This is a genomic window from Thauera humireducens, from assembly GCF_001051995.2.
Lineage (GTDB): Bacteria > Pseudomonadota > Gammaproteobacteria > Burkholderiales > Rhodocyclaceae > Thauera > Thauera humireducens.
Window position 1 is genome coordinate 3,958,581 of record NZ_CP014646.1, and the last position, 111,480, is coordinate 4,070,060.

At 65.8% G+C, this 111,480-nt stretch carries 106 protein-coding genes, 3 tRNA genes, 1 other RNA gene and 1 riboswitch (1 of these 111 cut by a window edge); of the genes, 71 read left to right on the plus strand and 39 right to left on the minus strand.

From position 1 onward, the window contains the following. The 3 genes from AC731_RS18360 to AC731_RS18370 form a co-directional block, all read left to right on the plus strand. A protein-coding gene (locus AC731_RS18360) for a COX15/CtaA family protein (RefSeq protein WP_237266566.1) crosses the window boundary here: on the plus strand, window positions 1–39 show its 3' end. Its footprint begins 1,047 nt before the window's first position; only the last 39 of its 1,086 coding nucleotides appear in the window; its start codon lies off the left edge, out of view; the stop codon is at window positions 37–39. After that, window positions 36–932 (plus strand): heme o synthase, encoded by an 897-nt coding sequence (gene cyoE, locus AC731_RS18365; RefSeq protein WP_048708331.1) that lies wholly within the window; start codon window positions 36–38, stop codon window positions 930–932. Before AC731_RS18360 ends, cyoE begins: the two co-directional genes overlap by 4 nt. A 98-nt stretch (window positions 933–1,030) precedes the next feature. After that, a complete protein-coding gene (locus AC731_RS18370; RefSeq protein ID WP_048708332.1) occupies window positions 1,031–1,648 on the plus strand; it encodes an SCO family protein in 618 nt (205 codons plus the stop codon). A 102-nt stretch (window positions 1,649–1,750) separates the two neighbouring features. On the opposite strand, the gene rpoH is transcribed toward AC731_RS18370, so the two are convergent. Further along, window positions 1,751–2,602 (minus strand): RNA polymerase sigma factor RpoH, encoded by an 852-nt coding sequence (rpoH, locus tag AC731_RS18375; protein ID WP_048708334.1) that lies wholly within the window; start codon window positions 2,600–2,602, stop codon window positions 1,751–1,753. Window positions 2,603–2,969: 367 nt separating this feature from the next. Here rpoH and AC731_RS18380 point away from each other — a divergent pair, with 367 nt between their 5' ends. Beyond that, window positions 2,970–4,019: a porin gene (locus AC731_RS18380; protein ID WP_048708335.1), complete on the plus strand. Its 1,050-nt coding sequence runs from the start codon at window positions 2,970–2,972 to the stop codon at window positions 4,017–4,019. A gap of 121 nt (window positions 4,020–4,140) precedes the next feature. Here the strand turns inward: AC731_RS18380 and AC731_RS18385 are convergent, their stop codons facing one another. Continuing rightward, window positions 4,141–5,193, minus strand: a complete 1,053-nt coding sequence (locus AC731_RS18385) for a porin (RefSeq protein WP_169800069.1) — start codon at window positions 5,191–5,193, stop codon at window positions 4,141–4,143. A gap of 202 nt (window positions 5,194–5,395) precedes the next feature. Here AC731_RS18385 and AC731_RS18390 point away from each other — a divergent pair, with 202 nt between their 5' ends. Further along, complete coding sequence (locus AC731_RS18390; protein WP_048708338.1) at window positions 5,396–6,193, plus strand: symmetrical bis(5'-nucleosyl)-tetraphosphatase; 798 nt, start codon at window positions 5,396–5,398, stop codon at window positions 6,191–6,193. A gap of 60 nt (window positions 6,194–6,253) precedes the next feature. Here the strand turns inward: AC731_RS18390 and AC731_RS18395 are convergent, their stop codons facing one another. After that, window positions 6,254–6,997: a lysophospholipid acyltransferase family protein gene (locus AC731_RS18395; RefSeq protein ID WP_205626690.1), complete on the minus strand. Its 744-nt coding sequence runs from the start codon at window positions 6,995–6,997 to the stop codon at window positions 6,254–6,256. A gap of 107 nt (window positions 6,998–7,104) precedes the next feature. Further along, complete coding sequence (locus AC731_RS18400) at window positions 7,105–7,866, minus strand: GNAT family N-acetyltransferase (protein WP_048708341.1); 762 nt, start codon at window positions 7,864–7,866, stop codon at window positions 7,105–7,107. Window positions 7,867–7,977: 111 nt separating this feature from the next. On the opposite strand from AC731_RS18400, the gene AC731_RS18405 reads away from it, so the two are divergent. The 3 genes from AC731_RS18405 (at window position 7,978) to AC731_RS18415 (ending at window position 9,922) form a co-directional block, all read left to right on the plus strand. Continuing rightward, a complete protein-coding gene (locus AC731_RS18405; RefSeq protein WP_048708343.1) occupies window positions 7,978–8,394 on the plus strand; it encodes an HIT family protein in 417 nt (138 codons plus the stop codon). Between the two features lie 125 nt (window positions 8,395–8,519). After that, window positions 8,520–9,455: a carbohydrate kinase family protein gene (locus tag AC731_RS18410; protein ID WP_048708345.1), complete on the plus strand. Its 936-nt coding sequence runs from the start codon at window positions 8,520–8,522 to the stop codon at window positions 9,453–9,455. Continuing rightward, window positions 9,449–9,922, plus strand: coding sequence for an outer membrane lipoprotein (locus tag AC731_RS18415; RefSeq protein WP_048708347.1), 474 nt, complete (start codon window positions 9,449–9,451; stop codon window positions 9,920–9,922). Before AC731_RS18410 ends, AC731_RS18415 begins: the two co-directional genes overlap by 7 nt. Window positions 9,923–9,968: 46 nt before the next feature. Here AC731_RS18415 and AC731_RS18420 read toward each other — a convergent pair whose 3' ends face one another. From AC731_RS18420 to AC731_RS18445, 6 genes are all read right to left on the minus strand, one after another. After that, window positions 9,969–11,108 (minus strand): DUF3426 domain-containing protein, encoded by a 1,140-nt coding sequence (locus tag AC731_RS18420; RefSeq protein WP_082794370.1) that lies wholly within the window; start codon window positions 11,106–11,108, stop codon window positions 9,969–9,971. Then, complete coding sequence (gene prmA, locus AC731_RS18425) at window positions 11,105–12,007, minus strand: 50S ribosomal protein L11 methyltransferase (protein WP_048708350.1); 903 nt, start codon at window positions 12,005–12,007, stop codon at window positions 11,105–11,107. The genes AC731_RS18420 and prmA overlap by 4 nt, the downstream gene beginning before the upstream one ends. 6 nt (window positions 12,008–12,013) lie before the next feature. Continuing rightward, a complete protein-coding gene (gene accC, locus AC731_RS18430) occupies window positions 12,014–13,372 on the minus strand; it encodes an acetyl-CoA carboxylase biotin carboxylase subunit (protein ID WP_048708352.1) in 1,359 nt (452 codons plus the stop codon). Window positions 13,373–13,379: 7 nt separating this feature from the next. Beyond that, the gene (gene accB / locus AC731_RS18435) at window positions 13,380–13,835 is read right to left on the minus strand and encodes an acetyl-CoA carboxylase biotin carboxyl carrier protein (protein WP_004291962.1); all 456 of its coding nucleotides are present in this window, start codon (window positions 13,833–13,835) and stop codon (window positions 13,380–13,382) included. A gap of 348 nt (window positions 13,836–14,183) precedes the next feature. Next, window positions 14,184–14,735, minus strand: coding sequence for a TlpA family protein disulfide reductase (locus tag AC731_RS18440; RefSeq protein WP_048708354.1), 552 nt, complete (start codon window positions 14,733–14,735; stop codon window positions 14,184–14,186). An 11-nt stretch (window positions 14,736–14,746) separates the two neighbouring features. After that, on the minus strand, window positions 14,747–15,295 hold the full coding sequence (locus AC731_RS18445; protein WP_237266645.1) for a hypothetical protein: 549 nt from the start codon (window positions 15,293–15,295) through the stop codon (window positions 14,747–14,749). A gap of 143 nt (window positions 15,296–15,438) precedes the next feature. Here AC731_RS18445 and mpl point away from each other — a divergent pair, with 143 nt between their 5' ends. Next, complete coding sequence (gene mpl, locus AC731_RS18450; RefSeq protein ID WP_048708357.1) at window positions 15,439–16,791, plus strand: UDP-N-acetylmuramate:L-alanyl-gamma-D-glutamyl-meso-diaminopimelate ligase; 1,353 nt, start codon at window positions 15,439–15,441, stop codon at window positions 16,789–16,791. 6 nt (window positions 16,792–16,797) lie between these two features. Here the strand turns inward: mpl and AC731_RS18455 are convergent, their stop codons facing one another. From AC731_RS18455 to AC731_RS18465, 3 genes are read right to left on the minus strand one after another with little or no spacing between them, the layout of a single operon-like run. Beyond that, the gene (locus AC731_RS18455; RefSeq protein WP_048708359.1) at window positions 16,798–17,463 is read right to left on the minus strand and encodes a BON domain-containing protein; all 666 of its coding nucleotides are present in this window, start codon (window positions 17,461–17,463) and stop codon (window positions 16,798–16,800) included. Next, a complete protein-coding gene (locus AC731_RS18460; protein WP_048708362.1) occupies window positions 17,463–18,056 on the minus strand; it encodes an SIS domain-containing protein in 594 nt (197 codons plus the stop codon). Before AC731_RS18460 ends, AC731_RS18455 begins: the two co-directional genes overlap by 1 nt. Window positions 18,057–18,100: 44 nt before the next feature. Then, window positions 18,101–18,532: a YraN family protein gene (locus AC731_RS18465; protein WP_048708363.1), complete on the minus strand. Its 432-nt coding sequence runs from the start codon at window positions 18,530–18,532 to the stop codon at window positions 18,101–18,103. Between the two features lie 43 nt (window positions 18,533–18,575). On the opposite strand from AC731_RS18465, the gene rsmI reads away from it, so the two are divergent. The 21 genes from rsmI (at window position 18,576) to AC731_RS18570 (ending at window position 39,930) form a co-directional block, all read left to right on the plus strand. After that, the gene (gene rsmI, locus AC731_RS18470; protein ID WP_048708365.1) at window positions 18,576–19,451 is read left to right on the plus strand and encodes a 16S rRNA (cytidine(1402)-2'-O)-methyltransferase; all 876 of its coding nucleotides are present in this window, start codon (window positions 18,576–18,578) and stop codon (window positions 19,449–19,451) included. Between the two features lie 49 nt (window positions 19,452–19,500). Beyond that, entirely contained in the window at window positions 19,501–20,535 is a 1,035-nt protein-coding gene (gene pyrC, locus AC731_RS18475) for a dihydroorotase (RefSeq protein WP_048708367.1), read from the plus strand. Between the two features lie 10 nt (window positions 20,536–20,545). Then, window positions 20,546–20,983: a hypothetical protein gene (locus tag AC731_RS18480; protein ID WP_004264757.1), complete on the plus strand. Its 438-nt coding sequence runs from the start codon at window positions 20,546–20,548 to the stop codon at window positions 20,981–20,983. Window positions 20,984–21,008: 25 nt separating this feature from the next. Continuing rightward, window positions 21,009–21,390: RNase P RNA component class A (rnpB, locus tag AC731_RS18485), an RNA gene on the plus strand. A 385-nt stretch (window positions 21,391–21,775) separates the two neighbouring features. After that, entirely contained in the window at window positions 21,776–22,219 is a 444-nt protein-coding gene (gene mraZ / locus AC731_RS18490; RefSeq protein WP_048708369.1) for a division/cell wall cluster transcriptional repressor MraZ, read from the plus strand. Beyond that, window positions 22,216–23,154 (plus strand): 16S rRNA (cytosine(1402)-N(4))-methyltransferase RsmH, encoded by a 939-nt coding sequence (gene rsmH / locus AC731_RS18495; RefSeq protein ID WP_048708371.1) that lies wholly within the window; start codon window positions 22,216–22,218, stop codon window positions 23,152–23,154. Before mraZ ends, rsmH begins: the two co-directional genes overlap by 4 nt. Beyond that, window positions 23,154–23,420 (plus strand): cell division protein FtsL, encoded by a 267-nt coding sequence (gene ftsL, locus AC731_RS18500; protein ID WP_038012231.1) that lies wholly within the window; start codon window positions 23,154–23,156, stop codon window positions 23,418–23,420. Before rsmH ends, ftsL begins: the two co-directional genes overlap by 1 nt. Further along, window positions 23,417–25,189: a peptidoglycan D,D-transpeptidase FtsI family protein gene (locus AC731_RS18505; protein ID WP_004264765.1), complete on the plus strand. Its 1,773-nt coding sequence runs from the start codon at window positions 23,417–23,419 to the stop codon at window positions 25,187–25,189. Before ftsL ends, AC731_RS18505 begins: the two co-directional genes overlap by 4 nt. Next, window positions 25,190–26,689, plus strand: coding sequence for a UDP-N-acetylmuramoyl-L-alanyl-D-glutamate--2,6-diaminopimelate ligase (locus AC731_RS18510; protein WP_048708372.1), 1,500 nt, complete (start codon window positions 25,190–25,192; stop codon window positions 26,687–26,689). It abuts the gene before it with no gap. Beyond that, entirely contained in the window at window positions 26,686–28,098 is a 1,413-nt protein-coding gene (locus AC731_RS18515) for a UDP-N-acetylmuramoyl-tripeptide--D-alanyl-D-alanine ligase (protein WP_048708374.1), read from the plus strand. The genes AC731_RS18510 and AC731_RS18515 overlap by 4 nt, the downstream gene beginning before the upstream one ends. Before the next feature lies 1 nt (window position 28,099). Continuing rightward, window positions 28,100–29,188, plus strand: coding sequence for a phospho-N-acetylmuramoyl-pentapeptide-transferase (gene mraY, locus AC731_RS18520; protein ID WP_004264772.1), 1,089 nt, complete (start codon window positions 28,100–28,102; stop codon window positions 29,186–29,188). Beyond that, window positions 29,185–30,585, plus strand: a complete 1,401-nt coding sequence (gene murD, locus AC731_RS18525; RefSeq protein WP_048708376.1) for a UDP-N-acetylmuramoyl-L-alanine--D-glutamate ligase — start codon at window positions 29,185–29,187, stop codon at window positions 30,583–30,585. The genes mraY and murD overlap by 4 nt, the downstream gene beginning before the upstream one ends. Next, window positions 30,582–31,811, plus strand: a complete 1,230-nt coding sequence (gene ftsW / locus AC731_RS18530) for a putative lipid II flippase FtsW (protein ID WP_048708378.1) — start codon at window positions 30,582–30,584, stop codon at window positions 31,809–31,811. Before murD ends, ftsW begins: the two co-directional genes overlap by 4 nt. Beyond that, complete coding sequence (gene murG / locus AC731_RS18535; RefSeq protein WP_048708379.1) at window positions 31,808–32,878, plus strand: undecaprenyldiphospho-muramoylpentapeptide beta-N-acetylglucosaminyltransferase; 1,071 nt, start codon at window positions 31,808–31,810, stop codon at window positions 32,876–32,878. The genes ftsW and murG overlap by 4 nt, the downstream gene beginning before the upstream one ends. Next, window positions 32,875–34,290: a UDP-N-acetylmuramate--L-alanine ligase gene (murC, locus tag AC731_RS18540; protein ID WP_048708381.1), complete on the plus strand. Its 1,416-nt coding sequence runs from the start codon at window positions 32,875–32,877 to the stop codon at window positions 34,288–34,290. The genes murG and murC overlap by 4 nt, the downstream gene beginning before the upstream one ends. After that, window positions 34,287–35,201 (plus strand): D-alanine--D-alanine ligase, encoded by a 915-nt coding sequence (locus AC731_RS18545; RefSeq protein ID WP_048708382.1) that lies wholly within the window; start codon window positions 34,287–34,289, stop codon window positions 35,199–35,201. The genes murC and AC731_RS18545 overlap by 4 nt, the downstream gene beginning before the upstream one ends. Continuing rightward, window positions 35,194–36,054, plus strand: coding sequence for a cell division protein FtsQ/DivIB (locus AC731_RS18550; RefSeq protein WP_048708384.1), 861 nt, complete (start codon window positions 35,194–35,196; stop codon window positions 36,052–36,054). Before AC731_RS18545 ends, AC731_RS18550 begins: the two co-directional genes overlap by 8 nt. Continuing rightward, window positions 36,051–37,280 (plus strand): cell division protein FtsA, encoded by a 1,230-nt coding sequence (gene ftsA, locus AC731_RS18555; RefSeq protein ID WP_004264786.1) that lies wholly within the window; start codon window positions 36,051–36,053, stop codon window positions 37,278–37,280. The genes AC731_RS18550 and ftsA overlap by 4 nt, the downstream gene beginning before the upstream one ends. 141 nt (window positions 37,281–37,421) lie before the next feature. Continuing rightward, complete coding sequence (ftsZ, locus tag AC731_RS18560) at window positions 37,422–38,570, plus strand: cell division protein FtsZ (RefSeq protein WP_004264787.1); 1,149 nt, start codon at window positions 37,422–37,424, stop codon at window positions 38,568–38,570. Between the two features lie 212 nt (window positions 38,571–38,782). After that, a complete protein-coding gene (gene lpxC, locus AC731_RS18565; protein WP_048708386.1) occupies window positions 38,783–39,709 on the plus strand; it encodes a UDP-3-O-acyl-N-acetylglucosamine deacetylase in 927 nt (308 codons plus the stop codon). A 32-nt stretch (window positions 39,710–39,741) separates the two neighbouring features. Next, window positions 39,742–39,930, plus strand: a complete 189-nt coding sequence (locus AC731_RS18570; RefSeq protein ID WP_004264790.1) for a hypothetical protein — start codon at window positions 39,742–39,744, stop codon at window positions 39,928–39,930. 45 nt (window positions 39,931–39,975) lie between these two features. On the opposite strand, the gene AC731_RS18575 is transcribed toward AC731_RS18570, so the two are convergent. Then, window positions 39,976–40,407: a DciA family protein gene (locus AC731_RS18575; protein ID WP_004264791.1), complete on the minus strand. Its 432-nt coding sequence runs from the start codon at window positions 40,405–40,407 to the stop codon at window positions 39,976–39,978. Window positions 40,408–40,525: 118 nt separating this feature from the next. Between AC731_RS18575 and secA the strand changes: the two genes are divergently transcribed. The 3 genes from secA (at window position 40,526) to AC731_RS18590 (ending at window position 46,257) form a co-directional block, all read left to right on the plus strand. Then, a complete protein-coding gene (gene secA / locus AC731_RS18580) occupies window positions 40,526–43,249 on the plus strand; it encodes a preprotein translocase subunit SecA (RefSeq protein WP_048708388.1) in 2,724 nt (907 codons plus the stop codon). A gap of 305 nt (window positions 43,250–43,554) precedes the next feature. Next, window positions 43,555–44,910, plus strand: coding sequence for a sigma-54 dependent transcriptional regulator (locus AC731_RS18585; protein WP_053085850.1), 1,356 nt, complete (start codon window positions 43,555–43,557; stop codon window positions 44,908–44,910). Between the two features lie 75 nt (window positions 44,911–44,985). Then, on the plus strand, window positions 44,986–46,257 hold the full coding sequence (locus AC731_RS18590) for an acetate kinase (RefSeq protein ID WP_237266567.1): 1,272 nt from the start codon (window positions 44,986–44,988) through the stop codon (window positions 46,255–46,257). Window positions 46,258–46,290: 33 nt separating this feature from the next. Here the strand turns inward: AC731_RS18590 and AC731_RS18595 are convergent, their stop codons facing one another. The 5 genes from AC731_RS18595 to AC731_RS18615 all read right to left on the minus strand — a co-directional run bounded on the left by AC731_RS18595 (window position 46,291) and on the right by AC731_RS18615 (window position 52,276). Continuing rightward, window positions 46,291–47,187, minus strand: coding sequence for a hypothetical protein (locus AC731_RS18595; RefSeq protein ID WP_048708392.1), 897 nt, complete (start codon window positions 47,185–47,187; stop codon window positions 46,291–46,293). Window positions 47,188–47,205: 18 nt separating this feature from the next. Beyond that, a complete protein-coding gene (locus tag AC731_RS18600; RefSeq protein WP_053085851.1) occupies window positions 47,206–47,907 on the minus strand; it encodes a C39 family peptidase in 702 nt (233 codons plus the stop codon). Between the two features lie 8 nt (window positions 47,908–47,915). Further along, window positions 47,916–48,278, minus strand: coding sequence for a hypothetical protein (locus AC731_RS18605; RefSeq protein ID WP_004264797.1), 363 nt, complete (start codon window positions 48,276–48,278; stop codon window positions 47,916–47,918). Window positions 48,279–48,346: 68 nt separating this feature from the next. Beyond that, on the minus strand, window positions 48,347–50,245 hold the full coding sequence (locus AC731_RS19980) for a hypothetical protein (RefSeq protein WP_048708393.1): 1,899 nt from the start codon (window positions 50,243–50,245) through the stop codon (window positions 48,347–48,349). A 63-nt stretch (window positions 50,246–50,308) separates the two neighbouring features. After that, window positions 50,309–52,276, minus strand: a complete 1,968-nt coding sequence (locus AC731_RS18615) for a hypothetical protein (RefSeq protein ID WP_237266568.1) — start codon at window positions 52,274–52,276, stop codon at window positions 50,309–50,311. A 343-nt stretch (window positions 52,277–52,619) separates the two neighbouring features. Between AC731_RS18615 and argJ the strand changes: the two genes are divergently transcribed. Continuing rightward, complete coding sequence (gene argJ, locus AC731_RS18620) at window positions 52,620–53,858, plus strand: bifunctional glutamate N-acetyltransferase/amino-acid acetyltransferase ArgJ (protein WP_048708395.1); 1,239 nt, start codon at window positions 52,620–52,622, stop codon at window positions 53,856–53,858. Between the two features lie 98 nt (window positions 53,859–53,956). On the opposite strand, the gene apaG is transcribed toward argJ, so the two are convergent. After that, on the minus strand, window positions 53,957–54,352 hold the full coding sequence (gene apaG, locus AC731_RS18625; RefSeq protein ID WP_004292081.1) for a Co2+/Mg2+ efflux protein ApaG: 396 nt from the start codon (window positions 54,350–54,352) through the stop codon (window positions 53,957–53,959). A gap of 65 nt (window positions 54,353–54,417) precedes the next feature. On the opposite strand from apaG, the gene purB reads away from it, so the two are divergent. Both purB and AC731_RS18635 read left to right on the plus strand, forming a co-directional pair. Further along, window positions 54,418–55,794 carry an adenylosuccinate lyase gene (gene purB / locus AC731_RS18630; RefSeq protein ID WP_048708396.1) on the plus strand — a complete coding sequence of 459 codons (1,377 nt, stop codon included), beginning with the start codon at window positions 54,418–54,420 and terminating at the stop codon, window positions 55,792–55,794. 87 nt (window positions 55,795–55,881) lie between these two features. Beyond that, entirely contained in the window at window positions 55,882–56,199 is a 318-nt protein-coding gene (locus AC731_RS18635) for a DUF2322 family protein (RefSeq protein ID WP_048708398.1), read from the plus strand. Between the two features lie 99 nt (window positions 56,200–56,298). Here AC731_RS18635 and secF read toward each other — a convergent pair whose 3' ends face one another. The 5 genes from secF to queA form a co-directional block, all read right to left on the minus strand. Beyond that, the gene (secF, locus tag AC731_RS18640) at window positions 56,299–57,231 is read right to left on the minus strand and encodes a protein translocase subunit SecF (RefSeq protein ID WP_004292075.1); all 933 of its coding nucleotides are present in this window, start codon (window positions 57,229–57,231) and stop codon (window positions 56,299–56,301) included. A 24-nt stretch (window positions 57,232–57,255) separates the two neighbouring features. Then, window positions 57,256–59,121, minus strand: a complete 1,866-nt coding sequence (gene secD, locus AC731_RS18645; protein ID WP_048708400.1) for a protein translocase subunit SecD — start codon at window positions 59,119–59,121, stop codon at window positions 57,256–57,258. Window positions 59,122–59,232: 111 nt separating this feature from the next. Then, window positions 59,233–59,556, minus strand: a complete 324-nt coding sequence (yajC, locus tag AC731_RS18650) for a preprotein translocase subunit YajC (RefSeq protein ID WP_004292070.1) — start codon at window positions 59,554–59,556, stop codon at window positions 59,233–59,235. 93 nt (window positions 59,557–59,649) lie between these two features. Next, window positions 59,650–60,762, minus strand: coding sequence for a tRNA guanosine(34) transglycosylase Tgt (gene tgt / locus AC731_RS18655; protein ID WP_048708402.1), 1,113 nt, complete (start codon window positions 60,760–60,762; stop codon window positions 59,650–59,652). Beyond that, window positions 60,752–61,816: a tRNA preQ1(34) S-adenosylmethionine ribosyltransferase-isomerase QueA gene (queA, locus tag AC731_RS18660; RefSeq protein ID WP_048708404.1), complete on the minus strand. Its 1,065-nt coding sequence runs from the start codon at window positions 61,814–61,816 to the stop codon at window positions 60,752–60,754. Before queA ends, tgt begins: the two co-directional genes overlap by 11 nt. 77 nt (window positions 61,817–61,893) lie before the next feature. On the opposite strand from queA, the gene AC731_RS18665 reads away from it, so the two are divergent. Together AC731_RS18665 and AC731_RS18670 are read left to right on the plus strand one after the other, a co-directional pair. Beyond that, window positions 61,894–61,978, plus strand: a tRNA-Leu gene (locus tag AC731_RS18665). Window positions 61,979–62,123: 145 nt separating this feature from the next. Next, window positions 62,124–63,134 (plus strand): tyrosine-type recombinase/integrase, encoded by a 1,011-nt coding sequence (locus AC731_RS18670; protein ID WP_048708406.1) that lies wholly within the window; start codon window positions 62,124–62,126, stop codon window positions 63,132–63,134. A 216-nt stretch (window positions 63,135–63,350) separates the two neighbouring features. Here the strand turns inward: AC731_RS18670 and AC731_RS18675 are convergent, their stop codons facing one another. The 4 genes from AC731_RS18675 to AC731_RS19985 all read right to left on the minus strand — a co-directional run bounded on the left by AC731_RS18675 (window position 63,351) and on the right by AC731_RS19985 (window position 66,438). Further along, a complete protein-coding gene (locus AC731_RS18675; protein WP_053085852.1) occupies window positions 63,351–63,983 on the minus strand; it encodes a hypothetical protein in 633 nt (210 codons plus the stop codon). A gap of 1,509 nt (window positions 63,984–65,492) precedes the next feature. Continuing rightward, on the minus strand, window positions 65,493–65,822 hold the full coding sequence (gene tnpB / locus AC731_RS18680; protein ID WP_048708410.1) for an IS66 family insertion sequence element accessory protein TnpB: 330 nt from the start codon (window positions 65,820–65,822) through the stop codon (window positions 65,493–65,495). Beyond that, window positions 65,819–66,187 carry a transposase gene (locus tag AC731_RS18685; protein ID WP_048708411.1) on the minus strand — a complete coding sequence of 123 codons (369 nt, stop codon included), beginning with the start codon at window positions 66,185–66,187 and terminating at the stop codon, window positions 65,819–65,821. Before AC731_RS18685 ends, tnpB (AC731_RS18680) begins: the two co-directional genes overlap by 4 nt. Before the next feature lie 95 nt (window positions 66,188–66,282). After that, complete coding sequence (locus tag AC731_RS19985; protein WP_156480742.1) at window positions 66,283–66,438, minus strand: hypothetical protein; 156 nt, start codon at window positions 66,436–66,438, stop codon at window positions 66,283–66,285. A gap of 178 nt (window positions 66,439–66,616) precedes the next feature. On the opposite strand from AC731_RS19985, the gene AC731_RS18690 reads away from it, so the two are divergent. Next, entirely contained in the window at window positions 66,617–67,903 is a 1,287-nt protein-coding gene (locus AC731_RS18690) for an IS1182-like element ISThu1 family transposase (protein WP_048709925.1), read from the plus strand. 175 nt (window positions 67,904–68,078) lie between these two features. Here AC731_RS18690 and tnpB (AC731_RS18695) read toward each other — a convergent pair whose 3' ends face one another. The 3 genes from tnpB (AC731_RS18695) to AC731_RS18705 all read right to left on the minus strand — a co-directional run bounded on the left by tnpB (AC731_RS18695) (window position 68,079) and on the right by AC731_RS18705 (window position 69,881). Then, window positions 68,079–68,339: an IS66 family insertion sequence element accessory protein TnpB gene (gene tnpB / locus AC731_RS18695; RefSeq protein ID WP_082794372.1), complete on the minus strand. Its 261-nt coding sequence runs from the start codon at window positions 68,337–68,339 to the stop codon at window positions 68,079–68,081. Continuing rightward, complete coding sequence (tnpA, locus tag AC731_RS18700) at window positions 68,336–68,710, minus strand: IS66 family insertion sequence element accessory protein TnpA (RefSeq protein WP_156480743.1); 375 nt, start codon at window positions 68,708–68,710, stop codon at window positions 68,336–68,338. Before tnpA ends, tnpB (AC731_RS18695) begins: the two co-directional genes overlap by 4 nt. Window positions 68,711–68,975: 265 nt before the next feature. Beyond that, complete coding sequence (locus AC731_RS18705) at window positions 68,976–69,881, minus strand: LysR substrate-binding domain-containing protein (RefSeq protein WP_048708414.1); 906 nt, start codon at window positions 69,879–69,881, stop codon at window positions 68,976–68,978. 183 nt (window positions 69,882–70,064) lie between these two features. On the opposite strand from AC731_RS18705, the gene AC731_RS18710 reads away from it, so the two are divergent. The 4 genes from AC731_RS18710 to AC731_RS18725 all read left to right on the plus strand — a co-directional run bounded on the left by AC731_RS18710 (window position 70,065) and on the right by AC731_RS18725 (window position 74,465). Beyond that, window positions 70,065–70,907 (plus strand): class II aldolase/adducin family protein, encoded by an 843-nt coding sequence (locus tag AC731_RS18710; protein ID WP_048708417.1) that lies wholly within the window; start codon window positions 70,065–70,067, stop codon window positions 70,905–70,907. A gap of 265 nt (window positions 70,908–71,172) precedes the next feature. Then, on the plus strand, window positions 71,173–72,243 hold the full coding sequence (locus AC731_RS18715) for a TRAP transporter substrate-binding protein (RefSeq protein WP_048708418.1): 1,071 nt from the start codon (window positions 71,173–71,175) through the stop codon (window positions 72,241–72,243). A gap of 87 nt (window positions 72,244–72,330) precedes the next feature. Beyond that, window positions 72,331–73,077 (plus strand): TRAP transporter small permease subunit, encoded by a 747-nt coding sequence (locus tag AC731_RS18720; RefSeq protein WP_082794373.1) that lies wholly within the window; start codon window positions 72,331–72,333, stop codon window positions 73,075–73,077. Then, window positions 73,074–74,465: a TRAP transporter large permease gene (locus AC731_RS18725; protein WP_205626611.1), complete on the plus strand. Its 1,392-nt coding sequence runs from the start codon at window positions 73,074–73,076 to the stop codon at window positions 74,463–74,465. Before AC731_RS18720 ends, AC731_RS18725 begins: the two co-directional genes overlap by 4 nt. 99 nt (window positions 74,466–74,564) lie before the next feature. Here AC731_RS18725 and AC731_RS18730 read toward each other — a convergent pair whose 3' ends face one another. After that, the gene (locus AC731_RS18730) at window positions 74,565–75,245 is read right to left on the minus strand and encodes a GntR family transcriptional regulator (RefSeq protein WP_048708420.1); all 681 of its coding nucleotides are present in this window, start codon (window positions 75,243–75,245) and stop codon (window positions 74,565–74,567) included. Window positions 75,246–75,408: 163 nt separating this feature from the next. Between AC731_RS18730 and ilvC the strand changes: the two genes are divergently transcribed. The 3 genes from ilvC to AC731_RS18745 all read left to right on the plus strand — a co-directional run bounded on the left by ilvC (window position 75,409) and on the right by AC731_RS18745 (window position 79,186). Beyond that, entirely contained in the window at window positions 75,409–76,425 is a 1,017-nt protein-coding gene (gene ilvC, locus AC731_RS18735; RefSeq protein WP_048708423.1) for a ketol-acid reductoisomerase, read from the plus strand. A 136-nt stretch (window positions 76,426–76,561) separates the two neighbouring features. Beyond that, window positions 76,562–78,103: a Rieske 2Fe-2S domain-containing protein gene (locus tag AC731_RS18740; protein ID WP_048708424.1), complete on the plus strand. Its 1,542-nt coding sequence runs from the start codon at window positions 76,562–76,564 to the stop codon at window positions 78,101–78,103. Window positions 78,104–78,193: 90 nt separating this feature from the next. After that, window positions 78,194–79,186, plus strand: coding sequence for a PDR/VanB family oxidoreductase (locus AC731_RS18745; protein WP_048708425.1), 993 nt, complete (start codon window positions 78,194–78,196; stop codon window positions 79,184–79,186). Window positions 79,187–79,780: 594 nt separating this feature from the next. On the opposite strand, the gene AC731_RS19725 is transcribed toward AC731_RS18745, so the two are convergent. Further along, window positions 79,781–80,092, minus strand: coding sequence for a helix-turn-helix transcriptional regulator (locus AC731_RS19725; RefSeq protein WP_082794374.1), 312 nt, complete (start codon window positions 80,090–80,092; stop codon window positions 79,781–79,783). A 453-nt stretch (window positions 80,093–80,545) separates the two neighbouring features. Next, a complete protein-coding gene (gene nhaR / locus AC731_RS18755) occupies window positions 80,546–81,454 on the minus strand; it encodes a transcriptional activator NhaR (protein WP_004292065.1) in 909 nt (302 codons plus the stop codon). Window positions 81,455–81,596: 142 nt separating this feature from the next. On the opposite strand from nhaR, the gene AC731_RS18760 reads away from it, so the two are divergent. From AC731_RS18760 to tilS, 4 genes are all read left to right on the plus strand, one after another. Further along, window positions 81,597–81,944: an HPF/RaiA family ribosome-associated protein gene (locus AC731_RS18760; protein WP_004292064.1), complete on the plus strand. Its 348-nt coding sequence runs from the start codon at window positions 81,597–81,599 to the stop codon at window positions 81,942–81,944. Between the two features lie 98 nt (window positions 81,945–82,042). Further along, window positions 82,043–82,705: a Bax inhibitor-1/YccA family protein gene (locus AC731_RS18765; RefSeq protein ID WP_048708427.1), complete on the plus strand. Its 663-nt coding sequence runs from the start codon at window positions 82,043–82,045 to the stop codon at window positions 82,703–82,705. Window positions 82,706–82,871: 166 nt separating this feature from the next. Further along, window positions 82,872–83,837, plus strand: coding sequence for an acetyl-CoA carboxylase carboxyltransferase subunit alpha (locus tag AC731_RS18770; protein ID WP_004292060.1), 966 nt, complete (start codon window positions 82,872–82,874; stop codon window positions 83,835–83,837). A 1-nt stretch (window position 83,838) separates the two neighbouring features. Then, on the plus strand, window positions 83,839–85,152 hold the full coding sequence (tilS, locus tag AC731_RS18775; protein WP_048708429.1) for a tRNA lysidine(34) synthetase TilS: 1,314 nt from the start codon (window positions 83,839–83,841) through the stop codon (window positions 85,150–85,152). A 1-nt stretch (window position 85,153) separates the two neighbouring features. Here the strand turns inward: tilS and AC731_RS18780 are convergent, their stop codons facing one another. Next, the gene (locus AC731_RS18780) at window positions 85,154–85,759 is read right to left on the minus strand and encodes a response regulator transcription factor (protein WP_004292056.1); all 606 of its coding nucleotides are present in this window, start codon (window positions 85,757–85,759) and stop codon (window positions 85,154–85,156) included. Continuing rightward, a complete protein-coding gene (locus tag AC731_RS18785) occupies window positions 85,756–87,693 on the minus strand; it encodes a PAS domain S-box protein (protein WP_205626612.1) in 1,938 nt (645 codons plus the stop codon). Before AC731_RS18785 ends, AC731_RS18780 begins: the two co-directional genes overlap by 4 nt. Window positions 87,694–87,938: 245 nt before the next feature. Between AC731_RS18785 and AC731_RS18790 the strand changes: the two genes are divergently transcribed. The 19 genes from AC731_RS18790 (at window position 87,939) to AC731_RS18880 (ending at window position 106,846) form a co-directional block, all read left to right on the plus strand. After that, entirely contained in the window at window positions 87,939–88,943 is a 1,005-nt protein-coding gene (locus AC731_RS18790; RefSeq protein WP_048708431.1) for a TRAP transporter substrate-binding protein, read from the plus strand. 75 nt (window positions 88,944–89,018) lie between these two features. Further along, the gene (locus AC731_RS18795) at window positions 89,019–89,714 is read left to right on the plus strand and encodes a TRAP transporter small permease (protein WP_004292051.1); all 696 of its coding nucleotides are present in this window, start codon (window positions 89,019–89,021) and stop codon (window positions 89,712–89,714) included. A gap of 13 nt (window positions 89,715–89,727) precedes the next feature. Next, on the plus strand, window positions 89,728–91,014 hold the full coding sequence (locus tag AC731_RS18800; RefSeq protein ID WP_048708433.1) for a TRAP transporter large permease: 1,287 nt from the start codon (window positions 89,728–89,730) through the stop codon (window positions 91,012–91,014). A gap of 221 nt (window positions 91,015–91,235) precedes the next feature. After that, complete coding sequence (ndk, locus tag AC731_RS18805; protein ID WP_004292046.1) at window positions 91,236–91,661, plus strand: nucleoside-diphosphate kinase; 426 nt, start codon at window positions 91,236–91,238, stop codon at window positions 91,659–91,661. A 126-nt stretch (window positions 91,662–91,787) separates the two neighbouring features. Further along, a complete protein-coding gene (gene rlmN, locus AC731_RS18810; RefSeq protein ID WP_048708434.1) occupies window positions 91,788–92,924 on the plus strand; it encodes a dual-specificity RNA methyltransferase RlmN in 1,137 nt (378 codons plus the stop codon). Further along, window positions 92,921–93,727 carry a type IV pilus biogenesis/stability protein PilW gene (gene pilW, locus AC731_RS18815; RefSeq protein ID WP_082794375.1) on the plus strand — a complete coding sequence of 269 codons (807 nt, stop codon included), beginning with the start codon at window positions 92,921–92,923 and terminating at the stop codon, window positions 93,725–93,727. The genes rlmN and pilW overlap by 4 nt, the downstream gene beginning before the upstream one ends. After that, window positions 93,724–94,692, plus strand: coding sequence for a RodZ domain-containing protein (locus AC731_RS18820; RefSeq protein WP_048708435.1), 969 nt, complete (start codon window positions 93,724–93,726; stop codon window positions 94,690–94,692). The genes pilW and AC731_RS18820 overlap by 4 nt, the downstream gene beginning before the upstream one ends. Before the next feature lie 15 nt (window positions 94,693–94,707). After that, on the plus strand, window positions 94,708–95,967 hold the full coding sequence (gene ispG, locus AC731_RS18825; protein ID WP_048708437.1) for a flavodoxin-dependent (E)-4-hydroxy-3-methylbut-2-enyl-diphosphate synthase: 1,260 nt from the start codon (window positions 94,708–94,710) through the stop codon (window positions 95,965–95,967). A 59-nt stretch (window positions 95,968–96,026) separates the two neighbouring features. Beyond that, window positions 96,027–97,322 carry a histidine--tRNA ligase gene (gene hisS, locus AC731_RS18830; RefSeq protein ID WP_048708439.1) on the plus strand — a complete coding sequence of 432 codons (1,296 nt, stop codon included), beginning with the start codon at window positions 96,027–96,029 and terminating at the stop codon, window positions 97,320–97,322. Continuing rightward, a complete protein-coding gene (locus AC731_RS18835) occupies window positions 97,322–97,966 on the plus strand; it encodes a YfgM family protein (RefSeq protein ID WP_205626691.1) in 645 nt (214 codons plus the stop codon). The genes hisS and AC731_RS18835 overlap by 1 nt, the downstream gene beginning before the upstream one ends. 3 nt (window positions 97,967–97,969) lie before the next feature. Continuing rightward, complete coding sequence (bamB, locus tag AC731_RS18840; RefSeq protein WP_048708442.1) at window positions 97,970–99,112, plus strand: outer membrane protein assembly factor BamB; 1,143 nt, start codon at window positions 97,970–97,972, stop codon at window positions 99,110–99,112. A gap of 15 nt (window positions 99,113–99,127) precedes the next feature. Next, the gene (gene der / locus AC731_RS18845; protein ID WP_004292994.1) at window positions 99,128–100,456 is read left to right on the plus strand and encodes a ribosome biogenesis GTPase Der; all 1,329 of its coding nucleotides are present in this window, start codon (window positions 99,128–99,130) and stop codon (window positions 100,454–100,456) included. A gap of 113 nt (window positions 100,457–100,569) precedes the next feature. Then, the gene (gene hfq, locus AC731_RS18850) at window positions 100,570–100,806 is read left to right on the plus strand and encodes an RNA chaperone Hfq (protein WP_004292992.1); all 237 of its coding nucleotides are present in this window, start codon (window positions 100,570–100,572) and stop codon (window positions 100,804–100,806) included. A gap of 51 nt (window positions 100,807–100,857) precedes the next feature. Further along, entirely contained in the window at window positions 100,858–102,003 is a 1,146-nt protein-coding gene (gene hflX / locus AC731_RS18855) for a ribosome rescue GTPase HflX (protein WP_048708444.1), read from the plus strand. A 14-nt stretch (window positions 102,004–102,017) separates the two neighbouring features. After that, the gene (gene hflK, locus AC731_RS18860; protein ID WP_004292989.1) at window positions 102,018–103,298 is read left to right on the plus strand and encodes an FtsH protease activity modulator HflK; all 1,281 of its coding nucleotides are present in this window, start codon (window positions 102,018–102,020) and stop codon (window positions 103,296–103,298) included. Then, the gene (gene hflC / locus AC731_RS18865) at window positions 103,298–104,179 is read left to right on the plus strand and encodes a protease modulator HflC (protein WP_004292986.1); all 882 of its coding nucleotides are present in this window, start codon (window positions 103,298–103,300) and stop codon (window positions 104,177–104,179) included. The genes hflK and hflC overlap by 1 nt, the downstream gene beginning before the upstream one ends. Window positions 104,180–104,186: 7 nt before the next feature. Then, window positions 104,187–104,372: a DUF2065 domain-containing protein gene (locus AC731_RS18870; protein ID WP_004292984.1), complete on the plus strand. Its 186-nt coding sequence runs from the start codon at window positions 104,187–104,189 to the stop codon at window positions 104,370–104,372. Between the two features lie 5 nt (window positions 104,373–104,377). Next, on the plus strand, window positions 104,378–105,532 hold the full coding sequence (locus AC731_RS18875; RefSeq protein ID WP_048708446.1) for an ATP phosphoribosyltransferase regulatory subunit: 1,155 nt from the start codon (window positions 104,378–104,380) through the stop codon (window positions 105,530–105,532). Between the two features lie 3 nt (window positions 105,533–105,535). Next, window positions 105,536–106,846 carry an adenylosuccinate synthase gene (locus AC731_RS18880; RefSeq protein WP_048708448.1) on the plus strand — a complete coding sequence of 437 codons (1,311 nt, stop codon included), beginning with the start codon at window positions 105,536–105,538 and terminating at the stop codon, window positions 106,844–106,846. Window positions 106,847–107,085: 239 nt separating this feature from the next. Here the strand turns inward: AC731_RS18880 and AC731_RS18885 are convergent. Both AC731_RS18885 and AC731_RS18890 read right to left on the minus strand, forming a co-directional pair. Continuing rightward, a tRNA-Leu gene (locus AC731_RS18885) sits at window positions 107,086–107,170 on the minus strand. Window positions 107,171–107,341: 171 nt separating this feature from the next. Continuing rightward, window positions 107,342–107,426 (minus strand) — tRNA-Leu (locus AC731_RS18890). A 306-nt stretch (window positions 107,427–107,732) separates the two neighbouring features. Between AC731_RS18890 and rnr the strand changes: the two genes are divergently transcribed. Both rnr and rlmB read left to right on the plus strand, forming a co-directional pair. Then, window positions 107,733–110,474, plus strand: coding sequence for a ribonuclease R (gene rnr / locus AC731_RS18895; RefSeq protein ID WP_237266646.1), 2,742 nt, complete (start codon window positions 107,733–107,735; stop codon window positions 110,472–110,474). Then, window positions 110,467–111,219: a 23S rRNA (guanosine(2251)-2'-O)-methyltransferase RlmB gene (rlmB, locus tag AC731_RS18900; RefSeq protein WP_038012626.1), complete on the plus strand. Its 753-nt coding sequence runs from the start codon at window positions 110,467–110,469 to the stop codon at window positions 111,217–111,219. The genes rnr and rlmB overlap by 8 nt, the downstream gene beginning before the upstream one ends. 35 nt (window positions 111,220–111,254) lie before the next feature. Next, a riboswitch (cobalamin riboswitch) is annotated at window positions 111,255–111,448 on the plus strand. The last annotated feature ends 32 nt before the right edge of the window (window positions 111,449–111,480 follow it).

The window sequence follows — 111,480 nt, forward strand, 5'->3', positions numbered from 1 at the left end:
CCGCCGCTGACGATGGCGATCGAGGAGGGGAGATCATGAAAATCGCCGCTTTGGATGCCGCCCGCGCCAGCCGTATGCGCGCCTTCTACGTGCTGACCAAGCCGCGGGTGAATACCTTGATCGTGTTCTGCGCGGTGATCGGCATGTTCCTCGCCGTGCCCGAAGGCTTGCCCGACGCTATGACGGTGTTCGCCGCGACGGTCGGCATCGCCTGCGTCGCCGGTGCGGCGGCAGCGATGAATTGCCTGATCGAACAGCAGATCGATGCCCGCATGACGCGCACCCGGGCCCGGCCGCTGCCGCGCGGCGAGCTGTCGCCGCCCGAGGTGCTGCTGTTCGCCGGCGTGCTCGGCGGCTCTGGCCTGACGCTGCTGCACCAGATGGTCAATCCGCTGACGATGTGGCTGACGCTCGCTACCTTCGTCGGCTACGCGGTCGTCTATACCGTGCTGCTGAAGCCGCGCACGCCGCAGAATATCGTGATTGGCGGCGCCTCCGGCGCCATGCCCCCTGTGCTGGGCTGGGCCGCGGTGTCGGGCGAGGTCAGCGCCGACGCGCTGCTGCTGTTCCTCATCATCTTCGCCTGGACGCCGCCGCACTTCTGGGCGCTGGCTCTGTACCGGACCGCCGATTATGCGCGCGCCGGGTTGCCGATGCTGCCGGTCACGCACGGCGCCGAATTCACCCGCCTGTCGGTGCTGCTGTACACGCTGATCCTGTTCGGCGTCACGCTGCTGCCCTTCGCTACGCGCATGAGCGGCGCGCTCTATCTGGGCGTGGCGGTGGCGCTCGGCTTGCAGTTCATCCGCTACGCCTGGCGGCTGTACCGCGACTACAGCGATGCGCTGGCGCGACGCACCTTCCGCTTTTCCATTGCCTATCTGTTCGGGCTGTTCGGGGCGCTGCTGGTCGACCACTACCTGCCGTGGTGACCGGCGGGTGACTGCGGCGCCTTGACGCAGGCGGTGTTTGCGCGCGTCGCAAGCGTCTATCATCGGGCGCTGATTCAACCGGCAGCATGAGGTGCCCGATGTCGTTCCGCTTCTCCCGCATGTCCTGTCTTTCCCGCCTTGCCCGTGCCGCGGCAATGGCACTCGCAGTCGCCACGCTCGCAGCCTGCACCCCGCCCGAGCCAATCTTCCGCAGCACCGACATCACCGGCGCCGAGTACGGCAAGACGCTGCAGCTCATCGACCACCACGGCCAGGCTCGTACGCTCGCGGACTTCAAGGGCAAGGTGGTGACGATCTTCTTCGGTTACACCCAGTGCCCGGACGTCTGCCCCACCGCGCTGGCGGGCATGAGCGAAGTCATGCGGCAACTCGGCCCGGATGGCGACAAGGTCCAGGTGATCTTCATCACCGTCGATCCCGAGCGCGATACGCCCGCGTTGCTGGCCGAGTACGTGCCGGTGTTCGACAAGCGCTTCCTCGGCCTGTACGGTACACCTGACAAGATCGCCGAGGTGGCCAAGGATTTCCGCGTCTTCTACCGCAAGAGCGGCGACCTGACCGGGCACTACACCATCGACCACTCGGCTGGCACCTACGTGTTCGACCCGCAGGGCCGGTTGCGCCTGTACGTGAAACATGCCGAGGAGCCCGCAGTCATCGCGGCGGACATCAAGGCGCTGCTGGCAGGGAAGTGACGCAGGCCGGTTGTGACAAGGGCCGCATGAACACGGCGGCCGCGTAAACGCAAAACGGCAACCTCCCGGTTGCCGTTTCCGCTTGTGTGCGAGGCCGTCGGGTCAGGCGACCGCCGCCAGCATCCCGCGCATCTTCTGCATGGCCTTGGCCTCGATCTGGCGGATGCGTTCGGCCGACACGCCGTATTCGGCGGCCAGTTCGTGCAGCGTGGCGCTGTCGCCTTCGCTCAACCAGCGGCGCTGGACGATGGCGCGGCTGCGGTCGTCCAGGCTGGCCAGCGCGTTGCGCAGGCCGCTGTCCTGCAGATGGGCGAGCTGCGTCTGCTCCAGCACTTCCGAAGGTTCGGCGTGCGGGTCGGGCAGGTAGGCGATGGGCGCGAAGCGCTCGTCATCGTCGTCGTTGCCGCCCTCGAGCGGAATGTCGCGACCGCCGAGGCGGGTTTCCATCTCGACGACTTCTTCCGGCTTCACGCCCAGTTGGGCGGCGATCGACTTCACTTCGAGCGGGTTCAGCGTCGTGCTGTCCTGCTTCATGCCCCGCAGGTTGAAGAACAGCTTGCGCTGCGCCTTGGTGGTCGCGATCTTCACCAGCCGCCAGTTCTTCAGGATGTACTCGTGGATCTCGGCCTTGATCCAGTGGATCGCGAACGAAACCAGACGCACACCACGCGTCGGGTCGAAGCGCTTCACGGCCTTCATCAGGCCGATGTTGCCTTCCTGGATCAGGTCGGCATGCGGCAGGCCGTAACCCAGATAACCACGAGCGATCGCAACCACCACGCGCAGATGCGACATGACCAACTGGCGGGCAGCATCGACATCGCCGTCATCGCGCAGCCGCGTCGCCAGTTCCACCTCCTGCTGCTCGCTCAGCATCGGCATGCGATTCACGCTCTGGATGTACTGATCCAGGCTGCCGGCGGCGGGAACGGGGAACGTCAGGGCTTGAGACATAGGCTTGTGTCCTCCTTGCGCTCAGATATTAGCACTCGGGGCATCAGAGTGCTAAGCCGGGTCTGAGTTCCGTCTTTGATACACGGCGCTCCCTCCCGATCGTACGTGGGTTCGGGCATGCGGGTATCCCATTGTCAGGGGCTCAACCCCGCCCGACGGCACCGGCTGCGATTCCCGCAGGCAGGTGCCATTGGCGTTGTCATCTGTTGCACGACTGCAACAACAATCCTCCGAATGTGGTGTTTTAGCGCTGCCGGGCTTGCAAGGGGCGCGGCGGGTTTGCAGAATCGCTCCAACTTCTCGCCAGAGAGGTGAGTAGGGCCGAGGCACATGCCAAGGTCTCAACTTCATATTTGAGGAGAAACACATGCAGAAGAAACTGATCGCGCTGGCTGTCGCCGGCCTGGTTTCGGCTCCGGCCTTCGCTCAGTCGAACGTGACCATCTACGGTCTGGTGGACATGGGCTTCAGCTACCGTGGCGACCACTTCGTTGACGGCGTCGGCAGCAAGACTGCAATCGACTCCGGCGTTGCCAACGGCAGCCGCCTCGGCTTCCGCGGCACCGAAGACCTGGGCAATGGCCTGAAGGCTGGCTTCGTGCTGGAACAAGGTTTTTTTGCCGATCGTGGTGTCAGCGCCCAAGGTGAGAAGACTTTCGGTCGTCAGTCCTTCGTTTCGCTGGCTGGTGGCTTCGGTGAAGTTCGCGTGGGTCGTCAGTACCACATGCAGAACATGCTTCACGGCGCTTACGATCCGTTCGGTGACGGCACCGTCGGCAAGATCTCGAACGTTTACGAGCAGACCAACTCGGGTCGCTTGGACAACGCTCTTGTCTATATCTCCCCGAACTTCTCGGGCCTGACCGTGATCGCTGCTTACTCGACCCAAGCAAACGATCAAGAAAACATCGACAACGACGGTGATGCACGCGTCTGGGGCATCTCCCCGATGTACAACAACGGCCCGCTGTCGCTGGCTGCCAACTACCACCAGGTCAAGGTTGAAGGCGCGAGCGGCAAGAACAAGGTGTGGGATCTGGCTGCCGCCTATGACTTCGGCGTGGCCAAGGTTTCGGCCATGTATGGTCAGAACAAGTACGACGCCGAGTTCACCGGTCTGGGCGACGACGAGAAGGCCAAGTACTGGATGCTCGGCGTGACCGCTCCGGTTGGCGCTGCTGGCAAGGTCATGGCTTCCTACGTGTCGGGCAAGTACGACTTCGCTGGCGACGACTACAAGGTTGGTCAGTGGGCCCTGGGTTACACCCACGCGCTGTCGAAGCGTACCGACATCTACACGGTCTACGCTGACATCAACAACAAGGATGACGTCCTGCTGGCCAGCTCTGGCGACGCCACCAACGGCGGCGAAGGCTACCAGAAGGGTTTCAACCTGGGCGTGCGTCACCGCTTCTAATCTGTCTTATCGACAGGTTTGAAAGTAAAAACGGGAGCTTCGGCTCCCGTTTTGTCGTTTACTGCGACTGCATACAAGAAACCGCCCCGTAGGGCGGTGGTCGTGGTTTCAGATCTTTCGATCAGAAGCTGTGATTGATGCCGAGCGCAAACTCGGTGCTGTCGCCCAGCTTGTCCTTGGCGGCGTCCAGCACGGAATCGTTGTACTGGCTGGCATACGCATAGAGCTTGGTGCGCTTCGAGAGCTTGTGGCTATACACCACGCTGATGCCCTTCACGTCGTCGTCGAAACGCGTGCCGTAAGCATTGACGTTGAGGTCTTCGCTTGCGGTTTGGTAGGTCGCCATCAACTCGCCCGCCTTGCCGATCGGCATCGATGCGCCGATCAGCCAGGCTTTCTCGGTTTGCGCCGACTTATCGAAGCCGACGTTCTTCAGTTGCCCGAAACCTGCATGCACCTTGAGGGCGCCGAAGTCATAGCTGCCGCCGAGTGCAATGTTCTTCACATCATCGGTACCCGGGCCTTCGGCAAGGTCGGACACATTGCGCTGATCATAGGTAAGCGCCAGTTTGAGCGGGCCGTTGGCGTAGCTCAGGCCCGCCGAGAAGACGCTCTGGTCGTTGTCGTTCTCGAGCGTTTCCTGACCTTCGCGCCGGGTCGAGTAGCCAGCAGCCAGTTGGAAGCCGGACAGATTGGGGGAGTAGTAGAACACGGCGTTGTCGACGCGTTCTGCCACCGCATCGTAGCCAAACACGGTCTTCGGGTTGGCTTGCAGGAAGTTCGTTCCCCACGGCGAAACGGTGCCGCCAAACCAGTCGTAGCCAAGTGCATTCTGGCGGCCAACGCGTAGCTCGCCAAAGCCGCCGGAAAGGCTGACCCATGCGGCGCGGCCGAATGCACGTTCGCCTTGGGCTGCGATGCCGCGGTCAGCCTCGACACCGGTTTCCAGGCGGAAATTGACCTTCATGCCGTTGCCCAAGTCCTCGGAGCCCCGGAAGCCAAGACGTGAGCCGCCAGATATTCCGCTGTCGATGGAGCTCGTGGAGCCCTGGCCATCCGCGTCGCGATAGCTGTAGCCCAGGTCCATCACGCCGTAAACGGTGACATTCGATTGAGCAGCGGCGTGCCCGCAGAACGCGGCAGTGAGAGCGCAGGCGAGGAGTTTCTTCTTCACGTTGTTGATCCCATAGAAGAGGTTGGTTAGGTTGTTGGCTGCACAGCAAATGCAGTCCGTCGGAGCCTTATGGCGTCTCGTATTTTCAGTGCGGGATGTGACGCGGTAATGAATTGGTGCAATGTTCTTGCCTCCTGAAGCCCTTACAATCCCCGGTCCTTGACACCGATCCGCGGTCCTGAGCGCTCGCGCAATCCAAAGCATGTCCATTTACGCTATCGGCGACATCCAGGGCTGTTACGCACCACTCGACCGTATGCTCGAGCGCATCGCCTTCGACCCGACTCAGGACTGCCTCTGGGTGGTCGGCGATCTCGTCAATCGGGGGCCGGAATCGCTGCGCGTACTGCGGCTGCTGCGCGACATGGGGGCGGCGGCGAATGTCGTGCTGGGCAACCACGATCTCTATCTGTTGATGGTCGCGGCCGGCTATGCGCGGCGCGATAGCGACGACACCCTTTACCAGGTGCTGGAGGCGCCGGATCGCGACGAGTTGCTGGACTGGCTCGCGCGCCGGCCGCTGGTGCAGGTCCAGGGCGAGCATGTGCTGGTGCACGCGGGCTTGCTGCCCGGCTGGACAGTGACGAAGGCGAAGGCGCTCTCCGACGAGGTGGCGGCGGCGCTGACCGGGCCGAAGGCCAAGACCTTTCTGCTGCAGCTGGCAGGCAACCGGCCGGAGCGCTGGGACGAGCGACTCAAGGGCTGGGACCGGCTGCGGGTGATCGTCAACGCCTGCACCCGGATGCGTTTCTGCACGCCCGATGGGCGCATGGCGCTGCGCGCGAAAGGGGCGCCCGAGCAGGCGCCGCCGGGTACGCTGCCGTGGTTCCGCGTGCCGGACCGGATGAATCGCACGCACACGATCGTGTGCGGCCATTGGTCGGCGCTGGGTTTCTACCGCGAGCCGGGTCTGATCGCGCTCGATTCGGGCTGCGTGTGGGGCGGCAAGCTCACTGCGGTGCGGATCGAGGACGGCGAGGTGTTCCAGGTGCCGGGCTGAGCGCCTGTAAGGCGCCGTCCGTCAAGGCGCGTGCGTATTCAGGGTGCGTGTGCCTCGCCTTCAGAGGTGTTCGCCGTCATCCGCACAGCCGATGTCCTGCATGATGGCCATTCGCGCCTGTTGGGCAAGGCGGCGGCGGTCGATGCCGTCGCTGGTCTCGATGGGCGCGGAAACCGTGACCCGTGCGACGAGCTCCCGCGTTGCGATGATGTTGGCCAGGCACTGGCCCAGGCTCAGCGCGCCATCGTAGGCGGGCGCTCGGCTGTAGCTTTCGTCCATGTTCCGGTAGCTCAGCGCCAGCGGCTGCACGGCGTGGCCGCAGGCCACCGCGGGCTGCAGCAGTGCGGCATGAAAGTGCAGCACGTGGCGGCCGTCCGTGGTGGTGCCCTCGGGGAAGATCGCCACATTGCGGCCGGCATCGAGCAGCGCCGCGATCTCCGCATTGATGATGCGCGCATGCCCGCGGCTGCCGCGGCGCAGGAAGATGGTGTCATTTCGCGCAGCCAGCCAGCCGATGAGCGGCCAGTTGCGCACCTCGGCCTTGCTGACAAAGGCCGAAGGTGAAGCGGCGTTGATGACGAAGATGTCCACCCACGAGATGTGGTTGGCGACCAGCATTGCGCCCGGTGCGATCTGCATGCCCTGCAGTTGCAGGCGCAGGCCGAGGATGCCGAGCATGCGTTGCGACCAGCGCTGGCGCAGTGTCAGTTGCGTTGTCTTCGCACAGAGGGGATAGACCAGCACCAGCGTTGCTGCGCCCTGCAGCAGGTGCAGCGTGAGCCGCAAGTAGCGCCAGCCACGCAGCAGGCGTGGTGTGGATCGTGCCACCTCCGGCCTGCTTGTCGCTTGGGTGGCCGACAGTGGCTGCGCTGATGTCGCCAGTACTGCGGTCTCCGGTCCATTCATCAAGGCTAGCGTCCCATGAAGTGTCGCGCGTAGCGGTCGTCGACCTTGGTCATCGGCATCAGGATCGGCAGGTCGGCGGTGTTGAAGTCGGGATCCCAGGCGGGATCGCCGCAGATCCAGGCGCCAGCGCGCAGGTAGCCCTTGATCAGCGGCGGCGGCTCGGCGGCAAGGTCACTGCGCAGTGCGCGCATCGGCAGTGGGCAGCGCGGGAACACGTGGTACTCGGTCGGTGCGAGATGCTTTTCGCGCAGCCGATTATACAGGCTGGCTGCGGCGTGGCCGCCGTCGGCCATGCTGACCGAGGCGCAGCCCATCAGGTAGTCGTAGCCGTTCTCCTGCATGTAGCGTGCGAGGCCGCCCCATAGCAGCGCGATCACCGCGCCGCTGCGGTAGTCGGCGTCGATGCACGAGCGGCCGATCTCCACCAGCCGCGGGCGAAGATGCTGCAGGCGGGTGAGGTCGAACTCGTTCTCCGAGTAATAGCCACCGACCCTGCGCGCGGCAGAAGGCGACAGGATGCGGTAGGTGCCGACGATACGCCCGGCGTCCTCGTCGCGCACGATCAGGTGCTCGCAGAAGGGGTCGTAGATGTCGCGGTCGACGCCGGGGGTGCGCGTCGGCAGGCGTGCGCCCATCTCGTCGGCGAACACGCGAAAACGCAGCTTCTGGGCCTCGAGGATCTCGGTCTCGCAGGTGGCGAGGCCGACGTGGAGGTTGCGCCCCTTGCGGGCGGCGGCGTCCTGGCGGGGCTGGCGGTTCTCGAGCATGGCTGTTGTCCATCCTGTTGGGATGGGGCCATTCTCGAAACCCTGCGTTGCGGTGCGGTGACGCGATGGTTACGATGCGATGACCAGAATGCAGACAGATGAGGAGAGGAGATGGACAACTGCGTGTTCTGCCGCATCGTGATAGGCGAACTGCCGGCGTCGAAGGTGTATGAGGACGAGCACACGCTCGCGATCATGGACATCCAGTCGGTGAATCCCGGTCACATGCTAGTGCTGGTGAAGCCGCATCGCGACAACATCTACGCGCTCGACGACGCGCTGGCCGGCGCCGCACTGCGCACTGCGGCGCGCATGGCGCGCACCGTGAAGAAGGTGACGGGGTGCGAGGGCGTGACGCTGTTGCAGGCGAACGAGCCCGCCGGCGCGCAGACGGTGTTCCACTTCCATATCCACGTGCTGCCGCGATGGACGGACGACGGCATGGCGCTGGCGTGGCCGGTGAAGAACCCGCCGCGCGAAGCCTTGCAGGAAATGGCGGAGCGCTTGCGGGCAGGACTGGCGGATTGATCTTCGCCTCGGCGGACACACGGTCTCGACCATCTGCCCAGGGAGCGTGACCGCCTGCCCGGTTGTGTATGAAGGCCGCCTCGTATAATGGCGGCCTTTTTCATCCGTCCTTGCGGGCCCGCTCTATGTCCATCCTCGTCTGCGGATCGGTCGCCTATGACTCGATCATGGTCTTCCACGACCGCTTCAAGAACCACATCCTGCCCGAGCAGATCCACATCCTGAACGTCTCTTTCCTGGTGCCGGATCTGCGCCGCGAGTTCGGAGGCTGCGCCGGCAACATTGCCTACTCGCTGAAGCTGCTGGGTGCCGATCCGCTGATCATGGCGACGGTTGGCGAGGATGCAGGACCCTATCGCTACCGTCTGCAAAAGCTGGGATTGCGCCAGGACCATGTGCGCGAGGTGCCGGGCACCTTTACCGCACAGGCCTTCATCACGACGGACCTCGACGACAACCAGATCACTGCGTTCCACCCGGGTGCGATGTTCCATTCGCATCTCAATGACGTGCGCGAGGCGAGGGGCGTGAAGCTGGGCATCGTGTCGCCGGACGGCCGCGACGGGATGCTGCGTCATGCCCGCGGCTTTGCCGCGGCTGGCGTGCCCTTCGTGTTCGATCCGGGCCAGGCACTGCCCATCCTTGGTAGCGAAGAGTTACTCGAGTGCCTGCAACTGGCCACCTACTGCACGGTCAATGACTACGAGGCTCGCCTGATGAGCGAGAAGACCGGTCGCAGCGAGGCCGAGCTGGCCGCCATGGTGGACGGCTTTGTCGTGACGCTGGGAGCGGAGGGATCGCGCATACGTCATCGTGGCGAGGTGTTGAGCATCGCAGCGGCCAAGCCGGATGCGATCATCGACCCCACCGGGTGTGGCGATGCGTACCGCGCCGGCTTGCTGCATGGCATTGCAAGCGGGTGGGACATGCTGCGTGCGGGCCGGCTGGCCGCGGTGATGGGGGCGATCAAGATCGCCCACCGCGGCGGACAGAACCACCAGCCGACGCGCGACGATATTGCGGCGCGTTATCGGCAGGCTTTCGGAGAGGATCTATGGTGAGTCTGAGAACGACCAGATTGCAGGCTACGGCGGGTGCGCTTGCCGCATTGCTCATCCTTGGTGGGTGCGCGCAGGGACTGGGCGGCGGGGCCTATTCGCGTACCGAGGCGCGCCGTGCGATGACGGTGCAGTTCGGCACTGTCGAGTCGGTACGCGGCGTGCAGCTGGAAGGGACCAAGACGCCGGTGGGTACCGTGGCCGGTGCGGCCGTGGGCGGCATTGCCGGCAGCACGATCGGTGGTGGGCGCGGCCAGGCGGTGGCGACGGTGATCGGCGCGGTGGCTGGCGGCTTGGCCGGCGCGGCGGTCGAGGAAGGGGTGACCCGTACGCAGGGCGTCGAGGTCACCGTGCGGCTGGATAACGGACAGTTCCTGGCCGTGGTGCAGGCTGACGAGGGCGAGGGTTTCCGGCCGGGTGAGCGTGTACGCGTGCTGCGCGATGCCGGCACGACGCGCGTGACGCGCTGAGTGCCGATACGACGGGCGTTAGGGGCGGAAGGCCACGGGTAGAAGGTCAGGGATAGAAGACGTAGACCCGGTAGCCCGTCGGCGCGAGATCGGGCGCTTCGAACCGGATGCGGGCATTGACTGCCCGTCGTCCGGCGAAAGCCTCGCCTTGTTGTGCCGCAGGAATCCATTCATCGGGCGCGAGGGTTCGGCGGGCGATCGGCATGTCGCGAGCGTCGGTCAGCGTCAGCTCGAGATGAGGCCAGGCCTGCGCGTAATCCGCACGGTTGTTCACCGTTGCGTTCAGGACGTAATTGCCCGGGCGACCGGGCTCCGACTGGAGGTCCGACGCGTCGAGCCCGATCGATTCCGCATTGCGGGGATAGGGGACGTTGCAGCCGAGCTGTGCGCAGGCTGATGTCAGGATCGGGCGCAGGCCCGGCAGTTCGCGTGCGATGTCGGTGCGATACAGGTAGGTGCCCTGCGCCAGCAACAGTCCGAATAGCAGGCCGAGGGCGAGCCCCTCTAGCGTGCGTATTGCCGCGCTGGCCGGCTTCGGCGGACGGCCGTAGCGTGCGTCGAGGCGTGCGATGTCGATGTGGGCCGGCTTGATGTCGACCGGTGCGATCGGCTCGGCGACTGAAAAGGTGGGTTCGCGCTCCGCCGCGGCCTCGCGTGGGGCTGCCCGCGGCTCTTCAGTACGGAGTTCGCTCGACGGCGTTTCCTCGATGAACGGTTCGGGCGTAGCGGCTGATGCCGGTTCGGGGTGACCGGCCGGCTCGGTTGAGGCCGGCCGGCGGCCGCTGCGCAGCACGTCGGGCAACGCTGCTGCCGTGTGCTGCCCGGAGCTTTCAGGCTTGGTTTCACGCGCTTGCGGCGCGGAACGCTCGTCTGGCGGGGTCAGGCCGGGGAAGTCCGGGATCTCAAAATCCAGGTCGGTGAGGCTCGCCGCCTGAGTCGGCGAGTGTTCGGGCGCCGGGTGGGGAGGTTCGGCTGGTGGTCTTGGTGGCTCCGGCTTCTCGATCTCGGGGAAGGTGAGATGCGGCGCTCGTGGAGTCGCAAGGGCTTCGCGTGGCCGGATCTCGTGCTCGCGCGCGTTGAAAGGATGAAAGCAATGGCCGCAGCGGACCTCGCCCCGGCGTGCGTTGAGCTGTTCCGGACTGAGCCGGAACACCGTCTGGCAGGCTGGGCAGCGGGTCAGCATCATGCGGCGGGGCGCTGCCCCTCGAGCCGGATCCAGCCTTCGTGGGCGGCGCCGACCCGCAGCGCGATGAAGGGCGCCCAGGCTTCGATGACCTGCTCGGCCTGGGTCTCGAGCACGCCCGACAGCGCCACCTTGCCCCCCGGCGCAACGCGCGCGGCAATGGCGGGCGCCAGTACGCACAAGGGGTTGGTCAGGATGTTGGCGACCACGATGTCGAAGGTGTCGCCGACCGGCGTACCCGAGTGCTGCAGACGGATCGTCGCGGCGTTGCGTTCGGCGTTGTCGCGTGCGGCCTCGACCGCCTTCTCGTCGATATCGACGCCGAGTACGTCGCCCGCGCCCAGCTTGGCTGCCGCGATGGCGAGGATGCCCGAGCCGCAGCCATAGTCGAGCACGCTGCAGCCGGGGGTGATGCTGTCACACAGCCATTCGAGGCACAGCCGGGTGGTCGGGTGCGAGCCGGTGCCGAAGGCCATGCCCGGATCGAGCTCGATGTTGATTGCCGCCGGATCGGGTGCCTCGTGCCACGAGGGCACGATCCACAAGCGGTCGGTGATGCGGATCGGGTCGAACTGACTCTGGGTGAGCTGCACCCAGTTCTGCTCGGCGACCTGTTCGGTGGTGTAGGGCGGCAGGGCGTCGAAGCCGGCGGCCTGCGATGCCTCGGTGAGCAGGGCGACGAGGGCGGCATCGTCGGTGTTGCCGTCCACCAGCGCGATGACGCGGCTGTGATCCCACAGCGCGGTCGGCAGGTGGCCCGGTTCGCCGAACTGGGGCGTTTCCGCCTCGGTGCCGGCGTCAGCGTCCTCGATGGACACCGACAAGGCACCGGCCTCCATCAGGGCGTCGGACAGCGCCTCCGCCTTGGTCGCGTCTGCCTGCAGGGTGACCGAGATCCACATCGGCGCTCAGTCCTTCACTTCGTTGCGGTCGGCCAGCTTGTGCTCCAGGTAGTGGATGCTGGTGCCGCCTTCGATGAAGCGCGGGTCGAGCATCAGCGTCTGGTGCAGCGGGACGTTGGTCTTGATGCCTTCGACCATCATCTCCGACAGCGCGATGCGCATGCGGCGGATGGCCTGGTCGCGGGTGTCGCCGTAAGTGATGAGCTTGCCGATCATCGAGTCGTAATGCGGTGGTACCGTGTAGCCGTTGTAGACGTGCGAATCGACCCGCACCCCGGGGCCGCCGGGCGTGTGCCAGTTGCTGATGCGACCGGGCGAGGGCGTGAACTTGAACGGGTCCTCGGCATTGATGCGGCATTCGATCGCATGGCCGCGGAACTCGATGTCGCGCTGGCGGAACCACAGCTTCTCGCCGGCTGCGACGCGAATCTGCGCCTGCACGAGGTCGACGCCGGTGATGAATTCCGTCACCGGATGCTCGACCTGCAGTCGGGTGTTCATCTCGATGAAGTAGAACTCGTCGTTCTCGAACAGGAACTCGAAGGTCCCTGCGCCGCGGTAGCCGATCTTGCGGCAGGCTTCGGCGCAGCGTTCGCCGACCTTGGCGATCAGCTTGCGGTCGATGCCGGGGGCCGGCGCTTCCTCGATGACCTTCTGGTGGCGGCGCTGCATGGAGCAGTCGCGCTCGCCCAGATAGACGGCGTTGCCGTGCTGGTCGGCCAGCACCTGGATCTCGACGTGGCGCGGGTTTTCGAGGAACTTCTCCATGTACACCACCGGATTGCCGAAAGCGGCCTGCGCTTCGGCGCGGGTGGTGGTGACGGCGTTCAGCAGCGCGGCCTCGGTGTGCACGACGCGCATGCCGCGTCCGCCGCCGCCGCCCGCCGCCTTGATGATCACCGGGTAACCGACGGCGCGGGCGATCTTGACGATCTCCTTCGGGTCCTCGGGCAGCGCGCCGTCCGAGCCCGGTACGCAAGGCACGCCGGCGGCCTTCATCGCGTCCTTGGCCGACACCTTGTCGCCCATCAGGCGGATCGTGTCGGGACGCGGGCCGATGAAGACGAAGCCTGATTGCTCGACGCGCTCGGCGAAGTCGGCGTTCTCGGACAGGAAGCCATAGCCGGGGTGGATCGCTTCGGCGTCGGTCACTTCCGCAGCCGAGATGATGGCCGGCACATTCAGGTAACTGAGCGTGGAGGAGGCGGGGCCGATGCATACGGACTCGTCGGCCAGGCGCACGTATTTGGCCTCGGTATCGGCCTCCGAGTGCACCGCGACGGTCTTGATGCCCAGCTCGCGGCACGCGCGCAGGATGCGGAGTGCGATCTCTCCGCGGTTGGCGATGAGAATCTTCTCGAACATGGCGCGATCAGCCGATGACGAAGAGCGGCTGGCCGTACTCGACCGGCTGGCCGTTCTCGACCAGGATCGCCTTCACGACGCCTGAGAACTCGGACTCGATCTCGTTCATCAGCTTCATCGCTTCGATGATGCACAGGCGGTCGCCCACCGACACGCTCTGGCCGACGTCAGCCATCGGCTTGGCGCCCGGCGCCGAGGCGCGGTAGAAGGTGCCGACCATCGGCGACTTGACGATATTGCCTTCGGGCAAGGCTGCCGCTGCAGGTTCGGTTGCGGCGGCGGCTGCGGGCATCGTTGCGGCAGGCGCGGCAGCCGGAACGTGGGCGACGTAGGTTGCCGGCGCGGCTGCGCCGCCGAAATGCTTGGCGATGCGGACCTTTTCCTCGCCCTCGGTGACTTCCAGTTCGGAGATGCCCGATTCCTGGACGAGGTCGATGAGTTTCTTCAGCTTGCGCAGATCCATGCTAGTTCTCCGTGCCGAACGGCCTTGCCTGTCGGGGCGGCCTACGGCAGTTGTGGATTGATTGTCTGGGTGCCGCGAATGGGCGTTGGGGCGGCGCGATATCGTGCGCGGCGGGTCCTGGAAACGACCGCTCCGGCGGCCGGAGGCAACGAAAAGCCCACGGGAAATCCCCCGTTGTGGCTTACTGCCAGGCTCGGTCGATGGCCAAAAACGCTGACGCAAGAAGGCGAAATGCGGCTTCCGCCTCGTCTCGATTCAGTCTTTTGGCAGCGTGATGTACGCTTCATGGCAGCAAGTTTGCCGCAAATCCCGACAACTTGTCCACTTGCGGCTTTTGCGGAGAGAGCCTCAGTGTGCGAGCAGTGCGCGGATTTTGCCCTCGAGTTCGTCCCGGTTCAAGGTGCCCAGCTTGACATGGCGAGCTTTGCCTTCACGATCAATGATGACCGTGAAGGGCAGGGCGCGGGCGTCGTTGCCGAAGCCGGCGGCCAGCGCAAGGGCTTCCGGGCCGGCGATGAGCAAGGGGTAGGGGACCTTGAACTCGTCGTTGAAGGCCTGCACTTTCTCCAGACTGTCGATGCTGATGCCGACGAACTGCACCGGCTGGTCCGCAAGCGCCTGGCTGGCTGCGGCGAAGTCGGGAATCTCCTTGCGGCACGGTGGGCACCAGGTGGCCCAGAAGTTGGCGACGATGACCTTGCCTCGCCACTGTTCGATCGCCTGTGCCTGGCCGTGGGTGTCGGGCAGGCTCAGGGCGAGCAGGGCATTGACCGTCTCGGCGGAGATGTCGCGGCGCGTCGTGACAGGCTCGGGCTGGCTGGCGCGATTGGCGAAATAGCCGCCGACACCTGCGAGCAGGGCGACGATGAGGATGAGTGCGGTTTGCAGGCTGCGGCTCATTGGGGTGTCCTTCAGTCGCCGGAGGGGGCGGCTTGCTCGTCCAGGCTCGAGCTGGCGAGCAGGGCTTCGACCTGCGCCAGGCGCGCACGCTCCTGGCGACGGCCGCTGCGCTCGGCGCCCGCCGGATAGATCGACAGCCGAACCGGCACATCGTCCCAGTCGAAAGTCAGGATGGCCTCGGGCGTGTTGGGGGCCGGTCGCCGGGGTTCGCGATGTTCGTAGTGGAAATCCTGGTTGAGGAAGAAGATCTCCACCTCCTTGGCACTCTCGGGAAAGAGCTCGATTTCCAGTTCCGAATAGCGGCCCGCCGTGCCGTCGAGTGCGCCGCCCGTCAGATAGGGGCGGAAATCGGCCAGCAGGCGCATGACTTCGACCGCGGCGCTGCGCATCTCGTACAGGCGCTCGGGTTGCTCCTCGTCCTGATACAGGGCCTGCCAGGCGCGCAGCTCGGCCTCGATCTCGGCGTTGTTCGGCAGGGCGTCGGAGTCGGTTGCGCCCAGTTGCTTGGCCGCCTTGCGTTTTGCGAAGCCGAAGTCGCTGATGCCGTCTTCGGCCATCATGCGGGCAGCCAGGGCGGCGATCTCGCGCCGCAGGGTGCCGCTGTGGGGGGCGTGTGAGTGCATGATGGGGGTCGGGTAGAATGCCGGCCAATTCTACACGGCCCGGTTTCATCCGGATGACGGCCTCTCGGAGCTTCTCCCCCATGCACATCCACATCCTCGGCATCTGCGGCACCTTCATGGGCGGCGTGGCGCTGCTTGCGCGCGCGGCGGGCCATACCGTCACGGGTTGCGATGCCAACGTCTATCCGCCGATGAGCACCCAGCTCGAGGAGCAGGGCATTCGGCTGATCGAGGGCTACGATCCCTCGCAACTCGACCTTGCGCCCGACATGTTCGTCGTCGGCAATGCCGTGTCGCGTGGCAACCCCTTGCTCGAGGCGATCCTCGATCGCGGCCTGCCTTATGTTTCGGGACCGCAGTGGCTGGCCGAGCACGTGCTGGCCGGGCGCTGGGTGCTGGCGGTGGCGGGCACGCACGGCAAGACCACGACGACCTCGCTGCTGGCGTGGATGCTGGAGGATGCCGGGCTGAATCCGGGCTTCCTGGTTGGCGGTGTGCCGCAGAACTTCGGCGTGTCGGCGCGCCTGACCGAGTCGCCCTTCTTCGTCATCGAGGCCGACGAGTACGACACCGCCTTCTGCGACAAGCGCTCGAAGTTCGTCCATTACCGTCCGCGCACGGCAATCCTCAACAACCTCGAGTTCGATCATGCCGACATCTTTGCCGACCTGGGCGCCATCGAGACCCAGTTCCATCATCTCGTGCGGACGATTCCCGCAATGGGGCGGGTGATCGCCAACGCACGCGAGGAAAGCCTGAAGCGCGTGATCGAGCGTGGCTGCTGGTCGGAGCTGGAGTGGTTCAACGAGCCGGCGCAATGGACGGTGGCGACAGGTGCGTCCGAGGCCGAGGCCGTGTTCTGCCTGGGTGGCGTGGAGCAGGGGCGGGCGATCATGCCGCTGGCGGGCAGCCACAACCGCGAGAACGCCCTGGCGGCAATCGCGGCGGCGCGCCATGCGGGGGTGACGCCGGCGCAGGCCATCGCCAGCCTCGCGCGCTTCAAGGGCATCAAGCGCAGGCTGGAGCTGCGCGGCGTCGAGAACGGGGTGCGGGTCTATGACGATTTCGCTCATCATCCGACGGCGATCGCGCTGACGGTCGGGGGCTTGCGCCGGCGCGAGCCCCAGGGGCGCATCCTGGCCGTGCTCGAACCGCGCTCGAACACGATGAAGCTCGGTGTGATGAAGGCGCAACTACCCGGCAGTCTGGCGGAAGCCGACCGGGTGTATTGCTACGCGAACAATCTGGGCTGGGATGCGGCCGAGGCACTGTCGCCGCTCGGCGAGCGCGCCCGCACCTATGAGGCGCTGGAGCGGCTGGTGGCTGACGTGGCCGCTGTGGCGCAGCCGGGCGATCATGTGCTGGTGATGAGCAATGGCGGTTTCGGCGGCGTGCATCAGAAGCTGCTCGATGCGCTTGCCGCCGCCGGCTGACGCCCCTTACTTGCGCGCGCCGGTCGGGTTGTCGAGGCGGCGCGCCTCTTCGTCGCTGATGTATTCGAACACGCGCACCACCTTGCGCACGGCCTTGCTGGTGCGTGCGACCTCGGCGGCGGCGTCCGCTTCGGCGCGAGTGACGATGCCGAGCAGGAAGACGACGTTGGCTTCGGTCACGACCTTGACGTTGTGGGGCGAGAACCGCTGAGCGTCCACGAAGCGGGCCTTGACGTTCGAGGTGATCAGCGCGTCGTTGCCGCGTGCGGTCAGCGACGAGTTGGGGCCGACCACGACTTCGTTGATGACGCCGCGCACGTGCTCGACCCCGGCAACGATGCGTTCGAGCTCGCTGCGAACGGTTTCGTTCGGCGCCTCGCCGGTCAGCAGGACGTTGCGGTTGTAGGACGTGACGTTGATGTGGGCGCTGTCGCCGAAACGTTCGCGGATGCGGCTGGCGACCTTCCATTCGATCCCTTCATCTTCGACATAGGCCCCGCTCGTGCGCCGGTCGGAGATCATGGCGGCGCTGGCGCCGACGCCGGTGGCGACGACAGGAAAGCAGCCTTGCAGCAGGGGCAGGCTGCCTGCGGCGAGCAGGCCGAGGACGAGGCGGCGCCGGCCCTCAAGGGGCTGTGCGGAACGGCTGGCGGTGTGAGGGGCGTTGGGCATCAGTCTTCCACTCCGAGTAGTAAACAGTCGATACCGTCGCACAGGCAGTGCAGGATGAGCAAATGCAGTTCCTGAATGCGGGCCGTGCGATCGGCGGGGGCGCACAGATGGATGTCTTCGGGGCCGAGAAGTTCGGCCACCGTGCCGCCTTCGATGCCGGTCAGCGCGATGATGCGCATGTCGCGTTCCTGCGCGGCCTGGATCGCATCGACGATGCGCGAGGAGTCGCCGCGGGTCGACAAGGTGAGGAGAACGTCGCCGGGCTGGCCGAGTGCAAGGATCTGGCGCGAGAAAAGCGCTGCCGGACTGGGGTCGCCGGCGATCGGGGCCAGCGTGGAGGCGTCGGCGCTCAGGGCGAAGGCAGCCAGCGAGGGGCGTTCGAGCTCGAAGCCATTGACCAGCTGCGCGGCGAAACGGCGGGCGTCGCCGGACGAGCCGCTGCCGCCGCAGACGAGGATCTTGCCATTGTCGAGCAGGCTCGACGTCATGACCTCGACGGCGCCGGCGATCGGGGCGGCGAGCATCTCGAGGGCGTCGTGCGTCGTGCGCGTGTTGTCCTGGAACTGTCGGGAAATGCGCTCGATGAGATCCATTTTGCGTTCGTCATTCGATGGACGCAAAAGTCTAGCATGTAGCCTTATCCGGCATCGAAGGCGGCACGTAACCAGATGATGTGCGCTTCGTCCGGCTTGTCGAGCAGTACGGCGTCGAAGCGGCACGCGGCGCCCTGGAAGCGGCGCCCCTGGCCGGTGAGCCACCACTGGGCGGCGAGCAGCACACGCCGGCGCTTGGCTTCGGTGATGCTGGCGGCGGCACCGCCGAAGCGGGCATTGGTGCGCAGGCGGACTTCGACGAATACGACGCAGTTGCGGTCCAGGCAGATCAGGTCGACCTCGCCGCCGCGGCAGCGCACGTTGCGGGCGATGAGGCGCAAGCCGTTGGCGGCGAGGTGGCGGGCGGCCAGGTCTTCGGCAAGTTGCCCCTGCGCTTGCGCGCGGGTCGGCCGGGCGTCGACAATGTCGCCGTCCGGACTCCGGGCTGCGCCGGTGGCGCGTTGTCGTGCTGCCATTCCTGTTTTCCTCCTTGCGCCGCCTGGCGTGCCTTCCGACGACATGACTCCATCCATCCCCCTGCTGCAGAATCCGCTGGCAAGTACATCGTCATTGTATGTGGTGGCGACACCGCTCGGAAACATGAATGACATCGGCGTGCGTGCGTTGTCCGTGCTGGCTGCTGTCGACGTCGTGGCGGCGGAGGATACGCGCCATAGCCAGCGCCTGCTCGATGCCTTCGGGGTGACGACGCGAATGCTGGCGGTGCATCAGCACAACGAGCAGGAGGCGGCCGGACGACTGATCGCATTGCTCGAGTCGGGGCAGCAGGTGGCGCTGATCACCGATGCGGGCACGCCCGCCGTCTCCGATCCGGGGGCCAGGTTGGTGGCGCGGGTGCGCGCCGCCGGCTACCCGGTGGTGCCCGTGCCCGGGCCGTGTGCAGCGGTGGCTGCGCTGTCGGTATCCGGCTTTGCCGAGGGTGGCTTCCGCTTTGTCGGCTTCCTGCCACCGAAATCGGCCGCGCGTGTCTCGGCGCTGCAGACCCTGCGCGACGAACGGGATGCGATGGTGTTCTACGAAGCGCCGCACCGCATCGTCGAGTGCGTGGCGGACATGGCTGCGGTGTTCGGCGGCGAGCGCGAGGTGCTGATCGCGCGCGAGATCACCAAGCTGCACGAGCAGATCGTGCGCATGCCCCTGGGCGAGACGGCGGCCTGGTTCGCCGGCGACGCCAACCGCAGTCGGGGCGAGTTCGTGCTCGTACTGGGTGGAGCGCCCGACGTGGAGGGGCTCGATGCGGAGGCCGAACGCGTCCTGGCGCTGTTGCTGGATGCCTTGCCGGTGAAGGGCGCGGCGAAGCTTGCCGCGGAGATCACCGGCGCGCCGAAGAACCTGTTGTACGCCCGTGCGCTGGCATTGCGCGAGCCGCGCTGAAGGGCGTCCGACCGCCTATAATCATGACCTTGGTCCAAGGATAAGCACCATGCAAACGATCACCCTTGTCCGTCCCGACGACTGGCATCTCCACGTCCGCGACGATGCGGCGCTAGCCTCGGTGGTACCGCATACCGCAGCTCGTTTCGGGCGTGCGCTGATCATGCCGAACCTGAAGCCGCCGGTGACGACCACCGCGCAGGCGCTAGCCTACCGCGAGCGCATTCTTGCGGCCGTGCCGGGGACGCGTTTCGAACCGCTGATGAGTCTTTATCTCACCGACAACCTGCCGCCTGACGAGATCGATCGTGCGGTCCAGTCGGGCCGCATCGTGGCCGCGAAGCTTTACCCCGCGGGCGCCACGACCAACTCTGACGCCGGCGTCACGGCCATCGACAAGATCTATCCGGTGCTCGAGCGCATGGAGAAGCTCGGGCTGGTGTTGTGCGTGCACGGAGAGGCGACCGGTGCGGATGTCGACGTCTTCGACCGCGAGCGGGTCTTCATCGAGCGCACGCTGTCACCGCTGGTGCGGCGCTTTCCAGGGCTCAAGGTGGTCTTCGAGCACATCACGACGTCCGAAGCCGCGCAGTTCGTACGCGCGGCCGGTGCGCATGTGGCGGCCACGGTGACCGCGCACCATCTGTTGCTGAACCGGAATGCCATCTTCCAGGGCGGTATCCGTCCGCATCATTACTGCCTGCCGGTGCTCAAGCGCGAGACGCATCGTGAGGCGCTGGTGGCGGCCGTCACCTCGGGTAATACGCGCTTCTTCCTCGGCACGGACTCGGCGCCGCATGCACGCAGCACGAAGGAGAATGCCTGTGGCTGCGCGGGCTGCTACACCGCCCATGCTGGCATCGAGCTCTACGCCGAGGTGTTCGAGGCGGCGGGTGCGCTTGAGAAGCTCGAAGCCTTTGCGAGCCTGAACGGTCCGGCGTTCTATGGCCTTGCACCCAACCCGGACTCGATCACCCTGCGCAAGGAGTCGTGGTCCGTGCCGGCGAGCTATCCCTACCTGGGTAGCGATCCGCTGGTGCCGCTGCGTGCCGGTGAGAGTGTGTCCTGGAAACTGGTCGCCTGAGGAGAGGGGCATGATCGGCCACGTCAGCCGTATCCGTCGGATTGTCCTTGCGCTTGCCCTGCTGCCGCTGTTGTCCGCCTGCGAGAACAGCGCGACGGCCTACATGGTCGAGGGCAGCCAGCATGCGCTCGTGCTGGTGCGCGAGCAGAAGTTCTTCTGGGATGATGAACTCAAGCAGTCGCTGATCGCTTCGCGTCTGCCGCACTGCCAGAAGCGGGTGTCGATTCACCCAGGCTCGACGACGCTGGTCGAGATGCGCGTGTATGAGGCTGGCGACCGGCTGTGGGCGCTGCATCAAGGCAACCGCTGGTATCTCGCCAGCACGGAGCAGTGTCGCGTGCAGGATTGGGATAACGCCTCGGGTCAGCCCCCCGGTCGCCTGGTCGGCAGTTTCGTACTGAAAGAGGGGGCGCCGACTTTTGTTGCGGCGCCAGCCGACGGCGGCTGAGCCGAACGCGTATAATCCGACGCGGGAAGTTCGCCAGGCAGTCGCTGCGCACCTCGTCGTGCGTGGAGGAAAGTCCGGGCCCCGCAGAGCAGGATGCCGGCTAACGGCCGGGCGCCGTGAGGCGACGGAAAGTGCAACAGAGAGCAGACCGCCGATGGCCCGTGCAAACGGGATCAGGCAAGGGTGAAACGGTGAGGTAAGAGCTCACCGCAGGACTGGCAACAGGACTGGCACGGCAAACCCCATCCGGGGCAAGGCCAAATAGGGGAGCATTGGCGTGGCTCGCGTCGCTCCCGGGTAGGCTGCTAGAGCGCCACGGTAACGGGGCGCCCAGAGGAATGACTGCCCGATGTCGCCGGCTTGCCGGCGATGTTCGACAGAACCCGGCTTATCGGCGAACTTCCCCACTTCCATTTTTGAGCCGCAAGGCCTCCGCATACGGGCGCGCATGCGCGTCGCGTCGTGCGGCGCCTCGGCTCAACAGCGACGTACGCCTGCAAGGGGCGTGCGCGCATCCGGCGCGCCGCGTCGCAGCCAGTATTTTTCCCACTTCGCCCCACCTTTACGTCGATCCCGCCCAAGTTCGACCGGTTTCACATGTCCATTCGCTATTGGCCTTGATTTTTCAGGGTTTATTGAACATTTCCCGGGTTCGCATAAGTCATTGTGTAACAACGAGATTCCGGTTTTGTCAGCTTGACCGGGTACGGCCTTTCCACTAAAGTGGGTCCAAGTGGAAAAAAGTGGGGGAAAGTGTCGTTTCGACGCTGCCCCGTGCCGTCAGGGGGGACGATGTTCCAGGGAGCCGCAGCGCTCAATCTCGATGCCAAGGGTCGTCTCGCGATCCCCGCGCGGCATCGCGATGCCTTGGCCGTCGAGAACGGCCAAGTGGTGTTGACCGCCCATCCTCACGGCTGCCTGCTTGTTTACCCCGTTCCCGCCTGGGTTCCGATCCGCGACAAGGTGCTCGCGGCGCCGGGGCTTGATCCGACCTCCGCCATGCTGAAGCGCCTTCTCGTGGGTTTTGCCCAGGAGGAAGCGCTCGACGCTTCAGGCCGTGTCCTGGTGGCTTCGTCGCTGCGCCAGTTCGCGAAGCTCGACAAGCAGGTCTGGCTGGTGGGGCAGGGCAGTCACTTCGAGCTCTGGTCCGATGAGGGCTGGCAGAAGCAGCAGGAAGCCATGCTGGCCCTGATGAATACCGGGTTGCCGCCCGGCTTCGAGAGCCTGGCGCTGTGAGTGCGCCTCAGGCACATATCACCGTCCTGCTGAACGAGGCGGTCGATGCGCTCGCGATTCGCGCTGACGGCGTCTATGTGGACGGCACCTTCGGGCGTGGCGGGCATAGTCGCGCGGTACTCGAGCGGCTTGGGCCGCAGGGGCGGCTGATCGCCTTCGATCGCGATCCGGTGGCAATCGCAGCCGGGCAGGCGCTTGGTAATGCGCGGCTGACGCTGGTGCATTCGGCCTTTGGCGATCTCGATGCTCAGCTTGATGCGCTTGGTGTGGCGCGGGTGGATGGCGTGTTGCTGGATCTCGGGGTGTCGTCACCGCAGCTTGACGATGCGTCGCGTGGCATGAGTTTTCGCTTCGATGCGCCGCTGGACATGCGGATGGACACGAGCCGCGGGCAAACCGTGGCGGAATGGCTGGCGGAGGCAACCGTCGGTCAGATCACGGAGGTAATCAGGGATTATGGCGAGGAACGGTTTGCTTATGCGATTGCAAAGGCGATTGCAGCTGCTCGGGCAGGGGGGGCTGTTGCAACCACTGGACAACTTGCCGCGATCGTGGAAAAAGCGGTCAGGACACGCGAGCCGGGGCAGCACCCGGCGACACGCACCTTCCAGGCTCTACGGATTTTCATTAATCAAGAGCTCGAGGAGCTGACGCGCGTGCTGCCTGCCTGCGTCGCGCGGCTGGTGCCGGGCGGGCGTCTGGCGGTGATCAGCTTCCATTCCCTCGAAGACCGTATCGTCAAGCGCTTCATGCGTGACGAGTCGCGCCCGCCGGTGTTTCCGGCGCGCCTGCCGATTCGTGCCGCCGACCTGCCGCCGCCGCGCCTGCGCCTGGTCGGCAAGGCTGTGCGCCCGAGCGGGGCTGAGGTCGCGGCCAATCCGCGTTCGCGCAGTGCGGTGATGCGCGTCGCCGAGCGCACGGAGGCGTCCGCATGATGATCCGGGCCGACGCGGTGCTGGTGGCGCTGGTGGTAGCGAGCGCGCTCGGGGTGGTCTCGTCCCAGCATCAGGCACGCAAGCTCTACGCTGAGTTCGAACGCGAGCAGTCGCGTGCCCATGGGCTTGAGGTCGAGTGGGGGCAGCTGCAGCTCGAGCAAAGCACCTGGGCGGCACACGCCCGGGTCGAGAAGCTGGCGCGCGAAAGGCTGGGCATGCGTCCGCCTGTGCAGGGGCAGGTCATGTTGGTGGAGCCGCAATCATGAAAAAGAATCAACGTACGGTCACCTTCAATCACAACCCCTTGCTCAAGCGCGAGTTGCCGCAGTGGCGCCCGCGCTTCGTGTTGCTGGCCCTGCTCGCGGGGTCGATGGCGCTGACCGGGCGCGCCCTGTACCTGCAGGGCGTGAATAAGGATTTCCTGCAGGCCAAGGGCGAGTCGCGCTATGCGCGAACGATCGAGATCCCGGCTACGCGCGGTCGTATCACCGATCGCCACGGCGACATGCTGGCGGTCAGCACGCCCGTGCGTTCGGTGTGGGCGCTGCCGTCCGACGCCAAGCTCGAGCCTGCCCAGGCGCGGGAGCTCGCGCGCATGCTCGAGATGGATGTGCGTGAGCTCAATGAAAAGCTCGCCACGCCGCGCGACTTCGTCTATCTGAAGCGTCAGCTGTCGCCCGAGGTGGCACAGCGCATCGCCGACCTCAAGCTGCCCGGCATTCACCAGCAGCAGGAGTACCGTCGCTACTATCCGGGCGGCGAGGTGATGGCGCATATCCTGGGCTTCACCGACGTCGAGGACCGTGGCCAGGAAGGCATCGAGCTTGCCTTCGAGAAGCAGCTCGCAGGTCGTCCGGGATTGCGACGGGTGATCAAGGATCGTCGTGGCCAGATCATCGAGGACGTCGAGGCCGTGCGCCCGCCCCGCGAAGGTGAGGATGTCGCGCTTTCGATCGACGGCAAGATTCAGTACCTCGCCTGGTCGGCCCTGCGCGACACGATGCAGCAGCACAAGGCCAAGGCCGGTGCGGCGGTGGTCATCGACTCGCGTACCGGCGAGATCCTTGCGCTGGCCAACGCGCCGACCTTCAACCCCAACAACCGCAGCAACCTGACCGGCGAACAACTCCGCAACCGGGTGTTTACCGACAGCTTCGAACCGGGCTCGGTGATGAAGCCTTTCATCGCCGGGCTGGCGCTCGACCGTGGCAAGGCGACGCCAACGACTTTGATCGACGTCTCTGCCGGACGCATGACGATCGGTACGGCGACCATCTCCGATTCGCATCGTCACGCCCGGTCGTTGACGGTCGCGGAAGTGATGCAGAAGTCGTCCAACATCGGCACGGTGAAGCTCGCCCAGCATTTCAGCCCGACCGAGATGTGGCAGTTGTTTGACGATCTCGGTTTCGGCAAGCCGCTGAACCTGGGTTTCCCCGGCGAAAGCGGGGGGCGCCTGCGTCCGGCCAAGACCTGGAGACCGATCGAGCAGGCGACGATGTCCTACGGTCACGGTATCTCCGTGAGCCTGATCCAGATGGCCCGCGCCTATCTCGCCTTTGCGCGTGACGGCGAGCTGGTGCCGCTCTCCCTGACCCGTGTCGAGGGCGAGCCCAGCAATGGCCGTCGTATCTTCTCGCCCGAGACGACGCATGCGGTGCGTGCGATGCTGGAGTCAGTGACACAGCCTGGCGGTACGGCGACCAAGGCGCAGGTCGCGGGTTATCGCGTCGGCGGCAAGACCGGTACCGCCCTCAAGATCGAGAATGGTCGCTACACCAAGCGCTACATCGCATCTTTCGTGGGCTTTGCGCCGGTCTCCAATCCGCGCCTGGTGGTCGCCGTGATGATCGATGAACCGAGTGCGGGCAGCTACTACGCCGGCACGGTGGCCGGGCCGCTGTTCTCTCGCATCATGGAAGGTTCGCTGCGCTCGCTCGGCGTCGCGCCTGACGCGCCGCTGACGCCGCTGCAGCTCGCGCGGCGCCAGTCCGAGGGCGCGGGGGGCACGGCCGTCGCGCAGGAGAGCATGTAAATGAGCCTTGCCGCACCCATCCTCGCGCGCCTGCAGGCAGCTGGCGTGGTCCCCTGCGGGATCACGGCGGACTCGCGCCGTGTCGGGCCGGGTGAGGTGTTCGCGGCGTGGCCCGGATTTCGCACCGACGGCCGGCGCTACCTGGCGTCGGCCGTCGAGCGTGGCGCAGCCGCCGTGCTGTGGGAAAGCGGCGATGGCTTCAACGCAGGGGAGCTGCCCATTCCGTCGCTGCCGGTCGAGCGTCTGCGTGACCTTGCCGGCCATCTCGCGCACGAGATCTATGGTCGCCCGTCCGAACGCCTCTGGCTTGTGGGGGTGACGGGCACCAATGGCAAGACTACCGTGAGCCAGATGCTGGCGAGCGCCATGCAGGACCTTGGGGTGCGCTGCGGTATCGTCGGCACCCTTGGCAACGGTTTCCCGGGCGAACTGGAGAGTTCGCTCAACACCACGCCCGATGCGCTCGAGCTGCATCGCTTGCTCGCCGGCTTCGCCAGGGCCGGGGCAGGGGCGGCGGCGATGGAGGTCTCGTCCATCGGCCTCGACCAGGGGCGGGTCAATGGCGCCTGCTTCGATGTGGCGATCTTCACCAACCTGAGCCGCGACCACCTCGATTACCACGGCTCGATGGAGGCCTACGGCGAAGCCAAGGCGCGCCTCTTCTCGCTACCCGGGGTGGAGCGCTGCGTGATCAACATCGACGATCCCTACGGGCTCATGCTCGCGCGGCGGCTGGTGGCGCAGGGGCGGGACGTGATCGCGTGCACCCTGTACCACGCCAACGCCGATGCGGTGCCGGGTGCGCGTGTGCTGCTCGGCGACCGGCTGCAGGCTGCGCCGACGGGCTTGCGCTTCGCGCTGCAGTGGGATCACCGCGTTGCCGAAATTCAGGTCCGGATGGTTGCGCCGTTCAACGTCTCGAACCTGCTGGCCGTGGCGGGCGCGCTGCTCGCGCGCGGTGTGCCGTTCGATGAGCTGCCGCCCGTTCTGGTGCGGATGACGCCGCCGGAGGGACGCATGCAACTGGTCGGCGGCGTGTGCGAGCCGCTGATCGTGATCGATTATGCGCATACGCCGGACGCGCTGGCGCAGGTGCTCGAATCCCTGCGTACGACCGTGCACTCGCGTCGCGGCCGGCTCAGCTGCGTCTTTGGCTGCGGCGGCGACCGTGATGCGGGCAAGCGTCCGCTGATGGGCGAGGTCGCTGCTCGTCTTGCCGACCGCGTCATTGTCACCAGTGACAATCCGCGCACGGAAGATCCGCTGAAGATCCTCGATGCAGTGGCAGCAGGCGCAGGCCCGCAGGCCGAGTGCATCGTCGATCGCGCACAGGCGATCCGCATCGCCATCGCGGAGGCGGCGGCGGATGACGTCGTGGTGATCGCGGGCAAGGGCCATGAGCCGTATCAGGAAGTGATGGGTCAGCGCCTGCCGTTCTCGGACCTGGAGCAGGCGAATGTGGCGCTGCGCGCCTGGCATGCGGGAGGGGCGAAACGATGATGAGTCTGCAGGATGCCGCACGCGCCCTCGCTCAGTATGGCGCGCGTGCAATCGGCATGACGCGCTTTGACGGGGTGGGTACCGACAGTCGCGCGCTGGCGCCGGGTCAGCTGTTCGTCGCGCTGCGCGGCGAGCGCTTCGACGGTCACGACTTCGTGGATGTCGCGGCTCGAGCCGGGGCCGCGGCCGCCTTGGTGGATGTTCGCTGGTTCGACGCGAACCCCGAGCCGCCGCTGCCCGCACTGGTCGTCGAGGACACGCGTCTCGCGCTTGGTGCGCTCGCCGCGGCTTGGCGCTCGCGCTTCGCCCTGCCGCTCGTCGGCGTGACCGGCAGCAATGGCAAGACCACCGTCAAGGAGATGTGTGCCGCCATCCTGCGCGCGCAGGCGCGGCGGGACGGCTTCGGCGACGAGGCGGTGCTGGCGACGCGGGGGAACCTGAACAACGACATCGGCCTGCCGCTGACGCTGCTCGAGTTGCGCGACTTCCATCGCGCTGCCGTGATCGAGATGGGCATGAACCATCCGGGCGAGATCGCCTACCTGACGGCGCTGGCGCAACCAACCGTCGCCATCGTGAATAACGCGCAGCGGGCCCATCTCGAAGGCATGGGTACGCTCGAAGAGGTCGCGCACGAGAAGGGCGCGATCTATGCGGGGCTTGGCAGTGCCGGCGTGGCGGTGATCAATGCCGATGACCCGCATGCCCAGTACTGGCGCGCCCTGAACGCCGATCGTGCGATTGTGACATTCGGTATCGAGCAGGTCGCCGACGTCAGCGGCCGGTGTACCCTTCGCGGCCTCGGTTCGCGGGTCGAGCTCGATACTCCCCAGGGGCGTATCGACTTCGCACTGCAGGTGCCGGGTCTGCATAACGTGCGGAATGCCGTCGGCGCTGCCGCTGCCTGCCTTGCGGCCGGCGTGACGTCCGAGGCAGTGGCCGAAGGTCTCGGTGAGTTCCTTGGTACGCCGGGTCGTCTGCAGCGACGTATCGGTCCGGGCGGCGCCGTGATCCTCGACGACTCGTACAACGCCAATCCCGACTCGGTGCGTGCCGGCATCGACGTGCTTGCGTCCATGCCGGGGCACACCTGGCTGGTGCTCGGCGATATGGGCGAGGTGGGCGAAACCAGCGCACAAGTCCATGACGAGATCGGCGGCTACGCCAAGAGCAAGGGGATCGACGGCCTGTTCGCACTGGGCGAAATGACGAATGTTGCGGTGCGAAATTTCGGCGATGGCGCCCAGCACTTCGCGTCGCCCGAGGCGCTGGTGCGGGCGCTGGCGCCCAGGCTGGATGCAGACTCGGTCGTGCTGGTGAAGGGCTCGCGGTTCATGCGTATGGAAAGGGTGGCGGACGCGCTTGCGGCAATGCACAATTCCGCCCCTTCAATGGATAGCGGCGCCTAACATGCTGTTGGAACTTGCACTCTGGCTCGGCCAGGACATTCGTGGCTTCAACGTCTTCGGCTACATCACGCTGAGGACCGTGCTCGCGGCGCTGACGGCGCTGGCGATCTCGCTCATCGCCGGTCCCGGCGTCATCCGCTGGCTCGCGGCCAAGAAGATCGGCCAGGCGGTGCGCGACGACGGTCCCAAGTCGCACCTGACCAAGGCGGGCACGCCGACCATGGGGGGCGCGCTGATCCTGATCTCCATCGGCATCACCATCCTGCTGTGGGGTGATCTGAAGAACGACTACGTGTGGGTGACCCTGCTGGTCACGCTCGGTTTCGGCGCAGTCGGCTGGGTGGATGACTGGCGCAAGGTGGTGCACCGCGACCCGAAGGGCCTGGCGAGTCGCTGGAAGTACCTCTGGACCTCGGCGATCGCCCTCGCCGCGGCCGTCTATCTTGGGCTCACCGCGAATACGCCGGCCGAAACCGAACTCATCGTCCCCTTCTTCAAGGCGGTCGCCTATCCGCTCGGCATTTTCGGCTTCATCGCGCTGACCTATTTCGTCATCAATGGCACCAGCCATGCGGTGAACCTCACCGACGGTCTCGATGGCCTCGCGATCATGCCGACCGTGATGGTCGCTGCGGCCCTGGCGATCTTCGCCTACGTCGCTGGTCACGTCGGATTCTCGAAGTACCTTGGCGTGCCCTACGTTGCCGGAGCGGGCGAGCTCGCGGTGTTCTGCGGCGCGATCTGCGGCGCCGGCCTCGGTTTCCTGTGGTTCAACGCCTACCCGGCGGAGGTCTTCATGGGCGACGTCGGCGCGCTTGCGCTCGGCGCCGCGCTCGGCACCATCGCCGTCATCGTCCGGCAGGAGATCGTGCTCTTCATCATGGGCGGCCTGTTCGTCGCAGAAACGCTGTCCGTGATGGTGCAGGTGCTGTACTTCAAGGCGACCGGCGGCAAGCGGATCTTCCGCATGGCGCCGCTGCACCACCACTACGAGCTGGGTGGCTGGAAGGAAACGCAGGTCGTGGTCCGCTTCTGGATCATCACCATCATGCTGGTGCTGTTCGGCCTGTCGACGCTGAAGCTGAGATGAGCGCACTCACCGGAAAACATGTCCTCGTGCTGGGGCTCGGCGAGTCGGGCCTGGCGATGGCTCGCTGGTGCGCGCTGCGCGGTGCGCGCGTGCGCGTGGCCGACAGCCGCACTGCGCCGCCCGGTTTGGACGCGCTGCGCGAGGATGCGCCGCTGGCGGAGATCGTCACCGGCGGTTTCGGCAGCGAGGTGCTCGATGGGGTCGATCTGGTGGCGCTGAGCCCGGGTCTCGACCCGCGCGTCGGTGTCGCTGCCGAGGCCTGCCGTCGTGGTCTGCCGATCACCGGCGAGATGAGCCTGCTGGCCGAGGCGCTGGACGAACTGGGGGTGCGCTCGCAGACCCGTATCCTCGCCATCACCGGTACCAACGGCAAGACCACGACGACTGCGCTCGCCGCCGCGCTGGCGCGTTCTGCCGGCATCGACGCCGTCGCGGCCGGCAACATCAGCCCGGCTGCACTCGACGTGCTGATGGACCGGCTTGCCGCCGGCGCCGCCTTACCCCAATGCTGGGTACTCGAACTGTCCAGCTTCCAGATCGAGACGATGCGGAACCTCGATGCGGAGGCTGCCACGGTGCTGAACGTCACCGACGATCACCTGGATCGCTACGCAGGCCTCGACGAGTACGCCGCGACCAAGGCGGTGATCTTCCAGGGGCGTGGTGCGCAGGTGTTGAATCGCGAGGATGTCCGCGTGGATGCGATGGCGCGTCCGGGGCGCGACATCATTCGCTTCGGGACCGACGCGCCACGCAGGCCCGGTGACTACGGCATCGCCAGACATGGCGGCGCAGACTGGCTGGTCCGCGGCGAGCAGCCCCTGCTGGCGCTGTCCGATTTGCCGCTGGCCGGCCGCCACAACGCCGCCAATGCACTTGCCGCGCTGGCGCTGTGCGAAGCCGGGCTGGGGCTGGAGCCGAAGTCGCTGGTTGTCGGCCTGCTGGCGTTCCGCGGCTTGCCGCACCGCGTCGAACTCGTTGCCGAGCGTGCCGACGGCGTGCGCTTCTACGACGATTCGAAAGGGACCAACGTCGGCGCTACGGTCGCCGCGCTGGCCGGGTTCGACCGGCCCGTGGTGCTGATCGCGGGCGGTGACGGCAAGGGGCAGGACTTCTCGCCGCTCGCCCCGGTCGTGGCCGGCAAGGCGCGCGCGGTGATGCTGATCGGACGCGACGCCGGTCGTATCGAAGGGGCACTGACGGGTTGCGGCGTGCCAACCGAACGTGCCGCTGATCTCGAGGGGGCCGTCGTACGGGCCAACGCGCTCGCCCAGGCGGGTGACGTGGTGCTGTTGTCGCCCGCGTGCGCCAGTCTCGACATGTTCCGCAACTACGCGCACCGTGCCGAAGTCTTCGTCGCGGCGGTACGCGGCTTGCCGGAGGTGTCCGCACGATGAAGCTCGGAGCCAGCCTCGCGGGTCTGTTCGGCGTCGGTGCGCGCAAGACCGAGAACGGCTCGCGCGTCGACGACCGTTTCGCGCGTGGCGGCAATCCGGTGCGCGAACTCGACCTGCTCCTGATCTGGTCTGCCGTGGGCCTGCTGCTGCTGGGCCTGGTGATGGTGTATTCGGCGTCGATCGCCATCGCCGAAGGCAGTCGTTTCACTGGCTACCAGTCGCATTATTTCGTGATGCGGCACGCGGTCTTTCTCGCGGTCGGACTCGGTGCCGGCCTCGTCGCCTTCCAGTTGCCGATGGCGCGGTGGCAGCAGCTCGCCCCGGCGCTGTTCGTCGCTGGCGTGGTCCTGCTCATCGTCGTGCTGATTCCGGGCGTCGGCCGTGAGGTCAACGGCGCGCAGCGCTGGTTGTCGCTCGGTCCGATCAACCTGCAGCCGTCCGAGCTGATGAAGATCTTCGCCGCGCTGTACGCGGCCGACTACACGGTGCGCAAACTCGATGCGATGAGCAGCTTCAAGCGCGGCTTCCTGCCGATGATGACGGTGATCCTGTTCGTTGGCTTCCTGCTGCTGCGCGAGCCGGATTTCGGTGCCTTCGTCGTCATCACCACCATCGCGTTCGGCGTGCTCTTCCTCGGTGGCGTGAATGGCCGCGTCTTCGCCTTGCTGGCGATCGCCGCGGTGATCGGCTTCATCATCCTGATCCTGAGTTCGCCCTATCGTCTGGAGCGCGTGCTTGGCTTCATGGACCCGTGGAAGGACGCCTTCGGCAAGGGTTACCAGTTGTCGCACGCGCTGATCGCCTTCGGGCGTGGCGAGTGGTTCGGCGTCGGCCTCGGCGGCAGCGTCGAGAAGCTGTTCTACCTGCCCGAGGCCCATACCGACTTCCTGCTCGCGGTCATCGCCGAGGAACTGGGCTTCGTCGGCGTGCTCGCGGTCGTCGCCGGTTTCGCGGTCATCGTGCAGCGCGCCTTCGCCATCGGCCGCGAGGCGATCAAGCTCGAGCGCTACTACGCCGGGCTCGTGGCGCAGGGCATCGGGCTGTGGCTCGGCGTGCAGTCCTTCATCAACATGGGCGTCAACATGGGCCTGCTGCCGACCAAGGGGCTGACCCTGCCGCTGATGAGCTTCGGCGGCTCGGGCATCGTCGCCAACTGCGTTGCACTTGCGATCCTGCTGCGTGTCGACTGGGAAGTGCGTCAGCTCAAGCGGGGGAGCAGCGCATGAAGACGCTGATGGTGATGGCTGGCGGTACCGGCGGACACATCTTCCCCGGCATTGCGGTTGCCGAGGTGCTGCGGGCGAAGGGCTGGCACGTGGTGTGGATGGGCAACCCGGATGGCATGGAGGCGCGCATCGTGGCGGGGCGTGGCTACGACACCGCCTGGGTGCGTTTCGGTGCGCTGCGCGGCAAGGGACTGGTGCGCAAGCTCATGTTGCCGGTCAACCTGCTGTCCGGGTTCTGGCAGGCGCTGCGCGAGTTGCGCCGTGCCCGGCCGGACGTCGTGCTCGGCATGGGCGGCTACATCACCTTCCCCGGCGGCATGATGGCGGCGCTGCTTGGCAGGCCTTTGGTGCTGCACGAGCAGAACTCGGTGGCGGGACTCGCCAACCGGGTGCTGGCCCGCGTCGCCGATCGCGTGCTGACAGGTTTCCCCGACGTGTTGAATAACGGCGGCTGGGTTGGCAACCCGGTGCGTGCGGAGATTGCCGGAGTCGCGCCACCGGCCGAGCGTTTCGCTGGCCGGGAAGGGCCGCTGCGGATCCTCGTCGTCGGCGGCAGTCTGGGCGCTGCGGCGTTGAACGAGGCCGTCCCCGCAGCCCTGGGGCGCATGCCGGCCGAGCAGCGGCCGCTGGTGGTGCATCAGGCGGGTGAGAAACAGATCGACGGCTTGCGTACCGCCTATGCCCGCGCGCGGGTAAAGGGTGATCTGCGTCCCTTCATCGACGACATGGCGTCGGCTTATGCCGAGGCCGACCTGGTGATCTGTCGTGCGGGTGCGCTGACGGTCGCCGAGCTGGCAGCGGTGGGCGTGGCCAGCCTGCTGGTGCCCTTCCCGCATGCGGTGGACGACCACCAGACCGGCAATGCGCGCTTCCTTGCCGAGCGGGGTGGTGCCTACCTGCTGCCGCAAACCGAACTGAACGCCGAACGGCTGGCCGGCATTCTCGCCAGCATCGACCGCCCGCGCCTGCTGCAGATGGCCGAGCATGCCCGCGCCCTTGCCCGCCCCCTCGCGGCGGCCGAGGTGGCCCGCGTCTGCGAGGAACTGGCCGGCGGAGAAAGGATATGAAGCACAAGGTCAGAAACATCCATTTCGTCGGTATCGGCGGTTCGGGCATGAGCGGCATTGCCGAGGTGCTGGTTAACCAGGGCTACGCCGTGAGCGGCTCGGATCTCGGTGACAACGCTGCGACGCGCCGCCTGCAGAAGATGGGCGCGCGCGTGATGCGCGGCCACGATGCGGCGCAGGTTGCCGGTGCAGACGTGCTCGTCGTGTCGACTGCCGTGAAACCCGACAACCCCGAAGTTGTCGCCGCACGCGAGCGCCATATCCCGATCGTGCCGCGCGCGCAGATGCTGGCCGAGTTGATGCGCTTCAAGCAGGGCATCGCGATCGCCGGCACGCACGGCAAGACCACGACGACCTCGCTGGTGGCCAGCATCCTCGCCGAAGGCGGCATCGACCCGACCTTCGTGATCGGTGGCCGGCTCAATGCCGCGGGTGCCAATGCGCGCCTGGGCAAGGGCGAGTACCTGGTGGCCGAGGCCGACGAGTCCGACGCGTCCTTCCTGCTGTTGAGCCCGACGATCTCGGTCGTCACCAACATCGACGCCGACCACATGGACACCTACGGCCACGACTTCGGGCGGGTCAAGCAGGCCTTCGTCGATTTCCTGCAGCGCCTGCCCTTCTACGGCGTGGCGGTACTGTGCGAGGACGATGCCAACGTGCGCGAAATCGCGCCGCAGGTCTCCAGGCAGATCGTGCGCTACGGCCTGTCGCCGACCGCCAGCATCCGTGCTGAGAACGTGCGCGCCGACGGTGGCCGCATGCTGTTCGACTGCGTGCGGGTCAATGGCACGACGACGCGCCTGCCGATCGAACTCAACCTGCCGGGCCTGCACAACGTGCTGAACGCGCTCGCCGCCATCGCGGTGGCGACCGAGGTGCAGGTGTCCGACGAGGCCATCATCAATGCGCTGGCGAATTTTCGTGGCGTGGGCCGGCGCTTCCAGCGCTATGGTGAAGTGCATCTGATTGACCAGGATGGCGACGAGGCGGGCAGCTTCACGCTGGTCGACGACTACGGCCACCATCCGGTTGAGATGGCGGCGACGATCGCGGCCGCGCGCGGCGCCTTCCCCGGACGGCGTCTGGTGCTGGCATTCCAGCCGCACCGCTACACGCGCACGCGGGACTGCTTCGAGGACTTCGTCAAGGTGCTGTCGTCCGTCGATGCGCTGCTGCTGGCCGAAGTTTATGCGGCGGGCGAAACGCCGGTCGTTGCTGCCGACGGGCGCTCGCTGGCGCGCGCCATCCGCGTTGCCGGCAATGTCGAGCCGGTGTTCGTCGAGGATATCGCCGACATGCCTAAGATGATTCTGTCTGCCGCGCGCGATGGCGACGTGGTGATCACCATGGGAGCGGGCAGCATCGGCGCCGTGCCGGGCAAGCTCGCACCGATCGAGGAAATGTTGTGAAAGCGCGGTTTGGCAAGGTTGCAGTCCTGTTCGGCGGTTCCTCCGCCGAGCGCGAGGTGTCGTTGATGTCCGGCCAGGCGGTGCTCGCTGCGCTGCAGGGCGCCGGCGTGGATGCGCATGCTTTCGACCCGGCCGAACGGGATCTGCACATCCTCAAGGAAGAGGGCTTCGATCGTGCCTTCATCGCGCTGCATGGTCGCGGCGGCGAGGACGGTACGGTGCAGGGCGCGCTGGAACTGATGGGCATTCCCTACACCGGCAGCGGCGTGATGGCCTCGGCCCTGTCGATGGACAAGTGGCGGACGAAGATGGTGTGGCTGGCCAGCGGGCTGCCCACGCCGCGTTACGCCATCCTCGAGGCCGACTCCGACTGGGATGCGGTGGTCGCCGAGCTGGGGCTGCCGATCTTCGTCAAGCCCGTGCATGAAGGCTCGAGCATGGGGGCGACCAAGGTCACCGAGGCCGGCCAGCTGCGTGCCGCCTGGGAACTCGCCGCCCGCTACGACAGCCTGGTCATCGCCGAGGAATTCGTCGCCGGCGAGGAGCTGACCGCACCCTTCCTCGAAGACCAGGCGCTGCCCCTGGTGCGCATCGTGGCGCCCGACGGCAACTACGATTACCAGCACAAGTACTTTACCGACGACACCCGCTACGACTGCCCCTGCGGCCTGCCTGCCGCGCTCGAGGCCGAACTCCAGGCGCTGATCATGAAGTCGGCTCGCGTGCTGGGCTGCCGGGGCTGGGGGCGTGCGGACCTGATCCTCACCGCGGACGGCCGCCCCTATCTGCTCGAGATGAACACCTCGCCCGGCATGACCAGCCATTCGCTGGTGCCGATGTCGGCGCGTGTGGCCGGTCTCGAGTTCGAGGCCCTGTGCCTGAAGATCCTCGAAGGAGCCCGCCTTGGCTGAGGTGAGCGTGCGCCCCGCCGCAATCCGTTCCGGTCGTCCGGAACGGGTGGCTGCGCGCGCGCCGCGTGCGGAGACGGGGCTGTGGCACCGGCCCGCGCTGCTGAACCTGATCTCGGATCTGCTCACGCTGCTCGCCGCCATCGGTCTGGGCTGGGCGCTGGTGATCTGGTTCGTGTCGCGCCCGCTGTTCCCGTTGCGCGAGATCGTGGTGCTGACGCCGCCCGCCAAGGTCACTGAAGAACAGCTCGAGTACGCGGCCCGCACGGCCATCGACGGCACGTTCTTCACCGTCGATCTGGAGTCGGTGAAGGCGACCTTCGAGAAGCTGCCCTGGGTGCGCAAGGCGGAGGTCCGCCGGCGCTGGCCCGACGCCATCGAGCTGCGTCTGGAAGAGCACCAGGCGGTGGCCTACTGGACGGTTTCGGAAAGCGGCGATGCACGGCTGGTGAATGCGCAGGGCGAGGTCTTCGTCGCCGCCAGCGACGCCGACATGCCGCAGTTCGACGGCCCGCAGGGCAGCGCAGGCTGGCTGCTGGCGCGTCATGCCGAATTTTCCGACCTGCTGCGGCCGCTCGGCGTGCGTCTGGTCGGACTGGCCCTGTCCGCGCGGCAGGCATGGCAGCTCAAACTCGACAACGGCCTGGTGATCATGCTTGGCCGTGAGCAGGACAGGTCCGCGCTCGCCGACAGGCTCAAGCGTTTCATCGCGGCCTGGCCGCGCGTGCGGGAACAGATCGACATCGACATCAAGGTCGCAGACCTGCGCTACCCGAGCGGTTTTGCGCTGACACCGGCCGACGGCACGGTGCTGCTGCACGCCGCCTCGCAAGGCGCCAGGAAGGGCAAGCAATGAGCAAGGAATACAAGGATCTGATCGTCGGCCTCGACATCGGCACGGCCAAGGTGACCTGCATGGTCGCCGAGGTGCGCCCGGACGGCCGGCTCAACGTCGTCGGCCTCGGCACGCAGCCGACCAACGGCCTCAAGCGCGGCGTGGTGGTGAACATCGAAGCCACGGTGGACGCGATCTCGCGTGTCGTGCAGGAAGTCGAGCTGATGGCCGACTGCAAGATCCACGACGTCTACACCGGCATCGCCGGCAGCCACATCAAGAGCTTCAACTCCAGCGGCACGGTCGCGATCAAGGAGAAGGAGGTCACGCCGATGGATGTCGAGCGCGTGATCGAGGTCGCGCGCGCGATGCCGATCCCCGCCGAGCAGCAGATCCTGCACATCCTGACCCAGGAATTCATCATCGATGGGCAGGGTGGCGTGCGTGAGCCGATCGGGATGAGCGGCGTGCGCCTCGAGGTCAAGGTGCACATCGTCACCGGCGCCGTGTCCGCCGCGCAGAACGTCATCAAGTGCGTGCGCCGCTGCGGGCTCGAGGTCATGGACCTGAGCCTGCAGCCGCTGGCGTCCAGCCATGCGGTGCTCACCGAAGACGAGAAGGAACTGGGGGTGTGCATGGTGGATATCGGCGGCGGCACGACCGACATCGCGGTGTTCACCCAGGGCGCGATCCGTCACACCGCCGTCATCCCGGTGGCCGGCGACCAGATCACCAACGACATCGCGATGGCGCTGCGCACGCCGACGACCGAGGCCGAGGAAATCAAGATCCGTCACGGCGTCGCCATGCATCAGATGGCCGACCCCGAAGAAATGATCGAAGTGCCCGGCGTGGGCGATCGCCCGCCGCGCAAGCTGTCGCGCCAGGCACTGGCCGACGTGATCGAGCCGCGCGTGTCCGAGCTGTTCGAACTAGTGCAGGCCGAGCTGCGTCGTTCCGGTTACGAGGAGCTGCTGTCGTCGGGCATCGTGCTCACCGGCGGTTCGTCGGTGATGCGCGGCATGGCCGAGCTGGGCGAGGACGTGTTCCACATGCCCGTGCGCGTGGGCGGCCCGCTGTACGACGGGGGGCTCGCCGATGTCGTGTGCCAGCCGCGCTACGCCACCTCGATGGGGCTCGTGATGGAAGGTGCAGCGCAACGCCGGCGCGGTCAGCAGGCGCGGGATACGCGCACCGTGAAGCAGTTCTTCGGACGCATGAAGTCGTGGTTCGAACGGAATTTCTGACCGGGCGCCAGACGTCCAGTCATTTTGTATAAAAGCCGATTTCCCGGCCTGTATTTAGTATTAAAATTCGCGGCTGTTACTAGATGCGGGCTGGGCGGCATTCGTTGTTGAGCAGGGCCGTTAATTCAGGAGGCGAGGCAAATGTTTGAAATCGTTGAGAAAGAGCCGTCCGGTACGATCATCAAGGTGATCGGTGTCGGGGGTGCCGGCGGCAACGCCGTCGACCACATGATCCGCGAAGGGGTGAAAGGCGTTCATTTCATCTCCGCCAACACCGATGCGCAGGCGCTGAACCGCTGCCTGGCGTCGCACAAGGTGCAGCTGGGCGGCACCGGACTGGGTGCGGGCTCCAAGCCCGAAGCCGGTCGCGCCGCGGCCCAGGAGTCGCGCGATGAGATCGCTGCGGCGCTGGAAGGCGCGCACATGGTGTTCATCACGGGCGGCATGGGTGGCGGTACCGGCACGGGGGCTGCACCGGTCGTGGCCGAGATCGCCAAGGAGATGGGCATCCTGACCGTCGCCGTGGTGACCAAGCCCTTCGACTTCGAGAACCGCATCCGCGTCGCCGAGAGCGGTGTCGAAGAGCTCACGCGTCACGTCGATTCGCTGATCGTCGTGCTCAACGACAAGCTGCTCGACGTCTATGGCGACGACGCCGGCTTCGAGGAATGCTTCCGTTCCGCCGATAACGTGCTGCGTTCGGCCGTCGGCGGCATCGCCGAGATCATCAATGTGCCCGGCCTGGTCAACGTCGACTTCCAGGACGTGCGCACCGCGATGGCCGAGATGGGCCGCGCGATGATGGGTTCGGCCGAAGCCGCCGGCATGGACCGCGCCCGCATCGCGGCCGAGCAGGCTGCCGTCTCGCCGCTGCTCGAAGGGACCGAACTGTCGGGTGCGCGCTGCGTGCTGATCAACATCACCGCCAGCAAGTCGCTGAAGATGTCCGAAGTGCGCGATGCCGTGAAGACCGTGCAGGCCTTTGCCGCGCCGGAAGCCTTCGTCAAGTACGGCACCGTGTTCGACGAAAGCATGGAAGACCGCATCCGCATCACGGTGGTCGCCACCGGCCTGGGTGCGCCGCGCGCAGCCCGCCAGCCGGTCATGCAGGTGGTCCAGGGTACCGGTACCTATGGTCCGGCCATGAGCGGTGGCGGTGCCGTCGACATGACCAACCTCGACGTGCCGGCCGTGATGCGCAGTGGCCGTCGCACCACGGTCGAAGCGATGAGCACCAGCGGCGTCGGCACCTACGACATCCCCGCCTTCCTCCGCCGCCAGGCCGACTGACCGGAAAACGGTTGCGCGCACTTTGCGCGTGACCGCCTGTCCAACGGGCACCCTTTGCGAACCGCCGCCTCCGGTTCGTGACGGGTGCCCGCGTCGTTTTCGTGTGCTGCATTGCAATATCCGCTTGCGCAACAGTCTGGGTGAATGAGGCACATAGCCTGTCCCGCCAGGAGGTGCGTGATAAAATTGCGATGTTTAAAGGAAATTTAACGATGATCAGGCAGCGCACCCTCAAATCCATCGTCAAGGCCACCGGCGTCGGTCTGCACGGCGGGCGCAAGGTGACGCTCGTCCTGCGTCCGGCGGCGCCGGATACCGGCATCGTCTTCCATCGCGTCGACCTCGATCCGCCGCTCAGCCTGCCGGCCGACCCCTATGCCGTGTGCGACACGCGCATGTGCTCCGGGCTGGAAAAGGGGGGTGAGAAGGTCGGCACGGTCGAGCACCTGATGTCGGCGCTGGCCGGCCTGGGCATCGACAACCTGCACGTCGACGTGGATGCGCCGGAGATTCCCATCCTCGACGGCAGTTCCGCGCCTTTCGTGTTCCTGCTGCAGTCGGCGGGGATCGAGGAGCAATCGGCGCCGAAGAAATTCCTGCGGGTGAAGAAGGTGGTCGAATACGTCGAAGGCGACAAGTGGGTGCGTCTGGAACCGTACGATGGTTTCCGGCTCAGCTTCTCGATCGTCTTCAACCATCCGGCCATCGACAACACGTCGACGCGTGTGACGGTCGATTTCGCCGAGCATTCATACGTCCGCGACGTGGCGCGTGCGCGCACCTTTGGTTTCATGCAGGACGTCGAGTTCATGCGGGCCAACGGCCTCGCGCTCGGCGGCAGCCTCGAGAACGCGATCGTGATGGACGAATACCGCGTGCTCAACGCCGAGGGCCTGCGCTACGCCGATGAGTTCGTGAAGCACAAGGTGCTCGACGCCATCGGCGATCTCTACCTCTGTGGCCACCCGCTGCTGGCTTCGTATTCGGCACACAAGGCCGGCCATGCGCTGAACAACCAGATCCTGCGCGTCCTGCTCGAGGATCGCGAGGCCTGGGAGATCGTCACCTTCGAGCAGCCCAAGGCGACGCCGGCCGCCGTGGCACACCAGTTCGATGCCGCGGCGCTCGCCACGGCCTGAACTCGCGCGCTGACGCCCGGATCGCCCGCCCCATGCTGATCATGCGCCTCTTGCTGCTGCTCGCCGTGCTTGGCGTGGGCGGCTCGGTCATCCTGTGGCTGCTGACCGGCAATCCGCGCTTCAAGGCCTGGGCGTGGAAGATCTTTCGCGTTGCGGTGGTGTTGCTGTTCGCCTTTTTCGCGCTGTTCGCGATCGAGCGCGCGCTGGTGCCGCTGGCCTGATGCACGGAGCGCCCGGGCGCGACGCTTTTTGCGCCGGAGCGCGCGCTATTCGCGCCCTCGTCTCACAAGCCTTTCCAGCGACTCGCGCAGTGGCGAGTCCGTCGGCAGCGACGCCGCGAAGTCGGCCAGCCCGGCCTTGGCGTCGGCCGAGATGTGGCGTTGCGGCGGCGGGCGGCGCCATTCCACCTGCTCCGGCGTGCCGACCTTCACCCTGATGTTGCCGAACGCATGGCCGGCTTGCGCGAACTGCGTCAGCAGGCTTGGCAGCATCTGCTTCAGGCGTACGGCGGTCGCGCCGTTGCGTGCCGTGATGACCAGGTCGCCATCCTTGAGGTTCGCCACCTGGCATTGCTCGGCCATGTAGGGGGGCAGTGCCGCTTCGAGTGCCCCCTGCAGTCGCCTCAGGCGGGCGGCGTGTTCTTGAAGGCGGGCGAGGGCGTCGCCGCTGCCGAGGAAGCGATGGAGGAGCTGGCTCATGATGCATGGAATCCCGTGAATGGGCGGGGCGCCGCGGTCAACTGGAGACACGTGTCACGGGCCGCCCGGATCGGCATGATAAACTCGCGCCTTTGCCGAATCGACGTCGACCTCAAACATGATCTCCGGCCTGCTCAAGAAAATCTTCGGTAGTCGCAACGACCGCCTCGTTCGTCAGTACCTTCAGACCGTGCGCAAGATCAACGCGCTCGAGCCGGAAATCTCCGCGCTGTCCGACGACGCCCTGCGCGGCAAGACTGCCGAATTCAGGCAGCGCGTGGCCAATGGCGAGGCGCTCGACGCCCTGCTGCCCGAGGCCTTTGCCGTGGTCCGCGAGGCCGGCAAGCGGGTGCATGGCATGCGCCACTTCGACGTCCAGCTCGTGGGTGGCATGGTGCTGCACAACGGCAAGATCGCCGAGATGCGTACGGGCGAGGGCAAGACCCTGGTCGCCACGCTGCCTGCCTACCTCAATGCGCTGTCGGGCAAGGGCGTGCACGTCATCACGGTCAACGACTACCTTGCCAGCCGCGACGCCGAGTGGATGGGCCGGATCTATGGATTCCTCGGCCTCACCACCGGCTGCAACCTCTCGCGCATGGCGCACGCCGAGAAGCAGGCGGCCTACGCGGCCGACATCACCTACGGCACCAACAACGAGTTCGGCTTCGACTACCTGCGCGACAACATGGTCTACGCGGCCAGCGAGCGCGTGCAGCGCGCCCTGAACTTCGCGATCGTCGACGAGGTGGACTCCATCCTGATCGACGAGGCGCGTACGCCGCTGATCATCTCCGGCCAGGCCGAGGACCACACCGAGCTCTACCTGAAGATGAACCAGGTCGCGCCGATGCTGAAGAAGCAGGAAGGCGAGGGCGACAACGTGACCGAGCCGGGCGACTACACGGTCGACCTGAAGTCGCACCAGGTGTTGCTGACCGAGGATGGGCACGAGAATGCCGAGCAGGTCCTGATGCGTCTCGGCCTGCTGGCCGAAGGCACCAGCCTGTACGACCCGGGCAACATCCTGCTCGTGCATCACCTCTACGCGGCCCTGCGGGCGCATGCCCTGTACCACAAGGACCAGCACTACGTGGTGCAGAACGGCGAGGTGGTCATCGTCGACGAATTCACCGGTCGCCTGATGGCAGGCCGGCGCTGGTCGGACGGCCTGCACCAGGCGGTCGAAGCCAAGGAAGGCGTGCGCATCCAGGCCGAGAACCAGACGCTGGCCTCGATTACCTTCCAGAACTACTTCCGCATGTACGGCAAGCTCGCTGGCATGACCGGTACGGCCGACACCGAGGCCTTCGAGTTCCACTCGATCTACGGCCTGGAAACGGTGGTGATCCCGACCAACAAACCGACGCAGCGCAAGGACGGGAACGACAAGGTCTATCGCACCGCGAAGGAGAAGTGGGACGCGGTGATCGAGGATATCCGTGACTGCGTCGAGCGTGGACAGCCGGTGCTGGTGGGCACGACCTCGATCGAGACCAACGAATTCCTCTCCGGCCTGCTGACGAAGGCCAAGGTCGCACATCAGTTGCTCAATGCGAAGCAGCACGACAGCGAAGCGCAGATCGTCGCCCAGGCCGGACGCCCGGGCGTGGTGACCATCGCCACCAACATGGCCGGTCGCGGTACCGACATCGTGCTCGGCGGCAACATCGAGAAGCCGGTGTCGCTGGTGCGCGAGGACGAGTCCCTGTCGCCGGAGGACCGGGAAGCGAAGATCTCGACGATGCGCGCCGAGTGGGCCAAGGTGCATGAGCAGGTGATCGCCGCCGGCGGCCTGCACATCATCGGCACCGAGCGTCACGAGTCGCGCCGCATCGACAACCAGCTGCGTGGCCGTTCCGGCCGCCAGGGCGATCCGGGTTCGAGCCGCTTCTACCTGTCGCTGGAAGATCCGCTGATGAAGATCTTCGCCGGCGAGCGCCTCAACGCGATCATGGTCCGCCTCAAGATGCCCGAGGGCGAGGCGATCGAGCATGCGATGGTCACCCGTTCGCTCGAGTCCGCACAGCGCAAGGTCGAGCAGCGCAACTTCGACATCCGCAAGCAGTTGCTGGAGTACGACGACGTCGCCAACGACCAGCGCAAGGTCATCTACCAGCAGCGTAACGAACTGCTCGAAACCGAGGATATCTCCGAGACCATCCGCGCGATGCGCCAGGGCGTGCTGCACGACCTGTTCCGTCGCTACGTGCCGCTCGACAGCGTCGAAGAGCAGTGGGAGATTGCCGGCCTTGAGCTTGCGTTGGCGTCCGAACTGGCACTGAAGCTGCCGGTGGGCGAATGGATCAAGGCCGAGCCGAACCTGGACGACGACACCATCCTGCAGCGCATCGTCGATGCCGGCGAGGAGGCTTATGCCGCCAAGACGGCGATGGTCGATCAGTCGGCCTGGCACCAGTTCGAGCGCAACGTCATGTTGCAGAGCCTGGACACGCACTGGCGCGAGCACCTCGCCGCGCTGGATCACCTGCGCCAGGGCATCCATCTGCGCGGTTACGCGCAGAAGAACCCGAAGCAGGAATACAAGCGCGAGTCCTTCGAGCTGTTCGAAACGCTGCTGGATACCGTGCGGGCTGATGTCACCAAGATCCTGATGACCGTGCAGGTGCGCACCGAGGCCCAGCTCGAGGAGGCGGAGGTGCAACCCGCGCTCGAGAACGTCCAGTACCACCACGCCGACCAGGACGAAGCGCTCGCCGCGGCGAACCCCGAGCAGGCCGCGCAGCAGCCCGCGCAGGCCGGGCCACGCGTCGGCCGCAACGACCCGTGCCCTTGCGGCTCGGGCAAGAAGTACAAGCATTGTCATGGCAAGCTGAACTGATTCGCATGACGCGGCTGCAAGCGCCTGCCGATGGATCGGGCTTGCAGTCGAATCAAGACAGAAGGGGAGTGCTCCGGCGGGGTACTCCCCTTCTTCGTTGACTCGATTGAATTCGGGGTCGACGAGTCGGGCATCGCTGTCTAGTATGTAATCGGTCGTACCGCGCAGAGGGCATGTGAATCGGCGTGATGCGACCGACCAAACAAGGTGTTGCGACGATATACGGGCCATCGAGAAGCCCGAGTCGGGGGGATTCGTCATGAACGACGTTTTCAAGAAGCACCTGCCAGTGCGCTGACGCCGCGATGGATACGAGCTATTTGGAGCGGCTGAAGGGGCCACGACGGGGAGTGGTGCTCGATGGCGGAGGCCGGATCTTTTCCGCACTCGAGGCGCTGGGGCTTGAGCGTTGGGATTTTCAGGTGGTGTCGACGATCGACGCCGCGCGCCGGGCGCTTCGCCAGGATCCGGGTGCGATCGGCCTGGTCGCCTTCGATGGAGTCCATGCGTGGCCCCAGGCCGAACTGGTGATGCTGCTCGCGCGCAGCGAAGTCGAATGGGTTGCGCTGCTGGAGGAGGGACTGCTGCGCAGCGAGCGTGTGAGTCCCGAGTTGCTGCGCAATTTCAACGATTTCCATTCCTTGCCACTCGATCGCGAGCGCATCGCGATGACGCTGGGGCATGTTCATGGCAAGGCCGCGCTGCTGCCCCGGGCCGATAGCTCAGCCTTGGCAGGGGGCGGTTTTGGCATGACCGGCCGCAGCGAATGCATGCGGCTCATCTACCGGCAGATCGAGAAGGTGCTCGGCGTCGATGCGCCGGTGCTGATCGGCGGCGAATCGGGCACCGGCAAGGAACTGGTGGCGAGGGCCATCCATCAGCATTCCGCGCGGGCGAGCGGGCCCTTTGTGGCGATGAACTGCGGGGCGATCGCGCCCAGCCTGATCCAGTCCGAGCTCTTCGGTTACGAGCGCGGTGCCTTCACTGGCGCGGCCCAGCGCAAGATCGGCAACATCGAGGCGGCGAATGATGGCGTCCTCTTTCTCGACGAGATCGGCGACCTTCCCCTCGAGATGCAGGCCAACCTGCTTCGTTTCCTGCAGGACAAGACGATCACCCGGGTAGGCTCCACCGAGCGCGTGAAGGTCAATGTGCGCGTGATTGCCGCCACCCACGTCGATCTGCAGCGCGCGGTTGCCGATGGTCGCTTCCGGCAGGACCTCTATTACAGGCTCAACGTGCTGGGCCTGACGCTGCCGGCGCTGCGGGAGCGGCGCGAGGACATTCCGCTGCTGGCCCAGACCATCTTCGACGAGCAGCGAGTGCACGCCAGCCCGCAGGTGAGAGGGTTCAGCAGCGCTGCGCTGCGCGCGATGATGGACTACGACTGGCCGGGGAATGTGCGCGAACTCATCAACCGCGTGCAGCGCGCGATGATCATGAGCGAGAACCGCCTCCTCAGCGTTGCTGACCTGGGCCTGCCGCCCGTCGTGGATCCGGTCACGCCCACGCTCGAGGAAATCCGCACGAACGTTGAGCGCGAGGTCATCGAGACCAGCCTCAAGAAGCACGGCAACAACGTTTCCGAAACGGCCCGCCGCCTTGGCGTGTCGCGCGTCACCCTGTACCGAATGATCGACCGCCTGAAGATCGTCCTGTAGCCCGTTCGTGGCGCGGGGCGCGTGCAATCCTCCGTGGGAGTCTTCGAGATGAGAAAGTGCTGCGCCGAGCCAACGTTGTTGCGCCCGCTGTTGGGCATCCTGATCGCAAGCCTGAGCAGCGGAGCGTACGCCGCTGATGAACCCGTCGCGGCAGACGACATTTCTGCACGCTTCGAGGCGCAGATAAGACAGATCGAGGCACTCAAGCGCGAGCTGGCGCGCCAGGAGGCGGCGCTGTTCGACCTCAAGCATGAGGTCGACCTCGAGCGTCGCGGGCGCGGCGTGGCCCCGACCGCGGGTTCGGAGCGACCGGTGCAGGTGGCACAGGCACAACCCGCGCAGGCTCAACCAGCGCAGCCGGTCGGCCAGGCGCCTGAGGCACCCGACCGGCCGCCTGCGGTGGCGCCGATCTTCGAGCAGCCCGGGGTGTTGACTCCGCCCGGCAAGTGGATCTTCGAGCCCTCGCTGCAGTATTCCTATTCCTCGAGCGACCGCATCGCCCTGGTCGGCTACACGGTGATTCCCGCAATCCTGATCGGCCTCATCGACGTGCGTAACGTCAAGTCGAACTCGCTCACCGGGACGCTGGCGCTGAGAACCGGGCTGACGAATCGCTTCGAACTCGAGGCTCGCGTGCCCTACGTCTATCGATTCGACAACACCCGCGGACGGGAGATTTTTACCGGCAGTGCGGGCGACGACATCTTCACCGACGTCGACGGCAGCGGTATCGGCGACGTTGAGCTGATCGGACGCTATCAGCTCAATGACGGCGGGGGAGACTCTCCCTATTACATCGCCTCGTTGCGCTTCAAGACCCGCACGGGCACGGACCCCTTCGAGGTGCGCTCGAGTTTCCTGGCTGATGGCGCCCGCATTGCGGCGGTCCAGGAGGAGTTGCCGACAGGTTCGGGCTTCTATTCGGTGACGCCCGGGCTGACCGTGCTGATTCCCTCGGATCCGGCGGTGTTCTTCGGCGGCATCAGCTACCAGTACAGCTTCAAGCGTAGCGGCGTGAAGCCCAACGTGGTGCCGGCCGAGGCTGCGGCGGTTTATGACGAGATTCAACCCGGCGGTGTCTTCGGCTTTAACTTCGGCATGGGCCTCGCGCTGAACGAGCGCTCCTCCTTCAGCATCGGTTACGACCATCTCTCGGTTGGTCCGACCAAAGCTCGGCTGGACAGCGGTGAGCGGGTTCCGGGCGTGCGCGTGCAGCTTGGCACGCTGCTTCTGGGGTATTCGTACAAGATCGACAACACGCGGACGCTGAACCTGTCGCTGGGTGTCGGCGTCACGCGTGATACACCGGACGTGCAACTGACCTTGCGCATGCCCTTCACGCTCTGATGGCTGGAGCGCCCCTCGGGGCGCTTTTTTGCCTCAGCGCATCAGCGAGGCGCGGTTGAGCGCCTCCTGCATCGACTGCTGCAGGCGCATGCCGCGCATCATCTCGGCGCTGTTGATGGTGGCATTGATTGTCGTCACGGTCTGGATGCTCTGGTTGTCCAGCGAATTCTGCACGATGGTGGCGAGCGAGGTCGCGGGCAGCGAAACATTAAGGCCGTTGTTGATCCCGTTCTGGATCACCGCGACCGTCGAGCCCGCCGCCATGGCCTTGGCGGTGATATTGCCAAGGTCCTCGACGCGCAGATGGGTCGTGCTCTGCAGCACGCCATTGATCAGCACGGCACGTTCGATGCCGAAGCTCATGCGCAGGCCGCTGGGAGCGACGAAGCCGCCCCGCAGCGTATCGAGCTTTGCTGACGGCAGCGCCGCCGAAGCAAGCAGATCAGCGCCGGCGTGATCAGTCTTGTCGGCGGAGGTTGCGTCGGTGCCGGCGGCGCGAAGGCGCGCCTTCGTCTGTGTCAGTGCGACCGACTCCCCGGCCAGCGTCGTCGAGAGCGCGGTCAGTTTCTGGCGAATCTCCTCAACCTTGACGATGATGGCCGTGACGTCCGGGACGGAGGCTTCCGCGGACGGGAGCGGCGCGTCGTCCGCGCTCCGGTCGGCTTGTTGCTCCGGTCCCGCCAGCCCTTCGCGTGAGAGGATCGCGGCCAGTGGCTGGATGCGCGCGTCGACGACCTCGGCTGCGTGCTCGGCCCGCTCAGGCGCGCGGGCCGGCTGCTGAACGGCCGGGCTGCGGAAAACATCCAGGTCTCCCGACCAGGGGTGCTCGATCAGACGTGCCGCGCGGACTTCAGCGAGTCCGGAGCCCGTCAGGGAAAGGCCCACGATCAAGGCGATGGCGGCAATGCGCGGGTGCGGTGCGGCATGCATGGTCGGCCTCCGGTCGCTTTAAAAGTCCACCAGGCTGTGCCGCGTCAGCGCATGAATCACGGTGCCGTCGCGCTGGGCCTGAAGCGGCGCATTGGGCCTGATCCGCCAGTCCTCGACGCGGTTGAACCGTGCCAGCTCAATGCGGTTCGCGACCAAGAGCAGGATGTTGTTCATCCAGTAGCGTTCGAAGTCCGCCCGTGGCATGACACGCGTGCCCATTGCGGGGTCGCCGAGCAGCACATCGCGATCGCGCACGCCCTTGATCACAACGAAGTGCGCATAGCCGTTCTCCTGGATCAGCACGATGGCCGGAACACCCGCTTGCGCGAGTTGGTCCAGCGTGCCTTCGATGCCGCGCGCGTCGAAGCCGTGACTGTCGAGGTAATGCTTCATGTCGAGCATCGAGAAGCCTTCCGCCCGGATCTTCTCCTGATTCCCGCGCTCGAACATGGCCTGAAACACGCTCGCCTCGTCCACCGGAAGGCCGTAGTGGTGAGTCAGCAAGGTTGCAAGCGCGGCGGAGCCGCAGCTGAAGTCGTACTGCTGGCGCAGGGTCGCCAGGAAGCGAGCGTCCTTCATGCTCACCACCGGCATTGCCACGTTGCCACCGAGCGGCGTAACCATGCTTGGCCGCTCCGCCAGCACGGAGCCTGCGGTCAGCCAGAAAAGGGTCGCCATGGCGAGAACCTGGCGACAGTGCATGCCGAGCGGGATCATCATCCTCTCCGCTAGCGGACCTCGACGTTGAGGATGACGGCATTCTGGATCAGCACGCCGTTTCCTGAATTCTGGATCAGCATCGGCATACCGGACGTGTTGGCCAGCGCGCCGTCCGATACCACATTGTGTCCAGTGACCAGATCGTAAGCCTGAACTTCGCTGACCGAGCCGACTGCACGTATCTCGCTCAGGTGGGTGTCAGCGCCACCGCGTTGTGTCTCAAGGACGTCGCTGCCTATCGCCTGCTGGGCAAAAAGGTGCCCGGCAGCGGCATTCGGAGGCGGCGTGTCTTCGGCATGAGCAGTGCCCGGCGAGGAACAGGTGAAGGCGAGCGCCACGCCCAGTGCGATCAGTGGCAAAGCGGATCTCATGATGGTTCTCCTTGCCAATCGTGCGCGTAAGAGCCGGACGGCAGGGCCGTCCGGCTCCCATGCCTGCCTTAACGGTTGAGACTCAGGTTGGCCTGCACGTTGGCGCTTTGCTGCACGAGTGCGCCGATCCCGCTGTTCTGCGCGCTGATGATGATGCCGGCGCCGTTGGTGAAGGCGGTGTTGATGTTGTTCGACATGTCGAACGTACCCGCCGTCACGCTCACGCCACCGCCACCGCCGCCGCTGCCACCGGTGCCGCCGTTGCCGTTGCCGCCGGTGCCGCTGCCGCCTGCCAGCGTGCCGCCACTGCCGCCGGCGCCACCGGTGCCGCCGTTGCCCGCACCGCCCGCACCACCGGCTCCGCCGGCTGCGTCACCACCGCCGGCCGCACCACTCGAGGCCGTGCTGGTGCCACCGCCGCCGGTCGCATTGCCGCCGTTCGCGGTACCGCTGGTAGCCGTGCCGCCGTTGCCGCCTGCGGCCGCGCCGCCTGTGGCCGCGCCGCTCATTGCGACGCCACCGTCGCCGCCGTTACCGCCCGTGTTGCTCGCCGTACCGCCAGCGCCACCGGTACTGGTGGCGTCCCCGGTGGCTGCGCTTGCCATGCCGGACGAGCCAGAGCCGCCTGACGCGGAGTTCGTGCCGCCATTGGCCGTACTGGCGGCCCCGTTGGCCGTGGCGCTGCCATTGGCGTTGCCGCCAGTGCCACTACCTCCGGCGCCCGCTGCGCTCGCGGTCTGGGTGTTGCTGCCGCCGTTGGCGGTGGCGTCACCGGTGGTGCCGCCGGTGGAGTTCGCGGTGCCTGCCGTACCGCCCGCACCGCCGGTTGCCGAAGCCATGTTCGAGGCATCGGCCTGACTGCCACCGGTTTCGCTGGTGGCCGAGGCCTCGGCGCCAAATGCGCTACCCCAGGCTCCGCCACCGCCCGCGCCGCCACCATCGGCACCGCTGCCACCTGCCGAACTGCCGGCAATTGCCGAGCCGACCTTGCTCATGTTGCCCGCGCCGCCGGATCCACCTGCACCCCAACCGCTACCAGCGACGGCGCCGCCGGCTGCAGAACCGTCGCCACCGACCGACGTGGTGCTGCCTGTTCCGCCCATGGCCTTGCCGCCGTAGGAGTTGCCGGAGTCGGCCGATGCGCCGACCTTGGCGTCGGCGTCCCCGCCGCCCTTGGCCATGGCATTGCGTGCATTGCCGCCTTCGCCACCAGCGCCACCGCTTGCACGGCCGGTGTCGGCATCGCCGCCGCTCGCCTTTCCGCCGCTGCCAGCGGCCACGAAGCCGGTATTGGCATCGCCGCCGCTAGCCTTGCCACCATCGGCATGGGCGCCGGCGTAACCGCTGTCGGCATCACCGCCCGCCGCCTTTCCGCCACGTGCGCCGTCGCCGCCGTTGCCGCCCCAGGCCATGCCGCCATCTGCACCGTTGCCGCCATAGGCGTCACCGCCGCGGGCCTTGCCGCCGTCGCCGCCATAGGCCTTGCCGCCGTCGCCGCCGTTGGCGCTGCCGAAGTTAACCGCCGAGTTTCCCAGCCCATGGACACCGATCCGCGACACCGAGCCGTCCAGCTTGGACATGGCTACCGCGGTGCTGGTATTGAATGCGTTGTCGATGCTCGAACTCGCCGACGCGCCGTTGTTGGCTGCCGTGCCATGATCGAGAGCCCAGGCGAGGCCTTCGTTGTTGCGGTTGCTGCCCTGGCTGTTGTCATTACTCTCGGTGCTCGACGTACTGTTGTCCGTCTTCGCGTATGCACGGGAGTACTCGTTGGCCATTGCGCCCGTGCCACTCTGTGCCGATGATGCGCTCGCGTTCTGCGTGACCGGCCCTGCGATGGCTGCGGCGGACACCTCGGTCTCGGTAGAGGTCCCGGTGGTCGTGATGGTATTGGTCGGGTTCGCGGTCGCTTGCGATGCGAAGCCGAAGGCGAGGGCAATGGCACTCGCGATGTATTTCATTTTCATGGTGATCTCCGTTCGACGCCCGGAGGAGGGCGCGGCCGTTCAGGCCGCGCCTCCCGGGTCGGTTCAGCGATTGAGACTCAGGTTGGCCTGCACGTTTGCGCTTTGCTGGACGAGGGCACCAATCCCGCTGTTCTGGGCGTTGATGATGATGCCGGCACCATTGGTGAAGGAATTGGCAATGGTGTTGCCCATGTTGAACGTGCCCGCATCGACGCTGACTGTTCCGCCTTGGCCGCCTGCACCACCGGAACCACCCTGGCCGCTGCCGCCGCTCGCGGCGCCTGCGGTAAGCGTGCCGCCGGAGCCGCCCGCGCCGCCCGTGCCACCCTGGCCCGCGCCGCCGGCGCCACCTGCACCGCCGGTGGCCACACCGCCAGTCGCATCGCCGCTGCTGGCCGTGCTTGTGCCGTCGCCGCCGGCGCCGGCGCCACCGGTTGCCGCACCGCTGCTGGCCACGCCGCCGGCACCACCGTTCGCGTTCCCGCCGCTGGCGTTACCACTGGTTGCAGCGCCGCCAGCACCACCGAGGCCCGCGGTGTTGGTCGCGGTGCCGCCGTTGCCGCCGTTGCTCGCGCTGTTGCCGGCATTGGCTGCGGCTTCGCCCGAAGTGCCGGTGCCGGCCGTCGAGGTATTGCTGCCGCCGGTGCCGTTGGCTTCGCCGCCCGTGGCCGCCGCGCTCGACGTAGCCGCGCCACCGGTACCGGTGCCGGCACCCGCGGTCGCCGTCGCGCTCTGGTTATTGCTGCCGCCCGCGGCCGAGGCTGCGCCGGTCGTGCCGCCCGCCGAGGTCGCGGCACCGCCGGTGCCGCCGGCGCCACCGTTGGCCGTCGCGGCGTTGCTTGTGTTCGCACTAACGCCGCCAGTCGAGCTCAGGCTGACCGCCTCGCCCGACTCGGTCGTGGCCGGCACGCCGGTCGCTGTTGCCGTGGCGGAGGATGCCTTCGCGCCAGCACTGCCACCATCGGCGTAACCGCCGTCGGCTCCGCTGCCACCGGCCTTGCTGCCGGCCATCGCGTCGCCGACCGAAGACTTGTCGAAGGCGCCCGCGTCGCCGCCACTGCCTTTGGCGTTGCCGCCCGCCGCGAAGTCGATTGCCTTGCCATCGCCGCCGATCGCCTTGGTGCCGCCCACATAGCCACTGGCATTGCCGCCGCCAGCCTTGCCCGAATCGGCACTGGCACGCACGGACCCGTCAGCATCGCCACCGCCACCAGCGAACGCCTTGCTCGCATTGCCGCCGTCGCCGCCGCTGCCGCCGCGGGCGTTGCCCGAGTCGCCGTCGCCACCATAGGCATTGCCGCCACCGCCGGCCAGCACGCCGCCCGAGGTCGCATCGCCACCGCTGCCGCGACCGCCATCTGCAGATGCCTTCGCATTGCCGCTGTCGGCATCGCCACCGAATGCCATGCCGCCGGATGCACCATTGCCACCGTCGCCACCAAAGGCCTTGCCGCCGCTCGCGCCGTTGCCGCCCGTGGCGTCGCCGCCGTAGGCTTTGCCGCCGTCGCCGCCGGAGGCCTTGCCGCCGTCGCCGCCATTGGCATTGCCGGCGTTGAAGGCGCTGTTGCCGAGGCCGTGTACGTGGATCTTCGTGACCATGCCGTTCAGCCTGGATAACGCGATCGCCTTGCTGGTGTTGAACGCGTTATCGATGCTCGACGTCGCAGTTGCGCCATTGTTGGCCGCCGTGCCGAAGCCGCTCGCCCACGCCTTCCCGGCGTTGTCGCGGTTGTCGCCCGCGCTGTTGTCATTGTCCTCATTCGTGGTGGTGCTGCTGTCCGTCTTCCACACTGCCGTCGAGTACTCATTTGCCATCGCGCCGGAGCCGCTCTGGTCCGATTGTGCTGTCGCAGTCTGGTCTACCGAGCTGGCATCGCCGGTCAGGGTGTTGGTCGGATTTGCTCCGACTTGTGTCGAAAAACCAAAGGCAAGCGCAAGCGCGCTCGCAAGCAGACTTCGTTTCATGGCGTCCTCCACTGATCGATGACAGGACGCTGCGAAGCGCAGGGCCCTGCCGAGCGCTTTGAGCATGGAGCGTACCAGCGGCCGGGAAGCCGCTCCCCGCCTGGGGTGCGGGGGCGGGCGGGCGATCATGCGAGAAGACGGTGCGCGATCTGGCGTGCGAAGCTGTACAGGGCTGTATCGGAATGAAGGGGCCAGTACGGTGCCGGATGGCGCGCAAACCCGCATGCCGACGGGGATTGCGGGGAAGGCAGGCCTCAAGGGCGACTGTATCCATACCGTTACAGCCATGGGCACGGGCAGACGGCGCCAGCGTCGCGCGATACCTTGCGCGCAGCCTGAATCCGCTATCATTCGCCGACTCGACGATGCCGGCCGTCCCGCTGCCGGCATCCGCAATCCGGAGATCTGCATGGCCGTCAATCTGAGTACCCCGAATCCCGCCGATCTGCTGCCGGTTGCCGGCGTTCGCTTGGGCGTTGCCGAAGCGGGGATCCGCAAGGCGAATCGTCGTGACCTGACGGTCATCGAACTGGCCGAGGGCAGCCGTGCTGCAGGTGTTTTCACTCGAAACCGCTTCTGCGCCGCGCCGGTGCAGGTGTGCAAGACGCATCTCCCGGGCGGCGAGATCCGGGGGCTGGTGATCAACACCGGCAATGCCAATGCCGGTACCGGCGAGCCGGGTCTGGCCGCCGCGCGCGAGACCTGCGCGGCCTTGGCGAAGCAAATGGGCATCCGCGCCGAACAGGTGCTGCCGTTCTCGACCGGTGTGATCCTCGAGCCGCTACCGGTCGACCGACTGATCGCCGGCCTGCCGAAGGCGATCGCCGACTTGCGTGCCGATGGCTGGTTCGACGCCGCGCACGCGATCATGACCACCGACACCCTGGCCAAGGCCGTGTCGAAGCAGGTGCAGATCGGTGGCCGCACCGTCACCCTGAGCGGCATCAGCAAGGGCGCGGGCATGATCAAGCCGAACATGGCGACGATGCTCGGTTTCCTCGCGTGCGATGCCGCCGTGGCGCAGCCGGTGCTCGAGGCGTTGGTCGGGGAGGCGGCCGACCTGTCCTTCAACAGCATCACGGTCGACGGCGATACCTCGACCAACGACTCCTTCATCCTGATCGCGACCGGCAAGGCCGGCAATGCGGAGATCACGGCGGCGGAGGGAGGCGACTACCAGGCCCTGCGCGATGCAGTCGTCGAGGTGTCGATTGCGCTGGCGCAGGCCATCGTGCGTGACGGCGAGGGCGCGACCAAGTTCATGACGATCGCGGTCGAAGGCGGCAAGGATCGCGACGAATGCCGCAAGGTCGGCTACGCGGTGGCGCATTCGCCGCTGGTGAAGACTGCCTTCTTCGCCTCCGATCCCAACCTGGGCCGCATTCTGGCCGCGATCGGTTATGCCGGCATCGACGACCTGGACGTGTCGAAACTGCGCGTCTGGCTGGGCAATCCGGAGGAAAGCGTGCTGGTGGCCGAGCACGGCGGGCGTGCCGCGTCGTATGTGGAAGAGGCGGGTTCGCGCATCATGAAGCACGCCGAACTCACCGTGCGCATCGACCTTGCCCGCGGCAACGCGGCGGCCACGGTGTGGACCTGCGACTTTTCCTATGATTACGTGAAGATCAACGCGGACTACCGCTCCTGATCATCCGCTTCAGCGGCGGGCCGGGCGGCCTGCCTCATCCGACTCAAGGCCGGTGTACGCTCGAACGAGGGACGCCGGCCTTGTCTTGAGCGGTCGTGTCAGTGGAGGACCCGCGGCACCGCCAGCATGAAAGGCGGGATGACCGCATCGAAATGATGGCCGTCGCCGGCCACCATCTGGTAGCTGCCGTGCATGGTGCCGACCGGCGTCTCCATCACGCAGCCGCTGGTGTAGCGAAAGCTCTCGCCCGGCGCCAGGGTCGGCTGTTCGCCGATCACGCCCTGCCCGTGCACTTCCTGCACCTTGCCGTTGCCGTCGGTAATGATCCAGTGCCGGCTCAGCAACTGGGCCGGCTCGCGGCCGGTGTTGCGGATGGTGATGTGATAGGCGAAGACGTAGTGGTCGTCTTCCGGCCGGGACTGCGGGGCGATGTGCTCGGCGACTGCGCTCACTTCGATGTGGTAGCGCGCGTCAGGGGTCTCTGGGGTGCTCACGTCGTTTGTTCTCTGTTTCGCGGGGGGTAAGCGTTAAAATAGCACTTTTGCCCGGAATCACCGCTATGTCCCAAGCCGCCCCGTCTCCGCTCACCGCCCTGTCTCCGCTCGATGGCCGTTATCACGGCAAGGTGGCAGGCCTGCGCGACCACTTCTCCGAACACGGCCTGATCCGCAACCGCGTGAAGGTCGAGGTCGAATGGCTGAAGGCGCTGGCGGCTGAGCCGAAGCTGGCGGAGATCGCGCCCTTCTCGGCGGCGACCGTCGCCGAGCTCGACGCCGTGGTGGCGAACTTCTCGACCGATGACGGCGAGGCGGTGAAGGCGATCGAGGCCACCACCAATCACGACGTCAAGGCCATGGAATACTGGCTCAAGAAGCGCCTCGGCCACAACGCCGAGGTGATGAAGGTGTCGGAGTTCATTCACTTCGCCTGCACGTCCGAAGACATCAACAACACCTCGCACGCGCTGATGCTGGCAGAAGGCCGCGACCGCGTGCTGCTGCCGGCGCTCGATGCGGTGATCGCCCGCTTCCGCGAACTCGCCCATGCCCTGGCCGACCTGCCGATGCTGTCGCGCACCCATGGCCAGCCCGCCAGTCCGACCACCCTCGGCAAGGAGATGGCCAACATCGCCGCGCGCCTGATGCGCGCCCGCGCGGTGATCGCCGGAGTCGCGATGACCGCCAAGTTCAACGGTGCGGTCGGCAACTACAACGCCCACCTGTCGGCCTGGCCCGAGTTCGACTGGGAAGGCTTCAACCGCCGCTTCATCGAATCCCTGGGCCTGACGTTCAACGAATACACCATCCAGATCGAACCGCACGACGCCATGGCCGAACTCTTCGACGCCATCGCCCGCGCCAACACCATGCTGATCGACGCTTGCCGCGACATCTGGATGTACATCTCGCTCGGCTACTTCAAGCAGAAGCTGAAGGAAGGCGAGGTCGGCTCCTCGACCATGCCGCACAAGGTCAATCCGATCGACTTCGAGAACGCCGAAGGCAACTTCGGCATCGCCAATGCCGTGCTCAAGCACTTCTCCGAGAAGCTGCCGATCTCGCGCATGCAGCGCGACCTCACCGACTCCACCGTGCTGCGCAACATGGGCGTGGGGTTCGGCCATACCGTGCTGGCCCTCGACAGCTGCCTGCGCGGGCTGGGCAAGCTTGAAGCCGATCCGGCGCGTCTGGCGGCCGACCTCGACGAATGCTGGGAAGTGCTGGCCGAGCCGGTGCAGACCGTGATGCGCCGCTACGCCATCGAGAATCCTTACGAGCAGCTGAAGGCCATGACCCGCGGCAAGGGCATCACCCGTGACGCGCTGCACGACTTCATTCGCACGCTGGCCATCCCCGCCGAGGCGCGCGAGCATCTGCTGGCGATGACGCCGGCGAGCTACGTCGGAAAGGCCGCCGAGCTGGCGCGCCGCATCTGATCGCGACAGGCATGGGGCCTTCCGGGCCTCCATGCTGAACGAATCTTGCGCCACCTGCGGGTGGCGTTTTCAATCCAGGAGAACCCGATGGCTTTCGCTGACAACCTCAAGACCCTTCCCGGCGTGTCGCACCTGGCCGCGCTGAACCTGATCGATGCCGCCGACGCGGTCGTCGCCACGATCGAGAACAAGCCCGGCCAGGCCGGTTCGCTGCTTGTCTATAACCACCTCGCCCAACTCTACGGCGCGATCAGTCCCGAGGCCGCGCGGAAGGGGCTTGAGCTGTACGCCGAACACACCGAGGATGCTCGCGCTCACCCGGGCAAGCATCCCAACATCGACCGCCTGGTCGGTCTCATCGAGCGTGGCGAGACGCTCAAGGTGAAGCAGGTGTTCGCGGTCTGAGGCATCGGAGATCCCGCTTGGCGGCGGGATCGCGGCTGTCGCACGCAGTAGAAACAAAAAAGGCGCCATCGGCGCCTTTTCTGCTTCGGGAGGAGCGGTTCAAACCACCGCCTCTTCCTTCTCCTGCTTGGGTTTCACGAACTGTTCGCGCTTCATGCCGAGCCAGATCGCCAGCGGGCTGGCGACCAGCACCGATGAGTAGATGCCGAAGCAGATGCCGATGGTCAGCGCCAGCGCGAAGTAGAAGAGCGTCTCGCCGCCGAAGATGAGCATCGACAGCACCATGATCTGCGTGCTGCCGTGGGTGATGATGGTGCGCGAGATGGTGCTGGTGATGGCGTGGTCGACCACCTGTTCGGTGGTGTAGCCGCGCTTCTTGCGGAAGGTTTCGCGTACGCGGTCGAAGATCACCACCGACTCGTTCACCGAGTAACCCAGCACCGCCAGCGTGGCCGCCAGCACCGCCAGCGAGAATTCCCACTGGAAGAAGGCGAAGAAGCCCAGGATGATGACGATGTCGTGCAGGTTGGCGATGATCGTGGCGACACCCAGACGCCACTCGAAGCGCAGGGCCAGATAGATGACGATGCCGATGATCACCAGCAGCAGTGCCATTGCGCCATCGCTGGCGAGCTCCTTGCCGACCTGGGGGCCGACGAATTCGACGCGGCGCAGTTCCGGCGCGGGGGCCCCCATCTTGTTTAGGGTGGCCATCACGCGGTCGGCGATGCCGTTGCTGTCGATGTCGTCGCGGTTGGGCAGGCGGATCAGGACGTCGCGTGCGCTGCCGAAGTGCTGCACAAGGATGTCGGTGTTGCCGTCGGCCGCCAGTGCAGCGCGGATCGGCTCGAGTTGCTGGGCTTCGGCGTAGGTGACTTCGACCAGCGTGCCGCCGGTGAACTCTACCGACAGGTGCAGGCCGCGGGTGGCGATGAAGAACACCGCGAGCAGGAAGGTGGCGAAAGAGATCGCGTTGAACACCAGCGAGTGGCGCATGAACGGGATGTCTTTCTTGATGCGGAAGAATTCCATGATTGTGTTTCCCTAGTCCCGTGCTCAGTCGTTACCCGGTTTCCAGACCTGGCCGATGGACAGGCTGTCGATCTTGCGTCGGCGGCCGTAGATGAAGTTGATCAGCATGCGCGACACCAGGATGGCGCTGAACATGGAGGTCAGGATGCCGAGACAGTGCACCACGGCGAAGCCGCGCACCGGACCCGAGCCGAACACCAGCAGGGCGATACCCGCGATCAGGCTGGTGACGTTGGAGTCGAGGATGGTGCCCCAGGCACGGTCGTAGCCGGCGGCGATTGCCGCCTGCGGGCTGGCGCCGTTGCGCAGTTCGTCGCGGATGCGCTCGTTGATCAGCACGTTGGCGTCGATTGCCATGCCCAGCGTCAGTGCCATGGCGGCGATGCCCGGCAGCGTCAGCGTGGCCTGCAGCAGCGACAGCAGCGCGACCAGCATCAGCAGGTTGGCGGCCAGCGCGATCGACGAAACGACGCCGAACAGCGCGTAGTAGGCGCACATGAACACGGCAATGGCGAGGAAGCCCCACAGGGTGGAGTTGAAGCCCTTCTCGATGTTCTCCGCCCCCAGGCTCGGGCCGACGGTGCGTTCCTCGATGATCTCCATCGGCGCGGCCAGCGAGCCGGCGCGCAGCAGCAGGGCGACGTCATTGGCTTCGGTGGTGGTCATGCGGCCCGAAATCTGTACCCGTCCGCCGCCGATCTCGCTGCGGATCACCGGCGCGGTCACGACCTCGCCCTTGCCCTTCTCGATCAGCAGGATCGCCATGCGCTTGCCCACGCTCTCGCGGGTGACGTCACGGAAGATGCGCGCGCCGGCAGCGTCCAGCGTCAGATGGACGGCGGCTTCGTTGGTCTGGCCGTCGAAGCCGGGCTGGGCGTCGGTGAGGCGGTCGCCGGTCAGCACCACCTGCTTCTTCACCAGCAAGGGCGAGCCGCCGCGTTCGGTGTACAGTTCGGTGCCGAAGGGAACGCTGCCGTTGAGGGCCTGTTCGAGCAAGCCCGGCGTGTCGTCCACCATGCGCACTTCCAGCGTCGCCGTGCGGCCGAGGATGTCCTTGGCCTTGGCGACGTCCTGCACGCCCGGCAACTGAACCACGATGCGGTTGGCGCCCTGCTGCTGGATCACCGGCTCGGCGACGCCGAGTTCGTTGATGCGGTTATGCAGGGTGGTGATGTTCTGCTTGATGGCGAAGTCGCGCATCGTCTGCTGCGCTTGCGCGGTCAGCGTGGCGAGCAGCTTGAAATCGTCGGCGCCGTCGTTGCGCTCGGTCAGCTGCAGTTCGGCTGTGCTGTCCTGAATGGCGCGACGTCCGGCTTCGCGCTGTACGGCGTCGCGGAAGCGCACGATGACGGTGTTGCCCTCCCGGGTGATGCCTGCGTGGCGCACGTTCTTGTCGCGCATCAGCGTGCGCAGGTCACCGGTGGTCGCGTCGAGGCGCTTGGTCAGCGCGCCCGGCATGTCGACTTCGAGCAGGAAATGGACGCCACCGCGCAGGTCGAGCCCGAGGTACATCGGCAGCGCGTGGATCGAGGTCAGCCAAGTGGGCGATGCTGGCAGCAGGTTCAGCGCGACGACGTAGGACGGGTCACTTGCGTCGGGGTTGAAGGCGCGCTCGATCGCGTCCTTCGCGCGCAACTGGATGTCGGTGCTGGCGAAGCGGGCACGCACGCTGCCCGGGTCGGAGAAGACGCCGTCGTGCTCGATACCGGCCTCCTTCAGCACACTGGCGACGCGATCGGAGACGACCGTGGCGTCGAGCTTGAGCGTGGCCTTGGCGCTGGACACCTGGACTGCGGGGACCTCGCCATAGAAATTGGGCAGGGTGTAGATCAGGCCCCAGATCAGCACGAGGCTGATGAGGAGGTTCTTCCAGAGAGGGTAGCGATTCATCGTCGGCGGCAAACAGTATTGCGCCGGCCACGGCCGCCATCCGTATTCTCAGGCGGGGCCATGTCCGGCGTTGCCCGCAGCCGGGATTGCCCGGCCGGAGCGGCAATGGGATTACAGGGACTTCAGCGTGCCCTTGGGCAGCACGGTGGCCACGGCCTGCTTCTGCACGGCGACCACGGTGTTTGCAGCGACTTCGACCTGCACGAAGCTGTCGCCGACTTCGGTCACGCGACCGGCAATGCCGCCACCGGTCACCACTTCGTCGCCCTTGGCCAGGGCTTCAACCATGGCCTTGTGTTCCTTGGCGCGCTTCATCTGCGGACGAATCATCAGGAACCACAGCACCACGAACATCAGAATCAGGGGCAGCAGTCCCATCAGGCCACCGCTGGGGTCGCCGCCCGCGGCTTGGGCATAGGCATTGGAAATCAGCACGTCTATTACTCCGGGTTAGCGAAAAAAGCGCTCGATTATATCAGTTGCCGGGGAGCTCCCCGGCCGGGTGAGACGCCGGTCGGGGCGTCGGGTTCATTGCGTGCCGGTGGCACGTTCGCTGCGGAAGCGCTGCACGTAGGCGTCGAACTGGCCGTTGGCGATGGCGTCGCGCAGCTCCGAAGTCAGCGTCTGGTAGTAGCGCAGGTTGTGCACCGTGTTGAGCATGCTGCCCAGGATTTCCCCGGTGCGGTGCAGGTGGTGCAGGTAGGCGCGGCTGAAGTTGCGGCAGGTGTAGCAGTCGCAGGACGGGTCGAGCGGACGGGTGTCGGCCTTGTGCACCGCGTTCTTGATCTTGATGTCGCCGTAGCGGGTGAACAGCCAGCCGTTGCGTGCGTTGCGGGTCGGCATCACGCAATCGAACATGTCGATGCCGGCGGCGACGCCGTCGACGATGTCCTCCGGCGTACCCACGCCCATCAGGTAGCGCGGCTTGCCCTGCGGCAGTCGCGGCGCGGTATGGGCGAGGATGCGCGCCATGTCCTCCTTCGGTTCGCCCACCGACAGGCCGCCGATGGCGAAGCCGTGGAAGCCGATCTCCTCCAGTGCGGCTTGCGACTCGTCGCGCAGGTCCTCGTACATGCCGCCCTGGACGATGCCGAACAGTGCATTCCTGTTCTCGAGGCGATCGAACTCGTCGCGCGAGCGCCTGGCCCAGCGCTGCGACAGCCGCATCGACTTGGCGGCCTCGTCACGGGTGGCGGGGTAGGGCGTGCATTCGTCGAAGATCATCACGATGTCCGAGTTCAGCACGGACTGGATCTGCATCGAGATCTCGGGTGTCAGGAACAGCTTGGCGCCGTCGATCGGGCTGGCGAACTTGACGCCTTCTTCCGTGATCTTGCGCAGCGCGCCCAGGCTGAAGACCTGAAAGCCGCCCGAGTCGGTGAGGATGGGCTTGTCCCAGCCCATGAAGCGGTGCAGGCCCTCGTGGGCGCGGATGATGTCCAGTCCCGGTCGCAGCCACAGGTGGAAGGTGTTGCCCAGGCAGATCTGCGCGCCGATGTCGGAGAGCATCGCAGGCGTCATCGCCTTGACCGTGCCATAGGTGCCGACCGGCATGAAGACCGGCGTTTCGACCACGCCGTGGGTAAGCGTCAGGCGGCCGCGGCGGGCGCCGCCATCGGTGGTGAGGAGTTCAAACTGCATCGTTCTCTGCTTCGTTTCTGCGGGTGAGGAACATCGCGTCGCCGTAGCTGAAGAAGCGATAGCGCTGCGCGATGGCGTGGGCGTAGGCGCCGCGGATACTGTCCATGCCGGCAAAGGCGGAGACCAGCATCAGCAGCGTGGATTTGGGCAGGTGGAAGTTGGTGACCAGCGCATCGACCACCTGGAAGTGGAAGCCGGGCAGGATGAAGATCTCGGTCTCGCCGCTGCCGGCTTCCAGCGGTCCGTCCTGTGCGGCGGCCTCGAGCGCGCGCATGCTAGTGGTGCCAACCGCGATCACGCGTCCGCCTGCAGCGCGGGTCGCTGCAATCGCGTCCACCGTTTCCTGCGGGATCACGTAGCGTTCGCGATGCATGCGATGCTCGCCGAGGTCGTCCACCCGCACCGGCTGAAAGGTGCCGGCGCCGACGTGCAGCGTGAGCCAGGCGCATTTCGCACCGCGCTCGGCGATGCGGGCGAGCACGCCTTCATCGAAGTGCAGGCCGGCGGTGGGCGCTGCGACCGAGCCGGGCTCGCGCGCGAACACCGTCTGGTAGCGGCTCTCGTCCTCGGCGCCTGCGGCGCGCTGGATGTAGGGCGGAAGCGGCAGCTTGCCGTGGCGCTCGAGCAGTTCGAACAGGTTTTGACCAGCCGGAAAACGCAGGTGATAGAACTCGCCCACGCGCCCCAGTACCTCGACGTCGAAGGCGTCGGCGAGGCGCAGGATGCCGCCGGTTCTGGGGGACTTGCTCGCGCGCACCTGGGCCAGCGCTTCGTGGGGGCCGACGGCGCGCTCGATCAGGACTTCGACCTGGCCGCCACTGGCCTTCACGCCAAACAGGCGCGCATGGATCACGCGGGTGTCGTTGAACACCAGCAGGTCGTTGGGACCGACGAATTCGGGCAGGTCCGCGAAGCTGCGGTCCAGCAGTGCGTCGGCGCCCCCTTCGGCCGGCTGTACCACGAGCAACCTGCTGGCGCTGCGCTCGGCCAGGGGGGCCTGGGCGATCAAGTCGGGCGGAAGGGGATAGTCGAAATCGTTCAGCGTCAATGGCATGGGTGTCTGCGGTCCGGATCGGGGGCTCGCCCGCTTGCTGCGATGGCCGTTATTCAGGGATAATGCGCGCCTTCCCTGCCGGGATGGCGGAATCGGTAGACGCAGCGGATTCAAAATCCGCCGCCGCAAGGTGTAAGGGTTCGAGTCCCTTTCCCGGCACCATCAATAAAATCAAATACTTAGAGTGATGTCTTCCTTGTCGGAAGTGCGCATTCTAGGTTTTTTGCAGCACTTTTGCAGCACTCGCGCAGTATCTGCCGATGTGGTGCCTATACCTCGCCATCATTCGTTCTGATGGAGCAAGGTTATGGCCAGTATCGTGAGGCGCGGGGACTACCAGTATCAGGTCACCATCCGCCGCAAAGGTTTCCCCAAACAGTGCAAAACTTTCGAGTCTGAGCGCGAAGCGAGAGATTGGGCGAAGGTTGTCGAATCCGAGATGATTCGCGGCGTGTTCACTGATCGAAGCGAGCTTGAACGAACGACGCTCGGTGAACTGCTTGAGCGCTACGGAGACGAAGTCACCGTAGAAAAGCTCGGCGCCAGGCAAGAGAAGGGGCGCATCCGTCATTGGATGTCCCACCCGCTGGCCAAGAGGAGCCTAGCGAGTCTGCGGTCGAAAGATTTTGCGGACTACCGTAACGCGCGCCTGAAAGTGGTCAGTGCGCACACTGTTCGGCTCGAACTCGCCTTGATCAGTGCAGTCTTCAATCACGCGGCTAAGGATTGGTCAATGCCGCAGCCGAACCTGGTCAAGGGTATTCGGCCTCCGAAAACGCCCCCTGGTCGTGACCGTCGCTTGATTGGTGACGAGGAAGACCGGATCCTGGCCGCAGCCGGGAAGGCGCGCGCCTATCCGCACATGCTGGTCGCCGCTATCGAACTGGCCGTTGAGACAGGCATTCGAGAAGACCGTCTGGCAACTATGCGCTGGAGTCAGGTCAACCTGCAAAAGGGCGTCGTCAAGGTCATGACGAAAGACGAGCTCCATGAGCAGGAGCTGGTGTCGGTTCCGCTCTCGATGCGCGCGCTGCAGATTCTGGAGTCGTTGCCGAGGGATATCTCGGGCAAGGTGTTTGGTTGTGCTTTCCCGACGGGCAATGTCCTCGGAAAGGCCTTCGAACGCGCTTGCAAGCGAGCCAAGATCGAGGACCTGCGATTTCACGATTTGCGGCATGAAGCGGCGAGCAGGCTTGCTCCCCACATGCCGATGGTGACCCTGGCGAAGATCATGGGCTGGAAGACTGTTCAGATGGCCATGCGCTACTACAACCCAACTGATGACGAACTCGTTAAGGCAAGGCGGGCTGCTGCTTAAGGCAAGCGAGGGAGGACCAGGCGGAAGACATTTTCACCGGGAGGAAGCATTCGCGGTTCGGAAGCGGAGCAGTCATGGTGGCCTTGCCCTGAGGTGGCAACCGCACGACGCGTGAGATGCATGTCCAGGAGACGTTTCAGGATCATGCTAGCTGTCGACTTCGTGCAGTGGAAGAAGTCAGACGCGTGTATCTGAACGTCTCCATGCGCGATCTGTTTAGAGCGAAATCCGCTCCCCGTGGCTGACCTTGCTGACGTAGAAAAGGTAGGGCAGCTCACCTCGATAACCGCGCTCCCGAGCGTGCTGAAATAGTGTCCAGCTCTGGACTCGAACCCCATGAAAACCCGGTTGCCGGGCAATCCTTGCCAGGGTTTCGGAGAGGGGGCCGTGATCGTGTTTGTGCAGTTGCACATCGAATAGCTGATAGAGCTCGGTCATCTCCGCTTTCGAGCGTCTCCACGTCCACCGCGCAGTGCACCGCTCTCGGTGTCGAAGGAGCTCGTAACCGAGCCAAGTCAGGCGCGGTTTGGCGGTCACATCCCGGAGCTTCTCCCGCTCCGTGACCGGACCGTTTCCAGGGCTGACCAGGAGCAACCACTCTGCCAGCGCAGCCCCCTCCGGGGCGTAGAGCACGAGCAGGCTGTTTGCGAGTCCTTTGTTCTTCCGGGTGATCCGTTGCGAGGGTGTGCAGCCGATACCGTACAAGTCGTGGAATTTCCTCGCTAAGGACAGCACTTTGTCTGCGGCGATGGTGCCGGCGATGTAGCGGAAATACCCGCGAGTGACGCCGTCAAGTGTGCGTGACAGGGCGGCGGTCTTGTTGGTCGAGAGCGGGGTTGAAGCGGGCATGAAGCATCTCCGTAGGGGTGGGCAATCTCCGTATAGCGAATGGCGCACGGTGAGGCGGTGAGTCCCGGGAACCCGCGTGGTTTCAATGTGAGTGGATCGAGCGAAGCGAGAGATATTGATGTTCCAAGGAACGGCAGACGCAAAGTGCTGCCGATCGCTATATGGAACAGGTAAACGGCAGGCGGCGCCTGCGACACGGCGCCGGTTCATCTGAGCTGCGGCGGTCTGCCCGAAGCGTCTTCATCCGAGCGCGATTCGGGCAGACCGCCAGCTGCAAGAAACACACAGGCCGAAAGGCCGCGTCGGGTCGCCAACCCGACAGTTACAAGCCCGCCAGGCTTGTAACAAGCAAATGCTGAAGCGCAGTGCCTCTAATCGGGCTCGCTGCGCTACGCTGGGCGCTGGGGGGTGTAACTCCCCCCTTCGACCCAATCCGAATCCAAGCCGCCCCATCCCCCGATGGGGCGAGGCAACAGGGCATGTTGGGCGACCGTGAAACGGCGCACTGGAGGAAATGCCGGTGTGACCTGGTTGCATGTGAAAGTCGGTGGCAGTCCGACCCGGGGGGCGTATCGGAAGAGCGCAACCCGTGCCACACAGGATGGCTTTTGAGCGCGTCATGAGGCGCGAGGGTATCAAGGCGAAAGCTGGCGATACCGGCACCTGCGGAAACGCGGGGTCAATGGATAGCTCAAACCTGTAACCGCCCCTATGGAGGGGGCGTTGTGGAGTTCCGAAGAGCCACAGGCACTGAGCCGTGGTTCGTAGTCGATGACGCACACGATGAGTACCCGAACTGCTCTGGAACATCGAGTCGGGGAAATCCAAGGAAAGCCGGAAGGCTAGTCGTGATGCTGAGGCAGTGGCGCTTCGGAGCGCAGTAGCAGCAATCTAAACGGGGAGTCTCTTTCCGGATGCGATCGGGTGGCACCGTCGTGGATGAAGGAAAGAGAGGGAGACTCGGTGAGTAGGGTTTGACCGATCGGGCGATACGACCGAAGTCCATCGGGAGCTGCGCGCAGTAGTGCAGCGGCGAGGCTGGCACCTCGTCCCAAAAGCTGGGAGCGTTTGCGAAATGTGTGTGCCCCGAAAGGGCCAAATAGGCTTGGCGGCCTGTTGCAGTAGTCAGCGATTGAACGCGCTTGGCGGCGTGTCAATCAAACCATCGTTTGGCGACGATGTGGGATGTGAAGGTTATCAGGGGCAGGTCCGGACCCGCAGTTTTTTGTCCGGCGCCTGTATTCTTTACGACCTCCCGTTCGCTAGAACGGGAGGTATCTCAGCTGCACGCCGGCAGCATGCGCACGCCGCATACCTTGAACGCGACCTTGGTGTGATCGCTTCTGCGTGTCCATGTGGCTGACTGCGAGCGGGCGTGTTTCGGGGCGCGTCCACGTCTTTAGACTTAACGTGATCCTCCTCATGGATGTAGAATCATTCCGCGCCGTTGCATGGTCGGCGCGCTGCCCATCCTCAAGGCCCCATCAGGCCACCGCCGATAGCGCGTGTTCAGAGTGTCCGGATCACACCGCCATCGCCCAGCCGCTGCCACGGCAGCCCGAGCACCAGCGCATCGAACTGCGCCCGGGTGAGTGCGACACCGCCCTGATACTCGGTCCAGTGAAAGCGGCCCTGGTTCAGGCGCCGGCACGCGAGCCACACCCCGAAGCAGTCATGGACCAGCACCTTCAAGCGCGTGCCACGCCGGTTGCTGAAGAGGTAGGCGTGATGCGGATGGGCCTCGCCGAACACGCGCACGACCTGCGCGAGCAGCGTGTCCATGCCTGCGCGCATGTCCAAAGGCGCCGCCGACAGCCACAGCGCATCGATGTGGATCATGCGAGCCACTCGCGTAGCCACGCCCCGCACGCATCAGCGGCCTGGAGCGGCCACTCGAGCTTGACGCGGGTGTTGCCGCGCTGTGCCTCGAGGCGGATCACGGCCTCGCCGACGGCCGGGGCGACCTGCGCCGGCACAAAGCCCGGCTCGGACAGCGTCGTGAGCTCAGCGCTGGCCGGCCTGCGCCGGCTCGGCGGCTCGACGCCACGCCCGCGTATCCAGCGATGGACTTGGTTGGCGTTCAGGCCATTGGCCAGGGCTACGCCGGTCACCGAGATGCCGGGCTCACGGCAGGCCGAGATCACTGATTGCTTGAAGGCTTCGCTGTGCGTGCGCCGCGTCCGGCGCGGGATAACGACGTCCATCGTGTCCACTATCAAAATTGATGGACACGATCTTCAATGGGCTATGCGGTTGGGGGAAGGTGGGTTCGCCGGGTGCTTACCCAGATTCCGCATAGCTACGTGTCAATCGAGGGTTTTTCCTGCTTCAGGCAAGTGCGTCGGGATGGAGCCGACTTTTTCAACAGAATCGGCAATAAGCCGGCCGCCACCGGCGCCAGGCGGCGCGTTCGCGACAGATCGATGCCATCGAGCCAGGCGAGCAACTCGCTCATCGCCAGGCCCTCAGAACGTGTGAATCAATCTCGGCTGAGATCGGATATCGTTCAGGCCATGAAGCCCGAGCCGAATTCGCCGACCGAGGGGCAGCGTAGCGCTGCGTTGTTTGACGACTTGCCGGTCCCGGCTGAAGGCGCGGCGGCACCTGCCGATGCGCCCCAGGGACGCCCGCGCGTGCAGACGGCGCAGCGCAACCAGATCGAGTTGCGCGCCTGCGACCTGGATGCATTGCTTGCCCCCGGGCATGCCGCGCGCACCGTGTGGGCCTTCGTGCAATCGCTCGACCTGGCGCCGCTGTATGCGCGCATCAAGGCCGTGGAAGGCCGCGCGGGCCGGGCGGCGATCGATCCGGCAATCCTGGTGGGGCTGTGGCTGTACGCGACGATCGATGGTGTGGGTTCGGCGCGCGAACTGAACCGGCTGTGCGAGCGCGACGATGCCTACCGCTGGCTGTGCGGGGGCGTCGGGGTCAATTATCACAGTCTGGCCGACTTTCGCACCGAGCACGCCGCCTGGCTCGACGCACAGCTCACGCGCAGCGTAGCGGCCTTACTCGATCGGGGGTTGGTTCAGCTCAACCGCGTCGCCCAGGACGGCATGCGGGTGCGCGCCCATGCCAAAGCGGCCAGCTTCCGCCGCCGCGACCGGCTCGCCCGCCTGCTGGCAGAGGCGCGTGCGCAGGTCGAGCGGCTCAAGCAGGAACTGCATGACGATCCGGCGGCGAGCAGCCGCCGCCAGCAGGCCGCCCGGGAACGGGCCGCGCGCGAGCGCGAGCAGCGCCTGGCCCGGGCATTGGCGACCCTGGACGAGCTCGACAAGGTCCAGACGAAGAAGGGACGGACTGACAAACGCAAGGCCGCACCGCCGCCCGACGACGAGCCGCCGGGCAGCGCGCCGCGCGTGAGCACCACCGACAGCCAGGCGCGGGTGATGAAGATGGCCGACGGCGGCTTTCGCCCCGCCTTCAATGCGCAACTCGCCGTCGATGCCGATACCCAGATCATCGCCGCGCTCGAGCTGACCAATGCCGGTACCGACATGCAGCAGATGGCGCCGATGCACACCCAACTGCGCAACCGCTATGGCCGCACGCCCGCCCAGTGGCTGGCCGACGGCGGCTTCGCCAAGCTCGAGCACATCACGGCGCTCAGCGCCGCGGGCACCGAGCCCTACGTGCCGGTGCCCGCCAGCCGCAACCCAACCATCGACCCGCACCTGCCCAAGGACGGTGACAGCGCGGCCGTCGCCCGGTGGCGGGCCCGCATGGGCACCGCGGACGCTGCCGAAATCTACAAGGCGCGCGCGGCCAGCGTCGAATGTGCCAATGCCCAGTTGCGCCGTCGCGGGCTGCACCGGTTCAATGTCTGCGGCACCGTCAAGGCACGCGCCATCCTGCTCTGGCATGCGCTTGCCCATAACCTGATGCGGGTGGCGGCCCTGGAGGCCGCAGCAGCCCACTAAACAACGCCGACGGCGCCGCCCAAAAAGGCTCTGCGCCACGCAGCACCGCCGGCTCCCATCTGATCAAACGGCCGCACCGCCGGTAGCTTCGGCCCGTCGGCGGCTTACGCCGACAAAGCGGTCCTCGGCCTACGCGCTCTTCGCATTGCGCTCGCCGCGAGCGTCGGCAATTTATTCACGCCTTCTCAGCCGACAGCCGCGCGGGGTCGGTGAAACGTCCGCGCTCCAGGCGCTTGTAAAGCACCCAGAACCCATGACGGTCCCACACCAGGAGCTTGGCCTTGTCGCGGCGCCGGCCGATGAACACGAACACCTGACCCGAGAGCGGGTTCATGCCCATGCAACGCGACACGATCTGCGCGAGCCCATCGATCGACTTCCTCATGTCCACCGCTTCGCTATAGACGTGGGCGCGGATCGCCGAGGACAGGATCACGGTAGCCGCGCCAGCACGCGATCGAGCATCTGCCGCGCAGCCGCGCCATGCAGACGAACCGTCATCGAATCGGGCAGCACGACATCGATTTCCACCACATCGACTTGCACCCTCGGGGCTGGCTGCGCAAGTGCGATGAAGCGGCCGCAGCCTTCGCCCAATGCGGCCCCTGCCTCGGCGGCGGCCAGTCGGTTGATGCGATGGCGGAATGTCGACAGCGCCGAGCCGGTGGCCTGGCAATACTGCGGAATACTCAAGCCTTGCCAGCGCCGCTGCCGCCCATGCGAGCGCCAGAATGCATCGTCTCGATGCACGCGCCGCTGAACCGCCGCCTCGCCATGGTGCTGAGTCGGCGGCTCCACCACCGCCATCAGCCTCTCCTGCTCCATCGTCGTTCTCCAGAAGTGAGTTTCGCAGCCGCAACGATCGACGATTCAGCGCTGCCTGGGAACTACGGGGTTGCTCGGACGGTTACGTTACGACGACGGGAGAGGCCACGGCTCGCTGCCGTCAGCGCCGCAGATTCAGTTTGCCCGGAAATGAGCTGCGCGCCCCCCGCGTCGGCTGCCGCTCACGCGCTTGATGATTGAGACTCCGAAGGGCGGTCACGTCTGGGCGTGGAAAGCACGTCTACCCTCATTCAGGCTCCGCCTGATTGAGTCGGGCCTGCACCAACAGCCAGTTCAGAAACGCGCCGACCTTGTGAAGGTGGGCCTCGTTGCGTCGATACGCCAGGAAATGGATCTCGCGCGTGATCGGCGCGAAGACCTCCTCTCCCGGCGTCACGAGTTCGCCACGCGCAAGCTCGCGTTCGGCAAGGCGCGTGCTTTCGAGCGCGACCCCCATGCCGTCGACGGCGGCGGAAAGCGCCAGCGCGCCGCGGTCGAATGATGCCCGCGGGCGCTTAGGGCAGACCATACCGTTGGCGACAAACCAGTCGGGCCACTTCACAGGGCTGAGTTGAGAATCGATCAGCGGCAGCGTGTGAATCTGCGTCTGAATCGGGGTGTCGGGTGCCAACAGTCGTGGCGAACAGAGCGGCACGATGCGTTCCGCTCCAAGCGGGACGACGATAACGCCGGCGCGCTGATGGGCCGTGCCATACGTGATCGCAATGTCCGTTTCCCGCGCCACTGTGAGGTCCACGGGATCCGCGCCGGATGTGAGACGGATCGTGATATCCGGATGCGCCTGCATGAACAGGGGCAACCTCGGTCCCAGCCACTTCGCCGCCAGACTCGGGGCGCTGTAGACCGCCAGGACTTGGGACTGGGGCGCCAAAGACACCTCATTGCAGGCCGCCTCGATCACGTCGAACACCCGGGACAGACTCTCGAGAAGGCGTCGCCCCTCCAGTGTCGGTTCGACGCGCCGGTTGCGCCGCTCGAAGAGCTTGCGACCGAAGTAGTCCTCCAGTTCGCGCACCTGATGGCTGATGGCCGATTGAGTGAGGTGCAACTCGTTGGCCGCGAGGGTGAAACTTTCCAGCCTCGCCGCGGCTTCGAAGGCGCGTAGCAGGACGAAATTGGGTAGGCGCCTCATTTCTTCTTTAATGCATGAATGTGGTTCATGCTTTCATGAATATCCATCGTTTGTCAACCGGTCCCGAGGCGGCGACCATTCCTTCCAACACGCGACGTCACTGACTCTGCCGGCGTGTGAAGCGACGCTTTCCGGCCGGAAGGCTCGATTCGGTTCCCAATCTTTCCAACGAAAGGAGTTGTCATGGAGGCAGTACTTACTCGAGTTCCTCAGTTTTTCAATGACGAGGAGCGCATTTCCATCTATCAGCCCGAACAGCGCGGGCTGATCTTTCCCGCGATTCCCAAGTTTTCCTCCTACGCCGACGAACGTCAGTACCGAAAGGAACGGCTGGTGGCGGCCTGCCGCGCGTTTGCGATCGAAGGCTACGACTACGGCTTCGCCGGCCACCTCACCGTGCGCGATCCTGAGCATCCGGAGCTCTACTGGACCAACCCGATGGCGATCCACTTCGCGCAGGTCAAGGTGTCGAACCTGATCTGCGCTGACCACACCGGGAAGGTTGTGGAGGGTACGTATGCCATCAACCGCGCGGGCTTCGTCCTGCATGCGGCCGTGCACGAGATGCATCAGGACATCGTGGCGATGTGCCACGCCCACACCGAGTACGGCACCGCCTTCGCTTCGCTCGGCAAGAAGGTCGAGCCGATCACCCAGGACGCTGCCGCGTTCTACGAGGACCATGTGGTCATCGGGGACGAGGCCGGCCAGGTGGCCGTGGAGGTCAAGGCCGGGCACAAGGTCGCTAATGCCTTCCGCGGCGTGAAGGCGGCGATCCACCAGAATCACGGCCTGCTGACGGCGAGCCGCCACAGCATCGAGTCGGCAGCGTTCTGGTTCATTGCCCTGGAGCGATGCTGCAAGCAGCAGCTGATGGTCGAGGCGACCGGCGTGACGCCGCACCTCGTCACGCCCGAGCGAGCTCGCTACAGCCGCGAGCACGTCGGCAGCGACTACATCGGCTGGCTGCACTTCCAGCCGATTTGGAATCACCTGGTTTCGACGCAGCCCGACATGTTCGACTGACCGGTGCGGCACTCCCTCGCTCGGCTGCGAGGGAGTGCCCCCTGGGCCGCGGCATACGTCGACTCAATCGACGGTGCCGACCCGATGACAACTACTCCAGGAGACACAGCCGATGCATACCCCTAGCGCAATCGCGATCGCATATCGGGAAAAGGCGGACACCAGTGCCCACCGCCAAGGTCCTTCATCTGACCCATTCGTTTCCCACGTCGGCACGCGCCAATGCGAGGACCTCGTTCCTCACCGGAAACAGGAGGAGGGGCCGATGAATCGACGCAAGGCCCCCAAACTAGTTTTACTTGCCGCGCTGATGCTGGCCGCCGGCACCGCGCAGGCCACCGAAACGCTGCGCTGGAAGGTGCCCAACGCCTTCCCCTCGCACCTGCCTGCACTCGGCGACAACCTGCAGATCGTGGCCGACTCCCTCAAGGCCGCATCCGCTGGTGCCATCCAGTTCAAGACCTTCGAGCCGGGCAACTTGGTACCACCGCTCGAACTCTCGGACGCGGTACGCGACAAGACCATCGACGCCGGCTACACCTGGCTGGGTTACGACGCCGGCAAGATCCCGGCGGCGCCGCTGTTCTCGGCGCGCCCCTTCGGCATGGAACCGTGGGAATACACGGCGTGGTGGTACGAGGGCGGCGGCCGCCAGCTCGCCGAGGACATTTACGGCAAACGCAACGTCCATCCGATCCTGTGCGGCATCACCGGGCCCGAGACCGCGGGCTGGTTTCGCAAGGAGATCAAGTCGATGGACGATCTCAAGGGGCTCAAGATCCGCTTCGCCGGCCTCGGCGGCGAGGTCATGCAGAAGGCAGGCGCCTCGGTGACCCTGCTGCCCGGCTCGGAGATCTTTCAGGCGCTGGAGAAGGGCGCGCTCGATGCAACCGAGTTCGCGATGCCGGCGGTCGATCAGAAATCGGGCTTCGACAAGGTCGCCAAGTTCAATTACTTCCCTGGCTGGCACCAGCCCTACACCGCCTTTCACTTCATTGTGAACAAGCAGGTGTGGGACGGACTCGAGCCCTCCACTCGCGGCATGCTGGAAATGGCCTGCACGGCCGGGGTACTGCGCAACCTCTCCAGGGGTGAGGCGATTCAGGGCGCGGTCCTCCGCGGCTTAAAGGAGAAGGGCGTGACCGCGCAGCAGATCCCAGCGCCGATGCTGAGCGAACTGCAAAAGCTCAGCGATGCGGTGATGGCCGAGCAGGCTGCGAAGGACGCCGACTTCAAGCGCGTCTATGAATCCCAGGAAGCGTTCGCGAAGGACTACCAGACCTGGAAGGGCCTTGCCTACCTGCCACGGGACTTCAACGACGCTTCGGGCAACTGAGCAAACCCCTCGAGTGAGAACCGGCGCGGGGAGGCGGGATGCCCGCGCCGGCATGACCCAATGCCCACCGATCCAGCGGAGAGGACCATGAGCAACCTGAAGCTCAAACCCGACGCGCTCGCTGCCCCCGGCAGCAAGCCCGGCGACCTGCAATACCCGAAACGCGACGCCGAATTACCGGAGACGGCCTTTTCCCGCGTCGTCGACCGCCCCCTAACCCGTCTGGGGTCAGCCATGTCCTGGCTATGGCTTGGCCTCATTGCCGTCATCGTGGTCAATGTGGCCATGAAAAACCTGTTCGGCGACAGTCGGGTGGAGTTCGAGGAGATCCAGTGGCACCTCTATTCGGCCCTCTTCATGCTGGGGCTGGCCGCAGCGCTTGTGACGGATGACCACGTGCGAGTAGACCTGCTGTACGAGCGCTTCGGTCTGCGTACTAAAGCCTGGGTGGACGCACTAGGCATCGTCTTTCTGCTGCTGCCCTTCCTGGCCATACTGTTGTGGTACGGCCTGCCTTTCGTAGCCGATTCGCTTGCCACCGGAGAACGTTCCAGCGCACCGGCCGGGCTGAGTCACCGCTGGCTCATCAAGAGCATGCTGGTGATCGGCTGCACCCTCCTCGTCCTGGCGGCCTTGGCGCGGCTGCAGCGGACGGTCACGCTGCTTTTCCTGACGGAGCGGGAGTCGCCGCCCTGTCCTGCCGAGGGAAGCGAAAGCCTCGCGAGGCAAAGGGATGCCAGCGGCGAGGCGCGCGACCGGTCGTCATCGTCCGTGCAAGAAGAGCACCGGGAGCCGGAGGCACTCCGCCTCATCCATGCCGGAGGCAAATCATGATTCTGGAATTTCACGAGATCCTCTGCATCGGCATGTTTGCCGGCTTCATCGCCCTTCTGTTCACCGGCTTCCCGGTGGCCTGGGTGCTTGGCGGTGTCGCCGTGCTGACCGCGGCGGCGGCAGCCTTCATCTTCCCCGAGCAACTCGCCGACGGCTTCTACGGCATGAAGTTTTCCGACCTCGGCGCGACCGTGCCGCGGATCTGGTCGATCATGCAGAACTGGGTGCTGGTGGCGCTGCCGATGTTCGTCTTCATGGGCCTGATGCTCGACCGTTCGGGTATCGCCGGCGCGCTGATGGAGAATTTCGTCAAGGTGCTCGGCCGCGCCCCCGGCGGTCTGGCGGTGACGGTGGCACTGATCGGCCTGCTGCTGGCGGCCTCCACCGGCATCATCGGCGCCTCGGTGGTGCTGCTCGCGCTGCTCGGCCTGCCGATCATGCTCAGGAACGGCTACAGCCCGGTGTTCGCCAGCGGCACGATCAGCGCCGTCGGCACCCTTGGCATTCTGATACCGCCCTCGATCATGCTGGTGTTGATGGCTGACCGCACGCCCGGGGTAGATGCGGGTGGGCTGTTCATGGGTGCGCTCGTGCCTGGCGTGATGCTGGGGGTGATCTACGTCGGCTACATGCTCGCGGTCGGCGTGCTGTCGCCGCGCACCGCGCCGGTGCCGGCCGACGCGCGCCGCCTCGAGCTTCGCGATCTCGCCGGCGTGTTCCGTGCCGTCCTGCCGCCGGGGCTGCTGATCCTGGCCGTGCTCGGCTCGATCTTCGCCGGCCTGGCCACGCCGACCGAGGCCGCTGGCGTCGGCGCCTTCGGCGCCACCTTGCTTGCGCTGCTGCACCGCAAGCTGAGCGTCGGGGTGGTGCGCGAGGTGTGCGAGCAGACGACGAAGACGACCGCCTTCATCTTCGCCATCTTCATCGGCGCCACCGCCTTCTCCTTCGTCTTCCAGGCCCTCGGCGGCGAGGACTTCATCCACCACGGCCTAAAGAGCCTGCCCTTCACCGACGACGGCATCCTGATCGCGGTGCTGGTGCTGATCTTCGTGCTTGGCTTCTTCCTCGACTGGATCGAGATCACCCTCATCGTGCTGCCTCTGGTAGCGCCAGTGATCGCCGGCCTGGACGTCGGTCCCGCCGACGCCGGAGCGCGCATGATCTGGTTCGTCGTGCTGGTGGCGGTGTGCCTGCAGACCTCCTTCCTGACCCCCCCGGTAGGCTTCGCGCTGTTTTACCTGAAGGGGGTGGCGCCAGCCGGAGTCACGGTGGCGCACATCTACAAGGGCGTCGTGCCCTTCATCCTGCTGCAGCTGGGCGGACTGGTGCTGGTGTATCTCTTCCCGGCGCTGGCGACCTGGCTGCCCGAGCAAGCGTATGGAGGATGAGGGCACTTGCCCACCCCGAGCGTGCCGAGCCCGTTTCTGCCGGGCTCGGCACGCTCGGGAACCGGAACGACGGGTGCAACACTACCGCTCCGGGCCGCTTCAGGCGAGCTGTGGCCGCGCCTGAAGGATCTCTCCGAGGCGGCGCGTCAGGTTTTCCCGCGCCTGCGTCGTGTGCTGCTCCGACAATGCTGCCGCCCGCGCGCCCTCACCTGAGGCGATCGCATTCGCGATCGCCTCATGCTCATCCCAGATCGACGCCCTTTGTGCGGAAGACTGCAGGACCGCCCCCATCGCCCGGCGCAGATGGACCCAATGCACCTGCGTGCTCTGGGCGATGAGCGGATTTTGCGCTGCCTCGTAGATCGCGCGATGAAACGCCACGTCGGCATCGATCATGGCTCTTACGTCCTTGCCCGCCGAAGCGCGTCGCCCCTCCGCGATCAGGGCGGGGGCGATCTGATAGCGACGTTCGGCCGCGAGCCGGGCCGCCAGCGCGTCGAGGGCGCCGCGCACGGCGTAGAGATCGCCGATCCAGCAGGGGTCGAGCGGGGTCACGAGGACGCCGCGACCGGGCGCGTCCTGAACCAGCCCATCCTTCTTCAACAGCCGCAATGCTTGCAGCACCGGAGAGCGCGAGACCTCCATCTCGTCGGCTATCTCTTCCTGCGTGAGGCGCGTCCCTGGCGCCAGGGTGCCGTCGGTGATTGCGTCAAGGAGCTTCTGGTAGACCTCGTCGACATAGTCGGGGCGGACCTGGATTTTCGCGAGTCTCTTGATCATAGCGGGCCTGCTCAAATTTTGTATTCAGTATGCAATTGGATCGAGGTGGCGGTCAAATCCGACCCTCAGAGCCCTTGACTTTCTCCAGTCGACTCGCTAGTGTGCACTGAACTCTGTATACAGAGTTCAGTTTATCCAAGAACGAATGGAAAGGAATCAGTCGATGAAGGTGCTCTACGACAAGGATGCGGACCCCGCCATGCTCCGCGCACGCCGCGTGGCGGTGATCGGCTACGGCTCACAAGGCCACGCGCACGCGCTGAACCTCAGGGACAGCGGAGTGGAGGTCGTGGTGGGGCTGAGGGAGGAAGGTACCTCGTGGGCGAAGGCGGTCGACGCCGGTTTCAAGGTGAGCGGCGTGCGTGAAGCCGTGGCCGATGCGGACATCGTCATGCTGCTCGTCCCAGATGAAGCGGCCGCGACTGTGTATCGTCGAGACATGCATGTGGCAATGCGCGAAGGCGCAACCCTCGCGTTCGCCCATGGCTTCAACATCCATTACGGCCAGATCGTGCCGCGCTCCGACCTCGACGTGATCCTGGTGGCGCCCAAGGCACCGGGGCATACCGTGCGATCGACCTACACCGCGGGTGGTGGCGTACCGGCGCTCGTCGCCGTGGCGAATGACCATTCCGGCACGGCACGGGAGATCGCACTTGCCTACGCTACGGCGATCGGCTGCGGGCGCGCTGGGGTAATCGAAACAAGCTTTGTCGAGGAAACTGAAACCGACCTATTTGGCGAGCAGGCCGTCCTCTGCGGCGGTGCAGTCGAACTCGTCAAGGCCGGATTCGAAACCCTTGTCGAGGGGGGCTACGCGCCCGAGATGGCGTATTTCGAATGCCTGCATGAATTAAAGCTCATCGTAGACCTGCTCTACGAGGGCGGCATCGGCACGATGAACTACGGGATCTCGAACAATGCGGAGTTCGGCGAGTACGTCAGCGGGCCGCGCGTCGTCACCGCCCAGACCAAGGCCGCGATGCGCGAGGTGCTGAATGACATCCGCTCTGGCGCCTATGCCAAGCAGTTCATTCTCGAGAGCCAGGCCGGCAACCCGACGCTGCACGCCCGTCGACGGCTGGCTGCGGCGCACCCAATCGAAGAAGTCGGTACGCGTCTTCGGGCGATGATGCCGTGGATCTCCGCAGGCGCGCTCGTTGACCGCAGCAGGAACTGAGCTTCATCACCAAGTGTTCGCGCCCCGCCGCGGAAAATAGTGCGCGGAAAAACTGTATACAGAATACGAACTTCAATCCCCGTGGCCAGCCATCTGGGCTGGCCCGACTGCCCCACCACCAAAAGGAGAGAGCATCATGATCAAGCCATCCGAGAAGCACGACGCGCCCCGCAGCACCGGTGGCAGCGCCGTCAGCAGGAAACTCGTTCCCTACGGCGGCTACTACACCAACAAGGTGCCGGACCACGACCCGGAGCTGACCGAGGTCGGGGCCGGCACCCCGATGGGCGAATATCTGCGCCGCTTCTGGCATCCCGTATGCATGGCGATGGAGCTGACCGACACGCCTCGCTTCCTCAAGATCCTGGGCGAAGAGCTGGTCTGCTTCCGCGACGGCAGCGGCCGTGTTGGCCTCCTGCATGCCCATTGCGTGCACCGCGGCGCCTCGCTCGAGTACGGCAAGATTGAGGAGCATGGCATCTCCTGTTGCTACCACGGCATGGTGTTCGACGTCGACGGCACCTGCCTGCGCGTTCCCTTTCCGCAGGGCGAGGAGGAAGAAGGCGAGCGCTACCGCTGTTCGATCCGCCAGGGCGCGTACAAGGCCTTCGAACGCAACGGTCTGATCTTCGCCTACATGGGCCCGCCGGACGCCGAACCGCCGTTCCCGGAGTGGGAAGGCAACTTCACCGTGGCCGACGGCGACGAGCTGGTTCCGTACAGCAACTTCCAGCACTGCAACTGGCTGCAGGTGCAGGACAACGCCGCGGACAACTATCACACCATGGCGCTGCACGCGAAACGCCAGGTGACCGGCGAGAACTACCAGGGGACCACCTTCGACGAAGTGGGCGCGGCAACGATGGAGGTGCCACCGGACATGCAGTTCTTCCCCGTCCATGGCGGGCGCAGCCTGGCTTGTGCCGGCGCCCGTCGTGCCGACGGTGAGCACATGCACATCCGCGTGCAGCATCAGGTGCTGCCGAATCTGAGCCTGCACGCCTACACCTCGGAAGACGGCAAGCGCAAGAAACTCTTCAGCCGCTTCCACATGATCCGCTGGACGGTGCCGGTGGACGACTACAACGCAAAGATGATCGGCTGGCGCGTCATGGGGCCGGGAATCGACACCCGCGGCATCGGCGACAAGAGCATGGTCGGCTACGAGACAATCGACTTCCTCGAAGGCCAGGTGGCGATGCGCCGGCCGGAGCGCTTCGGCGACTACAAGCTGGAGGACATGCCGCCCATCCCCTCGGACCACCGCGCTCGAGCGAACTACAAGGACTGCCAGTACGCGCCCGGCGACTACGAGGCCATCGTCAGCCAGCGCCCGATCGCGGTGCACGCGCTGGAGAACCCAACCCGGTTCGATGCTGGCCTGTACATGTTCCGCAAGCTGCTGCGTGACGCCGTGCGGGGCACGAATCCGAAGGCCGGTCCGGAGGAGTTCGCGCAGTGGCTGCGCGACTGCGCCGGCGCGCCTAACAGCTATTGTTCCGGCAACGTGTTCGAACTCCCCGAAGCAGAAACAGTTGAGGAAGAGGTTCGCAACCGGCGTCGCTTGGCGAAGGAGGTGGTCGCCATCCTGACTGCTTCGGATCAGTTGAAAGGGGCGGAGCGCGCCGAATTCGTCAAGCTCAAGTTCGAGGAACTCGAGCAGAGCTTCAAGAAGTGACGGCCGCGTCTTGACCCGGCCGAGCGGCAGCGGAATGCGAGGTTCCGCTGCCCGCAGCGCTTTCTCCATCGACAGTGATAAGGACCCGACATGAATACCACCATTGCCCACGCTGCCTCCAGCGGGCGGATCGAATTGCTGGTGCGGCAGATCCGCATGGAAGCGAAGGACATCCACTCCTACGAGCTGATCGACCCCGATGGGCGGCCGCTGCCCGCCTTTGCGGCGGGTGCGCACATCGATGTCCACATCGCGCCGAACCTGATTCGCCAGTATTCCCTGTGTAACGATCCCGCGGAGCGCCACCGGTATGTGATTGGAGTCCTGCGCGACGAGCGCGGCCGCGGCGGCTCCAAGGCCTTGCACGAACGCCTAAGGGTTGGCGATCGCGTCACCGTCGGCACGCCGCGCAACAGCTTCGAGCTGGCCGCGGGAAGCGGGAAAACGATCCTGCTCGCCGGCGGGATCGGCATCACCCCGCTGAAGGCGATGGCGCATGTGCTCGAGGCTTCGAGCGCGGACTTCGAGCTGCATTACTGTGCCAGGGGACCGGAGTCGGTGGCGTTCCAGGCGGAAATGACGGCCTTCGCCCCAGGTGAGTGCCTGCACTACCACTTCGACGGCGGCAACCCAGCCAACGGCCTCGACATCGAGGCTCTCTTGGCGCGACCCGTAGACGGATCGCATTTGTACTACTGCGGTCCTGCCGGCTTCATGGAGGCATGCCGAAAGGCCTCCGCGCATTGGCCGGCGGGTTCGGTGCATTGCGAGCATTTCAAGGCGCCGGCCGCGGCGCAGCCATCGACCAACGCGCGCGACGATTCCGCATGTGTCGCTGAGATCGCCAGCACCGGCCAGAAGATAGTGGTGCGCCAGGGGCAAAGCCTGGCCGAGGCACTGCAGGCGGCGGGCCTGCCGGTCGAGACCTCCTGCCAGTCAGGGCTCTGCGGCGCCTGCAAGGTCCGCTATCTCTGCGGGGACATCGATCACCAGGACTACATCCTGGATGACGATGCCCGGCGCGAATTCTTCACGCCCTGCGTCTCGCGACCACGCAGCGGAATGGTAGTGCTGGACTTGTGACGCCGGGATTGCCGCCTAAGGTGGGATGATGAGTACCGCAAGTACCCTGAAGCGCTAGAACCGGAAGTTTCAGCACACGGGCGGAACGAGCGAGGGGAACCGGAAGTGCGGGTTCCGCCCGGCGTTCCACGACCGCGAAACGGGCAATCACCTATACTTACGGCTTTTCAGATGGGACGCCAGCACCGTGCCACCTTCTCGACGGACTGCCGGATTGTGTTGTGGTCGAGCACGAGGGCACGGGACGAGTTCATGGCGTCAAGACAAGCGTCATTGCCGGATTCGTTTAAGAGGGAGAATTTTTCACGCGCGAACCGGCGATGGCTTTGGTTGCCTCGGTCGAACCACAAGCGGCAGCCTGACGCAGCCCGTGGCATCAGTGCGCGGGAAGCATTGACTATTGTGGCGCCATGGGCATATCCCGACTCAGCGAGTGGCAGCTTCATCTCGACAAGTAGCCGGTCGAGTTGCGATTGTCATGTGACGGCAACGGGCCGGTAGTTCCAGTTGGCTGTCGGCTTGATCTCTCCATTGAGCTGCTCGAGTTTCTTGGTTGACGGAGGGGTAGCTGCTTTGAGCATTTGCGTTAACTCATTAAGTCGCGCGCCGTGCTGCTATCTGTTCCGCTTTTGTCGGACGGCCGCGCCGCCTTGGTGCGGGCGGTGGCAGATCTGGCACGGAGGCATAGCGTGCAGGAAGATGGCTTGTTCTCTGTTTTTCTTCTAGCCAAGCTTCGACGTCTAGCGGTCTGAAGCGCAAAAGCCTACCCAGCCTCGTGATTCGGGGTAAGTCACCGCCGGTCGAGCTTCTGTTGTAGATAGTCTGTGTTGCCAGGCCTAGCAGCTTGGCGAGTGTTTCTGGTGTGAGGAGTGGCTCCAAGGTCCATGTTCGCGCGTGAGCAGTCACATGACTGCCAAGAATGTAGTCACCAGAGCGCAGTTTATTGGGGGCCGGGCCAGTGGGAGGCGGGGAGAAGGGAGCATCGGTTTTGCAGCACGTTGCAGCATTTCTGCAGCACTAGGCGCTGCAAAAACTGGTAAGATCAAGTAACGCTGGGTATGGAAGTGCGTTGATTTTGTTGTGTTTTTGTGCTTGGGGCCGCGTCATTAAAGGCGTAGGGGGCAGATTCAAAATCCGCCGCCGCAAGGTGTGTGGGTTCGAGTCCCACTCTCGGCACCATCTCTGCGCAAATGTCCTGTATGCGATGGCGGCTGAAGGCGCAGTGCCTTCCGGGCTTCTTTTGAGGCCGCGTCAGGGGCGAGATTCTGGATCAAGCGCTGGTGCGCTGGCAAATCCTGCGCGTGATTCCTTTTTTGCCATGCGGTCGCGCGACACCTGCAGTCGCGATGATGCCGAACGTCATGGGCCCTCCTGCCCGATCTTCAGCTCTTTGTTCGCAGCCGCGCTGATGGCGCGCACCGCGGGGTGGGTCAGCCGGCGTTCAACCGAGACCGCGTAGTAGGTTTCGGTGACACCGTTGGCGTCGCCCAGATGCACCATCGCATCCTGCTTGCAAAGCTGCTCGCCGACCAGCGATGCGCTCGGGAAGACGCCTGCGCCGGCTTCGGCGAAGGCGCGCATCAGGGCACTGTCGTCGAATTCGCCGACGATGCGCGGCTTGAGGCGAGCCGCGTCCAGCCATTGCAGCAGCGGGCCGCGCACGGCTGCCTCGCCGCCCGGCAGCAGCAGCGGGGCGCCGTCGAGGCAGGCAGGAAAACCACCCTTCAGGCGGGCTGCGAGCGCTGGTGTAGCGAAGAAGCCGATCGTGGATTCGCCGAGCGTGTGGCTGTAACCGCGCACATCCATGTTCGAAGGCATGGGACTGTCGGCCAGCACGACATCGAGCTTGTGGATGGCGAGTTCGCCAAGCAGGGCATCGAATTTTCCTTCCCGGCAGACGATGCGCATCGGCTCGGGCAGGTTCATCGACGGCGCGAGCAGCAGCCAGGCGATGGCCTTGGGCACCACGTCGGCGATGCCGACGCGGAAGGGCACCGTGCGGCCGCTCGCGCGACTGCGCAGCGCTTCCTCCAGTTCGTCGCCGAGACGGAAGATCTCCTCTGCATAGTCCAGCGCGACACGTCCGGTATCCGTCAGCACCAGGCCTCGGCCCTGTCGCCGGAACAGGCTGACACCGAGTTCGGCCTCGAGGGTCGCGATCTGACCCGACAGGGTTTGTGGCGCGAGACCGGAACGTTCTGCTGCGCGCACGATCCCACCAGCGCGGGCAACGGTCCAGAAATGATGCAGCTGCTTGTAGTTGATCATGACCTGCGTCCCGGATTGTCGATGCTTCGGAAAAAACGGATGAACATTCTGTTGAACTGAGATTTTATCGAAGCGTCTGAGGTTTAGTATCCGTCAGGCGTTAGGCCTGATGGCGATACGCAACTACACAAGGAGACTCAGCATGCGAATCGACCTGCATTGTGATGGCGTTGAAGCCCCTCCCGTCCTGCGGGACTACGTGAGCCGCCGGATGAGCTTCGCAATCGGGCGTTTTCGCGACCACATCCAGTGGGCGCGGGTGAAGGTCGCGGACGTCAATGGCCCGCGTGGCGGCAGTGACAAGCGTTGCGTGGTACAACTGCGCCTGCGCAACCTGCCGGACGTGGTGTTCGCGATCACGCAGCTCGACGTGCGTGCAGCGGTGGATCAGGCTGCCGACCGTGTGGCCCGGGTCCTCGCACAGCGTGTGCGCCGCAGCCAGCGCCCCGTCCGCACCCACGCCGCTTCAATGCAAGCCTTGCCGGCCTGAGTCAGCGGCACACACTTTTTCCCTGGTCCGGAGTCGCAGGGCGGCATCTGTCCTCGACTCCCAAAACAAATCCACTTCTCCCCCGGAGGAAACTAAACATGGACAACCGCATCACGATGACGCGCACCGAAGCTTCGGTGCTGTCGACCAACAAGGTCATCCGCAATACCTACATGCTGCTGTCGCTGACGCTGGCATTCTCGGCGCTGACGGCGGGCCTGTCGATGGCGATGGGCGCGCCGCGCCTGGGCATCATCGTGACGCTGGTCGGCTACTTCGGCCTGCTGTTCGCAACCAGCAAGTTCCGCAACAGCAGCGTGGGCATCCTGTTCGTTTTCGCGCTGACGGGCTTCATGGGCTTCACCCTGGGGCCGATCATCTCGGCCTACCTGTCACTGCCCAACGGTAGCAGTATCGTGATGCAGGCGATGGCCGGCACGGCGGCGATCTTCCTCGGTCTGTCGGCTTACGCGATCACGACCAAGAAGGATTTCTCCTTCATGGGCGGGTTCCTGATGGTCGGCATCCTGGTGGCCTTCCTGGCCGGCCTGGGCGCGATCTTCTTCGAGATCCCGGCGTTGTCGCTGACGGTTTCCGCTGCCTTCGTGCTGCTGATGTCGGGCCTGATCCTGTTCGAGACCAGCAACATCATCCACGGTGGCGAGACCAACTACATCATGGCGACGGTGTCGCTGTTCGTGTCGATCTTCAACCTCTTCACCAGCCTGCTGCACCTGCTGGGCTTCATGAACAACGACTGACCTCGATCAACGGCGGGAAGCGGGCGGGGTGGTTGCCGGATGGCGGCCGCCCCGCTTGCGTTTGGCGCAGCCTCGCGCTTCCGGACTGCGTTTGTCCGAATGCGATGGGCACGACTCGCGCCCTGTGGCGCTACAATGGCGCACATTTTTCAGTGGGAACGGTTGGATGAAAACCACTTTTCTGGATTTCGAACAGGCAGTTGCCGAGCTCGAAGCCAAGATCGACCAGCTCCGTTTCGTCTCCGACGACCCGGCCGTGGACATCTCCGAGGAGATCGCCCGCCTCGAAACCAAGAGCCAGTCCCTGACCAAGGACATCTACGCCAAGCTGACGCCGTGGCAGATCGCGCAGGTCGCCCGTCATCCGCAGCGTCCTTACACGCTCGACTACGCGCAGCACATCTTCACCGACTTCGAGGAACTGCACGGCGATCGTTCTTTCGCCGACGACAAGGCCATTGTCGGCGGGCTGGCGCGCTTCAATGGCGAGAGCTGCGTCGTCATCGGCCATCAGAAGGGCCGTGACACCAAGGAAAAGATCGCGCGCAACTTCGGCATGCCGCGGCCTGAGGGCTATCGCAAGGCCATGCGCTTGATGAAGCTGGCGGAGAAGTTCGGCCTGCCGGTGTTCACCTTCGTCGACACGCCGGGCGCCTATCCCGGCATCGGCGCGGAGGAGCGCGGGCAGTCCGAAGCGATCGGCCACAGCATCTACCTGATGGCCGAGCTGAAGGTGCCCATCATCAGCACGATCATCGGCGAGGGTGGCTCCGGCGGCGCGCTGGCGATCGCGGTCGCCGACCAGTTGCTGATGCTGCAGTATTCGACCTACTCGGTGATCTCCCCCGAGGGCTGTGCCTCCATCCTGTGGAAGAGTGCGGACAAGGCCCCCGAGGCGGCAGAAACCATGGGCATCACGGCCGCGCGTCTTAAGTCGCTCGGCCTGGTCGACAAGGTCGTCAACGAGCCGGCCGGCGGTGCGCATCGGGATCACCGTGCGATGGCGGCAGCGCTCAAGCGTGCGCTGGCCGAGGCACTGCGTCAGGTCGATCACCTGTCGCCGTCCGAACTGGTCGCCCAGCGCTACGAGAAGCTGATGGGCTACGGCCGCTTCAAGGAACTGGCGGCCTGACATGCTGCCCGAGGCCGTTTCCCGTGCGCTGACGGCGGCGGGAGTCGGTCCCGGTGCGCGTCTGTGCTGTGCGCTGTCGGGCGGCGTCGATTCGCTCGTACTGCTGCATGTGCTGCACGATCTGGCGCCACGGCACGGCTACGTGCTGCAGGCGGCGCACGTTCATCATGGCCTGAGCCCCCATGCCGACGCCTGGGCGCAGGCTTGCGCGTCGTGCTGCGCGACCTTGCAGATTCCCTTTTCGCTGATCCGCGTCGAGGTGCCGCGCGACGATGCTGCCGGCCTCGAGGCGGCCGCCCGTCGCGAGCGGCTGGCTGCACTGGACGCCATCCGCTGCGACTGGCTCGCATTCGGTCATCATCAGGACGATCAGGCCGAGACGCTGCTGTTCCGGCTGTTTCGCGGCAGCGGCGTGCGCGGTGCCGCGGCGATGGCGCCCTTCGAAATGCCGTCGGCTGGCAGGCCCGGTCGCGTGCGTCCGCTGCTCGACTGCCGGCGCGCCGGGATCGAGGCCTGGGCGCGTGCGCGCGGGCTCGACTGGGTCGAGGACGAGAGCAACGCCGATGTGCGTTTCAGCCGTAATTTCCTGCGTCATCGCGCGCTGCCGGCGCTCGGCGAGCATTTCCCCGCCGCGGTGCCGACGCTGGCGCGCGCGGCGGCCCACTTCCGTGAGGCAAGCGACTTGCTGGACGAGCTTGCCGCGCTCGACGAGGCCACCTGCGGTGGCGAGCCCTTGCAGCGCTGCGCTGTAATGTCGCTGTCGGATGCGCGTATCGCCAATCTGCTGCGCTGGCAGGCGCGCCGGCATGGCTGGCAGATGCCGGTGCAGGCCAGGCTGGACGAGGCCCTGCGTCAGTTGCGTGCGGTCGCGCAGCCGCTGCGTGTCGTCCTGGGCGAGATGGCCCTGTGCGCCTATCGAAACCTGCTGTGGCTCGAGTCCGCCGTCGGCGGTACTTACGAGCCCCGGGACTGGTGCGGGAGCGCGACGCTGTCGTGGGGGGCGGGAGAGGTGCGTTTCGAGCTTTTGCCTGGCCGGGGAATTGCGCGTTCGCTGCTCGAGAAGGCAGGGTCGGTGCGGCTCGCCGGGCGCCGGCCGGGGCTGCGGATGCAGCTGGCGTCGGACCGGCCACGGCGCCAGTTCAAGAATCTGTGCCAGGAGGCGGCCATTCCGGCGTGGCTGCGGGATCGGCTGCCAGTGCTATGGGTGGATGACGTGCCGGCCTGGGTGGGCGGAATCGGCGTTGCGGCCGAGTTCGCCTGCGCGCCGGGTGACGAGGGCGTCGTGCCGGAATGGCGGCCCGCGGGCGTGGCTTGAGCTAGCTGCGCAGCGTCGTCAGCATCTGTGCGAGTTCGACCGCCGAGCGGACCGCCATCTTGTCGAAGATGCGCGAACGGTGCGCCTCGACGGTGCGCATCGAGATCGACAGCTCGTCGGCGATCACCTTGTTGTACTTGCCTTCGAGGATCAGCTCCATGACCTCGCGCTCGCGCTGGGTCAGCGTGGCCAGCCGTGCCTCGATGGTCTCGCGGCTTGCCGCGGCGCGTTGGCGCTCGGCGTCGAGGGCGAGCGCTTTCTCGACCAGATCGACCAGGTCGTGGTCGTTGAAGGGTTTTTCGATGAAGTGGAATGCGCCCTTCTTCAGCGCGGCCACGGCCATCGGCACGTCGCCATGGCCGGTGATGAAGATCACCGGCAACTCACAGCCGCGCGCGAGCAGGGTGTCGAAGCACTCGAGGCCGCTCATGCCGTGCATGCGGATGTCGAGCACGATGCAGCCGCGCCATTCGGCTTGCCAGGCGTCAAGAAAGGGCTCGCCGCCGTCCCAGGTGCGGCACGCGACACCGCGCGTCTTGAACAGCCATTGCAGCGCATCGCGAATGGCTTCGTCGTCGTCGATGATGTGCGCGCAGGCTGGATTCATGCGGATTCCACGGGTAGCGAAAGGATGAAGATGGTACCGCCCTCGGGGGCGGGTTCGAAAGTCAGGCGGCCGTGGTGCAACTCGGCGATCGAGCGGCAGATGTTCAGGCCCATGCCCATGCCTTCGGGCTTGGTGGTGAAGAAGGGCTGGAACAGGCGTGCGGCGGTCTCCGGCGGGATGCCGGCGCCGCGGTCCGATACGAGCACGCAGACGTGGCGGCCTTCCTGGCGGGTGCGGATGCGTACTTCGCGGCGAAGGCGCGGGGTGTCGCGCATGGCGTCCATGCCGTTGCGCACGAGGTTGACGATGATCTGCTCGATCATCACCGCGTCGGCGAGCACGGGGGGGAGACCGGGCGCGAGTTCGGTGACGATGCGCATCTGGCGCTTGCGGGCGTCGGCTTCGATCAGGCCGACCGCGTCGCGGATCACGGTGTTGAGGTCGAGCGGTGCGCGCTGGGGTTCCGAGCGGCGCACGAAGTCGTGCACGCGGCGGATGATCTCGCCGGCACGCCGGGCCTGGCGGGCGATGCGCTGCTGGATGTCGAGCAGTTCGGCGCGATCGAGGGTGTCGGATTCGAGGCGGTTGATGCAGCCGCTGCTGTAGCTTGCGATCGCGGCCAGCGGCTGATTGAGTTCGTGCGCGAGCGTGGATGCCATCTCGCCCATCGTCACCAGACGCGAGGTGGCCTGCAGGCGTTCATCCTGCTGGCGGGCGAGTTCGCGTGCCCGTTTCTGTTCGGTGACGTCGAGTACCGAGCCCATCCAGCCCGTCTGGCGGCCGCGTGCGTCGATGAGCGGCGCTTCGAACAGCAGCACGTCGAGCACTTCGCCGTTCTTGCGCCGGAAGCGCAATTCGATGCCTTCCGGGGTCGAGCCCGTATCCTCGAGGCGATCGAGCAATTCCTGGCGGCGCTCGGTGTGATCCGGCAGCCAGTAGGGCAGCGGGGGCTCGAGGCCGATCAGTTCGTCCGCGCGATACCCGGTCATGCTGCAGAAGGCGGAGTTGACATAGGTGAGACGGCCGTCCATGTCGCGTGCCCGCATGCCGGTGAGCAGTGAGTCCTCCATGGCCCTGCGGAAGGCCGATTCCTCGCGCAGTGCGGCCTCCGCCTGCTGGCGGCGGGCGAGCTGGCGGCGCAGCTGCATCACGCTCCATACGATCATGCCGCCGAGCAGGACCAGCGAAGCGATCAGCAGCACGGGGATCCAGCGCGTCTCCGACTTGTAGGCCGTGATCTCGAGCGTCAGGCCATGCCCCGGCGGGTCGAAGGGCATGCGGTAGGCGAGTTGAGGCGCGAGCGGGGCGATCTTGGACTTGGCGGCGATTTCCCGGCTGTCGGCGTCGAGTACGGCGACCCGGTAGCGCTCCGAAAACCACCACGGCAGTTCGCGGATCACCAGATCGGACAGCGAATACACCCCGACGACGATGCCGGCCAGGGCCTCGTCCGACCACACCGGGACGTGGATGGCGAAGTGGAAGGCGCCGCCGATGACAGGGTAGGCGGCACCATAGACAGGGCGCCCGATGTTGCGTGCGAGTTCGAAGCTCGTGCTGGCGGCCAGGTCGCGCAGCTCGTCGTCGGCGCCGCCCTCCGTGTGCGGTGGCATCGAGCCCACGGGCTTGCCCTGCGGATTCAGCCACGCGATGCGCACGAGTCCGCGCTCCTGGTTGAGCAGATGGTGAACCTGGGCTTCGGTCTGCGCGCTCAGCTTGCCGTCATACAGTTCGGGGCCGAGCTGCTGCAACTGGGCTTCGTTGCGATCGAGGTGGAATCGCAGGTTCTGCTCCATCCACAGCACATCGCTGATCAGGGTCGCCTTCTGCTCGTCGCTGTCGTACTGGCGGGTCAGCCAGACCAGCGCTGCGATTGCGAGCAGGAACAGCACCAGGCTGAGATAGGGCAGCTGCCCGATCAAGCGATTGCGCACGACAGCCTTTGGCGCCGTGTCACCGCCCGGGGAAGGTGCCGCAGAGGGCGCGGCCGAAGAAGGGTTGGGGCTTGCGGGTTCCACTTATGCGGCATTCCACAATAGCGACAGGCGCGGCGCAATAAGGATACTGATGGCCTGCATAACAGGCTTTATCTGTTTGCGGTCATCGCCAGGGCGTTTCGCATGCCGGGCGGAAAACGATGCGTCCGGCGTGGCGCGTTCAATTCGGAGGAGAGAAACTCATGAAGATTCGTACGCTTCTGGTTGGTCTGATGGCTGTGGGTCTGTCCGCGACCGCTGTCGCTGCCGAGCCGATCGTGATCAAGTTCAGCCACGTCGTGGCTCAGGACACGCCCAAGGGCAAGGCTGCGGAGAAGTTCAAGGAACTGGCCGAGAAGTACACCAGCGGCGCCGTGAAGGTCGAAGTCTATCCGAACAGCACGCTGTACAAGGACAAGGAAGAGATGGAAGCGCTGCAACTGGGTGCCGTCCAGCTGCTCGCCCCGTCGCTGGCCAAGTTCGGCCCGCTCGGCGTGCGCGAGTTCGAAGTGTTCGACCTGCCCTACATCTTCGACGGCTACGAGGCGCTGAACAAGGTCACCCAGGGTCCGGTCGGCCAGCAGCTGCTGGCCAAGCTCGAACCCAAGGGCATCAAGGGCCTGGCCTTCTGGGACAACGGCTTCAAGTCGTTCTCGGCCAACACCCCGATCAAGAAGCCCGAGGACCTGCGCGGCAAGAAGATGCGCATCCAGTCGTCCAAGGTGCTCGAGGAGCAGATGCGCGAGGTCAAGTCGCTGCCGCAGGTGATGGCCTTCTCCGAGGTCTATCAGGCGCTCCAGACCGGCGTTGTCGATGGTACCGAGAATCCGCACTCCAACCTCTTCACGCAGAAGATGCACGAGGTGCAGAAGCACATGACGCTGACCGATCACGGCTATCTGGGCTACGCGGTCATCACCAACAAGAAGTTCTGGGACGGCCTGCCGGCCGAGGTGCGCACCCAGCTCGACAAGGCCATGGCCGAGTCGACGGTCTACGCCAACCAGATCGCCAAGGAAGAGAACGACAAGGCGCTCGAAGGTGTGCGCGCCTCGGGCAAGACCGAGATCTACGCGCCGACCGCCGAAGAGAAGGCCGCCTTCAAGAAGGCCTTCGTGCCGGTGCACAAGAAGATGGAATCGCGCATCGGCAAGGACCTGATCCAGTCGATCTACAAGGAAACCGGCTTCGATCCGGCCAAGCTGTAATCCTCTTTTCATCTCACCCAGCAACGCCCGTCTGGCGCCTTCTGCGCGACGGGCGTTTTCCCGGGGAAAACAATCATGAACAAGCTTCTCGACCGCCTCGAGGAATTCATCATCGGTTCGCTGATGGCCGTGGCGACGATCGTGATCTTCATCTCGGTGGTGCATCGCTACCTTTCCGGCTATGAGATTCCCGTGCTGCAGGACTGGCTGCTCGACATGAACGTCGGCTGGGCCCAGGAGTTCTGCATCATCCTCTTCGTGTGGATGGCCAAGTTTGGCGCCGCCTACGGCGTGCGCACCGGCATCCACGTCGGCGTGGACATCCTGGTCAACAAGCTCTCCGGCACCCCGCGCGCGGCGCTGATCCAGGCTGGCCTGGTGTGCGGTGTGATCTTCACCGGCCTGATCGGCATCTTCGGTGCGCTGTTCGTGTGGGAGAACGGCATGGCCTACGAGACGCTGAGCCTGCTTGGCCGCGACACTAGTGACTTCTTCGAGGGGCCGACCACGCCCGACCTGGAGTGGCCGACCTGGATGGTCTACTCGGCCGTGCCGCTGGGCTCCTTCCTGATGTGCTACCGCTTCCTGCAGGTGATGGTGAGCTTCGCCCGCAGCGGCGAGTTGCCGACGCACGACCACGGCCATGTCGAAGGCCTGGACGAGGTGGACGACGAAAACGTGCTGCTCGGAGGCGAGTCGATCTCGATCGCCGAAGACATCGAGCACGCCAACCGTGGGGCCGACGCGAAGCGTCCGGGCCACGGCAAGTGAGGAGGACGACATCATGACCAACACGATTGCAATCTTTGGCCTGCTCGTCGTCCTGATGGCGATCGGCATGCCGGTGGGCGTGGCGCTCGGCCTCACGGTGCTGAGCTTCATGTTCATCTTCACCGACGTGCCGCTCGAGTCGGTGGCGCTCAAGATGTTCACCGGCATCGAGAAGTTCGAGATCATGGCGATCCCGTTCTTCATCCTCGCCGGCAACTTCCTGACCCACGGCGGGGTGGCGCGACGCATGATCAACTTCGCCACCGCGATGGTCGGCCACCTGCGTGGCGGTCTGGGCATGTCGGCGGTGCTGGCCTGCGCGCTGTTCGCTGCGGTGTCGGGTTCCAGTCCGGCGACCGTGGTGGCGATCGGCTCGATCCTGATCCCGGCGATGATCAAGCAGGGCTACCCGGTGCGCTTCGGCGCCGGTGTGGTGGCCTCGGCAGGCGGCCTGGGGATCCTGATCCCGCCGTCCATCGTCATGGTGATGTATTCGGTTACGACCAACTCCTCGGTTGGGGCGCTGTTCATGGCAGGGGTGATCCCGGGCCTGCTGCTGGCCTTCATGCTCGGTCTGACGACCTGGTACGTGGCACGCAAGAACAACTATCCGACACTGCCGACGGTCAGCTGGGGCGATCGCCTCAAGGCCTTCCGCAAGGCGTTCTGGGGGCTGATGCTGATCGTGGTGGTGATGGGCGGCATCTACTCGGGCATGTTCACGCCGACCGAGGCGGCGGCGATGAGCGCGGTCTATGCGTTCTTCATCGCGGTGTTCGTGTACAAGGACCTGACCCTCAGGCAGATCCCGCGCGTGCTGCTGGATTCGGCCAACATGAGCGCGATGCTGCTGTTCATCATCGCCAGCGCGGTGCTGTTCTCCTTCATCCTGACCAGCGAGCAGATCCCGCAGCGCATGGCCGACGCCATCGTCGCCAGCGGCATGGGCCCGATCGGCTTCCTGATCGTGGTGAACATCCTGCTGCTGGTGGCCGGTGCGCTGATGGAGCCGTCGTCGATCATTCTGATCCTGGCGCCGATCCTGTTCCCGGTGGCCGTGGCGCTGGGGATCGACCCGATCCACTTCGGCGTGATGATCGTGGTTAACATGGAAATCGGCATGATCACCCCGCCGGTGGGCCTGAACCTGTTCGTGGCGAGCGGCATCACCAAGGCCGGCCTCACCGAGATGAGCAAGGCGGTGATGCCCTGGCTGTACACGATGCTGGTGTTCCTGATGCTGATCACCTACATCCCGAGCATCTCGACCTTCCTGCCCAAGGCGCTCGGCATGATGTAAACCCTGCGGCCCGGTCGCCTGTGACGGTCGGGCTGGCAGTTTTTTCGATCCCCGTGCGGCGGTGACGCCCTGCGGGGATTGTCTTTTCCGGGGGCGCTGCGCTTGCGTCGGCTTACATTCGCGCTTGCCTCGAGCGCATCGGTGTAACGCGAAACCTGTTAAAATTTCGCGCTTTTTTCTTAACCTCGCGCTTCCCTAGAGCGCAGTCCCGGAGTTTTTCCATGGCAATCGAACGCACCCTGTCCATCATCAAGCCCGACGCCGTCGCCAAGAACGTGATCGGCCAGATCTACGCCCGCTTCGAAGGCGCTGGCCTGAAGATCATCGCCGCCAAGATGGCTCACCTGTCCGAGCGTGAGGCCGGCGAGTTCTACGCCGTGCACAAGGAGCGTCCCTTCTTCAAGGATCTGGTGTCCTTCATGACCTCCGGCCCGGTGATGATCCAGTGCCTCGAGGGCGAGAACGCCATCGCCAAGAACCGTGAGCTGATGGGCGCCACCGACCCGAAGAAGGCCGACAAGGGCACCATCCGCGCCGACTTCGCCGAGTCGATCGACGCCAACGCCGTGCACGGCTCCGACGCGCCGGAAACCGCTGCCGTTGAAGTGGCGTTCTTCTTCCCCGGCATGAACGTTTACTCGCGCTAAGCGGTCCGTTCCAACGGCCCGTCGCGCACGTTTCGCGGTGCCCGAGCACCGCGCGCGGCGTGGTCGGGCCGTTTGCATTACGGCGGGCGGTTTTACCTCCCGCCTTGAAAAAGTGATGTTTCAGGCATGAGCACAACCAATCCGGTCAATCTGCTCGACTTCGATGTCGATGGCCTCGTCGCCTGGTTCGCCGGGCTGGGCGAGAAGCCCTTCCGCGCCCGCCAGGTGATGCGCTGGATGCATCACGAGGGCTGTGACGATTTCGATGCGATGACCGACGTCGCCAAGTCGCTGCGCGCAAAGCTGAAGGACATCGCCGTGATCCGTCCGCCGGTGCCGGTGCGCGATTCGATCTCGGCCGACGGCACGCGCAAGTGGCTGCTCGACGTGGGCAACGCCAATGCGGTCGAGACCGTGTTCATCCCTGAAACCAACCGCGGCACGCTGTGCGTGTCCTCGCAGGCCGGCTGTGCGCTCGACTGCGCGTTCTGCTCGACCGGCAAGCAGGGCTTCAACCGCAACCTGAGCGCGGCCGAGATCATCGGTCAGCTGTGGCTGGCCAACAAGCTGCTGGGCGCCGCGCGCGATTCGGCCCTGGACCTCGAAGCCGGCGAGAAGGACAACGGCCGCATCATCAGCAACGTGGTGATGATGGGCATGGGCGAGCCGCTGGCCAACTTCGACAACGTCGTCACCGCCCTGCGCCTGATGCTGGACGACCATGCCTACGGCCTGTCGCGCCGCCGCGTCACGGTGTCGACCTCGGGCATCGTGCCGGCGATGGACCGCCTGCGTGAGGAGTGCCCGGTGGCGCTCGCCGTGTCGCTGCATGCCTCCAACGACGCGCTGCGCGACCGCCTGGTGCCGATCAACCAGAAGTACCCGCTGCGCGAGCTGATGGCGGCATGCCAGCGTTACCTCGAGCGCGCGCCGCGCGACTTCGTCACCTTCGAGTACGTGATGCTCGACGGCGTGAATGACACCGAGGCGCATGCGCGCGAACTCGTCGCCCTGGTGCGCGACGTGCCGTGCAAGTTCAACCTGATTCCGTTCAACCCTTTCCCGAATTCGGGCTTCCTGCGCTCCCCGGCCGAACGTATCCGCCGTTTTGCCGGTATCCTGATTGACGCCGGCATTGTCACGACCACGCGCAAGACACGTGGCGACGACGTCGATGCGGCCTGCGGCCAGCTCGCCGGCCAGGTTCAGGACAAGACGCGGCGCACGGTGCGCCTGAAACAGGTCATGGAGGATCGTTCATGAAGCGCAGGTTCGCGCTGGCCGCCTTGTTGGTGGCGGTCGTGGTGGCAGGTGGTTGTGCAACGATGCCCGCAGGCCAGTCGGGGACCTCGGCCTCGGTCACTCGCCCGATGTCTGACATCACGCCGGCGACGCCTGCCGAATCGCGCGCCCGCGTCCACGTCGACCTCGGCATGGCCTATTTCGAGATTGGCCGCTACGACGTGGCGCTCGACGAGGCGCGCATTGCGCTGAATGACAGTCCGGGCTACGCGCCGGCCTACCACCTCCTGGGCTTGGCCTACATGCTGATCGAGGAGAGTGCTGCGGCAAGGCAGAATTTCGAGGCGGCGCTCAATGCTGCGCCGGGCGACCCGGACTTCAACAACAGCTACGGCTGGTTCCTGTGCACCCAGGGCGAGGAACTGCGCGGGCTCGAACGTCTCGCACAGGCGGCCCGGAATCCGTATTTCCGTTACGCCACACGATCCCATACCAATGCCGGACTCTGCCATCTCCGGCTGAAGGATGATGCGGCCGCCGAAGGTCAGTTCCTGGCTGCAATCCAGGCTGATCCGTCGAACCGTCAGGCGCTGTATCAGCTGGCCGATATTGCCTACCGCGGCGGGCGTTATGATCAGGCCCGCACGCACCTGATCCGTCTGCACCAGCAGGCCGAACCGACCGCGGCGTCGGCATGGCTCGGCCTGCGTACCGAGCGCCGGCTGGGTAACCGCGATGCCGAGGCGAGCTATGCGTCGCAACTGGGCAGCCGCTTTGCCGAGTCAAACGAGTACCAGTCGATGATCCAAGGGAAGTTCGAGTGAGCAACGATCAGTCGCTTGAATTGACGGCTGGCAGCGCCCATGACGACGTCCGCTCGCCCGGTGCCGCGCTGCGAGCGGCGCGCGAGGCGCGCGGCGAAAGCGTGGCCGAGGTCGCCTTTGCGCTGAAACTCAATCCGCGGCAGATTGCCGCGCTCGAGGCGGACGACTTTGCGGCGCTGCCCGGCACGGCCTTCGTACGCGGCTTCCTGCGCAACTACGCGCGTTATGTGGGGCTCGACCCTGCGCCCCTGCTCGCTGGAGTCGAGCGCCTGGGCGGGCAGGGCGATGTAGACCTGTCGCCGATCCGCAATGCCGATGGCGAACTGCCGTCCGGTGGCAGTGCCCCCCGACTCGGCGCCGCCTCAGTGCGGTGGATCGTGCTGCTGCTGGTGGCGGCCTTGCTGGCGGGCTGGTATTTCGACTGGTTCCGCACCGAGCCGGTGAGCGTCGAGCGTATGCTGGAGACGCCGGCAGCCGATTCGGCCGCCCTCGATGCGCAGCCGGCTGCCGTGCCGTCGGCGGCGGTCGAGGAGGCGCCGGCAGGCTCCGCGGGGTCGCCGGCCGATGTGGCAATCCCGACGCCTCCGGCGCCCGGCACTGCGCCCGCCGAACAGCCGGCGGCCGTGCCCGTGGCGCCGGCGCAACCCGTGAGCGCTGCCCAGCCCGCACCGCCGGTCGCGGCTGACGCGGCGACCGGCGCAGGTGACGTGCCGGTGCCGCCGGTGTCCGGACGCCAGCTCGCATTCCGCTTCGCGGGCGAGTCCTGGGTCGAAGTGCGGGATGCGACGGGCACCATCATCTATTCCGGCGTCAATCGCCCCGGTTCCGAGCGCAATGTGCAAGGTACGCCGCCGTTTGCGCTGGTGATCGGCAATGCGACGAGCGTGGCGCTCGAGTTCGACGGCAAGCCGGTCGATCTGGCGCCGCATACCAAGGTCTCGGTGGCAAGGCTCACCGTCAAGTAACCCCTGTCGATCAAGATGACGCAAGACTTCTCGCACTCTCCCATCGAAGCATCTCCCCTGTCCCGGCGTCTCACGCGCGAGGTCGTCATCGGCCGCGTTCGCGTGGGCGGCGGGGCGCCGGTCGTCGTGCAATCGATGACTAACACCGATACCGCCGATGTGCTCGGTACCGCGATGCAGGTCGCCGAGCTGGCGCGCGCGGGGTCCGAGATCGTGCGCATCACCGTGAACAACGAGGCGGCCGCGAAGGCCGTGCCGCACGTCCGCGACCGTCTGCTGGCGCTCAACATGGATGTGCCGCTGGTCGGCGACTTCCACTACAACGGCCACAAGCTGCTGACCGATTTCCCCGCCTGCGCCGAGGCGCTTGCCAAGTTCCGCATCAACCCCGGCAACGTCGGTGCGGGCAGCAAGCGCGACCCTCAGTTCGCAGCCATCGTCGAGCTCGCCTGCCGCTACGACAAGCCGGTGCGTATCGGCGTCAACTGGGGCAGTCTCGACCAGTCGGTGCTGGCCCGCATCATGGACGCCAACGCCACGCGCGCCGAGCCGCGTGACGCCGGTGCGGTGATGCGCGAGGCGCTCGTCGTTTCCGCGCTCGAGTCGGCCGCGAAGGCTGAGGAATACGGACTGCCCGGCAACCGCATCATCCTGTCGGCCAAGGTTTCGAGCGTGCAGGATCTGATCGCGGTGTACCGCGACCTTGCCCGCCGCAGCGATTACGCCCTGCACCTCGGCCTCACCGAGGCGGGCATGGGCAGCAAGGGCATCGTCGGCTCCACCGCCGCGCTGGCCGTGCTGCTGCAGGAAGGCATCGGCGACACCATCCGCATCTCGCTGACGCCCGAGCCGGGTGGCAGTCGCACGCAGGAGGTGGTGGTCGCGCAGGAGATCCTGCAGACCATGGGCCTGCGCGCGTTCACGCCGATGGTTACTGCCTGCCCGGGTTGCGGGCGCACCACAAGCACCTTCTTCCAGGAACTTGCGTCGGGCATTCAGGACTATGTGCGTGCCCAGATGCCGGTGTGGCGCGAGCAGTACGATGGCGTCGAGAACATGACCCTGGCGGTGATGGGCTGCGTGGTGAATGGCCCGGGGGAGTCCAAGCATGCCAACATCGGCATCTCGCTCCCCGGCACCGGCGAGACGCCTGCGGCGCCCGTGTATGTGGATGGCGAGAAGGTCGTGACCCTGCGGGGCGACAACATTGCTGCCGAGTTCAAGGCCATCGTGGACAACTACGTGGCCACCAAGTACGTGAAGAAGGGCGGCTGAGGGCCGCGCCGCAAGATAACAACAGCGCATCGACGCAACAGACCAAAGACCAAGCACCCATGAGCCAGACCTTGCAGGCCGTGCGCGGGATGAACGACATCCTGCCCGACGACGCCGAAACCTGGGAATACTTCGAAGACATCGTGCGCGACTGGCTGCAGAGCTACGGCTACCGCCCGATCCGCATGCCCCTCGTCGAACCGACGCCCCTTTTCAAGCGTGCCATCGGTGAGGTGACCGACATCGTCGAGAAGGAGATGTACTCCTTCGAGGACGCGCTGAACGGCGAGCACCTGACCTTGCGCCCCGAAGGCACGGCGTCCTGCGTGCGTGCGGCGATCCAGCACAATCTGGTCGCATCCGGCGGGCCGCAGCGGCTGTACTACTACGGGCCGATGTTCCGCCACGAGCGTCCGCAGAAAGGGCGCTATCGGCAGTTTCACCAGATCGGTGTCGAGGCGCTGGGTTTTGCCGGACCGGACACCGATGCCGAACTGATCCTGATGTGCGCCCGCCTGTGGGAAGACCTCGGGCTGGAGGATGTCGCGCTCGAGATCAACTCGCTCGGCGCGCCCGATGAGCGTGCCGCACATCGCGCCGCGTTGATCGCCTATCTCGAGCAGCACCAGGACAAGCTCGATGAAGACGGCAAGCGCCGCCTGTACACCAACCCGCTGCGCATCCTGGACACCAAGAACCCGGATCTGCAGGCAATCGTCGAGGCGGCCCCGAAGCTCGCCGACTACCTCGGCGAAGCGTCAAAGGCGCACTTCGAGGCCGTGCAGGTCTTCCTCAAGGATGCCGGCATACCGTACCGCATCAATCATCGCCTGGTGCGTGGTCTGGATTACTACAACCGTACCGTGTTCGAGTGGGTCACCACACGCCTGGGTGCGCAGGGCACGATCTGCGCTGGCGGACGCTATGACGGTCTGGTTGAGCAGCTGGGAGGGAAGCCTCAGCCTGCCGCGGGTTTCGCGATCGGTATCGAGCGCCTGCTGCTGCTGTGGAAGGAGTGCGGCGGAGAGGCCGAGCGTCCGGTCGCCGATGCCTATGTGGTGCACATGGGAGACGCTGCGGCGCGTGTCGCCTTCCGTGCGGCCGAGGCCTTGCGCGAGCACGGTTTCGCCGCGATCCTGCATTGCGGCGGTGGCAGCTTCAAGTCGCAGATGAAGAAGGCCGATGGCAGTGGCGCCCCGGTGGCGGTCGTGATCGGCGAGGATGAAGCACTGGCGGGCGAAGTGGGGATCAAGCCCCTGCGCGGCCCGGGTGGTCAGCAGCGCGTGTCGCTCGAGGCGCTGCCCGAGGCGATGGCCGCACTGCTTTACGGCAACGAAGAAGAAGGGGCTGAATGATGGCGGTGTACGACCTCGAAGAACAGGAACAGATTTCCGAACTCAAGGCCTGGTGGGCACAGTACGGCACGCTGGTGACGACGATCGCCATGATCGCGGCGCTGGCGTCGGTCGGCTGGCAGGGCTGGCAGTGGTATCAGAACCGCAACGCGGCCGAGGCCGGTGCCCTGTACTTCGCCGTGCAGCAGGCGGCCGAGCAGCAGGATGCACAGAAGGCGCGCGATGCCGCCGGCCGCCTGATCGGCGAGTACTCGGGCACGGCCTACGCGCAGCTTGGCGCGCTGCTGTCGGCCGGCGTGCAGTTCGGTAGTGGTGATCTCGACAATGCGCGTGCCCAGCTCGAGTGGGCTGCGGACAAGGGCAAGGATGCGGCGCTGCGTGATCTGGCCCGCCTGCGCCTGGCCACGGTGCTGCTGCAGAAGGGTGAGCTCGATGCTGCACTCGCGCGCCTGCAGACCGCGCCGACCGCCACCTATGCCGCCCGCTTCGCCGACCTTCGCGGCGATGTGCTTGCCGCCCAGGGCAAGGCCGCCGAGGCCCGCGCCGCCTACCAGGCCGCGATCGAGGCGCTGGCCAGCGCCGGCGATCAGGCCACGACCCTGCGCGAAGTCGTGCGCGTCAAACTCGAATCCCTGGAAGGCTGACCGATGAAGCTTGCTTCCCTGCGTGTGGTCCCGCTCGTTGCCGCGATCATCTTGGCAACCGGTTGCTCGTCCCTCAATCCCTTCGCCAGCGCCAAGCCGAAGCCCGCCGAACTGGTGGACTTCAAGCCCAGTGCCGAGCTCGTTGCGCTGTGGAGCGCCGACATCGGTGAATCGGGGGCCTATGTGTTCCAGCCGGCAGTCGTCGGCGAGAGCGTCTATGCGGCCGGCGAGGGGGGCGACGTCGCCCGCTTCGACAGCGGCCGTCAGGTGTGGCGCGTGGATGCCGATACGCGGCTGTCGGCCGGCGTCGGCTCCGACGGGCGTATCGCCGTGGTGGTCACGGCCAGCGGGATCGCGGTTGCCTACGACGCGGACAACGGCAGCGAACGCTGGCGCGCCACGATCGGCGCCGAAGTGCTGGCCCAGCCTGCCGTGAGCAGCGATCTGGTCGTGCTGCGTGCCTCGGATAACCGCCTGATCGCGCTCAGTGCCCGTGATGGCAGCCGGCGCTGGATCTATCAACGGGCGAACCCGCCGCTTGCATTGCGCAACTTCTCGGGTGTCGTGCTCGAAGGCAGTGTCGTGCTGGCCGGTTTTCCCGGCGGCAAGCTGGTGGTGATCAACGCGGCCAACGGCGGGGCCATCACCGAGCTGTCGGTGGCGGTACCGCGCGGCTCGACCGAGCTGGAACGCGTGGCCGATGTCGCCGGCACCCCCGTCGTGGGGCGGCGCGAAGTATGTGCCGTGTCCTATCAAGGGCGTGCGGCCTGCTTCGACACCAGCAATGGCAATGCGCTGTGGGCGCGCGATTTCTCGAGCAGCGTGGGCATGGACCGCGATGCGCGTTTTGCGGTGATCACCGACGAGGGCGATGCCGTGCACGCGCTCGATGTCTACAGCGGCGCCAGCGTGTGGAAACAGGATTCGATGGCGCGCCGCGCAGTATCGCGTCCGCTGATCGTCGGCGATCACGTCGTGGTCGGCGATGTCGAAGGCTACGTGCATGCGCTCAGCCGGGATTCCGGGGCTTTTGCCGCGCGTGCGCGCGCCGGCGACGGCCCGCTGTCGGCGCCACCACTCGCCTACGGGCGTGGCTTCATCGTGCAGGGCCGTGACGGTGAAATCACCGCCTACGAACTGCGTTAAGGCGGATTACTTTAAGTGAAACCTACCATCGTCCTGGTCGGCCGGCCCAATGTCGGCAAGTCGACCCTGTTCAACCGTCTCACGCGCACCCGCGATGCGCTGGTCGCCGACCAGCCCGGCCTGACGCGTGACCGCCACTACGGCATCGGCCGCGTTGGTGATCGCGACTATCTCGTCGTCGATACCGCCGGCTTCGACCCTGTGGCCAAGGACGGCATCATGCACGAGATGGCGCGGCAGGCCGAGCAGGCCATTGCCGAGGCCGACGTGCTGCTTTTCCTCGTCGATGGCCGTGCAGGACGAACGCCGCACGATGAACAGATCGCGGCCCGCCTGCGTCGCGCCGGTCGGCCGGTGCATCTCGTGGTCAACAAGGCGGAAGGCCTCGATCGCGCGATCGTCGCCGCCGACTTCCACGCGCTCGGGCTGGGCGACCCGCTGCCGGTGTCGGCAGCGCATGGTGACGGCATCAAGCAGCTGGTCGAGATCGTGCTGTCGCCATTTCCGCTCGAGAGCGACAAGGAGGCGGCAGAGGACGAAGGTCCGAAGGTGGCCATCGTCGGCCGGCCCAACGTCGGCAAATCGACGTTGGTGAACACCCTGCTCGGCGAGGAGCGTGTGATCGCCTTCGACCTGCCGGGCACGACGCGCGACGCGATTGCGATCCCGTTCGAGCGCGGTGGCAAGCGCTATACCCTGATCGATACCGCCGGCCTGCGTCGGCGCGGCAAGGTGTTCGAGGCCATCGAGAAGTTCTCGGTGATCAAGACCCTGCAGGCGATCCAGGAAGCCAACGTCATCGTCCTCGTGCTCGATGCGGCCCAGGACATTTCCGACCAGGACGCGCACATCGCCGGCTTCGCGCTCGAGGCCGGGCGAGCTTTGGTCGTGGCGATCAACAAGTGGGACGCGGTCGACGACTACCAGCGCGACCGCCTGAAGGCGGACATCGCGCGCAAGCTGGCCTTCCTCGGCTTCGCCCGCTTCCATCAGATCTCGGCCCTGCAGGCGCAGGGTATCGGCGGCCTGTTGAAGTCGGTCGATGCGGCCTATGCGGCTGCCACGGCCAACCTGTCGACGCCGCGCCTGACCCGCACGCTGCAGCAGGCGGTTGCACGCCAGGCACCGCCGCGCCACGGCATGCAGCGCCCGAAGATGCGCTATGCGCACCAGGGCGGCATGAACCCGCCGGTGATCGTGATCCATGGCAACGCGCTGGACGACATCCCCGCATCCTACGTGCGCTATCTCGAGCGCTGCTTCATGGATGCGTTCAAGCTGCAGGGCACGCCCTTGCGCATCCAGTTCCGAACCACGCACAATCCTTACGCTGCGAGAGACTGAGCGCTCAGCGCACGAACCTGCTTCCACGCCCGGATTTCGATGCATACTGTAATGTGGCGGTGCAGCATCAAATCCATTACATTCTTATAAACAGAAAATAACGAGGTTCACTCATGAGCAACAAAGGGCAACTTCTACAAGACCCGTTCCTGAACACGCTGCGTCGCGAGCACATTCCGGTTTCGATCTATCTGGTCAACGGCATCAAGCTGCAGGGCCAGGTCGAGTCGTTCGATCAGTACGTGGTGCTGCTGAAGAACACCGTCACGCAGATGGTGTACAAGCACGCGATCTCCACCGTCGTGCCGGCTCGTCCGGTGGTCATCCAGCAGCAGGAAGACGGCAACTGATCGCCCTGACGATTCGCTGCGGCCGGTCACGTCCGGCTGCAGGGGGCGCCCATGTTTGAGCGTCCGGCATCCGGCGAGCGGGCGGTCCTCGTCCAGCTCGACCTTGGTCAGGGTGCGATTGAAGAGCGCCTGTCCGAGCTGAAGCTGCTGGTGCTCAGTGCCGGCGCAAGCGTCGAGGCGGTCGTGCAGGGCAAGCGCGCGGCGCCCGATCCCAAGCTGTTTGCCGGCAGTGGCAAGGTGCAGGAGATCGGCGAAGCCATGCGTGCGCACGAGGCGGACATCGTCATCTTCAACCACGCCCTGTCGCCGGCGCAGCAGCGCAACCTCGAGCGCGAGCTGGCGTGCATGGTCATCGACCGTACCGCGCTGATCCTCGACATCTTCGCCCAGCGTGCCCGCAGTCACGAGGGCAAGCTGCAGGTCGAGCTCGCCCAGCTCGAGCATCTGTCCACCCGGCTGGTGAGGGGCTGGACCCACCTCGAGCGGCAGAAGGGCGGTATCGGCCTGCGTGGCCCGGGCGAGAAGCAGCTCGAGACCGACCGGCGCCTGCTCGGCAACCGGGTCAAGATGCTGAAATCGCGGCTGGTCCAGATCGAGAAGCAACGCAAGGTCAGACGCCGCGCCCGGGAACGCCGCGACGTTCTGTCTGTCTCTCTGGTCGGTTACACCAATGCGGGAAAGTCGACGCTGTTCAATGCGCTGACGAAGGCTGGGGCCTACGCGGCCGACCAACTCTTCGCCACGCTCGACACGACGTCGCGCCGGCTCTATGTGGGTGGAGCGAGCGTCGTGCTGTCGGATACCGTCGGTTTCATCCGCGACCTGCCTCACGCCCTCGTCGCCGCGTTTCGCGCGACGCTCGAGGAAACGGTGCAGGCCGACCTCCTGCTGCACGTCGTGGATTCCGCGAGCGAGGATCGAGACGCGCAGATCGATGCGGTGAACGAAGTTCTTGCCGAGATCGGTGCGGCCGACGTGCCGCAGATCCTCGTCTGGAACAAGATCGATCTCACGCGTGCGGAGCCGGCGGTCGAATGGAGTGACTGTGGTAACATTCGGCGCGTTTTTTTGAGCGCCCGAACGGGCGAAGGTCTTGATCTGCTTCGCGAAGCGCTTGCCGAGGTGGCGCAGCAGACCTTCCATGAAGATGCCGGCCGGGAATCCGGTACGGTGGATGAACTTCCTTCTCAATCGTGATTACGGGCATTCTCATGTCACTTAACGACCCCCGCTGGGGTGGCCAGGGCGGCGACAATGATCGCGACCGCAACGACGGTCAGCGTGGCGACGGCAACCGCGGCAACAACCAGGGCCCCCCCGATCTCGAGGAGGTCTGGCGCGACTTCAACCAGCGCCTGACCGGCATGTTCGGCGGCAAGCGTCAGAACCGCGGCATGGGCGGCGGGGGCGGTGGTGGCGACGGCGGTCCGCAGTTGCCGAATTTCTCGTTCAAGCAGTTCGGTGGCGGCATCGGTGCGCTGCTTGCGCTGGCCGGCGTGGTCTGGCTCGCGAGCGGCATCTACACGGTCGATGCCAACCAGCGCGGCGTCGTGCTGCGTCTGGGCGAGTACGTGCAGACCACCGAGCCCGGCCTGCGCTGGCGCCTGCCGTATCCGTTCGAGACCCACGAGATCGTCGACCTGACCGGCGTGCGTACGGTCGAAGTCGGCTATCGCGGTTCGGAGCGCAACAAGGTGCTGCGCGAATCCTTGATGCTGACCGATGACGAGAACATCATCAACATCCAGTTCGCCGTGCAGTACGTGCTCAAGAGCCCGGAGAACTACGTTTTCAACAACCGCTTCCCGGATGAATCCGTCGCCCAGGCGGCCGAGACCGCCATGCGCGAGATCGTCGGCAAGAGCCGCATGGACTTCGTGCTGTACGAAGGCCGGGAGGAGATCGCCGCGACCGCGCACGATCTGATGCAGCGCATCCTCGATCGCTACGAGACCGGCATTCAGATCAGCCGTGTGACGATGCAGAACGCGCAGCCGCCCGAGCAGGTACAGGCCGCGTTCGATGATGCAGTGAAAGCCGGCCAGGATCGCGAGCGCCAGAAGAACGAGGGCGAGGCCTACGCCAACGACGTGATTCCGCGTGCGCGGGGTACAGCTTCGCGCCTGATCGAGGAAGCCAACGCCTACCGCGAGCGCGTGGTCGCTAACGCCGAAGGTGAGGCGAGCCGCTTCAACCAGGTGTTTGCCGAGTACAGCCGTGCGCCCGAGGTCACTCGTGAGCGCATGTACATCGAAACCATGCAGGAAGTCATGTCGAATACTTCCAAGGTCATGATCGACGCCAAGGGCAATGGCAATCTGCTGTTCCTGCCGTTGGACAAGCTCATGCAGCAGGCGGGCGGAGCCGGCAGGCCGGCGGGTGTCGCGCCCGAGCCCCAGTCGGCTGCCGCGCTGGGTTCGAATGCGCCAGCATTGGCGTCGGACCCGCGTAACCGTGACCTGATGCGTAGCCGTGAGCGTGGAGAACGATGATGCGTGACAAGCTTCCCCTGATCGGCGGTGCGCTGCTGGTCATCATCCTGATTGCGTCGGCGTCGCTGTTCACCGTAGACCAGCGCCAGCACGCCATGGTGTTCCAGCTTGGCGAGATCAAGGAGGTCATCGACGAGCCCGGCCTGAAGTTCAAGCTGCCCCTGATCCAGAACGTGCGCTACTTCGACAAGCGCATCCTGACCATGGATACGGCGGAGCCCGAGCGCTTCATCACCTCCGAGAAGAAGAACGTGCTGGTGGACCACTTCGTGAAGTGGCGCATCGTTGATCCGCGCCTCTACTACGAGTCGGTCGCGGGCGATGAGGCGCGTGCGCGTACCCGCCTCACGCAAACGGTCAATGCCGGCCTGCGTGAGGAGTTCGGCCGCCGCACGGTACACGACGTGGTGTCCGGCGAGCGTGAGCTCATCATGGACCAGATGCGCGAGCGTGCGGACCGCGACGCCCGGACCATTGGCGTGCAGATCGTCGATGTGCGTCTGAAGCGCGTCGATCTGCCGAACGAGGTGTCGGAATCGGTGTATCGCCGGATGGAGGCCGAGCGCAAGCGCGTGGCCAATGAACTGCGCTCGCAGGGCGCCGCCGAAGCCGAGAAGATCCGCGCCGACGCGGACCGTCAGCGCGAGGTCATCGTGGCCGAGGCGTATCGCAGTGCCCAGCAGGTCAAGGGTGAGGGCGACGCGAAGGCCACGGCGATCTACGCGGAGGCCTTCGGCAAGAATCCGTCCTTCTATTCCTTTTACCGCAGCCTCGAGGCCTACCGTGCCAGCTTTGCCGGCAAGGAAGACGTGCTGGTGGTGGATCCGAGTTCGGACTTCTTCCGCTTCATGAAGGACGCCGGGGGCTCCGTAAGGAACTGATTGCCCCATGGGTGCTTCCCTGTTGACTGCCTTCGCGCTGATGCTGATCATCGAAGGCATCCTTCCTTTTGTCGCGCCAGCCGCCTGGCGCGAAACTTTTTTGCGTCTCGCCAGCATGGCTGACGGTCAGATCCGCTTCATCGGTCTGACCTCGATGCTGGCGGGCGTGTTGCTTCTTTTTGTCCTGAGCTGAACCCCATGCGCTGGGTATTGCCCGATCACATCCAGGACGCGTTGCCGTCCGAAGCCCACCAGCTCGAGACCTTGCGTCGTCGGCTGCTCGATGCCTTCCGCGTTCGCGGCTACCAGCTGGTGATGCCGCCGCTGCTCGAGTACCTCGATTCGCTCACCACCGGTGCAGGGCAGGACCTCAAGCTGCGCACCTTCAAGCTGGTGGATCAGCTGTCGGGCCGCACGATGGGCGTCCGTGCGGACATGACGCCGCAGGTCACGCGCATCGATGCGCATCTGCTCAATCGTCAGGGCGTGTCGCGCCTCTGTTATTGCGGCAGCGCCCTGCATTCCCTGCCGTCGACGCTGACTGCGACGCGAGAGCCGCTGCAGCTGGGCGCCGAACTCTACGGTCACGCCGGTATCGAGGCGGACGTCGAGATCCTGCGCCTGCTGGCCGAGGTGTTGCGCCTGGCTGAGGTGCCGGCCTCGCGCATCGACATCGGCCACGTGGGCCTGTTTCATGCGCTGGCCGCCCGTGCCGGCCTGGTGCCGGGGCGCGAGGAGGAGCTGTTCGACCTGCTGCAGGCCAAGGATGTGCCCACGCTGCGCGTCGTGCTGGCCGACGTCGCGGAGCCGGTGCGCTCGGCGCTGTTGGCGCTGCCGAGCCTGTATGGTGGGCCGGAGGTGCTGGAGCGGGCGGCGGCCTGTCTGCCGCAGGACGAGGAGATCGCCGCCTTGCTCGGCGAACTGCGCCAGCTGGCTGCGGCGCTGGCCGATCTGCCGATCAGTTTTGACCTGTCGGATCTGCGCGGCTATCACTATCACAGCGGTATCGTCTTCGCGGCCTACGGTGCGGATTCGCCCGCGGCGCTCGCACTGGGCGGCCGCTACGACCGTGTTGGCGAGGCCTTCGGTCGGGCGCGGCCGGCCACCGGCTTCAGCCTGGATCTGCGCGAACTGGTGTGGCGGCTGCCGACGCCCGGCGAAGCCGCGGGCATCCTGGCGCCCTGTGTCGACGACGAGGGGCTCGATCGGGAGGTGGCGGCACTGCGCGCGCGCGGCGAGATCGTCGTCACCGCACTGCCCGGACATGATGGAACTTGGAACGAGGCCGGCTGCGACCGGCAACTGGTGAAGCGGGGCGATCGCTGGGCGGTCGTGTCGTTACAGGGAGAGTAAGAAATGGCAAAGAACGTCGTCGTCGTCGGTACCCAGTGGGGTGATGAGGGCAAGGGCAAGATCGTCGACTGGCTGACCGACCACGCGAAGGGCGTCGTGCGCTTCCAGGGTGGGCACAACGCCGGCCACACGCTGGTGATCGGCCAGGCCGAGTACAAGCTCAATCTCGTGCCCTCCGGCATTGTGCGCGAGGGCGTGGCCTGTTTCATCGGCAATGGCGTGGTGCTCGACGCGCATCATCTGCTGGCCGAGATCCGTACGCTGGAAGCCGGCGGCATCAAGGTGAGGGATCGCCTGCGCATCAGCCCGGGTTGCCCGCTGATCCTCGGTTATCACAGCGCGCTCGATCGCGCGCGCGAGGCTGCCAAGTCGGCTGGCGACAAGATCGGCACCACCGGCAAGGGCATCGGTCCGACCTACGAGGACAAGGTCGCCCGCCGCGCGTTGCGCGTGTATGACCTGTTCGATCGCGAGCGCTTCGCCGCGAAGCTGAAGGCGAACCTCGAGTACCACAACTTCGTGCTCACCCAGCATCTCGGTGCCGAGCCGGTGGACTTCCAGTCGGTGTTCGACGAGGCCATGGCCGATGCAGAAGAGCTGCTGCCGATGGTGTCGGACGTCTCCGCCGAGCTTTACGCGATCAACAAGTCGGGTGGTTCGCTCCTGTTCGAAGGTGCCCAGGGCACGCTGCTCGACATCGACCACGGTACCTATCCGTTCGTCACCTCGAGCAACTGCGTGGCGGGCCAGGCTGCCGCGGGTTCGGGCGTGGGTCCCAGCCGGCTGCACTACGTGCTGGGCATCACCAAGGCTTACTGCACCCGCGTCGGCGGTGGTCCGTTCCCGACCGAGCTCGATATCGACACCAAGGGCGTCCCCGGCGAGCAGATGTCGACGAAGGGGCGGGAATTCGGCACGGTGACAGGGCGCAAGCGTCGCTGCGGCTGGCTGGATCTGGCGGCGCTCAAGCGCTCGATCATCATCAACGGCGTGACCGGGCTGTGCATCACCAAGCTCGACGTACTCGACGGACTCGAAGAGCTCAAGCTCTGCACCGGCTACATGCTCGATGGCAAGCGTATCGACCTGCTGCCGATGGGGTCGGAAGAGGTCACCCGCTGCGAGCCGATCTACGAGACGATGAAGGGCTGGAGCGGCACCACCTTCGGCGCGCAGAGCTGGGACGCGCTGCCGCAGGAGGCGCGTGCCTACCTGCATCGTATCGAGGAGATCTGCGAGATCCCGATCGACGTCATCTCGACCGGGCCCGAGCGCGACGAGACGATCCTGCGTCGTCATCCGTTTGGCGCCTGATCGTCGGTTCGAAAGCTTGCGTGGGCCGTTGTCTGGCTGCGCAGGCCTCGTGATGGAAGCGGTGTCGTTCGTGCGCAGGGTCGCCCCGGGCGGTCGTGTTGCCGGGGGCGCCGCTTCCTCGTTTGCGGGTGTCGTTGCGCGTGCTGTGGCGTTGTCTGCAATAGCGCCGTTGGCACAGCAACACGCGCACGGCAGCGTAAACGAAAAAAGCCGGCTGTTAGCCGGCTTTTCCCTGCAACTGGTGCCCAGAAGAGGACTCGAACCTCCACGCCTCGCAGCGCTAGTACCTGAAACTAGTGCGTCTACCAATTCCGCCATCTGGGCAGGGAGGCGCATAATAGCAGAGGTTATCGCGCCTGCAAAGTATTTCGTCGCTTCTTCGATTGCGGCGATGGAGATCGACATCGTCAGCGAAAGTGAATGGGCTGCGGACTACATGCAAAAAGCAAACGAACAACAAAAAAGCCGCTCCGAAGAGCGGCTTTCCTGTGAAACTGGTGCCCAGAAGAGGACTCGAACCTCCACGCCTCGCGGCGCTAGTACCTGAAACTAGTGCGTCTACCAATTCCGCCATCTGGGCAAGAAGACGCGCATTATAAGCACTGAAAGAAGATTGTCAATGACTCGTAGAACGAAAAATACACAAGCACGCACCGCCCCTCAAAATCGCCAGCCCGCCGGACGGAGTTCTGCGGCGTCCCGTCGCGGGGGGGCTGCCGGCGCATCGGCTGCGGGCCGTGGCCGTGCTGCACACAAGGCTGCGGCTGCACACGTCAGTGCGATCCGCCTGGCCGATCCCTTCCACGAACGTGAGGCGCAGAAGTACGAGCAGCCGTTGCCGAGCCGCGAGTACGTGCTGCAGGTGCTGGCTGAGCGCGGGGTGCCGATGGTGTTCGATGAACTGGCCGTCGCGCTCGACATCCAGTCCCACGAACGCGAGCACTTCGACCGCCGCCTGCGTGCGATGGAGCGGGAGGGTCAGATCGTGCGCAACCGGCGCGACGCCTACCTGCTGCCGGCCAAGGCCGACCTCATCAAGGGCCGCGTGGAGGGCCACCCCGATGGCTTTGGCTTCCTGCGCCGCGATGACGGCGGCGCGGATATCTTTCTCGGACCCAAGGAGATGCGCGAGTTGCTGCACGGCGACCGTGTCCTGGTCCGGATCGCCGGCCAGGATCGTCGCGGCCGCCCCGAAGGCAAGCTGGTGGAGGTGCTCGAGCGCGCCAACACGCGTGTGGTCGGCCGGGTGATCGAAGAACATGGCGTGATGATCGTCGTGCCTGAGAACCGCCGCCTGGCGCAGGACATCCTGATCGCCCCGGGTGGGCGCAAGAAGCCTCAGCCCGGCCAGATCGTGACCGTCGAACTGGTGGAGCAGCCGACCCAGGTCACGCAGCCGATCGGACGCATCGTGGAGGTGCTGGGTAACTATGCCGACCCGGGCATGGAGATCGAGATCGCCCTGCGCAAGCACGACCTGCCGTTCGAGTTCTCGGCGGAGGCCAAGGCAGAGACGCGCAAGCTCCCGGCAGCGGTTCGCAAGAAGGACTGGGCGGGTCGCGAGGACCTCACGAAACTGGCCTTGGTGACGATCGACGGCGAGACCGCGAAGGACTTCGACGACGCGGTGTATTGCGAGCGCCAGGGCAAGGGCTACCGCCTGATCGTGGCGATCGCCGACGTATCGCACTACGTGGGCGCCGGCAATGGCCTCGACAAGGACGCTTTCGAGCGCGGCAACTCGGTGTACTTCCCGCGTCGGGTGATCCCGATGCTGCCCGAGAAGCTCTCGAATGGCCTGTGTTCGCTGAACCCGCAGGTCGAGCGCCTGGCGATGGTTGCCGACATGGCGATCTCGATGACCGGCGACATCAAGTCCTACCGCTTCTACCCCGCGGTGATCTGGTCGCATGCGCGCCTCACCTACACCCAGGTGGCCGCGGCGCTGTACGACAAGGATCCGGCGGTGCGCAACGAGCTGGCTGCGCTGCTGCCGCACCTGGAGAACCTCGACCAGCTCTTCCGCGTGCTGCTGAAGGCGCGTGCCAAGCGCGGCGCGATCGACTTCGAGACCACCGAGACGCGGATGATCTTCGACGACAACGGCAAGATCGCGCAGATCGTGCCCGAAGTGCGCAACGACGCCCATCGTCTGATCGAGGAGTGCATGCTCGCCGCCAACGTGTGTGCGTCCGACTTTCTCGCCAGCCGCGAGCACCCGGCGCTGTACCGCGTGCACGACAGCCCCTCCGAGGACAAGCTCGCCAAGCTGCGCGAGTTTCTCAAGGAGTTCGGCCTCGGCCTGGGCGGTGGTGACGAGCCGCGCGCGGGCGACTTCGCCAAGCTGCTCGAGCAGGTCAAGGATCGTCCCGACGCCCAGCTGCTGCAGACCGTGATGCTGCGTTCTCTCAAGCAGGCGATGTACAGCCCGGACAACGTCGGCCACTTCGGCCTCGCCTACGAGTCCTACACCCACTTCACCTCGCCGATCCGGCGCTATCCCGACCTGCTGATCCACCGCGGCATCAAGGCCGCGCTGGCGGGCGAGCAGTACCGCCCCGGCGACTGGGAGCAGATCGGCCTGCACTGCTCGATGACCGAGCGCCGCGCCGACGACGCCACGCGCGACGTGGTCGCCTTCCTGAAGTGCTACTTCATGCAGGACCGCGTCGGCGAGATCTTCACCGGCAGCGTGTCGGCGGTCGTGTCCTTCGGCCTCTTCGTCGCCCTCGACGACATCTTCATTGAGGGCCTGCTCCACATCTCCGATCTGGGCAGCGACTACTTCCACTACGACGAGACCCGCCACGCCCTGCTGGGCGAGCGCACGGGCAAGCAGTTCCGCCTGTCGGATCGGGTCAAGGTGCAGCTGGTGCGGGTCGACATGGCCACCAACAAGATCGACTTCCGCCTGATCGAAGGTCCGCTGGCGGTCGAGAAGCCTGTCGCCGTGGTGGAGGAGACGCCGGCTCCCGCGCCTCGGCGTGCGCGCAGAACGACAAGGACGGCTGCCGACAAGGCCGCGGTGGAGACCGTCGTCGTGGCAGCACCGGCCGCGGCGTCCGCCGTGGAGGTCGCCAAGCCGGCAAGGAAGGCGCGGGCGAAGCCTGCCGCCGCGCCGGCCGAAGAAGTGATTGAACCGGCCGCCATCGCGGCAAAGCCGGCGCGCAAGCCCCGGGTCAAGGCGCAGTCCGTGCCGGAAACGCCCCCCACGCCGGTGACACCGGCGCGTAAGTCGCGCGTCAAGGCCGCAACGGCGCTTTCCGCGCAGAAGGCGCCGCAAGCGAGCGTGCTCGACGATATCTGGCAGAAGGCGGCCGACCAGGAGGCAGCGGCGCAGAAACTCGCGGCAGAGGAGGCGGCCAGCGCGCGGGCCGGCAAGAAGCGCAAGGCGGCGGACAAGGCGGAGGGCAAGCCTGCGAAGAAGGCAAAGGCACCCGCCGCCAAGGCCAAGTCCAAAGTCAAGGCGGGCGCCAAGGTGAAGCCTGCAGCCAAGCCGGCGAAGAAATCCGCTGCGAAGGCGGTGAAGGCGTCCGCGACCGCTGCCGAGCCGGTAGAATCGCGCGCCTCCAAACCGGCCGCACGTTCTGGCGGCAAGACCTCGACCAAGGGAACCCGCCGTGGCTAAAGCCCCAGAAACTGTCTCCACCCGCCTCATCTACGGCTTCCATGCCGTTTCCGCCAAGCTACGCCACGCGCCGGATTCGGTGCTGGAAATCTTCCTGTCCGGCGATCGCAAGGACGCCCGAGTGCGCAAGTTCGTTGCCCAGGCCGAGGCCGCGGGCGCACGCATCACGTCCAGCGAAGGCGACAAGCTCGACGCGCTGGTCGGCACGCGGCGCCACCAGGGTGTGGTGGCCAAGGTCGACGCCACGCGGCGCGACATCAAGCTCGCCGACGTGCTCGACAGCCTCGAAGAGAATGCGCTGATCCTGGTGCTCGACGGCGTGCAGGACCCGCACAACCTCGGCGCCTGCCTGCGCGTGGCCGACGCCGCCGGTGCGCATGCGGTGGTGGCGCCGAAGGATCGCGCGGTGGGCCTCAACGCCACGGCGGTCAAGGTCGCCAGCGGTGCGGCCGACACCGTGCCCTACATCACCGTCACCAACCTGGCCCGCGCACTGCGCGAGATGCAGGATGCCGGCGTGTGGGTGGTCGGTGCCGCCGGCGAGGCCGAGAAGTCTCTGTACGAGATCGACCAGAAGGTGCCCGTGGCCTGGGTGCTGGGTGCCGAAGGCGACGGCTTGCGCCGCCTGACGCGCGAGACCTGCGACGAACTCGCCCGCATCCCGATGCACGGCAGTGTCGAGAGCCTGAACGTGTCGGTCGCCAGCGGCATCTGCCTGTTCGAGGCGCGTCGCCAGCGCGGCTGAACGGTTCCGGCGAGCCCCGTCTTTGGGGTAACCTCTCGCCCTTCGAGCTTCGGGGTGCCCGCGCCAGTCGCGGGAGAATCGGGAAAGCGGTGCAACTCCGCTGCGCGCCCAGCGCCGTGATGGGGATTGTCCGGGCATGGTTTGCCCAGCCACTGGTCCGCAAGGATCGGGAAGGCGCCCGGACGAGATGATCCACAGCCGGAAGACCGGCCCCGAAGCGTATCAAGCAGCCGCCTGGTCGGCGGTTGTCCACTGCTCTAC

What these genes read in the sequence shown, in the direction of transcription:
- cyoE (WP_048708331.1), top strand. Translation starts at nt 36, where the DNA reads ATGAAAATCGCCGCTTTGGATGCCGCCCGCGCCAGCCGTATGCGCGCC.
- AC731_RS18370 (WP_048708332.1), top strand. Translation starts at nt 1,031, where the DNA reads ATGTCGTTCCGCTTCTCCCGCATGTCCTGTCTTTCCCGCCTTGCCCGT.
- rpoH (WP_048708334.1), bottom strand. Translation starts at nt 2,602, where the DNA reads ATGTCTCAAGCCCTGACGTTCCCCGTTCCCGCCGCCGGCAGCCTGGAT.
- AC731_RS18380 (WP_048708335.1), top strand. Translation starts at nt 2,970, where the DNA reads ATGCAGAAGAAACTGATCGCGCTGGCTGTCGCCGGCCTGGTTTCGGCT.
- AC731_RS18390 (WP_048708338.1), top strand. Translation starts at nt 5,396, where the DNA reads ATGTCCATTTACGCTATCGGCGACATCCAGGGCTGTTACGCACCACTC.
- AC731_RS18400 (WP_048708341.1), bottom strand. Translation starts at nt 7,866, where the DNA reads ATGCTCGAGAACCGCCAGCCCCGCCAGGACGCCGCCGCCCGCAAGGGG.
- AC731_RS18405 (WP_048708343.1), top strand. Translation starts at nt 7,978, where the DNA reads ATGGACAACTGCGTGTTCTGCCGCATCGTGATAGGCGAACTGCCGGCG.
- AC731_RS18410 (WP_048708345.1), top strand. Translation starts at nt 8,520, where the DNA reads ATGTCCATCCTCGTCTGCGGATCGGTCGCCTATGACTCGATCATGGTC.
- AC731_RS18415 (WP_048708347.1), top strand. Translation starts at nt 9,449, where the DNA reads ATGGTGAGTCTGAGAACGACCAGATTGCAGGCTACGGCGGGTGCGCTT.
- AC731_RS18420 (WP_082794370.1), bottom strand. Translation starts at nt 11,108, where the DNA reads ATGATGCTGACCCGCTGCCCAGCCTGCCAGACGGTGTTCCGGCTCAGT.
- prmA (WP_048708350.1), bottom strand. Translation starts at nt 12,007, where the DNA reads ATGTGGATCTCGGTCACCCTGCAGGCAGACGCGACCAAGGCGGAGGCG.
- accC (WP_048708352.1), bottom strand. Translation starts at nt 13,372, where the DNA reads ATGTTCGAGAAGATTCTCATCGCCAACCGCGGAGAGATCGCACTCCGC.
- accB (WP_004291962.1), bottom strand. Translation starts at nt 13,835, where the DNA reads ATGGATCTGCGCAAGCTGAAGAAACTCATCGACCTCGTCCAGGAATCG.
- AC731_RS18440 (WP_048708354.1), bottom strand. Translation starts at nt 14,735, where the DNA reads ATGAGCCGCAGCCTGCAAACCGCACTCATCCTCATCGTCGCCCTGCTC.
- AC731_RS18445 (WP_237266645.1), bottom strand. Translation starts at nt 15,295, where the DNA reads ATGATGGCCGAAGACGGCATCAGCGACTTCGGCTTCGCAAAACGCAAG.
- mpl (WP_048708357.1), top strand. Translation starts at nt 15,439, where the DNA reads ATGCACATCCACATCCTCGGCATCTGCGGCACCTTCATGGGCGGCGTG.
- AC731_RS18455 (WP_048708359.1), bottom strand. Translation starts at nt 17,463, where the DNA reads ATGCCCAACGCCCCTCACACCGCCAGCCGTTCCGCACAGCCCCTTGAG.
- AC731_RS18460 (WP_048708362.1), bottom strand. Translation starts at nt 18,056, where the DNA reads ATGGATCTCATCGAGCGCATTTCCCGACAGTTCCAGGACAACACGCGC.
- AC731_RS18465 (WP_048708363.1), bottom strand. Translation starts at nt 18,532, where the DNA reads ATGGCAGCACGACAACGCGCCACCGGCGCAGCCCGGAGTCCGGACGGC.
- rsmI (WP_048708365.1), top strand. Translation starts at nt 18,576, where the DNA reads ATGACTCCATCCATCCCCCTGCTGCAGAATCCGCTGGCAAGTACATCG.
- pyrC (WP_048708367.1), top strand. Translation starts at nt 19,501, where the DNA reads ATGCAAACGATCACCCTTGTCCGTCCCGACGACTGGCATCTCCACGTC.
- AC731_RS18480 (WP_004264757.1), top strand. Translation starts at nt 20,546, where the DNA reads ATGATCGGCCACGTCAGCCGTATCCGTCGGATTGTCCTTGCGCTTGCC.
- mraZ (WP_048708369.1), top strand. Translation starts at nt 21,776, where the DNA reads ATGTTCCAGGGAGCCGCAGCGCTCAATCTCGATGCCAAGGGTCGTCTC.
- ftsL (WP_038012231.1), top strand. Translation starts at nt 23,154, where the DNA reads ATGATCCGGGCCGACGCGGTGCTGGTGGCGCTGGTGGTAGCGAGCGCG.
- AC731_RS18505 (WP_004264765.1), top strand. Translation starts at nt 23,417, where the DNA reads ATGAAAAAGAATCAACGTACGGTCACCTTCAATCACAACCCCTTGCTC.
- AC731_RS18510 (WP_048708372.1), top strand. Translation starts at nt 25,190, where the DNA reads ATGAGCCTTGCCGCACCCATCCTCGCGCGCCTGCAGGCAGCTGGCGTG.
- AC731_RS18515 (WP_048708374.1), top strand. Translation starts at nt 26,686, where the DNA reads ATGATGAGTCTGCAGGATGCCGCACGCGCCCTCGCTCAGTATGGCGCG.
- mraY (WP_004264772.1), top strand. Translation starts at nt 28,100, where the DNA reads ATGCTGTTGGAACTTGCACTCTGGCTCGGCCAGGACATTCGTGGCTTC.
- murD (WP_048708376.1), top strand. Translation starts at nt 29,185, where the DNA reads ATGAGCGCACTCACCGGAAAACATGTCCTCGTGCTGGGGCTCGGCGAG.
- ftsW (WP_048708378.1), top strand. Translation starts at nt 30,582, where the DNA reads ATGAAGCTCGGAGCCAGCCTCGCGGGTCTGTTCGGCGTCGGTGCGCGC.
- murG (WP_048708379.1), top strand. Translation starts at nt 31,808, where the DNA reads ATGAAGACGCTGATGGTGATGGCTGGCGGTACCGGCGGACACATCTTC.
- murC (WP_048708381.1), top strand. Translation starts at nt 32,875, where the DNA reads ATGAAGCACAAGGTCAGAAACATCCATTTCGTCGGTATCGGCGGTTCG.
- ftsA (WP_004264786.1), top strand. Translation starts at nt 36,051, where the DNA reads ATGAGCAAGGAATACAAGGATCTGATCGTCGGCCTCGACATCGGCACG.
- ftsZ (WP_004264787.1), top strand. Translation starts at nt 37,422, where the DNA reads ATGTTTGAAATCGTTGAGAAAGAGCCGTCCGGTACGATCATCAAGGTG.
- lpxC (WP_048708386.1), top strand. Translation starts at nt 38,783, where the DNA reads ATGATCAGGCAGCGCACCCTCAAATCCATCGTCAAGGCCACCGGCGTC.
- AC731_RS18570 (WP_004264790.1), top strand. Translation starts at nt 39,742, where the DNA reads ATGCTGATCATGCGCCTCTTGCTGCTGCTCGCCGTGCTTGGCGTGGGC.
- AC731_RS18575 (WP_004264791.1), bottom strand. Translation starts at nt 40,407, where the DNA reads ATGAGCCAGCTCCTCCATCGCTTCCTCGGCAGCGGCGACGCCCTCGCC.
- secA (WP_048708388.1), top strand. Translation starts at nt 40,526, where the DNA reads ATGATCTCCGGCCTGCTCAAGAAAATCTTCGGTAGTCGCAACGACCGC.
- AC731_RS18585 (WP_053085850.1), top strand. Translation starts at nt 43,555, where the DNA reads ATGGATACGAGCTATTTGGAGCGGCTGAAGGGGCCACGACGGGGAGTG.
- AC731_RS18595 (WP_048708392.1), bottom strand. Translation starts at nt 47,187, where the DNA reads ATGCATGCCGCACCGCACCCGCGCATTGCCGCCATCGCCTTGATCGTG.
- AC731_RS18600 (WP_053085851.1), bottom strand. Translation starts at nt 47,907, where the DNA reads ATGATGATCCCGCTCGGCATGCACTGTCGCCAGGTTCTCGCCATGGCG.
- AC731_RS18605 (WP_004264797.1), bottom strand. Translation starts at nt 48,278, where the DNA reads ATGAGATCCGCTTTGCCACTGATCGCACTGGGCGTGGCGCTCGCCTTC.
- AC731_RS19980 (WP_048708393.1), bottom strand. Translation starts at nt 50,245, where the DNA reads ATGAAAATGAAATACATCGCGAGTGCCATTGCCCTCGCCTTCGGCTTC.
- AC731_RS18615 (WP_237266568.1), bottom strand. Translation starts at nt 52,276, where the DNA reads ATGCTCAAAGCGCTCGGCAGGGCCCTGCGCTTCGCAGCGTCCTGTCAT.
- argJ (WP_048708395.1), top strand. Translation starts at nt 52,620, where the DNA reads ATGGCCGTCAATCTGAGTACCCCGAATCCCGCCGATCTGCTGCCGGTT.
- purB (WP_048708396.1), top strand. Translation starts at nt 54,418, where the DNA reads ATGTCCCAAGCCGCCCCGTCTCCGCTCACCGCCCTGTCTCCGCTCGAT.
- AC731_RS18635 (WP_048708398.1), top strand. Translation starts at nt 55,882, where the DNA reads ATGGCTTTCGCTGACAACCTCAAGACCCTTCCCGGCGTGTCGCACCTG.
- secF (WP_004292075.1), bottom strand. Translation starts at nt 57,231, where the DNA reads ATGGAATTCTTCCGCATCAAGAAAGACATCCCGTTCATGCGCCACTCG.
- secD (WP_048708400.1), bottom strand. Translation starts at nt 59,121, where the DNA reads ATGAATCGCTACCCTCTCTGGAAGAACCTCCTCATCAGCCTCGTGCTG.
- tgt (WP_048708402.1), bottom strand. Translation starts at nt 60,762, where the DNA reads ATGCAGTTTGAACTCCTCACCACCGATGGCGGCGCCCGCCGCGGCCGC.
- queA (WP_048708404.1), bottom strand. Translation starts at nt 61,816, where the DNA reads ATGCCATTGACGCTGAACGATTTCGACTATCCCCTTCCGCCCGACTTG.
- AC731_RS18670 (WP_048708406.1), top strand. Translation starts at nt 62,124, where the DNA reads ATGGCCAGTATCGTGAGGCGCGGGGACTACCAGTATCAGGTCACCATC.
- AC731_RS18675 (WP_053085852.1), bottom strand. Translation starts at nt 63,983, where the DNA reads ATGCCCGCTTCAACCCCGCTCTCGACCAACAAGACCGCCGCCCTGTCA.
- tnpB (WP_048708410.1), bottom strand. Translation starts at nt 65,822, where the DNA reads ATGATCCACATCGATGCGCTGTGGCTGTCGGCGGCGCCTTTGGACATG.
- AC731_RS18685 (WP_048708411.1), bottom strand. Translation starts at nt 66,187, where the DNA reads ATGGACGTCGTTATCCCGCGCCGGACGCGGCGCACGCACAGCGAAGCC.
- AC731_RS19985 (WP_156480742.1), bottom strand. Translation starts at nt 66,438, where the DNA reads ATGAGCGAGTTGCTCGCCTGGCTCGATGGCATCGATCTGTCGCGAACG.
- tnpA (WP_156480743.1), bottom strand. Translation starts at nt 68,710, where the DNA reads ATGGCGGTGGTGGAGCCGCCGACTCAGCACCATGGCGAGGCGGCGGTT.
- AC731_RS18705 (WP_048708414.1), bottom strand. Translation starts at nt 69,881, where the DNA reads ATGAGGCGCCTACCCAATTTCGTCCTGCTACGCGCCTTCGAAGCCGCG.
- AC731_RS18710 (WP_048708417.1), top strand. Translation starts at nt 70,065, where the DNA reads ATGGAGGCAGTACTTACTCGAGTTCCTCAGTTTTTCAATGACGAGGAG.
- AC731_RS18715 (WP_048708418.1), top strand. Translation starts at nt 71,173, where the DNA reads ATGAATCGACGCAAGGCCCCCAAACTAGTTTTACTTGCCGCGCTGATG.
- AC731_RS18720 (WP_082794373.1), top strand. Translation starts at nt 72,331, where the DNA reads ATGAGCAACCTGAAGCTCAAACCCGACGCGCTCGCTGCCCCCGGCAGC.
- AC731_RS18725 (WP_205626611.1), top strand. Translation starts at nt 73,074, where the DNA reads ATGATTCTGGAATTTCACGAGATCCTCTGCATCGGCATGTTTGCCGGC.
- AC731_RS18730 (WP_048708420.1), bottom strand. Translation starts at nt 75,245, where the DNA reads ATGATCAAGAGACTCGCGAAAATCCAGGTCCGCCCCGACTATGTCGAC.
- ilvC (WP_048708423.1), top strand. Translation starts at nt 75,409, where the DNA reads ATGAAGGTGCTCTACGACAAGGATGCGGACCCCGCCATGCTCCGCGCA.
- AC731_RS18740 (WP_048708424.1), top strand. Translation starts at nt 76,562, where the DNA reads ATGATCAAGCCATCCGAGAAGCACGACGCGCCCCGCAGCACCGGTGGC.
- AC731_RS18745 (WP_048708425.1), top strand. Translation starts at nt 78,194, where the DNA reads ATGAATACCACCATTGCCCACGCTGCCTCCAGCGGGCGGATCGAATTG.
- nhaR (WP_004292065.1), bottom strand. Translation starts at nt 81,454, where the DNA reads ATGATCAACTACAAGCAGCTGCATCATTTCTGGACCGTTGCCCGCGCT.
- AC731_RS18760 (WP_004292064.1), top strand. Translation starts at nt 81,597, where the DNA reads ATGCGAATCGACCTGCATTGTGATGGCGTTGAAGCCCCTCCCGTCCTG.
- AC731_RS18765 (WP_048708427.1), top strand. Translation starts at nt 82,043, where the DNA reads ATGGACAACCGCATCACGATGACGCGCACCGAAGCTTCGGTGCTGTCG.
- AC731_RS18770 (WP_004292060.1), top strand. Translation starts at nt 82,872, where the DNA reads ATGAAAACCACTTTTCTGGATTTCGAACAGGCAGTTGCCGAGCTCGAA.
- tilS (WP_048708429.1), top strand. Translation starts at nt 83,839, where the DNA reads ATGCTGCCCGAGGCCGTTTCCCGTGCGCTGACGGCGGCGGGAGTCGGT.
- AC731_RS18780 (WP_004292056.1), bottom strand. Translation starts at nt 85,759, where the DNA reads ATGAATCCAGCCTGCGCGCACATCATCGACGACGACGAAGCCATTCGC.
- AC731_RS18790 (WP_048708431.1), top strand. Translation starts at nt 87,939, where the DNA reads ATGAAGATTCGTACGCTTCTGGTTGGTCTGATGGCTGTGGGTCTGTCC.
- AC731_RS18795 (WP_004292051.1), top strand. Translation starts at nt 89,019, where the DNA reads ATGAACAAGCTTCTCGACCGCCTCGAGGAATTCATCATCGGTTCGCTG.
- AC731_RS18800 (WP_048708433.1), top strand. Translation starts at nt 89,728, where the DNA reads ATGACCAACACGATTGCAATCTTTGGCCTGCTCGTCGTCCTGATGGCG.
- ndk (WP_004292046.1), top strand. Translation starts at nt 91,236, where the DNA reads ATGGCAATCGAACGCACCCTGTCCATCATCAAGCCCGACGCCGTCGCC.
- rlmN (WP_048708434.1), top strand. Translation starts at nt 91,788, where the DNA reads ATGAGCACAACCAATCCGGTCAATCTGCTCGACTTCGATGTCGATGGC.
- pilW (WP_082794375.1), top strand. Translation starts at nt 92,921, where the DNA reads ATGAAGCGCAGGTTCGCGCTGGCCGCCTTGTTGGTGGCGGTCGTGGTG.
- ispG (WP_048708437.1), top strand. Translation starts at nt 94,708, where the DNA reads ATGACGCAAGACTTCTCGCACTCTCCCATCGAAGCATCTCCCCTGTCC.
- hisS (WP_048708439.1), top strand. Translation starts at nt 96,027, where the DNA reads ATGAGCCAGACCTTGCAGGCCGTGCGCGGGATGAACGACATCCTGCCC.
- AC731_RS18835 (WP_205626691.1), top strand. Translation starts at nt 97,322, where the DNA reads ATGGCGGTGTACGACCTCGAAGAACAGGAACAGATTTCCGAACTCAAG.
- bamB (WP_048708442.1), top strand. Translation starts at nt 97,970, where the DNA reads ATGAAGCTTGCTTCCCTGCGTGTGGTCCCGCTCGTTGCCGCGATCATC.
- hfq (WP_004292992.1), top strand. Translation starts at nt 100,570, where the DNA reads ATGAGCAACAAAGGGCAACTTCTACAAGACCCGTTCCTGAACACGCTG.
- hflX (WP_048708444.1), top strand. Translation starts at nt 100,858, where the DNA reads ATGTTTGAGCGTCCGGCATCCGGCGAGCGGGCGGTCCTCGTCCAGCTC.
- hflK (WP_004292989.1), top strand. Translation starts at nt 102,018, where the DNA reads ATGTCACTTAACGACCCCCGCTGGGGTGGCCAGGGCGGCGACAATGAT.
- hflC (WP_004292986.1), top strand. Translation starts at nt 103,298, where the DNA reads ATGCGTGACAAGCTTCCCCTGATCGGCGGTGCGCTGCTGGTCATCATC.
- AC731_RS18870 (WP_004292984.1), top strand. Translation starts at nt 104,187, where the DNA reads ATGGGTGCTTCCCTGTTGACTGCCTTCGCGCTGATGCTGATCATCGAA.
- AC731_RS18875 (WP_048708446.1), top strand. Translation starts at nt 104,378, where the DNA reads ATGCGCTGGGTATTGCCCGATCACATCCAGGACGCGTTGCCGTCCGAA.
- AC731_RS18880 (WP_048708448.1), top strand. Translation starts at nt 105,536, where the DNA reads ATGGCAAAGAACGTCGTCGTCGTCGGTACCCAGTGGGGTGATGAGGGC.
- rnr (WP_237266646.1), top strand. Translation starts at nt 107,733, where the DNA reads ATGGTGTTCGATGAACTGGCCGTCGCGCTCGACATCCAGTCCCACGAA.